64 protein-coding genes, 1 tRNA gene and 2 pseudogenes are annotated in these 85,886 nt (G+C 58.5%); 24 read left to right on the top strand and 43 right to left on the bottom strand.

Annotated elements, in window-relative coordinates; all coding sequences use genetic code 11:
* The 3 genes from ACRRSD_RS28655 to ACRRSD_RS28645 form a co-directional block, all read right to left on the bottom strand.
* On the bottom strand, positions 1-1,259 hold a 1,259-nt coding region (locus tag ACRRSD_RS28655), incomplete at its 3' end, for an NAD(P)/FAD-dependent oxidoreductase (RefSeq protein ID WP_435036560.1).
* Between the two features lie 68 nt (positions 1,260-1,327).
* Positions 1,328-2,662, bottom strand: coding sequence for an ATP-binding protein (locus ACRRSD_RS28650; protein ID WP_435036559.1), 1,335 nt, complete (start codon positions 2,660-2,662; stop codon positions 1,328-1,330).
* Positions 2,659-3,381 (bottom strand): response regulator, encoded by a 723-nt coding sequence (locus ACRRSD_RS28645; protein ID WP_435036558.1) that lies wholly within the window; start codon positions 3,379-3,381, stop codon positions 2,659-2,661. The genes ACRRSD_RS28650 and ACRRSD_RS28645 overlap by 4 nt, the downstream gene beginning before the upstream one ends.
* A gap of 147 nt (positions 3,382-3,528) precedes the next feature.
* On the opposite strand from ACRRSD_RS28645, the gene ACRRSD_RS28640 reads away from it, so the two are divergent.
* The 3 genes from ACRRSD_RS28640 to proP all read left to right on the top strand — a co-directional run bounded on the left by ACRRSD_RS28640 (position 3,529) and on the right by proP (position 6,257).
* On the top strand, positions 3,529-3,846 hold the full coding sequence (locus ACRRSD_RS28640) for a hypothetical protein (RefSeq protein ID WP_435036557.1): 318 nt from the start codon (positions 3,529-3,531) through the stop codon (positions 3,844-3,846).
* On the top strand, positions 3,846-4,505 hold the full coding sequence (locus tag ACRRSD_RS28635; protein WP_435036556.1) for a DUF3313 domain-containing protein: 660 nt from the start codon (positions 3,846-3,848) through the stop codon (positions 4,503-4,505). The genes ACRRSD_RS28640 and ACRRSD_RS28635 overlap by 1 nt, the downstream gene beginning before the upstream one ends.
* 249 nt (positions 4,506-4,754) lie before the next feature.
* Complete coding sequence (gene proP / locus ACRRSD_RS28630; RefSeq protein ID WP_435036555.1) at positions 4,755-6,257, top strand: glycine betaine/L-proline transporter ProP; 1,503 nt, start codon at positions 4,755-4,757, stop codon at positions 6,255-6,257.
* A gap of 13 nt (positions 6,258-6,270) precedes the next feature.
* Here proP and ACRRSD_RS28625 read toward each other — a convergent pair whose 3' ends face one another.
* Entirely contained in the window at positions 6,271-7,158 is an 888-nt protein-coding gene (locus tag ACRRSD_RS28625) for a LysR family transcriptional regulator (protein ID WP_435036554.1), read from the bottom strand.
* A gap of 99 nt (positions 7,159-7,257) precedes the next feature.
* On the opposite strand from ACRRSD_RS28625, the gene ACRRSD_RS28620 reads away from it, so the two are divergent.
* Positions 7,258-7,920: an NADPH-dependent F420 reductase gene (locus ACRRSD_RS28620; protein WP_435036553.1), complete on the top strand. Its 663-nt coding sequence runs from the start codon at positions 7,258-7,260 to the stop codon at positions 7,918-7,920.
* Here the strand turns inward: ACRRSD_RS28620 and ACRRSD_RS28615 are convergent.
* The 5 genes from ACRRSD_RS28615 to ACRRSD_RS28595 form a co-directional block, all read right to left on the bottom strand.
* Positions 7,894-8,538, bottom strand: a complete 645-nt coding sequence (locus ACRRSD_RS28615; RefSeq protein WP_435036552.1) for a nucleotidyltransferase domain-containing protein — start codon at positions 8,536-8,538, stop codon at positions 7,894-7,896. The genes ACRRSD_RS28620 and ACRRSD_RS28615 overlap by 27 nt on opposite strands.
* Before the next feature lie 207 nt (positions 8,539-8,745).
* Positions 8,746-9,324 carry a hypothetical protein gene (locus ACRRSD_RS28610; protein WP_435036551.1) on the bottom strand — a complete coding sequence of 193 codons (579 nt, stop codon included), beginning with the start codon at positions 9,322-9,324 and terminating at the stop codon, positions 8,746-8,748.
* A gap of 1 nt (position 9,325) precedes the next feature.
* Entirely contained in the window at positions 9,326-10,114 is a 789-nt protein-coding gene (locus ACRRSD_RS28605) for a DUF2092 domain-containing protein (protein WP_435036550.1), read from the bottom strand.
* A 108-nt stretch (positions 10,115-10,222) separates the two neighbouring features.
* Positions 10,223-11,338 (bottom strand): AI-2E family transporter, encoded by a 1,116-nt coding sequence (locus ACRRSD_RS28600; RefSeq protein ID WP_435036549.1) that lies wholly within the window; start codon positions 11,336-11,338, stop codon positions 10,223-10,225.
* A 105-nt stretch (positions 11,339-11,443) separates the two neighbouring features.
* On the bottom strand, positions 11,444-12,049 hold the full coding sequence (locus ACRRSD_RS28595) for a TetR/AcrR family transcriptional regulator (RefSeq protein WP_435036548.1): 606 nt from the start codon (positions 12,047-12,049) through the stop codon (positions 11,444-11,446).
* A 157-nt stretch (positions 12,050-12,206) separates the two neighbouring features.
* Here ACRRSD_RS28595 and ACRRSD_RS28590 point away from each other — a divergent pair, with 157 nt between their 5' ends.
* The 5 genes from ACRRSD_RS28590 (at position 12,207) to ACRRSD_RS28570 (ending at position 19,124) form a co-directional block, all read left to right on the top strand.
* Entirely contained in the window at positions 12,207-13,589 is a 1,383-nt protein-coding gene (locus ACRRSD_RS28590; protein ID WP_435036547.1) for an aspartate aminotransferase family protein, read from the top strand.
* 302 nt (positions 13,590-13,891) lie between these two features.
* Positions 13,892-15,595 carry an amidase gene (locus tag ACRRSD_RS28585; RefSeq protein ID WP_435036546.1) on the top strand — a complete coding sequence of 568 codons (1,704 nt, stop codon included), beginning with the start codon at positions 13,892-13,894 and terminating at the stop codon, positions 15,593-15,595.
* A gap of 463 nt (positions 15,596-16,058) precedes the next feature.
* A complete protein-coding gene (locus tag ACRRSD_RS28580) occupies positions 16,059-17,354 on the top strand; it encodes an OprD family porin (protein ID WP_435036545.1) in 1,296 nt (431 codons plus the stop codon).
* Between the two features lie 580 nt (positions 17,355-17,934).
* Positions 17,935-18,294, top strand: coding sequence for a DUF6124 family protein (locus ACRRSD_RS28575; protein WP_435036544.1), 360 nt, complete (start codon positions 17,935-17,937; stop codon positions 18,292-18,294).
* A gap of 470 nt (positions 18,295-18,764) precedes the next feature.
* Positions 18,765-19,124 (top strand): DUF6124 family protein, encoded by a 360-nt coding sequence (locus tag ACRRSD_RS28570; protein ID WP_435036543.1) that lies wholly within the window; start codon positions 18,765-18,767, stop codon positions 19,122-19,124.
* Positions 19,125-19,356: 232 nt separating this feature from the next.
* On the opposite strand, the gene ACRRSD_RS28565 is transcribed toward ACRRSD_RS28570, so the two are convergent.
* From ACRRSD_RS28565 to fdnG, 7 genes are all read right to left on the bottom strand, one after another.
* Positions 19,357-19,452: transfer RNA gene (locus ACRRSD_RS28565), tRNA-Sec, on the bottom strand.
* A 6-nt stretch (positions 19,453-19,458) separates the two neighbouring features.
* Positions 19,459-21,375, bottom strand: coding sequence for a selenocysteine-specific translation elongation factor (gene selB, locus ACRRSD_RS28560; RefSeq protein WP_435036542.1), 1,917 nt, complete (start codon positions 21,373-21,375; stop codon positions 19,459-19,461).
* Positions 21,372-22,775 (bottom strand): L-seryl-tRNA(Sec) selenium transferase, encoded by a 1,404-nt coding sequence (gene selA / locus ACRRSD_RS28555; protein WP_435038560.1) that lies wholly within the window; start codon positions 22,773-22,775, stop codon positions 21,372-21,374. The genes selB and selA overlap by 4 nt, the downstream gene beginning before the upstream one ends.
* Positions 22,776-22,820: 45 nt before the next feature.
* Complete coding sequence (gene fdhE / locus ACRRSD_RS28550) at positions 22,821-23,747, bottom strand: formate dehydrogenase accessory protein FdhE (protein WP_435036541.1); 927 nt, start codon at positions 23,745-23,747, stop codon at positions 22,821-22,823.
* Positions 23,748-23,750: 3 nt separating this feature from the next.
* Positions 23,751-24,416 (bottom strand): formate dehydrogenase subunit gamma, encoded by a 666-nt coding sequence (locus ACRRSD_RS28545; protein WP_435036540.1) that lies wholly within the window; start codon positions 24,414-24,416, stop codon positions 23,751-23,753.
* The gene (fdxH, locus tag ACRRSD_RS28540; RefSeq protein WP_093431371.1) at positions 24,413-25,348 is read right to left on the bottom strand and encodes a formate dehydrogenase subunit beta; all 936 of its coding nucleotides are present in this window, start codon (positions 25,346-25,348) and stop codon (positions 24,413-24,415) included. The genes ACRRSD_RS28545 and fdxH overlap by 4 nt, the downstream gene beginning before the upstream one ends.
* Positions 25,349-28,414: a formate dehydrogenase-N subunit alpha gene (gene fdnG / locus ACRRSD_RS28535; protein WP_435036539.1), complete on the bottom strand. Its 3,066-nt coding sequence runs from the start codon at positions 28,412-28,414 to the stop codon at positions 25,349-25,351.
* A gap of 324 nt (positions 28,415-28,738) precedes the next feature.
* On the opposite strand from fdnG, the gene ACRRSD_RS28530 reads away from it, so the two are divergent.
* From ACRRSD_RS28530 to ACRRSD_RS28510, 5 genes are all read left to right on the top strand, one after another.
* Positions 28,739-29,893, top strand: coding sequence for a MalY/PatB family protein (locus ACRRSD_RS28530; RefSeq protein ID WP_435036538.1), 1,155 nt, complete (start codon positions 28,739-28,741; stop codon positions 29,891-29,893).
* A 215-nt stretch (positions 29,894-30,108) separates the two neighbouring features.
* Entirely contained in the window at positions 30,109-30,966 is an 858-nt protein-coding gene (locus tag ACRRSD_RS28525; protein WP_435036537.1) for an SDR family oxidoreductase, read from the top strand.
* Between the two features lie 214 nt (positions 30,967-31,180).
* Positions 31,181-31,792, top strand: coding sequence for a Yip1 family protein (locus ACRRSD_RS28520; RefSeq protein ID WP_435036536.1), 612 nt, complete (start codon positions 31,181-31,183; stop codon positions 31,790-31,792).
* A 45-nt stretch (positions 31,793-31,837) separates the two neighbouring features.
* Positions 31,838-33,181: a cation:proton antiporter gene (locus ACRRSD_RS28515; RefSeq protein WP_435036535.1), complete on the top strand. Its 1,344-nt coding sequence runs from the start codon at positions 31,838-31,840 to the stop codon at positions 33,179-33,181.
* Positions 33,182-33,368: 187 nt separating this feature from the next.
* The gene (locus tag ACRRSD_RS28510; RefSeq protein ID WP_435036534.1) at positions 33,369-33,665 is read left to right on the top strand and encodes a hypothetical protein; all 297 of its coding nucleotides are present in this window, start codon (positions 33,369-33,371) and stop codon (positions 33,663-33,665) included.
* A gap of 405 nt (positions 33,666-34,070) precedes the next feature.
* Here the strand turns inward: ACRRSD_RS28510 and ACRRSD_RS28505 are convergent, their stop codons facing one another.
* The 4 genes from ACRRSD_RS28505 to ACRRSD_RS28490 all read right to left on the bottom strand — a co-directional run bounded on the left by ACRRSD_RS28505 (position 34,071) and on the right by ACRRSD_RS28490 (position 40,577).
* Entirely contained in the window at positions 34,071-34,607 is a 537-nt protein-coding gene (locus ACRRSD_RS28505; RefSeq protein ID WP_016983364.1) for a hypothetical protein, read from the bottom strand.
* 77 nt (positions 34,608-34,684) lie between these two features.
* Entirely contained in the window at positions 34,685-36,604 is a 1,920-nt protein-coding gene (locus ACRRSD_RS28500) for a PAS domain S-box protein (RefSeq protein ID WP_435036533.1), read from the bottom strand.
* Positions 36,605-36,609: 5 nt separating this feature from the next.
* A complete protein-coding gene (locus ACRRSD_RS28495; protein WP_435036532.1) occupies positions 36,610-38,928 on the bottom strand; it encodes a helicase C-terminal domain-containing protein in 2,319 nt (772 codons plus the stop codon).
* On the bottom strand, positions 38,925-40,577 hold the full coding sequence (locus ACRRSD_RS28490) for a VRR-NUC domain-containing protein (protein ID WP_435036531.1): 1,653 nt from the start codon (positions 40,575-40,577) through the stop codon (positions 38,925-38,927). Before ACRRSD_RS28490 ends, ACRRSD_RS28495 begins: the two co-directional genes overlap by 4 nt.
* A gap of 194 nt (positions 40,578-40,771) precedes the next feature.
* Between ACRRSD_RS28490 and ACRRSD_RS28485 the strand changes: the two genes are divergently transcribed.
* The gene (locus tag ACRRSD_RS28485) at positions 40,772-40,996 is read left to right on the top strand and encodes a YgdI/YgdR family lipoprotein (RefSeq protein WP_122600478.1); all 225 of its coding nucleotides are present in this window, start codon (positions 40,772-40,774) and stop codon (positions 40,994-40,996) included.
* A 144-nt stretch (positions 40,997-41,140) separates the two neighbouring features.
* On the opposite strand, the gene ACRRSD_RS28480 is transcribed toward ACRRSD_RS28485, so the two are convergent.
* The 15 genes and pseudogenes from ACRRSD_RS28480 to ACRRSD_RS28410 all read right to left on the bottom strand — a co-directional run bounded on the left by ACRRSD_RS28480 (position 41,141) and on the right by ACRRSD_RS28410 (position 63,046).
* Positions 41,141-41,515 (bottom strand): hypothetical protein, encoded by a 375-nt coding sequence (locus ACRRSD_RS28480; RefSeq protein ID WP_435036530.1) that lies wholly within the window; start codon positions 41,513-41,515, stop codon positions 41,141-41,143.
* Between the two features lie 240 nt (positions 41,516-41,755).
* The gene (locus ACRRSD_RS28475) at positions 41,756-43,609 is read right to left on the bottom strand and encodes a polyurethane esterase (RefSeq protein WP_435038559.1); all 1,854 of its coding nucleotides are present in this window, start codon (positions 43,607-43,609) and stop codon (positions 41,756-41,758) included.
* A 199-nt stretch (positions 43,610-43,808) separates the two neighbouring features.
* Positions 43,809-45,497, bottom strand: a complete 1,689-nt coding sequence (locus ACRRSD_RS28470) for a polyurethane esterase (RefSeq protein ID WP_435036529.1) — start codon at positions 45,495-45,497, stop codon at positions 43,809-43,811.
* Positions 45,498-45,553: 56 nt separating this feature from the next.
* The gene (locus ACRRSD_RS28465; protein ID WP_435036528.1) at positions 45,554-48,631 is read right to left on the bottom strand and encodes an autotransporter domain-containing protein; all 3,078 of its coding nucleotides are present in this window, start codon (positions 48,629-48,631) and stop codon (positions 45,554-45,556) included.
* A gap of 97 nt (positions 48,632-48,728) precedes the next feature.
* The gene (gene eprS / locus ACRRSD_RS28460; protein ID WP_435036527.1) at positions 48,729-51,680 is read right to left on the bottom strand and encodes an autotransporter serine peptidase EprS; all 2,952 of its coding nucleotides are present in this window, start codon (positions 51,678-51,680) and stop codon (positions 48,729-48,731) included.
* Positions 51,681-52,107: 427 nt separating this feature from the next.
* The gene (locus ACRRSD_RS28455; protein WP_435036526.1) at positions 52,108-53,478 is read right to left on the bottom strand and encodes a TolC family outer membrane protein; all 1,371 of its coding nucleotides are present in this window, start codon (positions 53,476-53,478) and stop codon (positions 52,108-52,110) included.
* Positions 53,479-53,480: 2 nt separating this feature from the next.
* Complete coding sequence (locus ACRRSD_RS28450) at positions 53,481-54,830, bottom strand: HlyD family type I secretion periplasmic adaptor subunit (protein ID WP_435036525.1); 1,350 nt, start codon at positions 54,828-54,830, stop codon at positions 53,481-53,483.
* Positions 54,827-56,602 carry a type I secretion system permease/ATPase gene (locus ACRRSD_RS28445; RefSeq protein WP_435036524.1) on the bottom strand — a complete coding sequence of 592 codons (1,776 nt, stop codon included), beginning with the start codon at positions 56,600-56,602 and terminating at the stop codon, positions 54,827-54,829. The genes ACRRSD_RS28450 and ACRRSD_RS28445 overlap by 4 nt, the downstream gene beginning before the upstream one ends.
* A 209-nt stretch (positions 56,603-56,811) precedes the next feature.
* Positions 56,812-57,234, bottom strand: a complete 423-nt coding sequence (locus ACRRSD_RS28440; RefSeq protein WP_435036523.1) for an AprI/Inh family metalloprotease inhibitor — start codon at positions 57,232-57,234, stop codon at positions 56,812-56,814.
* 93 nt (positions 57,235-57,327) lie between these two features.
* Entirely contained in the window at positions 57,328-58,773 is a 1,446-nt protein-coding gene (locus ACRRSD_RS28435) for a serralysin family metalloprotease (RefSeq protein ID WP_435036522.1), read from the bottom strand.
* Between the two features lie 352 nt (positions 58,774-59,125).
* Positions 59,126-59,215: pseudogene (locus ACRRSD_RS28430) on the bottom strand (metal ABC transporter ATP-binding protein); the annotation flags it as partial.
* Between the two features lie 25 nt (positions 59,216-59,240).
* Positions 59,241-60,326 carry a polyamine ABC transporter substrate-binding protein gene (locus tag ACRRSD_RS28425; protein ID WP_435036521.1) on the bottom strand — a complete coding sequence of 362 codons (1,086 nt, stop codon included), beginning with the start codon at positions 60,324-60,326 and terminating at the stop codon, positions 59,241-59,243.
* 58 nt (positions 60,327-60,384) lie between these two features.
* On the bottom strand, positions 60,385-60,729 hold the full coding sequence (locus tag ACRRSD_RS28420; protein ID WP_093431317.1) for a cupin domain-containing protein: 345 nt from the start codon (positions 60,727-60,729) through the stop codon (positions 60,385-60,387).
* 42 nt (positions 60,730-60,771) lie between these two features.
* Entirely contained in the window at positions 60,772-62,178 is a 1,407-nt protein-coding gene (locus tag ACRRSD_RS28415) for an NAD(P)/FAD-dependent oxidoreductase (RefSeq protein ID WP_435036520.1), read from the bottom strand.
* A 52-nt stretch (positions 62,179-62,230) separates the two neighbouring features.
* On the bottom strand, positions 62,231-63,046 hold the full coding sequence (locus ACRRSD_RS28410) for a helix-turn-helix domain-containing protein (protein WP_435036519.1): 816 nt from the start codon (positions 63,044-63,046) through the stop codon (positions 62,231-62,233).
* 263 nt (positions 63,047-63,309) lie between these two features.
* Between ACRRSD_RS28410 and ACRRSD_RS28405 the strand changes: the two genes are divergently transcribed.
* On the top strand, positions 63,310-63,582 hold the full coding sequence (locus ACRRSD_RS28405; RefSeq protein ID WP_034154176.1) for a DUF1652 domain-containing protein: 273 nt from the start codon (positions 63,310-63,312) through the stop codon (positions 63,580-63,582).
* 49 nt (positions 63,583-63,631) lie between these two features.
* On the opposite strand, the gene ACRRSD_RS28400 is transcribed toward ACRRSD_RS28405, so the two are convergent.
* On the bottom strand, positions 63,632-66,106 hold the full coding sequence (locus tag ACRRSD_RS28400) for a UvrD-helicase domain-containing protein (RefSeq protein ID WP_435036518.1): 2,475 nt from the start codon (positions 66,104-66,106) through the stop codon (positions 63,632-63,634).
* A 276-nt stretch (positions 66,107-66,382) separates the two neighbouring features.
* On the opposite strand from ACRRSD_RS28400, the gene ACRRSD_RS28395 reads away from it, so the two are divergent.
* On the top strand, positions 66,383-67,078 hold the full coding sequence (locus ACRRSD_RS28395) for a pirin family protein (protein WP_435036517.1): 696 nt from the start codon (positions 66,383-66,385) through the stop codon (positions 67,076-67,078).
* A 71-nt stretch (positions 67,079-67,149) separates the two neighbouring features.
* Here ACRRSD_RS28395 and pgm read toward each other — a convergent pair whose 3' ends face one another.
* From pgm to ACRRSD_RS28375, 4 genes are all read right to left on the bottom strand, one after another.
* Positions 67,150-68,793 carry a phosphoglucomutase (alpha-D-glucose-1,6-bisphosphate-dependent) gene (pgm, locus tag ACRRSD_RS28390; RefSeq protein ID WP_435036516.1) on the bottom strand — a complete coding sequence of 548 codons (1,644 nt, stop codon included), beginning with the start codon at positions 68,791-68,793 and terminating at the stop codon, positions 67,150-67,152.
* A 105-nt stretch (positions 68,794-68,898) separates the two neighbouring features.
* Positions 68,899-70,299 carry a PLP-dependent aminotransferase family protein gene (locus ACRRSD_RS28385; RefSeq protein ID WP_435036515.1) on the bottom strand — a complete coding sequence of 467 codons (1,401 nt, stop codon included), beginning with the start codon at positions 70,297-70,299 and terminating at the stop codon, positions 68,899-68,901.
* Between the two features lie 49 nt (positions 70,300-70,348).
* Positions 70,349-71,815 (bottom strand): hypothetical protein, encoded by a 1,467-nt coding sequence (locus ACRRSD_RS28380; RefSeq protein WP_435036514.1) that lies wholly within the window; start codon positions 71,813-71,815, stop codon positions 70,349-70,351.
* A 549-nt stretch (positions 71,816-72,364) separates the two neighbouring features.
* On the bottom strand, positions 72,365-73,387 hold the full coding sequence (locus tag ACRRSD_RS28375; protein WP_007914918.1) for a zinc-dependent alcohol dehydrogenase family protein: 1,023 nt from the start codon (positions 73,385-73,387) through the stop codon (positions 72,365-72,367).
* A 271-nt stretch (positions 73,388-73,658) separates the two neighbouring features.
* Here ACRRSD_RS28375 and ACRRSD_RS28370 point away from each other — a divergent pair, with 271 nt between their 5' ends.
* Positions 73,659-74,573, top strand: coding sequence for a LysR family transcriptional regulator (locus ACRRSD_RS28370; protein WP_077573006.1), 915 nt, complete (start codon positions 73,659-73,661; stop codon positions 74,571-74,573).
* A 1,299-nt stretch (positions 74,574-75,872) separates the two neighbouring features.
* Here ACRRSD_RS28370 and ACRRSD_RS28365 read toward each other — a convergent pair.
* Positions 75,873-76,034: pseudogene (locus tag ACRRSD_RS28365) on the bottom strand (IS5/IS1182 family transposase); the annotation flags it as partial.
* Positions 76,035-76,556: 522 nt separating this feature from the next.
* On the opposite strand from ACRRSD_RS28365, the gene ACRRSD_RS28360 reads away from it, so the two are divergent.
* The 5 genes from ACRRSD_RS28360 (at position 76,557) to ACRRSD_RS28340 (ending at position 83,432) form a co-directional block, all read left to right on the top strand.
* Positions 76,557-77,675 carry a SagB family peptide dehydrogenase gene (locus ACRRSD_RS28360; RefSeq protein WP_435036513.1) on the top strand — a complete coding sequence of 373 codons (1,119 nt, stop codon included), beginning with the start codon at positions 76,557-76,559 and terminating at the stop codon, positions 77,673-77,675.
* An 11-nt stretch (positions 77,676-77,686) separates the two neighbouring features.
* Complete coding sequence (locus tag ACRRSD_RS28355; protein WP_435036512.1) at positions 77,687-79,543, top strand: methyltransferase domain-containing protein; 1,857 nt, start codon at positions 77,687-77,689, stop codon at positions 79,541-79,543.
* On the top strand, positions 79,543-81,120 hold the full coding sequence (locus tag ACRRSD_RS28350) for a carbamoyltransferase C-terminal domain-containing protein (protein ID WP_435036511.1): 1,578 nt from the start codon (positions 79,543-79,545) through the stop codon (positions 81,118-81,120). Before ACRRSD_RS28355 ends, ACRRSD_RS28350 begins: the two co-directional genes overlap by 1 nt.
* Positions 81,107-82,324: an MFS transporter gene (locus ACRRSD_RS28345; RefSeq protein WP_435036510.1), complete on the top strand. Its 1,218-nt coding sequence runs from the start codon at positions 81,107-81,109 to the stop codon at positions 82,322-82,324. The genes ACRRSD_RS28350 and ACRRSD_RS28345 overlap by 14 nt, the downstream gene beginning before the upstream one ends.
* Positions 82,325-83,078: 754 nt before the next feature.
* Positions 83,079-83,432 carry an SRPBCC family protein gene (locus ACRRSD_RS28340; RefSeq protein ID WP_435036509.1) on the top strand — a complete coding sequence of 118 codons (354 nt, stop codon included), beginning with the start codon at positions 83,079-83,081 and terminating at the stop codon, positions 83,430-83,432.
* Here ACRRSD_RS28340 and ACRRSD_RS28335 read toward each other — a convergent pair.
* Positions 83,415-84,320 carry a LysR substrate-binding domain-containing protein gene (locus ACRRSD_RS28335; RefSeq protein WP_435036508.1) on the bottom strand — a complete coding sequence of 302 codons (906 nt, stop codon included), beginning with the start codon at positions 84,318-84,320 and terminating at the stop codon, positions 83,415-83,417. The two genes, ACRRSD_RS28340 and ACRRSD_RS28335, sit on opposite strands and share 18 nt — an antisense overlap.
* A 91-nt stretch (positions 84,321-84,411) precedes the next feature.
* Between ACRRSD_RS28335 and ACRRSD_RS28330 the strand changes: the two genes are divergently transcribed.
* The gene (locus ACRRSD_RS28330) at positions 84,412-85,347 is read left to right on the top strand and encodes a DMT family transporter (protein ID WP_435036507.1); all 936 of its coding nucleotides are present in this window, start codon (positions 84,412-84,414) and stop codon (positions 85,345-85,347) included.
* 137 nt (positions 85,348-85,484) lie between these two features.
* On the opposite strand, the gene ACRRSD_RS28325 is transcribed toward ACRRSD_RS28330, so the two are convergent.
* Positions 85,485-85,808: a hypothetical protein gene (locus ACRRSD_RS28325; RefSeq protein ID WP_435036506.1), complete on the bottom strand. Its 324-nt coding sequence runs from the start codon at positions 85,806-85,808 to the stop codon at positions 85,485-85,487.
* Positions 85,809-85,886 lie beyond the last annotated feature (78 nt).

The following is an 85,886-nucleotide window of genomic DNA, read 5'->3' as shown; positions in this document are numbered from 1 at the left end:
TTGCCGATGGCCTCCAACGGTGCCGCGAAATGCTTGCCGCCGGGGAAAGGGCGATTGCTCAGGCCTTGGTACAACGCCAATTCATCGCCGTCGCCGAGAATCGCGTCAGACACCGCACGCGCGGCGGCCAATGTCGGCAGAACGCCGTGCCCCGAGTAACCTTGCAGCCAATAACGATTGCCCGCGCCGCCAACGTCTGGCGTGCGGTTGATCGTCAGATCGATGTGACCGCCCCAGGCAAACTCGATGTCGGCACCTTGGAGCTGCGGGAACACCCGCTCAAGAAACGGCCGGGTCGCTGCCGCGATGTCCTTGGGCATCCCGCCCAGATAAGTGCAACCACCGCCAAACAACAAACGGTTATCCGGCGTGCGCCGGAAGTAATCGAGGACGAATTGGTTGTCGGTCACGCAGACATTGCGTGGCAACAGCGCTGTAGCCTGCTCGGGCGACAGCGCTGCGGTGGCCACCTGGTAGGTGCCCACCGGCAGAATGCAGCTGGACAGTTGCGGGTCGAGTTCATCGAGATAAGCGTTGCACGCCAGCACCAGCACATCGGCGCGCACCGAACCGCGCTCGGTGTTGACCCGGAAACCGCCGCCCTGCTCCCGATAACTCAGCGCTTTGCTTTGTTCATGGATACGCCCGCCGGCCCGCTCGATGGCGGCTGCCAGACCCAGCGCCAGTTTCAGCGGATTGAGGTGTGCGCCTTCAGGGTCATAAAGCCCGGCCTGATAGCGATCAGTGGCCACCCACGCCGGCAGTTGTTCACGAGCAATGAACTGCAACCCATCGTGGCCCCATTTGTGGCTGGCCTCGTGTTGCCATTCGCTGAGCAGGCTGACTCGGCGTGGCATCACCGACGTCCATAAATGCCCGGGGCGATAGTCGCAATCGAAACCATGGCGGCCGGGCAATTCGCGCAACTCGGCGGCGGCCCAGCGCATACCATCCCAAAGCCGTCTGGCCCGTTCATGGCCCAGCGCTGCTTCCAGCGGCGGCATGTCACATGACCAACCAAGAATCGCCTGCCCGCCGTTACGCCCCGACGCGGCCCACGCCACGCGACTGGCTTCCAGCACCACCACGCGCTTGCCCGCCAAGGCCAGACGCAACGCCGTGTGCAAGCCACTGAAACCGGCGCCGATGATCACCACGTCAGCGTCATGTTGGCCTTCCAGCACAGCCCGGTTGCTCAGAATATCCGCGCAACTGTGGGCGTAATAGCTGTCGACGTGCAGGCTGGATTGCTGAAACATGCGCGACCTCATGAAATTATCGTTTTATAATTTCATGAAAATCTACAGAATAAATTTCACACCAGCAACTATCCGTGACGCGGCAACTCAACCCGCGCCAGCAATCCTTGGCCGCCACGATTGCTCAACGTCAGTTCTCCGCCCTGCTCTCGCACAATTGCCCGCGCCGCTGAAAGCCCCAGGCCGACGCCACCGGTGTCGCGATTGCGCGAAGCTTCGAGGCGAAAGAACGGATCGAACACCTGCTCCAACGCCGCTTCGGGAATACCGGGGCCTTCGTCGCTGACCTCGATGCAAATCGAATACTCGTCACGCCGCAACGCAATGCCCGGACGCTGCGCATACTTCAGCGCATTCTCCAGCAGATTGACGATCACTCGCTTGATCCCCAGCGGTCGACCTTCGTACACCAGATGCGCCGGGCCATCGAAATCAACGTGCAGGTGTTGGTCGCGGTAGTCATCGACGATGGTCTGCAGCAGTTCCGACAGATCGAACGCGGTGGTTTGCTCTTGATGGGTGTCCTCGCGGAAGAACGCCAACGCGGCGTTGATCATCGACTGCATCTCCTCGACATCGCGAATCAGTTTGCCCTGATGATCGAGGTCTTCCATGAATTCACTGCGTAAACGCATGCGTGTCAGTGGTGCACGTAAATCGTGGGAGATCGACGCGAGCATGTGCGTACGCTCGGCGATGAAGTGCTGGATCTGTGCCTGCATGGTGTTGAAGGCGATGATCGCCTGACGAATTTCGTCGGGGCCTTCGAGCTTGATCGGCGGCGCGCGCAGATCTGTGCCGAAACGTCTGGCGGCCCGCGTGAAACGCTGCAAAGGGTTGGCCAGTTGCCGGGTGGCGACCCAGGCGACCAGCAACGTGGCAATCAGTCCCAAGGCAATGACGATCGCGATACGCACGCCAAACTCCAGACCCCAGCTGCGCTCCGGCGGGATAAATGACAACCAGCTGCCATCGACCAATTGCACGACAGCGGCGTAATGCGCCAGGGGACTGCCGTTCGGCCAGTCGCCTGGGCTGAACACCTCGATTTTTCGATCATCCCCCAGCAGTTGCTCCAGTACCGGTACCCGGCTCGCTGGCAGGCGAAGGCCGTCATTGGGCAGGTCGAAATCCGCGCGTTGTGCTTGCCACGATACTTGCAACATGGCGCTGCTCGCCGCTGCGGCCAGTTGCGGGCGCAGGTTGGCCGGGGCCGCCTCGATCACCCGCGAAGTCGCGGCAATCTGTTCGAGCAGGCCGGTGCGTTCAATCGGTGGCCGCGCCCAGATGCCGGCGACTTGCACGAACAGCGCATTCAACGCCAGTGAGGCGACCATCGCCGCCACGATGGTCAGGGCGATGTGCCGGCGCAGGGTGTCGCCACGCAACAGTCGGCGGATCATGAGCGGCTGACCTTGGCAGTGAACAGATAACCGCCGTTGCGCACCGTACGAATCAGGTCCGGGCGCTTGCTGTCCGGTTCGATCTTGCGGCGCAGGCGGCTGACTTGCACATCGATGCTGCGGTCGAAGGCGTCATGGCCATGGCCGTGAGTCAGGTCGATCAACTGTTCGCGGGTGAGAATGCGCTGCGGGTGATCGAGAAACACCACGAGCAAATCGAACTCGCCGCCGGACAGCGGAATCATCACGTTTTCCGGGGAGCGCAGCTCGCGACAGGTGATGTCCAGATGCCAACCGGCGAAGCCGATCACCGGGCGTGAAGGTTCAATTGCCTGGCGCTGTTCGCCGGCGCGCCGCTGCAAGGCACGCACCCGGGCGAGCAATTCCTGCGGCGCGAACGGTTTGGTCAGGTAATCGTCGGCGCCCAACTCCAGGCCGACAATGCGATCACTCAACTCGGCCATGGCCGTGAGCATGATGATCGGAATGCCCAGCTGCGCGCGCACCTTCTGGCACAGGCTCAGGCCGCTTTCGCCGGGCATCATCACATCAAGAATGATCGTGTCCGGACGGTTCTGTGCGATCGCCGCCCACATGGCCTCGCCATGGGGCGCCACGTCGACTTCATAGGCGTGCTGCAAGAAGAATTTCTTCAGCAGCGCGAGAATTTCCACGTCGTCGTCGACGAACAGCAGTCTGCTCACAATCACAGGATCCATGCACCGAAAAAAGCCAATCTAAAGCCATTTCGCCGGCCGGGTCATTTATTTCAATCGAGCAACATTTCTACCCGCCAGACATCAAGCGGACATTCTCTGGCAAAACCGCGCGGGCATTCTGCGGCCATTCCAAACCAGGGGGTTCGCATGAAGCAATTGAACGACAACCATTGCGCCGAGGGGCACAACAGCAATCGTCCCTTGATCCTCAGCCAGCGCACCGCAGCGCTCGGCCCTGACACACCGATCGTGTTTCAGGAGTCGTGCCTGAGCGTATCCAGCGATCAGAGCCGCATCGTCCTGCGCCGCTACTTCGAGCAATTCAGCCCGACCAATGCGCACTGGGTCGAATACGTTCACAGCATTGCCGCGGCCGACCTCATCCAATGGATCATGAGCCACGGCCAGTTGCACATTGAGTGTTCGGACAGCATCGCCACGCAACAGCACAAGGAAACCCGTTGATGACCCGCATTCGTTCGCTGTCGCTGACCCTTGCGGCCTCCCTGAGCCTGTCCGCCTGCAGCAGTAACAAGGCTGAACACAGCGGGTTTCTGCATGACTACAGCGTGTTGACCGAACGTCAGTCACCGTCTGGTCAGCCGGTGTTGGCGTGGGTCAGCCCGGCACTTGCCCGGGGGCGATACACCCAGGTGTATCTGGCGCCAAGCCAGTTTTACCCGAGTGCCGAGCCGACGCCGCGAATTCCCCTGAGCACGCTGTCCGGCGTTACTGACTATTACGACGCGGCGCTGCGGCTGGAATTGGGCAAGGTGCTGCGTCTGGTCAATCAACCGGGGCCGAACACCCTGGTGGTGCGCCCCGCCATCACCCAAGTGGCGACCAGCACTCAGGGTTTGCGCTTTTATGAATGGCTGCCGGTCACCCTCGTCGCTGCCGGTGTAAGCACGGCGACCGGCATCCGTGATCAGGACAGCCAAGTCGCCACCGAGGTGTCGTTCGAGGACGGTTCGACCGGCGAAGTGATTGCCGAAGTGGTGCGCAAAGGCACCGGCGTGCCACTGGAGAACGACCAGCAGGTGCTGACTGCCGACGACGTCAAGGTCGTGCTGGATGGCTGGGCCAGCGACCTCGGTAAGTCCTACGCAACCCTGCGCCGGTAACCACATTCCCCTGTAGGAGCTGCCGAGGGCTGCGATCTTGTTGGGACGCGGAGCGTCCCCGGCTGCATTCCCACGCAGAGCGTGGGAACGATCAATCGCAGCCTTCGGCAGCTCCTACATAGGTGCGCCAGGAAAAAAAGCAGCGAGCAGTGAATTATTTCGTGTCCTCATGTATCTGAGCCAAAGAGTACGCGCCATCAAAAAGATGGCATCTACGCTGTACGATGGATCAGCAAAGAGAAGACCCGGATGAAATCACGCAAGAAAACCGTCAAGCCAATCGGCCTGAACGACATCACCATTGTCGACGACGCCAAGATGCGCAAGGCGATCACCGCCGCCGCACTGGGCAATGCCATGGAATGGTTCGACTTTGGTGTCTACGGCTTTGTCGCCTATGTCCTTGGCAAAGTGTTCTTCCCCGGCGCCGACCCCGGTACGCAAATGATCGCCGCGCTGGCGACGTTCTCGGTGCCCTTCCTGATCCGGCCGCTGGGCGGCTTGTTCTTTGGCGCATTGGGCGATAAGTACGGACGGCAGAAAGTCCTCGCCGCGACCATCGTGATCATGTCGCTCAGCACCTTCGCCATCGGCCTGATCCCATCCTATGCCTCCATCGGCATCTGGGCGCCGATCCTGTTGTTGCTGGCAAAAATGGCCCAAGGCTTCTCGGTGGGCGGTGAATACACCGGTGCGTCGATCTTCGTCGCCGAATATGCGCCGGACCGCAAACGCGGGTTCCTCGGCAGTTGGCTGGACTTCGGCTCGATTGCCGGTTTCGTCCTCGGTGCCGGCGTGGTGGTGTTGATCTCGACGACGCTGGGCGAAGCCAGGTTCGAGGAATGGGGCTGGCGTCTGCCGTTCTTCCTCGCCTTGCCGCTGGGCATGATCGGTCTCTACTTGCGTCACGCACTGGAAGAAACCCCGGCGTTCCAGCAGCACGTCGAAAAACTCGAGCAAGGCGACCGCGAAGGCCTGGCTGGCGGCCCGAAAGTTTCATTCAAAGAGGTCGCGACCAAGCACTGGCGCAGCCTGATGACCTGCATCGGCGTGGTGGCGGTGACCAACGTCACCTATTACATGCTGCTCACCTACATGCCGAGCTACCTCTCGCACAACCTGCATTACAGCGAAAACCGTGGCGTGCTGATCATCATCGCGATCATGGTCGGCATGCTCTTCGTGCAGCCGGCGATTGGTTTTATCAGCGACAAGATTGGCCGCAAACCCTTCATCGTCGTCGGCAGCATCGGCCTGTTCGTTCTGGCGATTCCGGCGTTCATGCTGATCAACAGCGGCACGATCGGTTTGATCTTCGCCGGCCTGCTGATGCTGGCCGTGCTGCTGAACTTCTTTATCGGCGTCATGGCCTCCACCCTGCCGGCGATGTTCCCCACGCACATTCGCTACAGCGCGCTGGCAGCGGCGTTCAACGTCTCGGTGCTGATCGCCGGCCTGACTCCGACCGTGGTCGCCTGGCTGGTCGAGAGCACCAACGATCTGTACATGCCGGCGTACTACCTGATGGTCATCGCCGTGGTCGGTCTGGCCACCGGGGTGACGATGAAGGAAACCGCCAACAAGCCGTTGCGTGGCGCCGCGCCGGCCGCCTCCGACCTTGAAGAAGCGAAAGAACTGCTGCAAGAACACCACGACAACATCGAGCAGAAAATCGAAGACATCGACGCCGAAATCGCCGCGCTGGAAGCCAAGCGCAAGGAACTGGTGCAGCAGCACCCGCGCATTAACTGAGCTGGATGCCCGGTCAGGCAAAGCGCCTGACCGCGGCATCGATGAACTGACGAACCTTCGCCGTCTTCTGCCGATGCGCCGTGTACAACAGATGCATCGCTCTGCTCGGCGCCTCAAAGCCCTCCAACAACCTGACCAACTCGCCTCTGCGCAATGCCGGTTGAAGAAAGTCGGCAGGCCCCAGCACAATCCCGAAACCATCCACCGCCGCTGACAACAACGCCTTGCTCTCGTTGACGTGCAAGCGACTGCTCACCGGCACACGCTCGACCTGGGCGTCGTTGAAGAATGACCACTCGTGGTCGACGGGCCGCGACCAATAGGCATACCCCAGGCACTCATGCTGTTGCAGATCGGCGGGCACTTGCGGCGTGCCATGTTCGGCCAGATAGCGTGGCGCCGCACAAACGATCAAGCGGTACGCAGCCAACGGTCTGGCGGTCAGACTGGCCGTGGCCAACGGGCCGATCCGAAAAGCCACCTCAAACCCCTCCTCCACCAGATCCACCGCGCGGTCGGTCAAGTGCAGGTCGATTTCCACCTCGGGAAACTCGCGCAAGAACGCGGTCACAAACGGCATCAGGCTGTAGGAGCCAAACGTCACTGGCGCACTGACCCTGAGCTTGCCGCGCGGCGTATCGTTCATGATCTGCGCCAGCGAATCAGCGGCCTGCGCCTCACTGACAATGTGCTTGCAGCGCTCATAGTAGGCCTGGCCCAGTTCGGTCAGGCTTTGCCGGCGCGTGGTGCGATTGAGTAGTCGTGCGCCGAGCCGCTGCTCAAGGGCAGCCACGTGTTTGGCAACCATTTGCGCGGACATGTCCAGGCGTTGCGCGGCGCTGGCATACGAACCGGCTTCGGCCGCCATCACAAAAGCCGCCATGCTGCTCAGCCGATCCATTCGAAACTCCTGTTAACGAAAGTAAGTAACAGAGTGCGATTTATCTGCATCTGGTCAGCAATCATCATAGTGGCTTCCCACCTGATAGAGGAACACACCATGCGCATTGGAATCGTTGGAGCCGGATTCATTGGGCGCGCCGTCGCGCAAATCGCCCTCGCCGCCGGGCACGAGGTGATGCTCAGTAACTCCCGCGGCCCGAAGACCATGAGCAGCGTGCTCGCCGGCATCACCGGCTGCCAAATCGGAACGGCCGAACAGGCCACACAGTTTGCCGACGTGGTGTTGCTCGCCATCCCCTATGAACACATCCCGAGCCTACAGCCAGCTTGGTTCGAAGGCAAAACCGTGCTCGACGCCAACAACTATTACCCCGATCGCGATGGCCACATCGCCGCACTCGACACCTTCCAGACCACCACCAGCCGTTTGCTCGCCGAGCATCTGCAGGGCGCCACCGTGGTCAAGGTGTTCAATGCCATCCTCGCGGCGGACTTGCTTACGGATGCCCGCCCGCACGCCTCGAGCGAGCGGCGCGCCTTGCCCATCGCAGCGGATGACGCGCAGGCCAGGGCGCTGGTTGTGGGGTTGCTGGACGACCTCGGCTTCGATGCGGTCGACGCCGGAGGCCTCGATGAGAGCTGGCGATTCGAGCGGGCGAAACCGGCATACTGCGCACCGCTGGACAAGTCCGGGCTGGAGATAGCCTTGGCTGCTGCCGAGCGCGAGGTCGAATTACCCTTGGGTAGCTGGCGGCGCTGATAAAGCCTGTACAGCGTCCAGCCAGTCGTGCTCCGGGTGCAACAGCGTCAAATGTCGAACCAGCCACACGCGCTCCTGCGCCGACATCTGCGTTAACGCCATGGCGAAATCGCTGCGGTCTTTGGCGCGCGTGTGCTTGGCTTTGAACAAGAGAACGGCAGCAGGTCGCAGATACGGAATGCCGGCCGTGCTTTGCAGAACCATTTCCGCGCGTGGACAGGTAATCGACGGATCGCGCTTATAAGCCCAGGTTTGCGGGGTGCCCGGCTCGATCATCACGTCCACGCGCCAGGCCGATGCGGCGCGGTCGTAAGCCCATATCTGAAAAACGTCTTCGGCGGGCAGGCAAGTCGCTGACAGAAACTGGAACGTACCGTCCTTTACTGCATAGAAATCGAGATCACCTAGTGCCTGGCGAAAACAGGCGAAATCGGCCCGAAGCACAGTGAATTCCAGGTCACTGTGGGCGCGGGTTTGCCGACCGAGCCAAAGGTCCAGCGCCCAGCCACCGACCACACACCACGGGCGGTCTACCGAACACAGTCGCCGCGCCAACTCATCGGGTGTCCAGACTTGCCATTGCTCTTGGTCCGGCACAACCGGATGGGCTGTTGTCATGTCTGGAACTCGTAGATTTATCGAAGGGTTTCGTAACGGCGCCATTCGACCCCCTTTCACCACCCGGCTCAACATTTTTTATCGACTAGCCTTGAATCCGCATCGCCCGTCATTCAAGGAGCCGTCATGTACAAGTTCATCAAGACCCCTGTAACCGGCAGTCGTGGTCTGTTGGCGCAGAAGCAACCGTGGGTGCGGAAAGTCTGATCAAGGCGCATTGACCACCACATACGTCACATCACTGCCCTGATACTGCGGCTGGTACCAGGTTGAGCCGCACTGCATATAGGCAACGTTGTAGCGAATCACCTGCACGCAACTGCTGGGCATTTGCGCCGGAGTGAAGATCGCCCCCACCACCGCCGCCGTGACCGCGACGGTTGCCGTCACTGCCGCCGCCGTTGCCACCGGATGGTAGTGATCGTCGTAGCCATAACGGCCATGCCCGTCGACATCGATATCGACATCGCGGTGGTTGTCGATATTGACGTTACGGTTGACGTTGCGATTGCTGTTGTTGACGTACGTACGGTTGCCGACGTTGTTGCCGGCATTGACCCGATTACCCGAATTGACCCGATTGCCGGCACTGACATTGTTGGTGCGCTGCGGCGCATTGATCCGTTGCGCCCGTTGCGCATTCGGCGCCGGCGCGCGGTTGACGTTGGCGCGGGCGTGTCCCTGAGCGCGCTGCCCCCGGGCATCGGCTTCGGCGACATAACCGGCGGTCAGCAGCGTGGCGGCGGCCAGCGACAACAACAGACTCCACGTCATCGACTTGTTCATGTCACTGCCCTCCCTGATCGCTGGCTTTTTTAAACGCAATCGCCACATCGCCTTTGCCCGGTTTGAAGGTGAACTGCGTGTCCGGAATGGTCGGCTTGAGGTTCCACTGATACACCGCGCTGTACTCGGGAAAGCTCTTCTCGTCAGTGGTGGTGATCACCAGTTTGCACGGCAAGGGTTTGTCGGAGCGGGTCAGCCACAATTGCCAGTCGATGCCCTCCTGGCGAAACGCCAAATGGTCGCAGAGCTGGCCTTTGATGACCGACGGCCCGACATACAGCGCAGCTTTCAAGGCATCGATCTGCGCCTGGTCACTGCCGAACAGAAACAGGTCCTCCATCGGTACCTGCACACCGTAGAAGTTCTCGACCTTGTGCAGGGTTTCCGCCACGGTGGCCGGTGCTTCGACGGTGGTGTAGTACTTCAGGTACGGCGAATACTGGGTGAGCTTCTTGCCGTTATAGAAGAACTCGCGGGTGCGCACATCGCCTTCGCTTTTCGCATACAGGCGATCATGGCCGACCACTTTCAGGGTATTGGCGGACTCAGTCTTGATCTTCTGCCCGGACTCCAGAACCGTGTCGCGCGAGACTTGAGCATCGACCTGAAACTTCGGCAGGCTGCGCAGGTAATTGCCCATGTCGATGAGCTTGTCGACCACTTGCGGGTTGATCAACGGCGCATCGTCCGTGGCCTCTGCAGCGGGCGCAGGCGGCGGGTCTTCGGCGCGGACTCCCGGCGCGAGAACCAGTGTGAACATCAGGCAGACAATACTGGCTGGGGCTTTCATCGGTTCCGCTCCTGTCCCTGGGTGGGCGTTGCGCCCGAAAGGCGACTGATTGACCAGCCTAGACCTCAGTGTCGGGGTACGCCAATGCGTCAGCGAGAGGGATGAGTGTCACGGCAAATGTTCTTTGCGCTGGCTCTCCAGAAGCTCGGTGACATCGGCCGGTTGATATACCCAACCGATGAACAATTCGTAGCCAACCGCCAGAATCACCGGCCCGGTGAACAAACCAATAATGCCGCTGGTGACCATGCCGCCCAGTGCGCCTATCAGCACCACCGGCATCGGCACCGCGACGCCGCGACCCAGCAACATCGGTTTGAGCACGTTGTCGGCAAGTCCGGCAATCGCCATCCACACCGCAAAGATGATCGTGCCGGCGCTGACCCCGTCCACGGCGAAGACATAAATCACGATAGGCAACGAGATCAGCAGCACCGGCAATTGGGTTATGCCCAGCAGCAACACCATTAAGGCGAGAACACCGGCCGCCGGCACACCCATGACCACCAGTGCCACGCCGACCAGCAGCATCTGAATAAAGGCGATGCCGACCACACCCTGCGCCACGGCGCGGATGGTTGCCGTGCACAGTTCGGCAATCTGCGGGCCACGCACCGGCCCGGAAATGCGGGTGGTGACAGCCACCGCTGTGCGGTGGCCGCGCTCGCCGTGGTGCATGATCAACCCGGCGACGATCAACGCAACCACAAACACCACGATGCCCGCCCCGACGCCGGCGGCTTGATGCAACACCACTTTGCTCCAGTCCTTGAGGTGCGGCGCCAGTTCCTGAAACACCCAGCTCAGGTCCTGCGAAGCGTGCATCCAGATGCCGTAAAGCGGCGCGCCAATCAACGGCCAGCCTTCGACATTGGCCGGTGGCGGCGGTATCTCGAACTGCCCCGCTTCGAACGTGTGCATGCTGCCCTTGATCGAGTCGGCGATCGAAGCACCCAGCAGGCTCAACGGCAGCATCAGAATCACCAGGCCCAGCAGCACAATAATGATTGCCGCCCAACCATAGCGATTACCAAGTTTGGCGCCCAGAGCCTGATTCAGCGGATACAGCGTGACGGCCAGGATCAGCGCCCAGAGCATGACATTGAGAAACGGATGGAAAATGTCGTAGCAGAACAGCACCAGAACGGTGATCAGACCCGCGCGAATGAGCACGTCCAGCAGTGCTCTGGAACTCTGAAACGCTATCAGCGGTTTGTCTTCCATGTCGGCTCTCCTGATCGGGCCAGCGTTGAACCGCTGTGAGCCTAGTTCACTTCTGGCACATCGTCTCGACGGGTGCCCGCCACGAGTCGCGCGTAATGGCGGCGATCAGCGTTCCAGCATGCCGTGGCACAACAGATTCAAAACCCCGCGCATGTGCAAGGCGTGCGCGGCCCGATCCGGGACTTCCTGAGTGGCGAGGCGAATGAACGCCATGTTCGCGTATTGGTTGAACAGTGTGGCCACCACGTCGACATCGATCGATTCGCGCACTTGCCCCGCCTGCTGAAAATGCAGAAGCAGCGCTTTGGTTTCTTCGATCACGGCCGCATTCCATGGACTCATCGCCTCGGCCAATTCACCCGTCAACAGAAACGGCGCCAGTTCCCGCCACAGCGAAGCCGGCATCGCCTGGAGCTGGTAATCGGTCATCAGCCCTTCGAACTCGCACAACGCCTCCAGCGGATCACTGTCCTCGTCCAGATTCGCTCGCGACTCGCGCATGGCTTGCTCGTCGGGTTGCTTGAGCAAGGCCAGCAAAATCTCCTGCTTGCCGCCGAAATAATTCACCACCGTCGGTGCGGAAACGCCCGCCTGCACGGCGATCTGGTCCAGCGTGGTGGCCGCGAAGCCGTTGCGCTTGAACAACTCGAGCGCCGCCTCGGCAATCACCTGCCGGCGCTGTTCCTTTTGCCGCTCTCTGAGTCCGCTCATGTTGCCTCTGATGATCCTTGCCAATGGCCCTCAGCCTACGGATATCTTTTTTCACCGACAAATATTTTCTTTACAAAAATATTTTTAGATGACAAAACTTTATCCGTGTAGCGCTGGAATGAATGCACTCACCCGCTCAACTTCCCGGAGATCCGCCATGTCCGCCGAATTCGATTCGACCCGCAGTACTCGCGATTACCAAGCCTCTGACGCCGCTCACCACATCCACGCGTTCGTTGATCAGAAGGCACTCAACGAGGAAGGCCCGCGAGTGATGGTCAGCGGCGATCGCCTGGCATTGTGGGACAACGACGGCAAGCGTTATCTGGACGGCATGTCGGGTCTGTGGTGCACCAATCTCGGTTACGGGCGCAAGGATCTCGCCGCCGCCGCGACCGCGCAGCTGGAACAACTGCCCTACTACAACATGTTCTTCCACACCACTCACCCGGCGGTGATCGAGCTGTCGGAGCTGCTCTTCAGCCTGTTGCCCAAGCACTACAGCCACGCGATCTACACCAACTCCGGCTCCGAAGCCAACGAAGTGCTGATCCGCACCGTGCGCAAGTTCTGGCAGGTGATGGGCAAGCCCGAGAAGAAAATCATGATCGGCCGCTGGAACGGCTACCACGGCTCGACCCTCGCCGCGACGGCGCTCGGCGGGATGAAATTCATGCACGAGATGGGCGGCACCATTCCTGATGTGGCGCACATCGATGAGCCGTACTGGTTCGCCCATGAAGGCAATCTCAGCCCGGAGGAGTTCGGCCTGCAAGCCGCGCAGCAACTGGAAGACAAGATTCTCGAACTGGGCGCCGACAAGGTCGCCGCGTTCGTCGCAGAACCGTTTCAGGGCGCGGGCGGGATGATCATTCCGCCGGCGACTTACTGGCCGGAGATTCAGCGCATCTGCCGTCAATATGACGTGCTGCTGTGTGCTGACGAAGTGATTGGCGGGTTTGGTCGCACCGGTGAATGGTTCGCACATCAGGCGTTCGGTTTTGAACCGGACACGCTGTCGATCGCCAAGGGCCTGACCTCGGGTTATATCCCTATGGGCGGTTTGATTCTGTCGCGGCGCATGGCTGAAGCATTGGTCGAGAAAGGTGGCGTATTTGCCCACGGCCTGACCTATTCCGGGCACCCGGTTGCGGCCGCTGTGGCGATTGCCAACCTCAAGGCCTTGCGCGATGAAGGTGTGGTCGCGCAGGTGAAATCCGATACCGGACCGTACCTGCAGAATTGCCTGCGCGAGGTGTTCGGCAATCACCCGTTGGTCGGTGAGATTCAGGGCGTTGGGCTGGTGGCGGCGTTACAGTTTGCAGAGGACAAAGCGACGCGCAAGCGTTTTGCCAATGAAAACGATATCGCTTGGCGTTGCCGCACGATCGGCTTTGAGGAAGGATTGATCATTCGTTCGACATTGGGGCGGATGATCATGGCGCCGGCGCTGGTGGCCACGCGCACGGAGCTGGATGAGTTGATCGACAAGACGCGGATTGCGGTGGATCGGACGGCGCGGGAGTACGGGGTTTTGTAAATGGAATGATGGGTTGTTTGGGCTGACGCCTTCGCGAGCAAGCTCGCTCCCACATTTGGAATGCATTCCACTTGGGTCCCTGGCTCCAAATTTGAAATGCAATCCTTGTGGGAGCGAGCTTGCTCGCGAAGGGCTCGCCGAGGATTCATTGTCGAACAAACAACGATCCCGCCGATTACTCCGCACGCCGCTTGGTGTTAAATAGGCGCCAGTCTTAACCTTGTCGCTTATAGCTGTGCAACGAGAACCGATATGAACACCCATTCCAGGAAAAACACCCAAATTCAAACAGCGGTGAGCGCATGATCGAAGTCACCGAAGTTTCCATTGCCCAACTGCGTGCCGCCCTTGAATCAGGCGAGACCACCTCGGTCGAGTTGGTGCAGGCTTATCTCGCCCGTATCGATGCCTACGATGGCGCCGACACCCCTACCGCGCTGAATGCCGTGGTCGTGCGTAACCCTGAAGCATTGAACGAAGCACAGGCCTCCGATGAGCGCCGTGCCAAAGGCAAAACCCTCGGCCCGCTCGACGGTATTCCCTACACCGCCAAAGACAGCTATCTGGTCAAGGGCCTGACCGCTGCGTCGGGTAGCCCGGCCTTCGCCGATCTGGTCGCCCATCGCGATGCCTTCACCATCGAGCGCCTGCGCGCAGCCGGGGCGATCTGCCTGGGCAAGACCAACATGCCGCCGATGGCCAATGGCGGCATGCAACGCGGCGTCTACGGTCGCGCCGAAAGCCCTTACAACGCCGACTACCTGACCGCACCATTTGCTTCCGGCTCGTCGAACGGTGCCGGCACAGCCACCGCCGCGAGTTTCGCCGCGTTCGGTCTGGCTGAAGAAACCTGGTCGAGTGGGCGTGGCCCGGCGTCGAATAACGGTTTGTGCGCCTACACGCCGTCGCGCGGGGTGATCTCGGTGCGCGGCAACTGGCCGTTGACGCCGACCATGGACGTCGTCGTGCCCTACGCACGGACCATGGCCGACCTGCTCGAAGTCCTCGACATCGTCGTCGCCGAAGACCCGGACACCCGTGGTGACCTCTGGCGCCTGCAACCGTGGGTGCCGATCCCGAGCGTCAGCGAGGTGCGCCCCGCCGCATACGCCGATCTGGCAGCCAACAGCCAAGCGTTGGCCGGCAAGCGTTTCGCCGTGCCGCGCATGTTCATCAATGCCGACCCTGAAGCCGGTACCAGCGAAGCGCCGGGCATCGGTGGCCCAACCGGCCAGCGCATCAACACTCGCGCCTCCGTGATCGACTTGTGGAAGCAGGCACGTCTGGCCCTCGAAGCCGCCGGTGCCGAAGTCATCGAAACCGATTTCCCGCTGGTCTCCAACTGCGAAGGCGACCGCCCCGGCGCGCCGACTGTATTCACCCGTGGTCTGGTCTCGAAAGAATTCCTTCACCATGAGTTGTGGGACCTGACCGCGTGGGCGTTTGACGATTTCCTGCGAGCCAACGGCGACCCGAAGCTGAATCGTTTGGTCGACGTCGACGGGGCAAAGATCTTCCCGCACGAACCGGGCACCCTGCCTAACCGTGAAGGTGATCTGGCTGCTGGCATGGATGAGTACGTACGCATGGCCGAACGTGGTATCACGCCGTGGAATGAAATCTCCACCGTGCCCGACGGCCTGCGCGGCCTCGAGCAGACCCGGCGCATCGACCTCGAAGACTGGATGGACACGCTCGGCCTCGACGCTGTGCTGTTCCCGACGGTGGCCGACGTCGGCCCGGCGGACGCAGACGTCAACCCGGAATCGGCCGACATCGCCTGGAGCAACGGCGTTTGGGTGGCCAACGGCAACCTCGCGATCCGTCACCTCGGCGTGCCGACCGTTACCGTGCCGATGGGCGTAATGGCCGACATCGGCATGCCGGTCGGTCTGACCTTCGCCGGCCGCGCCTACGACGACTCGAACCTGCTGCGTTTCGCCGCTGCGTTTGAATCGACCGGCAGCAAACGGCAGATCCCGCCACGTACGCCGCCATTGTCGTAACGCTTTTAAAACTGTAGGAGCGAGCCTGCTCGCGATAGCGGTGTGTCAGCCTGGATAAACTTGCCTGACACACCGCCATCGCTGGCAAGCCAGCTCCCACAGGTTTCAGCTCCGCCACAAAATCCTCATTCAACCCAAACCCCTGTAGGAGTGAGCCTGCTCGCGATGGCGGTGTGTCAGCCACATTCACCCAAGCTGACACACCGCTATCGCGAGCAGGCTCACTCCTACAAGGGATTGTGTGTAGCCATTAATCTTGAGCCCCCCTGAATTCCTGTGGGAGCGAGCTTGCTCGCGAAAGCGCAGTGCCAGCCGACAGAAATATCGCCTGATGCACCGCCTTCGCGAGCAAGCTCGCTCCCACAGGTTTTGTGTAACCCGTAAATTCAGCACATCCACTCAATCCCCTGTCCTGCAGTTCCTCGATCATCCAGGCCATCTTAATTGCCGCTGGCCACCGACCATGATCGACCGCACCCCCTCGCGCCTCACCCTGCTTGCGCTGCTTTGCGGTCTGACCACCACCGCCCACGCCAGCGGTTTCTTCGACGATGCCAAAAGTGAAGTGCTCAGCCGCAACTTCTACCTGAGCAACGACTATCGCTCGCCCACACCGTCCGGGAAAAACTACAAACAGGAATGGGCTCAAGGCTTTATCGGCACCTTCTCATCCGGTTTCACACCCGGTACGGTCGGCTTCGGCATCGATGCCCACGCCTTCGCCGGACTGAAACTGGACGGCGGCAGGGGCCATTCCGGCACCGGTCTGCTGCCGGTCGACAGCGATGGTCGCAGTGAAAATGATTACTCCAGCGCCGGCGGCGCGCTCAAGCTGAAAGCCTCGCGCACCACCCTCGCCTTCGGCGAAATGACGGTGGAAACCCCGGTGTTCGACACCTCCGACAAACGCCTGCAACCGGAGTACGCCACGGGTTTTCTGCTCAACAGCGCCGAGTTCGACCACATCAATCTGGTGGCCGGGCATTTCACCGCGTTCAAGAATCAGGACAGCTCATCCGGCAAAGGCGATTTCTACGGCTATGGCGCCAATACCGAGGCCGGCGCGATCAGTTTTCTCGGCGCCGATCTGTTCACCGACAGCCCAGTGGGCGGCGCGCTGTATGCCTCCGACCTGAGCGACACCTGGCATCAGTACTACGGCAATTTGCACTTCAAGCAGTCCGGCGTGCTGCTCGACGCCAACCTCTACCACACCCGCGACACCGGCCGAGCGCTGGCCGGAGCCATCGACAACACCGCGTTCAGCCTCTCCGGCAAATACACCTTCGGCCCGCACGCGGTGATGCTCGGCTGGCAACGGATCAATGGCGACACGCCGTTCGATTTCGTCGGCGGCGACTCGATCTACCTCGCCAACTCGATCAAATACGCAGACTTCAACGGCGCCAACGAACGCTCATGGCAGGCGCGCTACGACCTCGACCTCGGCGCCTTCGGCATCCCCGGCCTGAGCTTCATGACCCGCTACGTCAGCGGCAGCCACATCGACGGCACCCACGCGCCCAAGGGCGGCGCCTACAACCCGTTCGACGAGCAAAGCGACAGTTACCAGCCGCAGCAAGGCGACGGCGGCAAGCACTGGGAACGCGATATCGATTTGAAATACATCGTCCAGTCAGGCGCGGCGAAGGATCTGTCGGTGCAGGTCTCGCATGTTTCACATCGAGCCAATGAAGCGCAGGCCGGCGATGACATCGACCGGATCTATGTGGTGATCCAGTACCCGTTGGGTTTTTAACCCACCGCCCATCCCGATTTGAAACGCTATCCCCTGTAGGAGTGAGCCTGCTCGCGATAGCGTCTTTTCAGCAACATTCATGCTGACTGATACACCGTTATCGCGAGCAGGCTCACCCCTACAGGTTTCTGCGTCGATCACCAGGCTGTGTTTACACCGCCGAACCTGTGGGAGCGAGCCTGCTCACGAAGGGGCCAGTGAAATCAGCGCAAATCGCCTTTTAAACTCAGGTGTTTAAAAGACACCTCCAGACACGCCTTCAAGGCTACACACCCTTGCGCCATTGCCTACAGCTACGCCAGAATCCGCCGGCTTGTGCGCCTTGGGGTCGGGTTCTATTGTGGTGCGGTCGCTGACGAATCAGCGATCGGGTTTCGCAGCCCGGACCAATCAAGGCGCACAGCGCTCCAGTGCATTGCCATCCAGATTAATGGCAATGACGCTTCATGGCGGCTGTGCGCGGGATACCTTCGGGTATGCCGGGTACCTTGATTCCCGGTCTGCGAACCTGCGTACAGCTGCCACCTCCCTTCGTTTCGCAGCGAAATGTGGCGGCTCCAGCAATCAAGGAGCTTTACCCATGATCAAACCAACACCCAACCCACCCGAAACCGACGCCACCTCCCCCTACGAATCCCTCGATTCAAAAAAACTCCACGAAGCCGCCGACCGCGCCCTCGATCATTACCTCTGCCCGCCCGGCTCTACGCCACCGCCACGTAAAACCCGTCGGATGTACGCCGTTAACGCAGATTTCAAAAACGAGGAACTGCTGGCCGATGCCTGCGAAACACTCGCTTCAGCCAGAACCATCGCCCATGACTTCGCCCATCTCATACCCGCGTCACAGCGCAGGACACTACTGGGGATCGCGCAGTTGATCATGCTCGGAGAACTGGCGGTGAATCGGGTGATGGATAATCTGGAGTTGCCGCAGTAGCACGGTTCTGTGTCAAGCCTTGAATGAGTCGGTGCAGCAACTGACGTCTTCGCGGGCAAGCCCACTCCCACAGGGAAGCGCATTCCAAGTGTGGGAGCGAGCCTGCTCGCGAAGGGGCCAGTGAAATCAGCGCAAATCGCCTTTTAAACTCAGGTGTTTAAAAGACACCTCCAGACACGTCTTACAGGCTACAAATTCTTGCGCCTTTGCCTACAGCTACGCCAGAATCCGCCGGCTTGTGCGCCTTGGGGGCGGGTTCTATTGTGGTGCGGTCGCTGATTACTTCAGCGATCGGGTTTAGCAGCCCGGGTTATCTCTAGACGCACAAAGTCGGTTGTCGTTATGGCGGCTTTGCGTGGGGCACTTCGGTGCGCCGGGTTCTAGAGTCCTGGTCTGCTAACCCGCGTACAGCCGCCACCTCTTCGTTAGCAGCGAACGGTGGCAGCTTCACTACTCTAGAGGCTTTACCCATGATCAAACCAACACCCAACCCACCCGAAACCGATCTCGCCTCCCCCTACGAATCCCTCGATTCCAAAAAGCTCAACGACGCCGCCGAACGCGCGCTCGATCACTACCTCTGCCCGCCCGGCTCCACGCCACCGCCCCGTAAAACCCGCCGTATGTACGCCGTAAACGCAGATTTCAAAAACGAGGAATTGCTGGCTGATGCCTGCGAAACACTCGCCTCAGCCAGAACCATCGCCCATGACTTCGCCCATCTCATACCCGCGTCGCAGCGCAGGACGCTGTTGGGGATTGCGCAATTGATCATGCTCGGGGAACTGGCGGTGAATCGGGTGATGGATAATCTGGAAATGCCGAAGTAGCGGGCCTCGCGACAGATTCTGAGTGAAGCGCCGGCAGTGCCGACGCCTTCGCGAGCAGGCTCGCTCCCACAGGGACTCGTGTCGCTCACGCGGCTGCGGTTCTACCGCCGAATTTGTGGGAGCGAGCCTGCTCGCGAAGGCGGTGGGTCAGTCAGTGAGATGTTGACTGAAAAACCGCTTTCGCGAGCAGGCTCGCTCCCACACTGGATCGGGGGAGGTCCGGAGGGAAAACTGGCGGAAGGCAGCCGGAGTCGAACCTGCCCGGGAACGGATGCCGTCCCCAACCGGGTTTGAAGCCCGGCCGCGCCACCGGGCGCGATTGCCTTCCTTTAACTCATTGTGCGTTGGCGTGGGCCAGCGCGTTGTCGGGGCGGATCTGTCGGGATTCGCCGAGGCGTCGGGTCAGGCCGACGCGGTCGAAATATTCGAGGTACTGAATACAGCGTTTGCGTCCCAAGCCTAGCGCATCGCGGAAGGTTGTCACCTGGATCTGCGGATTTTCCTTGGCCAGTTTGAGCAACACGTCGGCCATTTGCCGCAGTTGTACGTCACTCAAGAACAGGTCGCGTACGACTTGATGCATCAAACCGAGTCGCGCCAGTTTGCGCAGCAGCAGGCGTACGACGGCGTCGTCCTGACCGAGCATTTTCGCGATGTCGCGTACCCACGGCGGGTCGAATCCGGCGTTTTCGAACAGCGGTTGCATTTGCAGCCAAAGGCTTTCGTCCTCGGCATTCAGCCGCACCTGATGATCCGGCAGGTGCAGCCATGGGCCGCTCGCCTGGATCGACCCTGCCGCCAGCAATTCATCCAGCAAACTCGCAAACGTCGAACGCTCCAGCGCCAGACCACTGAAGCGCCGCAAGCGATCGCGATCGGGGCCCATCTGGTCGGGTTCAAGTTCGTGGAACTGTGCGAGTTGTTCCAGCAGAGTGAACTTCAGTTGCGCCCATCGCTGCACGTTGAACAGCACCGGGCCTTGGCGGGTGTCGATCAGGCGGACGTTTGCCGCTAATGCCCAAGTCGAGCGCGGGCGATTGAATTGGCGTTCCAGGCGCTGCGGGTCGAGGCCTCCGGCGCTGTAATTGAGCAGCACGGGCAAGACGTGTTCGAGTTTGTCGCCAGAGTTCAGGGCGCGCAGTTGCGCCAGACGTTCCGGGCTGCGGCGTTGTCGGGCCGGGGCGAACGGATCGAGCACCTGACCGCCACCGAGGGTGCGTTGCGCACTTTGGTCGCGCACGATCAGTCGATCACCCTTCACCGCGTGCACCGGCGCATTGATCAGCAGCTGCGCGAACATGCGCTCGCCGGGACTCAACCGTGAACCTTCGAGCAAGGCCACCCGAGCGATGACATCTTGCGTGCCGAGGTGCACGTGCACGGGATGGAAGTGTTCGAAGGTGCGCTCGCCGGGCAGCAGTTGAAATTCAATATCGACCCGTTGTGTCGGCGCATACAGCCATTCGCTCAGTAGCCACTGGCCGCGATGGATCTGCGCCAGTTCGAGGCGTTCGCCGGTCAGGTTCAACGCCACGCGCTGGCCGGCGACGGCGTGTTCGGCGGGTTGATTCTGTGCATGCAGGCCGCGCACTCGCACGGTTTTCCCGGATGGCGCGAGGGTGAGTTTGTCGCCGATGGCCACCGCGCCCGACAAAGCCGTCCCGGTCACCACAATTCCCGCACCCGCCACGCTGAAGGCGCGGTCGATGGCCAGGCGAAAACCACCTTCGCGATTGCGTTCCATTACTTCACGTTGCGTCTGCAATAACGTCTCGCGCAGTTCATCAACGCCCTGCCCGGTCACGCTCGACACAAGCACGATCGACGCTTCGGCAAAAGGCCCGGCCTCAAGCAGATCCAGGACCTGCCGCTGAACCTCCTCCACCCTGCCCGCTTCGGCGCGGTCGCATTTGCTGATCGCCACCAAGGCGCGCGGGATACCGAGCAATTCGACAATCGCCAGATGCTCGCGGGTCTGCGGCATCACGCCGTCATCGGCGGCGACCACCAGCAACACCAAGTCGATGCCTTGCGCGCCGGCAAGCATGTTGTGGGTGAATTTCTCGTGACCGGGCACATCGATAAACCCGGTCAGCCCCGCGCCCGGTTTCAGTTCGGCATACAGATAGCCAAGGTCGATGGTCATCCCGCGTTCGCGCTCCTGCGGGCGGCGGTCGCCGGTTTGTCCGGTCAGGGCTTGCAGCAGCGACGTCTTGCCGTGGTCGATGTGCCCCGCCGTGCCGACGATCACGGGTCCACCTGCAGGTGCGGCAATTGCCCGAGCCACGCTGGCTCATCATCGAGCTGACGCAGATCCAGCCACAGCGCATCGTCGTCAATCCGCCCGAGCACAGGGACCGGCAAGGCGCGCAGCGCGGCTTCCAGATTCAACAGGCAACGCCCGCGCAAGCGTTTGGACACTTGCGGGCGGCAGCACAGCGCCGCACTCGGCAAGCGCGCCACTGGTTGGCTGCCGCTGCCGATCATGCCCAAGGCCTCGACTGCGCTGACCTGCCACAGCGAACCCAAGACTTCAGCCAGCGCCGGTTGCAGCCTTATAGCCTGGGCATAGATGTCAGCCTGCGGGCGAGTCAACAGGCGCAGACTCGGCAAACGTTCAGCGAGTCGATCCGGATCGCGATACAACCCCAGCACCGCCTCCAGCGCCGCCAAGGTCAACTTGTCTACCCGCAGCGCGCGTTTCAACGGATTCTTCTTGATCTTCGCGATCAGTTCTTTACGCCCGACGATCAACCCGGCCTGCGGGCCACCGAGCAGTTTGTCGCCGCTGAACGTGACGATGTCCGCGCCATCCAGCAGCGCTTGCCGCACCGTCGGTTCCGCCGGCAACCCCCAGCGCGTCAGATCCAACAGACTGCCGCTGCCCAGATCTTCCAGCAGCGGCAATCCATGCCGATGGGCCAACTCCGCCAGCTCAGCGGTCGGTACCCGGGCGGTAAAACCTTCGATGCTGTAGTTGCTCGCGTGCACGCGCATGATCAAACCGCTGCGTGGGTTGATCGCCGCTTCGTAGTCGCGGGCGTGGGTGCGATTGGTCGTGCCGACTTCGTGCAGCCGTACGCCGGCGCGGGCCATGATGTCGGGGATGCGAAACGCGCCGCCGATTTCGATCAGCTCGCCACGGGAAATAATGCCTTCCTTGCGCGCGCCCAAACTGTTGAGCGTCAGCAGCACGGCGGCGGCATTGTTGTTGACCACGGTGACGGCTTCGGCACCGGTCAATTCGCGGATCAGACCTTCGATCAGATCATCGCGATCACCGCGTTTGCCGCTGGCCAGATCGAATTCCAGATTGAGTGGATAACGAGCGGCCATCTGCACGGCGTCGATGGCTTCGTCCGGCAACAAGGCGCGACCGAGGTTTGTGTGCAGCACCGTGCCGGTCAGGTTGAAGACCCGGCGCACATGGCTGCGCTGTTGCTGGGCCAAGCGTTCACCGACGCGGCCGGCAAGCACTTCGGGACAGATTTCGACGGCTGATAATTGCCCGTTCAACACGCCGGGCCGCAATTCATCGAGCAATTGCCGCAAACTCGCCAACAACGACTCACGCCCGTGACGCCCAAGTAACGGCGCACACGCCGGGTGCCGCAACAAACCATCAATGGAAGGTAACCGCAGGGACATCAGCCACTCCTGGAAACAGATCACTGCGCCAGAGTGTAGACCCTTCGTTCACTCGTCTCCGGGTGCTAGCAACAAGTTCGGCGCCAAGCGCTGATAACCGTCCTGCGCCAGTCGCATATCCAGCAGCAGGCTGCTCAAGTCAGCCGACAATGCCTCGGCATCGGCATCGTTCTCCAGATACACCAGTTTCAGATAGCTGTTACAACCCGGACAGACCTCCGCCCGCAACGGCGCTTGATTAGCGGCATGGCGATCATCCTCTAGGCTCAGATAATCGAGGCCCTTGCTCGATTCGCAATACACGCACTTGACCCGCACCACATGCCATTCGCAGGCGCACAGCGAGCAGACCAGATAACGCAAACCGTTGTGCTTGCCCCGATGGCGGATCACCCCGGCCATCGCCGGTGAGCCACAGGCCGGACATTGGCTGAGGCTGTCACCGGGTTTGAGTTGCAGATTCGGCGCGCTGAGCAGCCAATGACTCCACGCCACTTGCAGCGCCGCGCCGAGAAACGGCACCAACGCCGCCGGCACCAGCGAATATTGACCACTGACCAACGCCACGGCCCATGACCGTAACTGGCCGGAACTGACAGCCCGCAACGTCGTTACCGCATCAATAACGGCAGGTTGCTCAGCAGGTTCATAACGTTGCAGCAAAGCTTCAAGGTAAGCCTGCCAGCCCTCCTCACGCACCAACGTGTCCGCCGCAAACGGCGGCAAACCATGCTGCTGACAAGCCTCGATCCGCTGTTGATCAAACGGCGCGGTCAGCGGCGGGTCATCAAACACCTGCTGCTGCACCCGGCACAACCCGGCGATCAAGCGTAAGTACTCGGCCAACGGGTGCCCTTGCGCCAAAAACTCTAGACGATCAGCCCGCAGCGCAAACAGGTTCGAAGGCGGCAGATGCAGAAACGGCGGCGAACTGGCCGCCGCTTCGATTTCCCCAGGTTCAAGAATGGTTGGCAAAGGTCAGCCCTTTTTGGTGATCGGTCGCTCCGGCACGTCCGGTTGGCGTTCATCGCGGGTGACCTCGCGATACCAGAGTTCATGGTGTTTCTTCGCCCAGGCGCGGCTCACCCAGCCGTGCAGCATCGCGTCCACCGAGCCTTTGATCCACAGCCCGGCGTAGATGTGAATGATGATGCTCAGCACCAGAATGAACCCGGCCAGCGCATGCAGGAGCATCGCCCAGCGAATCACGGTGATGCCGAAATACGTACTGAACCAGGCGCGCCAGATCACCAGTCCGGTGAACAGCAAGCCGAGCATGCACAGCAGTAAAGTCCAGAACAGCAGCTTTTGCCCGGCGTTGTATTTGCCCACTGGCGGTACGCTTTCTTCGTCGTTGACCAGCACCCGGTCAATACGGCGCAGCCACTTGCCGTCGTTGCTGATGAAGAAGTTGGCGCGCCAGAAACTCAGCACCAGACCGAGAAAAAACACGAACATCGCTATTCCCATGTAAGGATGCAGAATCCGCGTCCACGGCCCGCCGCCGAACAGGTTGCTCAGCCAGAACAGCGACGGATGAAACAACGCCAGCCCGGACAGCCCGGCCATGAAAAACAGGATCGCCACCAGCCAGTGATTGGTGCGCTGGTTGGCGGTGTATCGCAGGATCGTCTTGTTGCTCATGGCCGGTCCTCCCCGCGTGGATCGAAAGTGTGCACCGCCGGATCGACGACGTGCACCGAGGTATCGGGTGGCGTTGGATGCTCATCTTCTTCGACGCGATTCGGGCCGATGCGCACGTAATGGAAGAACCCCGCCAGCACCGCCGCGCCCATGGCCAGCAGGCCCAAAGGTTTGCTGATGCCTTTCCACAGGCCCACCAACGGACTGATTGCCGGATCTTGCGGTAAACCAGCATAGATTTTCGGCGTGTCGGCGTGGTGCAGCACGTACATCACGTGCGTGCCGCCAACACCTGCCGGGTCATACAGACCGGCGTTTTCGAAGCCACGGCTTTTCAGGTCGACGATGCGCTCGGCGGCGTGTTCCTTCATGTCTTCCTTGGTGCCGAAAACGATGGCGCCGGTCGGACAGGTTTTCACGCAGGCCGGTTCCAGCCCTACCGCCACGCGATCCGAGCACAAGGTGCATTTGTAGGCCTTGTGATCTTTCTGCGAAATACGCGGAATGTTGAACGGGCAACCGGTGATGCAATAACCGCAGCCGATGCAATGATCCTGATCGAAATCGACGATGCCATTGGCATGTTTGATGATCGCGCCGGGACTCGGGCACGCCGCCAGACAACCGGGCTCGGCGCAGTGCATGCAGCCGTCCTTGCGGATCAACCACTCGAGGTTGCCGGCGTCGGTTTCGTGCTCGGTGAAACGCATCAACGTCCAGGTTTCCGCGCTGAGGTCTTGCGGGTTGTCGTAGGTGCCGTGGTTGTGGCCGACCTCGTCGCGCAGCTCGTTCCATTCCGAGCAGGCGACCTGACAGGCCTTGCAGCCGATGCATTTGGTGGTGTCGATCAGCTTGGCCACCGCCTCCTGATTCCTCACCGACGGCGGCACGGTCGTGGTGGCCGAGCGGGCAATAATGTCTTGGCTGGCCATTTACAGTTTCTCCACGTTGACCAGGAATGACTTGGATTCCGGGGTCTGTGTATTGCCATCGCCGAGGAACGGCACCAGGGTGTTGGTCAGGTAACCGTGACGCGTCAGGCCGGTGAAGCCCCAGTGCAGCGGGATGCCGATCTGATGCACGACCTGGCCGTTGACCTGCAGCGGCCGGATCCTTTTCGTCACCACCGCCACTGCTTCGATAAAGCCGCGTTTGCAACTGACGCGTACGCGATCACCGGCGGCAATGCCCTTCTCTTTCGCCAACACTTCGCCGATTTCCACGAACTGCTCAGGTTGGGCAATCGCGTTCAACTTGCAGTGCTTGCTCCAGAAGTGGAAATGCTCGGTGAGCCGGTAACTGGTGCCGGCGTACGGGAAGTCCTTGGCCTCGCCGAGGGTTTCCCAGACCGAATCGAAGATCCGCGCCGCCGGGTTGCTGGTGGCTTTCTTGTTTTGCGGGTGCAGCGGGTTGATGCCGATCGGCGTTTCGAACGGCTCGTAGTGCTCGGGGAATGGCCCCTCGTTCATCTTGTCCACGGCGAAGAACCGCGCGACGCCTTCGGGGTTCATAATGAACGGGTTCATTCCGGCTTCCGGCGGCACATCGGCTTTGTAGTCCGGCACATCGGTGCCGCCCCAAGCCTTGCCGTTCCACCACACCAGACGCTTTTTCGGATCCCACGGTTTGCCCGCGACGTCCGCCGAAGCACGGTTGTAGAGAATCCGCCGGTTGGCCGGCCAGGCCCACGCCCAGCCCAGATGCTGATGCATGCCGAACGGATCCGCGTTGTCGCGCCGGGCCATCTGGTTGCCGGCCTCGGTCCAGCTACCGGCGAAGATCCAGCAACCGGACGCAGTGCTGCCGTCATCCTTGAGCAAGCCAAACCCGGCCAGTTGCGAACCAGCCTTGACCGCCACACCCGTGGCATCAGTGAAATCAGTCACGGCGCTGCCATTGATTTCCTTGGCCAGTTCCTCCGGCGAGGGCTCGTCGGGGATCTTGTACGGCCACGTCAGTTTCAGCAGCGGATCGGGGAATTTGCCGCCCTCGGCCTGATAGCGCTTGCGCAGGCGCAGGAACAATTCGCTCATGATGCGGATGTCGGTCTGCGCTTCGCCCGGGCCATCGGCACCTTTCCAGTGCCATTGCAGCCAGCGACTGCTGTTGACCAGCGAGCCGTCCTCTTCGGCAAAACAAGTGGTGGGCAGGCGAATGACTTCGGTCTGGATCTCGGCGCTTTTCACATCGTTGTACGGCCCGACGTTGTGCCAGAACTCCGAGGTTTCAGTGGCCAACGGATCCATCACCACCAGCCATTTCAGCTTGGCCAGTGCGCCCATTACGCGGTTTTTGTCCGGCAGCGCGGCGATCGGGTTGAAGCCTTGGCAGAAGTAGCCGTTGACCTTGCCCTGGCTCATCAGGTCGAACATCTTCAGCACGTCATAGTTGGGGATGTCGAGTTTCGGCAAATGGTCGTAGCACCAATTGTTCTCGACGGTGGCGTTGGCGCCGTACCACGACTTCATCAGGCTGACGTGGAATTTGCTGTAGTTCTGCCAATAGGACAATTGCCCCGGGCGCAGCGGGACTTGCGTACGTTTGTGAATGAACTGGGCGTAATCCTGCTCGGTGTCGCTGCCCAGGGTCAGATAGCCCGGCAGTGCATTGGAGAGCAAGCCAAGGTCGGTCAGTCCCTGAATGTTCGAGTGACCGCGCAAGGCGTTGACGCCGCCACCGGGCATGCCGACGTTGCCCAGCAGCAATTGCACCATCGCCGCACTGCGGATGATCTGCGCGCCGATCGAGTGCTGCGTCCAGCCGAGCGCATAGAGAATCGTCATGGTCTTGCCCGGGATCGAGCAGGTGGCGATTTCTTCCCAGATTTTCTGCATGGCGTCGACCGGCATGCCGCAGATCTGGCTGGCAAGGTCGACGGTGTAGCGACTGTAATGCTGCTTCATCAATTGATAGACGCAGCGCGGGTCTTGCAGGGTCGGGTCGACTTTGGCGAAGCCGTCCTCCCCCAGTTCGTAACCCCAGCCGGATTTGTCGGTATAGCTGCGCTTGGCGACGTCGTAACCGCTGAAAATGCCGTCTTCGAAGCCATAGCCGGCTTTGACGATGAACGACACGTCGGTGTAGTTGCGCACGTATTCGTGCTGGATCTTGTCCTCGGTCAGCAGGTAATTGATCAGCCCGCCCATGAAGGCGATGTCGGTGCCGGTGCGGATCGGCGCGTAGTAGTCGGCCACCGAAGCGGTCCGGGTAAAACGCGGATCAACCACAATCAGCCGCGCAGCGTTGTGCGCTTTGGCCTCGGTCACCCATTTGAAGCCGCACGGATGCGCTTCTGCTGCGTTGCCGCCCATCACCAGGATCAGATTCGCGTTGGCGATATCGGTCCAGGTATTGGTCATGGCACCACGGCCGTACGTCGGGGCAAGACTTGCCACCGTCGGGCCGTGTCAGACACGCGCCTGGTTATCGAACCCCAACATGCCGAGACTGCGAATCACTTTCTGGGTGATGTAACCAGCTTCGTTGGACGCCGCCGATGCCGCGAGGAAACCGGTGGTCAGCCAGCGATTCACCGTTTGCCCGTTGGCATTTTTCTCGATGAAGTTGGCGTCGCGGTCGGTTTTCATCAGGTCGGCGATGCGGTCGAGCGCTTCGTCCCAACTGATTCGCGTCCATTCACTGCTGCCCGGCTTGCGGGTTTGCGGGTAGAGCAAACGGCCGGGGCTGTGAATGAAGTCGAGAAGGCCTGCGCCTTTCGGGCAAAGGGTGCCGCGGTTGACCGGGTGGTCGGCGTCACCCTCGATGTGAATGATGCTTTGCGCGACGTTCTTCGCGGCATCGCCCTGGCTGTACATGATCAAACCGCAACCGACCGAGCAATACGGGCAGGTGTTGCGGGTTTCATGGGTGTGGGCAAGCTTGAAGTGGCGCACCTGCTCGGCGAAGGCTTGCGTCGGGGCCATGCCCAACGCGCCCAGGCTCGAGCCTGCAAGGCCGATACCGGCGACCTTGAAGAACTGACGACGGCTGAGATCCATCGTGCACTCCTGATCAGGTGGAACCCGGTACTTGTGCCGGGTTTTATCTGGACAATCACGGTTGCGGCAAACGTCTGCCGACCTTTTCACTGTAGACAATGACCACACGATCTGTGTGAAAACCGACCGTCGGCGACAATCGGTCAAGCACTGAGAAACCTGTGGGAGCGAGCCTGCTCGCGAAGAGGCCCTGTCAGTTGAAACAAATATTGACTGACACACCGCTTTCGCGAGCAGGCTCGCTCCCACAGGTTTTGTGTGCTCCCACCGGGCCATGGGCTTAGAATGCCCGGCAGGACCAATCCCGCCTTCACGAGACCGCGCATGACTTTCGATTTTGATCAGGTATTCGACCGCCACAACACCGGCAGCACCAAGTGGAGCCGCTATTCGGCCGACGTGTTGCCGATGTGGGTCGCTGATATGGATTTCGCCGCGCCACCGGTGGTGATCGAGGCACTTCAACAACGCCTGCTGCATCCATTGGTGGGCTACAGCGTGGCGCAGGACAACCTGCGTGAAGCCATCGTCGCCGATCTCTGGAACAAGTTCTCCTGGAAGGTCAAACCGCAAGAGCTGATTTTCCTGCCGGGCGTCGAGTCCGGTTTCAACATGGCTTTGAAAGCGCTGGTGCAGCCGCAGCAGAACGTTGTGGTGCAAGTGCCGAACTACCCGCCGCTGCGTCACGCTCCGGGGCATTGGGGTTTGAACAAGGTCGAGCTGGAGTTCGTCGCACAGGCTGACGGTACTTACTCAACGCCGCTGGACGTACTGCGGGAATCGCTGAACGGTGGCGGCGCGCTGTTGCTGAGCAATCCGCACAACCCGATCGGCAAGGTGTTTGGCCGTGAGGAACTGCAAGCGGTGGCCGACATTTGTGCGGCGCAGGACGCGTGGATCATCTCCGACGAAATCCACGCCGAACTGTGCTTCGACGGTCGCGTGCACATTCCGACCGCATCCTTGAGCCCGGAGATTGCCAAGCGCACCATCACCCTGATGTCGGCGAGCAAGGCCTACAACATCGCCGGCCTGAAGACCTCGTTCATGATCATCCAGAACGCCGCCCTGCGCGAACGCGTCAACCACGCCCGTTGCGGCATGGTCGACAGCGTCAACCCGCTGGGCATGGAAGCCACCCGCGTCGCCTACAGCGAAGGTGCGCCGTGGCTGGCCGAACTGAAAACCTATCTGCAGGCCAACCGCGACTGGCTGGTTGACGCGGTGCGCAGCCGCTTGCCGGGCGTGACCCTCAATGTGCCGCAGGGCACGTATCTGGCCTGGCTGGATTGCTCGGCGCTGGATCTGGACAACCCGCAGCAGTTCTTCCTTGAGAAGGCCAAGGTGGGCCTCAGCCCCGGTCTGGACTTCGGCGATCAACACCAGCAGTTCGTACGCCTGAACTTCGGCTGCCCGCGTTCGTTGCTCGAAGAAGGCATCGCCCGCATGGAGCGCGCCCTGACAAACCGCAACACCTGAAACCACCACTAAACCTGTGGGAGCGAGCCTGCTCGCGAAAGCGGTCTTTCATTTAATAAATGATGGCGACTGATACACCGCATTCGCGAGCAGGCTCGCTCCCACATTGGGTTTTGCATTTCCAAGTCGGAAAATGCAGCGTAAATCCGATCGAACTCACGGCAAACGCACCGGGTCAACCGCCCATACCTGCCCTGAAACCTCGGAGACCCGCGATGACCGACTATCCAAAACCACCCTTCCCCGCACAAGCCCAAGCCGTTCCCGGTTCGCAGCGCAAAATGGAGCCCTATCCCGATTGCGGCGAGCAAAGCTATGTAGGTTCCGGGCGACTGGCCGGCAAGATTGCCCTGATCACCGGCGCCGACAGCGGCATCGGCCGCGCCGTGGCGATAGCCTTCGCCCGTGAAGGCGCCGACGTTGCGGTCGCCTATCTGAATGAACACGAGGACGCCAAGGAAACCGCGCGCTGGGTCGAACAGGCCGGGCGTCAGTGCCTGCTGTTGCCGGGCGATATCGCGCAGAAGGCCCAGTGTCAGGCCTTGGTCGACAAAACCGTTGAACGCTTTGGCCGCATCGACGTGCTGGTCAACAACGCGGCGTTCCAGATGACCCATGAAAACTTCGAAGAAATCCCCGACGAAGAATGGGTGATGACCTTCGACGTCAACATCACCGCGATTTTCCGGCTGTGCCAGGCCGCGATTAAACACATGGGTCCTGGTTCGTCGATCATCAACACCAGTTCGGTGAACTCGGACATGCCCAAACCGACCCTGCTCGCCTACGCCACCACCAAAGGCGCGATCGCCAACTTCACCGGCGGCCTGGCGCAGATGCTCGGTCCGAAGGAAATCCGCGTGAACAGCGTGGCACCGGGGCCGATCTGGACGCCGCTGATTGTCTCGACGATGCCCGATGAAGAAGTACAGAACTTCGGCGGCAACACCCCGCTTGGCCGCCCCGGGCAACCGGTGGAAGTGGCGCCGATCTACGTGCTGCTGGCCTCGGACGAAGCCAGTTATATCACCGGCCAGCGCTATGGCGTGACCGGTGGTAAACCGATGCTCTGACTGCCCACCTCCATCTCTCTGCAGGAGCTGCCGAAGGCTGCGATCTTTTGATTTTGTTCTGCAATCAAGATCAAAAGATCGCAGCCTGCGGCAGCTCCTGCAGGACGGTGTGAGCCCGTAAAATCCGTGGTGTGCAGAAAAACTGAACTGCCGTCCCCAAGACCTCTCCATACCTTTAAGAGCCCCAACAGGTCGTCAGGATCAGGAGGTCGTCATGTCCGCCCCTCTCATCAAGCTCTTCACCCAACCCAACTTCGCCTGGACCGATATCCGTCGCGAAGAAGAAGCCCATCCCCGGCATTACCTCGCCCATCTGCTGGTGCTGGCATTGATTCCGCCGGTGTGTCTGTTCATCGGTACCACCTATGTCGGCTGGAGTCTGGCGGCCGGTGAAACCGTGCGATTAAGCAGCGCCAGTGCTCTGCAGCTGAGCATTCTGCTGTACATCGCTATCGTTGCCGGGGTCGCGGTGATCGGCGCTTTCATTCGCTGGATGTCGCGTGCCTTCGATAGCCGCCCGACGCTCAACCAATGCATCGGATTCGCCGCCTACACGGTGACACCGTTTTTTGTCGCCGGCATCGCCGGGCTGTACCCAAGTCGTTGGCTGGCAATTCTGGTGCTCGGTGCTGCCTCGGTGTATTCGACGTTCCTGTTGTTCGTCGGCCTGCCGACCTTCATGCATGAGCGCAAGGAGCAAGGCCTGCTCAATGCGGCATGCGTATGGGGCGTCGGTTTACTGGTGATGGTGACCATTCTGGTGTCGATGATTCTGTTGTGGTTCAACGTGCTCATTCCTGAGTACCTGCGCACGACCGTAGGCTGACCCGGTGCGATTGCCGTCACATCGACCACTTGAGGGCGGCACATCATGAGTTTTGTCGTGTGGGTGGCGGTGCTCGGCGCCGTGTTGTTAACCCTGGCACTGACCTCGTCATACCTGCGCTGGATGCCGGTGACCACCTCAGCGGTATGTTTGCTGCTGGGAATCGGCATCGGCCCCAGCGGCCTCGATCTGCTGAAGCTATCCCTGGAAAATGCCTCGCTGTGGATGGAGCACCTGACGGAAGTCGCGGTGTTGTTTTCCCTGTTCGTCTGTGGCCTGAAGCTGCGACTGTCTCTGCGCGACAAGCGTTGGCGCATCGCTTTTGGTCTGGCCGGGCCGGTGATGGTGCTGACCATAATTGGCGTTTGTCTGCTGCTGCATTTTGCCTTGCGCTTGTCGTGGGGGCCGTCGCTATTGATTGCTGCGATTCTGGCGCCGACCGACCCGGTGCTGGCGGCGCTGGTGCAGGTCAACGATGCGCGGGATGTCGACAGTGTGCGTTTCGGTCTCTCTGGCGAGGCCGGGCTGAACGACGGGATTGCCTTCCCGTTTGTGATCCTTGGCCTGTTGTTGATGCACGGCGACGGCAGCGCCGCCGAATGGCAGGGCTGGGTGTTGCGTAACGTATTGTGGGCGGTGCCTGCCGGATTGCTCACCGGTTACTGGATGGGCCGTGGTATCGGTCGCGTGACCCTTTCGTTGCGCATCCACAATGACGACAGCACGCTCAGCCCCAATGATTATCTGGCATTGTCGCTGATTGCCCTGGCCTATGTGGTCGCCGAGGCGATTGGCGGTTATGGCTTCCTGTCGGTGTTCGCCGCTGGGCTGGGCTTGCGCCAGGTCGAAGTGCAATCCACCGGCGCTGGCCAACCTCCCGCCGAGCACTTGGTGCAGCCGGTAGTCGGCCATCAGAACGTCGAACCGCAACACGCGGTGCACGGTGACACCGAACGGCTGGAAAGCAGCCAGGTCGCCGCCGGGATCATGATGGGCGATATGTTGTCGTTCGGCAGTCTGGTCGAGCGTGCCATGGAAGTGTTTCTGGTGACCCTGCTTGGCGTGGTTCTGGTGGCGCACTGGGATTGGCGGGCTTTGCTGGTGGGCGGCGTGTTGTTCTGCCTGATCCGCCCGGCCTGCGTCGCGTTGATGCCTTGGGGTGCACTGATGGAAGGACGGCAACGGCTATTGATCGGCTGGTTCGGCATTCGCGGGATCGGTAGCCTGTTCTATCTGTTTTATGCCTTGAATCACGGGCTGACCGATAGCGTGGCCAGCGTGTGCACCGACCTGACCTTGTCAGTGGTGGCGCTGAGCATTTTGCTCCACGGGATCAGTACGCAACCGATCCTCGCTCGCTATGAGCAGCATAAGAAACAAAAAACCTGATTTTTAATCCTGAACTTTATCGATTTATTGATCGAATTTTTTTCTGTAAAAAAATGGATCCCTGCGCAATGGCCGGCAGTCACAAGCATAACCCCTCGCCGGAAACATCAGGCGGGGCCCGCCAGGTTCGGTTCCACTGCGGCGTTTAAGCCTGTTAAAGGAATCCTTGAAGAATAAGGTTACGGTCATGAAAGAATGCTCGACTCCGGCGCAAATCAAGGCTTGCAGAGCACTGGCTCTGGAACGCAATCGTCAATTGTTCGATAACGCCCACACCCTCAACCGCGCGGCCAATGCGCTGCTTGAAGTTGAACATCTGGACATCGAACAATTTGAACACTACCGAGCGCTGCGCAAGAAAGCCGATTTGATGTTTGAAGATGCCATCGACCATTTGTGCGTCTTGAACGAAGACTTCCCGCCGGTTCCGATGTCGTCGCAGAATTCGGTGACGTTGCGTCGAGAGCTTGAGACAGTGGAGTGAGGCAGAAAAGCCCCTCACCCTAGCCCTCTCCCAGAGGGAGAGGGAACTGACCGAGGTGATTGGTCGGGATACGCCGACCTGAGATACCGGGTTGCACGCAGATTTTGATCGCGACAGAAATCCGCTCACTACGGTGTGAACCCTGACAGCCCCTCACCCTAGCCCTCTCCCAGAGGGAGAGGGAACTGACCGAGGTGAATGTTCGGGATACGCCGACCTGCAATACCGGTTTGAACGCGGAACTTGAGTACAACGAAGATCTGCTCCCTTCCCCCTCGCCCCCATTGGGGGCGGTCCGACGTTTCGGGAGGGCTGGGGTGAGGGGGATCGATCTAAATAGCACCACAAAATCCACGCGAATGAAAAAGCCCGGCTAAAAGAACCGGGCTTTTTCATACCTGCCAATTACCCCCCCGGATTGGTCACCTGAATAAACACCGCATAACTCCCCAGCAACACCCAGAACGTCGCAAAAATCCACGGCGTACGCACCGAAAACAACAGCGACTTGCGATAACCCTTGTGGCTCGATTCCATCTCGCTGAACAGCGGCGATTCGTCGTACGCCAGGCCCATCAGCGGCTCGCTGTGCAGCAAGTGGCTCTGCTTGAAATGCCAGTGATCGATGATGTCGTACGCCGCCCGAATCCCCGGCCAGGCATTCAGCGAACTGAGCAGCCCGAGCAGTGCCAGAAACGGTGGCACCACCAGCGTGAACAACTTGCCCCACTCCGGGTTGAGGTTGGCCATGCACGAAGCGAAGGCAATCACCAGGAACGACTGCGCCGCCAGATAGGCATCGGTGCGGTTGGCGAGGATGCTGGTTTCGTACTGGATCTCGCGCCGATAGAAATCCAGCCGTTCCTTGGGTGAGCCGAACATCTTGGCGTCATGTTCAGTTAGGGTTTCTTCAGCAGTGGGCTCAGTCAGTATGCGAGACACAAGATGCACGCTCCGGGATGGGGGAAATATTTAGAAGTTCCCACCGGCGCGCAAGTTCAGAACGATTGACCAGCGCCTCACTTCATTGATTGGGCAATGATCGCCACCAGATTCATCTGCGTAAACGGCTTGGGCAACCGTGGCAGTTGCGCGGCAAAACCTTCCAGACGCTCGGCATAACCAGTGGCCAGAATGATCGGCAGATCCGGTTTGAGCACACGCACGGCATGGGCCAGTTGCGCGCCGCTCATCTTCGGCATGGCCATGTCGGTGATCATCAGGTCGATGACTTCGCCCTGATCGAACAGCGCCAGCGCCTGCGCACCGGATGTCGCACTGACCACCCGATGGCCAAGGTCTTCGAGCAGCAGAGTGGTGCTGGTCAATACCAGTGAGTCGTCATCCACCACCAGCACGCTGAGTCGTGGCACCACCACGGGCTCGGCGTGTGGCTGCAGCGGCTTGCTGACGGCACCCTCGCCAGCCACCGGAATCCACAGTTCTGCCGTGGTGCCCTGAGCTTTTTCGCTTTTGAGGACGAAACGCCCGCCGAGTTGTTCCATGAAGCCGTGGACCATCGACAGGCCCAACCCGGTGCCCTTGCCCAGGCCTTTGGTGGTGAAGAACGGATCTCTGGCCGAGGCCAGTGTGTGTTCATCCATGCCCTCCCCGGTATCGATAACGCTGAGGCAGACGTAACGCCCCGACGGCAGGTCCGAATGCCCCAGCTCAAGCACCACTTGCGGTTCAGCAGTGATGCTGACCATACCGCCGTCGGGCATGGCGTCGCGGGCGTTGGTCGCCAGATTGAGCAAGGCCAGTTCCAGCTGATTGGTGTCCGCCAGCACCGGCTCCAGATCTTCTGGGAACTGCGTTTCGACGCGGATGCCCGGCCCCAGGGAACTGCGCAACAAACCGGTAATGCCCTGCACCAGTTGCGGGATATCGACGGACTCGGTCTTCAGTTCCTGACGACGGGCGAACGCCAGCATGCGCTGGGTCAGCGACACGCCGCGCAATGCGCCCTGAGTGGCGTTTTCCAGCAACCGGCTGATTTTCGCATCGTCACCCATGCGTTTTTGCACGATTTCCAGATTGCCGAGAATCACCGTCAGCAGATTATTGAAGTCATGGGCGATGCCGCCGCTGAGCTGACCGATAGCCTGCATCTTCTGCGCCTGGAACAGCGCTTCACGGGTTTTCTCCAGCGCCTGCTGGGCCTGGTGGGCTTCGGTGATATCACGGGTGATCTTGGCAAACCCGAGCAACGTACCGGTATCACCACGGATCGCATCGACCACCACATGGGCCAGAAACCGCGTGCCGTCCTTGCGCATGCGCCAGCTCTTGTTTTCAAAACGACCTACGCGAGTGGCGATTTCCAGCGCCCGTTGCGGCTCGCCGAGTTCGCGGTCTTCTGGGGTATAGAAAATCGAAAAGTGCTGACCGATGATTTCTTCCGGCAGATAGCCTTTGATCCGCTGGGCGCCCTGGTTCCAGTTACTCACCCGGCCCTCGGGGCTGAGCATATAGATCGCATAGTCGGTGACGCCCTGTACCAGCAAGCGGAACTGCTGCTCGCTTTGCTTGAGGGTTTCCTCGGCCATTTTGCGGTCGGTCAGGTCGCGGGTGATCTTGGCGAAACCGAGCAGCTTGCCATTAGGGTCGATGATCGGATCGATCACCACGTGCGACCAGAAATTGGTGCCGTCCTTGCGCACCCGCCAGCCCTCGCCTTCGAAGCGTCCTTCACGGATCGCCGTATCGAGCGCCCGTTGCGGCAGACCGGCGGCGCGATCGTCAGCAGTATAGAAACGGGAGAAATGTTCGCCGAGGATTTCCGCTTCTTCGTAGCCCTTGAAGCGTTTGGCGCCGGAGTTCCAACTGGTGATGATGCCGTCGGGGTCGATCATGTAGATCGCATAGTCGACCACCGCATCGATCAATAGACGAAAACGCATCTCTTCGATCGCCGCGGTCTTGTTCTTTTCGCTCATCACACTCACCAGCCGTTGTCATGGACAGAAGTATGCGGTAATCCAGCGAATTGGGAAGCGGCTGTCTCATGATTGATCGCCCACCAGCGCGGCAGGAGTTGTTTGATCCGGCTTTCGGCAAAGCGATCGTCAATCAGCATCACCACGCCACGATCCTCGCGAGTACGGATGACCCGCCCGGCGGCCTGCACCACTTTCTGCACGCCGGGATACAGGTAGGTGTAGTCATAACCGGCGCCGAAGATGGCCGCCATGCGCAGTTTGAGTTGTTCGTTGACCGGATTGAACTGCGCCAGCCCCAGTGTCGCGATGAACGCGCCGATCAGCCGCGCACCGGGCAAATCGATGCCTTCGCCAAACGCACCACCCAACACGGCAAAGCCAATGCCCTGGCTGTGGGTGGTGAACTGATCGAGAAACGCCTGCCGCGCCCCTTCGAGCATGCCCCGCGATTGCTGCCACAGGGTGATGTGCGGGTAACGCTCAGCGAGCAGCGACGCCACTTGTTGCAGGTAATCGAAGCTGCTGAAAAACGCCAGGTAGTTGCCCGGACGTTCGCTGAACTGTCGCGCGATCAGTTCGACGATCGGCTCCAGCGAGGCCTGACGATGGTTGAAACGCGTCGAGATGCGGCTGACGATCTGCACCTGCAACTGCTCGGCGCAAAATGGCGATTCAACGTCGATCCACACAGTGTCGGCGGGCGTACCGAGCAAATCGGCGTAATAGTGGCGCGGGCTGAGGGTTGCCGAGAACAGGACGCTGCTGCGTGCCGCTTTCAGGCGCGGGCCGATGAACGCGGCCGGTACCACGTTGCGCAGGCACAACTGCGACAGCGGCTTTTTACGCTCGAGGTCACGCTTGCTGATATCGAACAGGTAATGTTCGTCGTACAACTCCGCCACCCGGGCGAATTGCAGCAGGTCGAAGTAGAAGTTCTGCAAGGCGCTGTCGAGACCTTGCGGGTGGTCATTGAGGTAATCACCAATGGCCGCGCAACACAGCGAGATCGCTTGCAGGAGTTTTTCCGGAGCCTTGTCGTACGCCTGATAGGCCACCAGTTGCGGCGCATGCAAGGCGTTCCATTCACGGTTGATCCGTTGCAGGGAGTTTTTCAGCGCGGCGGGTGCGGTTTTGCGCACGCTGCCCAGAGTGAACTGATCAAGACTGGCGCTGTACATTTGCCGGCCCCGTTCGACGAGGTTATGCGCCTCGTCCGCCAGCACCGCGACTTTCCACTGATTGAGCTGGGCCAGACCGAAGAGCATGGCGCTGAAGTCGAAGTAATAGTTGTAATCGGCGATCACCACGTCCACCCAGCGGGCCATTTCCTGACTCAGGTAATACGGGCACACCGCGTGTTGCGCGGCGACCTCGCGCATGGCGGCTTGATCGAGCAAGCGGATTCGACTGGCCGCTTCCCGCGCGGCCGGCAGGCGATCATAAAAGCCTTGGGCCAACGGACAGGATTCACCGTGGCAAGCTTTGTCCGGGTGTTCGCAGGCCTTGTCGCGGGCGACCATTTCCAGCACCCGCAAGGGCAAGGCTGGCGACTGATCGAACAACACCTGACTGGCATCCAGCGCCAGTTTGCGCCCCGGCGTCTTGGCAGTGAGGAAGAACACCTTGTCCAGTTGCTGCGGCGCCAGGGCCTTGAGCATCGGGAACAACGTGCCGAGGGTTTTGCCGATGCCGGTCGGCGCCTGGGCCATCAGGCAGCGCCCGGTGCTGACAGCCTTGAACACCGACTCGGCCAGATGCCGCTGACCGGGACGAAAATCGGCATGGGGAAACGCCAGTTGCTGCGCGGCCAGATTGCGCGCCTCGCGATGAGCCATTTCCTGCTCGGCCCATTGCAGGAACAGCGTGCATTGCTGCTCGAAAAACGCTTTCAACGCATCAGCACTGAACGCCTCGACCAGACAGGTTTCCTTCTCGCTGACGATATCGAAATACACCAGCGCCAGATTGATCTGCTCAAGCTCGAGCTTGCAGCACATCAACCAGCCGTAGATCTTCGCCTGCGCCCAGTGCAACTGGCGGTGATTGGCCGGTTGCTTGCTCAGGTCGCCACGGTAGGTTTTGACTTCTTCCAGGCAGGTTTGCGCCGGGTCGTAGCCGTCTGCCCTGCCCTTGACCTTCAATTGCCGGAACTCGCCTTCCAGCGCCACTTCGCTTTGATATTTCTCGCTGCGCCGCGAGGCCACGGTGCGGTGGCCGGCAATGCCTTCCAGCGCCGTGGGCGATGGCGTGAAGCGCAAGTCGAGGTCGCCGCTCTTGGCGGTGAACTCACACAGTGCGCGCACGGCAATGTTGTAGCTCAAGCGCTCAGCTCCGCCCATTGCACGTAACACACCGCCACCGGCATTTGATGTTGATGGCAGAACTCCAGCCAGCGCAATTGGTTGTCCTGCAGGCGATCGCCGGGGCCTTTGACCTCGATCATCCGGTAGGTTTTGTGCTGCGGCCAGAACTGGATCAGGTCGGGCATGCCGGCGCGGTTGGCCTTGATGTCGAGCAGCAAACGGTTGAACCAGTGCTTGAGGTGTTCGGCGGGCAGACAGGCCAGCGCCTGCTCAAGCAGTTGCTCATTCAATGCCCCCCAGAACACGAACGGCGACTGGATGCCCCATTTGTCGACAAAGCGCTGGCGAATGGTCGCCGCATAGCGGCCGTCGTCGAGTTCGCTCAGGCACGCGTGAAACAGCTCGGCGCGGCGTTGCTGGAAGTCTTCGTTGAGCAGGTCCACCGGGCCACGCTGGAACGGGTGAAAGAAAGCACCCGGCAATGGGGCGAAGATCGCCGGCCAGCACAACAAGCCGAACAGCGAGTTGATCAGGCTGTTTTCCACGTAATGCACCGGGCCATCGTCATCGTGCAGATGCGCCTGCACGTAAAACTCCACGGACAACGCCGGATCACTGCGCGGCAATTGCAGATCCAGACGCTCGACGGCTTTGGCGGCTGTGCGCTTGAGTGGCGGGCCGCCGAGCTTGCGCCGCACCCTTGGTAGAATCCGTTGCAGGCCTTGCTGCTCGGCGGCGCTTTCCGGCGCCTGTTCCGCGAGTGTGGCGAGTTCCAGCGCCAGCGGGTATTCGCCGCTGCGCTCCAGCACCCGGATCATGCGCAAGCGAGCGCCGGGATAGGCGCAGTCGCGGTAGATGCTCAAGGCCAGGGCAAACTCGCTGATGCGTTCGCAGTACTGGCCAATCTGAAACAGCACCTTGCCGCGCCGGCGTTGCAGCCACGGGTTGTCGAAGTGCAAGGCGCTGACCTGCGCGACGATGGTGTCCAGCGGCTCACCGGCCTCGAAACGCAATTGGCAGTGGTGCAGGAACAGGCAGGCGTCGACGTCCGCGCGGCTGCGCAGGCCTCGCGAATCGGCGCAGAACTCGACTTTTTCGTAGGTGAAGATGCCCAGGTCGGCAAGGACGAATTCCGACCAGTCCTGATACAGGTTGCCGAAGAACATCAGCCGCAAGCGGTCGCACAGGTCCATGATGGTCAGGCTGAACAAACGATCATCGAGCAGCGGCGCCCAGTCGCGCAGGCTGCGAGGGTCGTTGAACTGCTCAAGCAGCAGCGGCAGCCAGTCATCCTTGCGGCCCTTGGGCTGTTCGATGAAGGCTGCAAACGCTTGCAGAATCTCGGCCTTGAGCAACACGTCGAACAACTCGGCGAGGGCCAGCGGCGCGTGTTCGGCGATCCAGCCACGCTCCAGCAAGGATTGCGCGGCGTCGGCGATGTCACCGATTTCAATGTAATTGAGTTTGCCGGCGCGAAAATGCACACCCTTGCGCATCACCATCCGCACCAGTAACCCCTGCGATGCACGGGGCAAGTTCTTGAAGTCGCGGATAAACGCGTGCTCCGTTTCACTCATTACATCGGCATAGCGAAACTCAAGCCAATCAAGCACTTGCCGGAAGTTGTTAAGGTAATAGAACGGATCGTCGAGGGGATTGGCAGTCACGGGAATTCTGGGCCATGGCGAGCGAATACTGGTTATGCGTACAGATAACAGCTGTGACCCACCCGGTGCAAACGGAAAATGATCAGTGGCATTTTTTCGCCGGGCCATCGAACTTTTGTCCCGAGGATGGCACCAACCGCGTTAGAAGGCCGACAATGCTCGGCATCACATCGAATGAGGATTTAGAGGTGGGTATGAAAATCAAGTCGCTGGGCATCCCTTTCGCCATCGTCGCAGCGCTGGCACTGGCGGGTTGCTCGACCCCGACGGTGGTAACCCTGCAGAACGGCACCCAGTATCTGACCAAAGACATGCCGAAGACCAAAACCAAGGATGGCTTCTATGAGTTCGAGGATATTTCCGGGGCCAAAGTGAAGGTGCGCGCCGATGAAGTCGCGACCGTGCGCGAAGAAGACTGACTCACGGCGATCGTCGTCGATCGTTCCCACGCTCTGCGTGGGAATGCAGCCCAGGACGCTCCGCGTCCCTTCAAAGCCGAACGCGGAGCGTCCGTTGAGGCATTCCCACGCAGAGCGTGGGAACGATCATTGAAAGCAGCTTTTTTATTCGAAGGTCGGCATGCCCGAAATGCTGCCGTCACATGGCATGTACGTGCCGCCCCGCTTGACCACTTCACCCTGCAAACGCCGGCAGCGTTCCAGATCCTGCTGCGCCATGCGGTCGATGCTCAGATTGCCGGTGGTTTGCGGCTGCTTGCCGTCACCCAGGCGTAGGGTCACGAACGGTTGTTCGGGCTGAATCTGAAAGCGGCTTTTCTCTTCGACCGGTTCGACCACTTCGCTTTTCGGCGGGCTTGGCAATTGGTCGATGGTGATGCCGTAGCGGCTCAGAATCGAGCTTTGAGGCAGATCGGCGCAGACATTGGCCGAACACAGCGCCAGTGCGACGAAACCGACATACCCCTTGAAACCTTTCACGTTTGAATCTCCTGTGCTCAATGGCGGCTAGCTATAGAACGTGTGTGCACGTGCTGGCTTTAGGCCGCATTTCCTGTTTTCGCAGGGGTTTGAGTCAGGTCGTGGCCATCGAGTCACTTTTAAACCGCGTTATCGTTCTTCGCGAGCAAGCTCGCTCCCACACCGGATCTGTGTCGTTTACAAATCCCCTGTGGGAGCGAGCTTGCTCGCGAAAGGGCCCTCACAGGCGCCCCATCAACATCAGGCGATCACAACACCGTCAGCACTCAGGCTATTAAGCGACACCCCGACCAACGTCACCGAATCGTTGCCAAACGTCAGCACCGTATCCTGTCCGACAGTGGTGGCATGAGCACGGAAGTCCTCCGCCGGCAACACACCCTGCACACCGAGAAACACCAGTTTGTCATTGGACGTGTAACCGACCACCTGGTCCTGCCCGAACGCCCCGTTGAACAGGAACGTATCCGCCCCGCCCCCCGACTCCATCAGGTCGTTACCGGCGCCGCCGACAAACACGTCATTGCCCGCGCCGCCAATCAGGTGATCGTTGCCATCCAGTCCGAACAACCAGTCGCCACCGGCATGCGCCTTCAGCGTATCGGCGCCAGCAGTGCCTTTGACGCTGGACTCGTACGCGGTGACGTTATTGCCGACCTTCAAGCCGCTGGCCGTGACGCTGTGGGTCACATCGTCCTTGAACAGGCCCCAGAGAAAGCCCGGTTCCTTGGTGACGATGCTGCCGATGTCGCGGGTGATGCTGATCCCGCCATTGGCGTCGCGCACGTAGAGATTGCCGGCGCCGTCGTTGGCAAAGTCAAAGTTCTTCACCGCACTTTGCAGGTCGAGGGTATTGCTGCCCTGCCCGCCAAGGATGACGTTGTAGCCGCCGCCGTCGCGGAAGGTGTCATTGCCGGCGCGACCTTCCAGATAATCGTTGCCGCTGCCGCCCTGGATCAGATCGTTGGCGTCACTGCCGATGATGAACGTGCTGCCCTTGTGGGTTTCAGCGTTGCGGTTGAGGTCCTGCACCCAGGTGTTGGCCCGCGCTGGGTCGGACAGGTTGGCGACGATGATCGTCGAGTCGCGGCTGGTGAGGTCGTAGAATTTTGAGTCGATCACCCGGTTCATGCCGTCGCCATACGCGGTCGGCAAGTGCGAGATCCAGGTCGGAATGTTGAGGATCGAGTACGGCAGCAGATTCCACGCGGTCGAGGCGTAGTGATCGTTGAAGCTGACGATGTTGTCGGTGGCCGATTCTTTCGGCGCATCGTGCACGCCAACGGAGGCGCCAGTGAAGGTCGAGCCGTCGAGGGCGCGGAACACCGGGTCGTTTTCGTAGCCGACGTTGAGCACTTTGTCGGTGCTGCTCTGGGTTGGCGAGGCGTAGGCGATGTAGTTGGAGTCGGCAAAGAAACCGCCCCACTTGCCGCCGCTCAAGTCGGCCATACTGTTGACCGCGAGGCCACCGAGGCTGTGGCCGCTGACCAGTACGTCCTTGCCGCTGAGGCCGTTGGCCTGGGCAAACGCCACCACATCATTGAGCAGATTGCCGAACGCTTCGCCGACGTAGTTTTTGGCGTAGTCCTTAGGGCCGAAGGCGGCGAGCAGGTCGTTGATCACGTCGCCGATGGAGTCGAGGATCAGGTTTTCCCGTGGGCCGCTGGTGCCACGAAAGGCGATGCCCAATTCCGTCAGACGGCCCTGGGCGTCGTACTTGCCGAGGATTTCCACTTGGGCGGTGGTGTAACCGGCCTTCTCGCCGAAGAAGGTTCCGCGCGCATCGGTCTTGCCGTCGTAACCCAGTTGCGAGGCGGTGATCGGCGTCCAGCCAGCCTGTTTCACGGCGTCGAGGGCGAGTTTTTCCGAATCGGGGTTCCACGGAATGCCGGGAATCACCCCCTGGGAATCGGTACCGCCAAGCAGTGCCGTGACCAGCGTAGCGGGCAGGCCCAGGCCGAAGCCGTTGTGCTGATAACCGGCGGCAAAGCCGTTATCGAGGTTGTGGTAGGAATACAGCGTGATCGCCATGGCGTCGCTGAATAACGCCTTGGAATCGGCTGTGCCGAAGTTCTTGTAGTCATACACACCCATTGCCATTGCCTCTCTCTTTGTTGGAATTGTTCAGAGATAGCTCACAGCCAGGGCGCCCCACGGGGACGCCCCGGAGCATTTCAGTACTACTTACTGCTGTTTACTGTGGGAGCGAGCTTGCTCGCGAAAGCGGTGCGTCAGGTACGAATACTTCAACTGACACTACGCATTCGCGAGCAGGCTCGCTCCCACCTTGGATCTACGCGAACATGAAACTGGAGTCCGACAGGTTAGCCACTCCCACCCCGACCAGGGTCACGGCAAAGTCGCCAATCTTCAGCACGGTGTCGTTGCCGGCCTGCGACGTGTGCTGCTTGTAGTCGTAGCCCTGCCCCGCGCCTTCAACGCCCATGAACAGCAGTTTGTCGCTGCCCTGATAACCATTGATGGCATCGAAACCGAACGCGCCGCTGAACAGGAAAGTGTTGTTGCCACCCACCGCGGTCATCACGTCATTCCCGGCGCCACCGACGAAAGTTACATGGTCCTTGTCGCTGATCAGCTTGTCATCGCCACCGAGACCAAACAGCCAGTCACCGTCAGCCGTGGCGTGCAGCGCATTGCCGTAGCCGTCGCCGCTGAGCGAGTGGTTGTACTGAGTCAGCTCGCTGCCATTGGTCAAACCTTTGGCCGTGACGCCCCAGGTGATTTCCTTGCTGCCCCACCACGAACCCGACTCCTTGCTCACCAGCGCGCCAATGTCGCGGGTCATGCTGATACCGCCGTACGCGTCGCGCACGTACAGCGTGCCGTCACCGTCGTTGGCGAAGCTGAAGTTCTGCAACGGTTTCTGCAGTTCGAAGGTGTTGTGACCCTGGCCGCCGAGCAGGATGTTGTAGCCGCCGTCATCACGGAAACGGTCATCGCCGCCCAGGCCTTCGAGGAAGTCATTGCCCGCGCCGCCCTTGAGCCAGTCGCTGCTCTGGGTGCCGATGATGAACGTGCTGCCGGTGTGCGGCTCGCCGCTGCGACCGAGATCCTCGACCCAGGTCTTGCCCCGGGACGCTTCTTCCAGGTTGGAAACGATGATCGTCGAGTCTTTATGCGTCAGGTTGTAGAACGTCGAATCGATGACCCGATTCAAGCCATCGGCATAGCCCAACGAGCTGTGGGCCGACCAGTTCAGCGGGTTGACGATGCTGAACGGCACCAGGTTCTGCGCGGTGGAGGCGTAGTTGTCGTTGAAGTTGACGATGTTGTCGGTGGTCGAATCGTGGGGTTTGTCGTGCTTGCCCATCGAGGCTGTGCTGAACGTGGTGCCATCGAGCACGCGGAACACCGGGTCGTTCTCGAAACCGATGTTCAGCACATTGTTGCCGGTGCTGCTCTGGGTGGGCGAGGCGAAGGTGATGTAGTTGGCGTCCTTGAAGAAACCGCCCCAGTTGCTCGCGCTCAACTCGGCCACACTGTTGACGCCGAGCCCGCCGAGGCTGTGGCCGCTGAGCAGCACGTCCTTGGCGGCGATACCGTTGGCAATAGCGAACGCCGCGACTGCCTTGAGCAAGTTGTCGAAGGCGTTTTTCGCGTAGTTGCTCGCATAGTCCGATGGACCGATAGCCGCCAGCAGGTTGTTTTTCAGGTCGCCGAAGGTGTCGCTGTAACCCAGCCCACCGGTGCCACGAAAGGCTACGCCGATGCCGATCGGTTTGCCGGCAGCGTCATATTTGCCGAGCACCTCGGCCTCTGCGCTGGTAAAGCCGTCCTTCTCGCCGAAGAACGTGCCTTGCGGCCCGACCTTGCCCTGATAGCCCAGCGCCGTCGCCGTGAGCGGCGTCCAAGCGGTGGCAGGCAACGGTTTGCCGGTCGGCGTGTAGGCATACAACGTCAGTGCGATGGCGTCGCTGTACAACGCTTTGCCGTCGGCATTTTTATAATCGAACAGTCCCATGTTGTGCTCTCTCTTCCTTCAAAAACCGGCAGTTCCTGCAGAACTGCCGGTACGCTTTAGAACTGCCAGTCGAGGGTCAGACCCACACCGTGGTCTTTCTCGTTGCTACCGATCAGGCCGTTGTAATCCAGGTTCACCCGCACATCGCGGTTGAGCGCCAGACCGGCCCGCACGCCAACCACCGCCGCATCGCGATCCATCGACACGCCCTGCACGGTGAACGCGCTGTTGCCGTTGGCAAAGGCCAGACGGCTGTCAGCATCGACGTTGTTCAGGTTGTGCTGCCAGCCGAGGCTCGCGCCCAGTTCGAGCTGATGCTGATCCGACAGCGCGAAGCTGCGCTTGGCGCGCACGCCGAGGGTCGACAGCACCACATCACGATTGTCCTCACCGCCCTTCAACGCTGCGGCATCACCCTTCTCGGTGAAGCTTTCGGTATTGAGGTGCACGTAAGCCAGATTGGCGAACGGCTCCAGGTTCATCGGTTGCAGGCCCAGATCATAAGCGGCCTCGGTGAACACTTGAGTGGTGGCGGCATCGTGCTTGGTCTTTTGTTTACCGCTCACGTCCCCGAACTGCAGGTCACGTTTGACGTCGACACGGTGCCAGCTGTAAGCGCCACCGACGGTCAGACGCAGCGCATCGATCTGATGCCCCAGGTACGCACCCAAGTGGTAGCTGTCGACCGACGCCGACGAGTGCGTGCCGCTGCCCATGCTCAACGAGCTGTCGCTATATCCGGTAACGAAACCCAGACGGGTATCTTCAGCGATCAGGCCATCGACACCGGCCAGCAAGCCTCCGATGGAACTGTTGGAGTCGGCATTGTCATGCCCGCCATCGCTCTTGCCCCACGAACCCAACACTTTGACCCAGGCGTTGCTGCGGTCATCGGTCGGTGCCCCAGCGTTGAACAGATCACGCTCTCGCAGACGCTCGCCCACCGCTTCGCGCAGGTAACGGCTATCGTTGATCAGCATCGTGCCAATGGCCGGGTGGATCTCGCCGGACAGTTGCTGGAAGGCTTGCTGCGCCGACGCCGCATTCGGCGATAGCAACAGGGTTTCAAACAGCGCGTTACCCGCGCCCAGACGCTCAGCCGCAGCGCCCACGGCGCGTTGGTTCGGCGTCAAACCGACGCTGGCGAACGAGGCATCGTTACGCCCGACTGCCAACTGAATGCCACTGGCCGAGTACGCAAGGGTGCCGCCAAGGAACGCGTAATCCGGCAACACCTGACCGAAGCGCCCTTCGATGCCGCCGGCCGCTTGCAGGATGTTGTAACGCGTGCCGAGCAGGCTTTGCACTTCGCTGGTGGTCAGCAAGGTCGGGCTGTTTTCCAGCGACATGCTCACCGTCGCGCCTTCGATGACCGCTTTGCCAGTGGCGATGATCTGATCGCTGCTGGTTGGCGACAGCTCGACGGCGTAGGTCGAACCCGGTGCAAACGTCACGTCACCGGCCACGTTCAGGGTGCCAATGGAGTTACCCGGTGCGACCATACCGCCGCTGTTCACCGACAGCGCGCCGATGCGGCCGTTGCCGCCGAGGATACCGCCGTCATTCACCGTCACCGCCGACTGCAGCGAACCGTTGATGGCCAGACGCCCTTTATTGACCAGGGTCGGGCCGCTGTAAGTGTTGTTGCCGGTCAGCACCAGCGTGCCGATACCTTGCTTGGTCAACCCACCGTGGCCGGAAATGTCGTTGCGCCAGGTATCGAGGCCGCAAGTGATGTCGGTGCACACGCGTTCGGTCGGTTTGCCCTGATCGATGATCGCGCCGATGCCCGGCAGATCCGCGACAAACTGGCCGGAGCCATAAGCGCCGTCGATGCGGAATTCCGCCGGAATATCCTGCTCGGTGACGAACATCGACGGGCCGTCGATGCCCTTGCGCAAGTTGATCATGCCCCAGCCGTACAAGGCGTCGATGCCCGGTGCGCCGAGGTCGGTGGCCGTGGTGCGCAAGACCGTGGCGACCTGATCACCGCTCATGTACGGGAAGCGTTCCATCAGCACCGCCATGGAACCGGCGACGTGGGGCGCGGCCATCGAGGTGCCGTTGTAGTTTTTATAGCCGGTGGTCAGGTTGTCGGCGTTGGTGCCTTCGATGATCGAACTGAAGATCTTCGTGCCCGGCGCCGAGACGCAGAAACTCGCGGTGTAGCCGCAGCGCGAAGAGAACGTACTCATGATGTACGGGTTGGCGCTGGCCAGATCCGGGTTCTGCTGCAACGCGGCGACGGTGATCCAGTTCGGTGCGATGTCCGGAACGAAATAGCCGAGGCCGGCGATGGCGTCCGGGTTGTTGAGGTTGTAGTCGTTGCCGGCGGCGAAGATCGTGACGATGCCGCTGCGCGCGGCGGCAATCGCGCCGTCGTAGGCGCCGCCGGGTTTGCTGCCGAGCAGTGTGCGGATTTCGTTGAACTGTAGCTGCGCGTCATTGACGGTGAAGTGCGGGTACGCCGGATCGCGGCCGCCAAGGTCGAAACGGTCAGTGATGCCGATGCCCCAGCTGTTGTTGATGATCCGTGCGCCACTGGCGATCAGCGCATCCCAACCGGCCTTGTACACCGCACCGTCGTTACCGCGAACGATGCCGTCTTCCGGGCCCGGGTCACCGTTGTCGGCGCTGATGATCTGCGCACCGAACGCCACGCCGTGCATCGGCCCGCCGTCGCGACTGCCGGCGGCGATACCGCCGACGTGGGTGCCGTGGGCGCCGAGTTTGCCGTCGGAGCCGACCGAGGGCGAACCGTCATAACGGAACGCATCGCCAGCTTTGACCGGGATGTACGGGTCGGTGTATTCGCGAATCCCGCTGGTGACCAAAGTGACGACTTTATTGCTGCCGGAAAACTCCGGGTGCGCGGCGTACACCGGCTGGTCGAAGATCCCCAGTTTCACGCCTTTGCCGGTATAGCCAGCGGCGTAAGCGTGATCGGCGCCAATCGCGCCCAGGCCCCAATCAGCCTGAAACTCGGCACTGCGCCAACTCGACGGATCGCCCGTGCGAGCGTTTTCCACGTACGGCGCGGCGTGTGCCGTACCGATGGCACAAAGCACGGCGAGCGTGAGGGTTTTCAGGGCAAAGCGGCCCCCCGTTTGCGCGGGGGTATTGTTGTTATTCATCCAGCGACCTTCCTTAGTGATGTTGCGAAAAATCCTGATCGTTGCCACTGAGGGCGATGATCGTTCCCACGCTCCGCGTGGGAACGATCAGCGTGGGTTAGAACTGCCAGTTAAGGCTCAGGCCGACGCCATGGCTTTTCTCGCGACTGGCCAGTTGTCCGTTGTAATCAAGGTTGACGCGCACGTCTTTGCTCAGCGCCAGGCTGGCCTGCACACCAACCAGCGCCGCGTCGCGCACCAACGCCGAGCTTTCCACCGCGTACGGCGTGCCGCCGCTGGCAAAGCGCAGGTGCTGTTCGGAGTCGATGTCGCTCAGGCTGTGCTGCCAGCCGAGGTGGCCGCTGACGTCGAGTGATTGCGCAGGCGAAAGATTGAAGGTCTTGATCGCCCGCACGCCGAGGGTGCTGAGCACCGCGTCACGTTGATCGCCGGAGCTTTTCAGTGCGGCGGCGTCGCCCTTCTCGGTCAAGCCTTCGGTGTCCAGATGCACGTAGGCGAGGTTGGCGAACGGCTCCAGCGCCAATGGTTGCAGGTGCAGACGATAAGCCGCTTCGCCGAACACTTGCGTGGTTGCCGCATCGACCTTGGCCTTCTGTTTGCCACTGACGTCGCCGTATTGCAGGTCGCGCTTCACATCGGCGCGATGCCAGCTGTAGGCCGCACCGGTGCTCAAGCGCCAGGCGCCGATTTCACGGCCGGCGTACGCGCCCAGGTGATAGCTGTCGACCTTGGCCGAGGAATGCGTGCCGGAACCCATGCTCAATGAGCTATCGCTGTAACCGGTAACCAGACCGATGCGCGTCTGCTCGTCCAGCGCCCCGTCGACACCGGCCAGCAGACCGCCGATCGAAGTGTTGTAGCCGGCCGTGTCGTGGCTTGAATCGGTCTTGCCCCAAGCCCCGAGGGCTTTGATCCAGCCGTTGCTTTGTGCGGCGTTGGTGTCGTGCAGACGCTCGCCCACCGCATCGCGCAATTGGCGGCTGTCATTGATCAGCATCGAACTCAACGCCGGGTAGATTTCGCCACTCAGTTGCTGGAAGGCTTGTTGCGCGGAACTCGCATCAGGTGAGCGCAACAGGCTTTCGTAGACCGAATTGCCGGCGCCCAGGCCTTCGACGGCAGCCGCCACCGAGCGTTGGTTTGGTGTCTGCCCGACGCTGGCGAAGGTTGTCGCGTTACGTTCGACGTTCAGTTGAATAGTGTTGGCGGCGTAGTCGAGGCTGCCGCCAATAAACAGGTAATTCGGCAATACCGCGCCAAACTGACCCTGAATGCCGCCGGCCGCTTGCAGGATGTCGTACTGGCGACCCAACAGGCTCTGCGCCTCGGTGGTGCTGAGCAATGTCGGACTGTTTTCCAGCGACAGACTGACGGTAGCGCCGCTGACGCTGGCCGTGCCGCCGGCAACGATGCGATCGCTGCTGGTCGGCGACAGCTCGACGGCGTAGGTCGAACCCGGCGCGAACGTCACATCGCCGGCCACGTTCAAGGTGCCGATGGAGTTGCCCGGCGCCACGCGAGCGCCGCTGTTGGCGAGCAGCGAGGCGATTCGCCCGGAACCGCCGAGGGTGCCGCTGTCGTTGACCGTCACGGCAGAAGTCAGCGAACCGTTGACCGTGAGCAAGCCGCCATTGACCGTGGTCGCACCGCGATAAGTGTTGGCGCCGGTGAGGATCAACTGGCCGCCGCCGGATTTGATCAGGCTGCCCTGGTACACCCGACTTGCCGCCGCTGCGTCACGGGCGCTGCCGACTGCGTAATCGGTCTGATCCTGCTGACTGGCGCCGGCAGCAACGCCGTTCTGCCAGCCTTTGTCTTGCAGGGTCTGCTGCCAGGCTGTGTGCTCAGCGAGGTCTTCGCTTTGGCGTTGAATCAGTGCCTTGTCAGAGATGTCATTACTCCAGACATCGCGCTGCCCTGCCCCTAGGCTGGCGTCAAACGCACCAAGCAACTGCCCCGGCCCGCGCATCGCCCGGTTCAGGTTGGCCACGCCCCAGCCGACCCGTTCGGTGGGCGCATCGGTGACCGAGCCATCCAGTTGCGTCGCGGTGGTCAGCAGCACTTCGAGTGCCTGCTGATTGTTCATGTACGGGTAGCGTTCCATCACCAGCGCCAGCGCGCCGGTTGCATGCGGCGCCGACATCGAGGTGCCGGACTTGATCGCGTAACCGCCACCGGGAATGGTGCTGTCGATCTTCGCCCCCGGCGTGGTGATGCACCAGTATTTGGCGAGACCGCACTGGTTATACTTCTGCTGATTGCTCTGATCGAGGCCCGACACCGCCAGCCAGTGACCTTCAAGGTCCGGCTGAAAATACGGCAGCGCTGAACGGACGCTGGCATTCGGATAACCGCTGTTGCCGGCGCTGAACACGTTGATCACGCCACGCCGGGACACATCCGCTGCTGCGTCGAGCCAGGTGCCTTTGTTCCAGTGCTGGGCGTAAGCGGCGTGCAGATCAGCGAGGGTGCGGTAGCTGACATCCGGCGGCTGGCTGCCCCAGCTGTTGTTGATCGCGCGCACGCCGGCATCCGCCAGGGCGTCATAGACCGCTTTGAAATAGCGTGGATCGGGATTGGGGCCAAACAGGAAGCTGTCGTTCTTGTTGGTGTTGCCGACGTAGATTTGTGCGTTGTACGCCACGCCGTGCATGCCACTGCCATCACGTGAGGCGCCCATGGTGCCGACCACGTGAGTGCCGTGGGAGTCGTTGTTGGCGTTGAGGGTGCCGTCGACGCTGAATAGAGAGCCGTCGATGTAGCTGCCGCTGGCCAGTACCGGGTGATAACGGTCGGTAGCGAACTCCGGGTGGGCGGCATCGAAACCGGAGTCGAGGGCACCGATTTTCACGCCTTGGCCGGTGATGCCGGCGGCGTAGGCTTGTTCGGCCTGCATGCGGCTCAGGCCCCAGTCGCGGAGGAATTCGGCGCTGCGCCAACTGGCGGCATCGCCGGGTTGGCCGGTTTCGAGGTATTGCGCCTGAGCCTGGGTTGCAGAAATCACCAGCAGCAGGGTACCGACCGAAATTGGCTTGATACTTACTTCCATGTTCACCACTCACTTTTATTGTTTTATGCAGGTTTTTCTGCGGTGTTGCCTGTTCCCCTCACCCCAGCCCTCTCCCCCAGGAGAGGGAGCTGACCGCGGTGTCTTGCGTATGACATCGACCTGAAAAACCGCGTCGAATATGGATTCAGTAAGGCACATCCCTCACCCAAGCCCTCTCCCTGAGGGAGAGGGAGCTGACCGAGGTGTCTTGCGTCATGCATCGACCTGGAAAACCGCGTCGATTGTGGATTCGGTAAGGCACATCCCTCACCCCAGCCCTCTCCCCGAGGAGAGGGAGCTGACCGAGGTGTCTTGCGTCATGCATCGACCTGAAAAACCTGGTCGATTATGGATTCGGTGCCGCTCGATCAGGTCGGTGTACTTCTAAAATATCCTCCGATCAGTCCCCTCTCCCTCTGGGAGAGGGTTAGGGTGAGGGCTGGTGAGCGACCACAAAAGCCTCATCCACCCGCGCCAGGTCCTGCTCGTTCAAGGTCCCGGCGTAGTAATGCAACTTGGTCCATGCCATCAGATAGTCGTACCGCGCCTGCGCCAGATCACGGCGGGTGGTAAACAGTTGCTGCTCGGCGTTCAACGCGTCGAGGTTGGTCCGCTCACCACCGAGAATGCTCTGCTTGGTCGACACCACCAGCGCCTCGGCAGAACTCAACGCTTTCTGATAAGCGCGCAGTTTGCTCACCCCAGACAAACAAGCACTGAACTGCCGACGCAGCTCGATCAGCGTCTCGCGCGTCTTGCCGTCAAGTTCATACTCCGCCTGCTCCATGGTGCGACTAGCCTGACGCGTCGAAGCCGAGACCCCGCCACCGGCATACAACGGCACACTTACTTCAAAACCAATGGTGTTGGTTTCGTAGCGCTGGTTGTAAGTGTTGCCGCTTTCCGATTCGTTCTGGCGCATCGAGGCGTAGGCATTGATTTTCGGCAGGTGCCCGGCGCGATTGCGCTCCACCTCATAACGCGCAACTTCCACGGCCTGGCGTTGCGAAGCCAGATTGGGGTTATTGCTCACCGCCATTTCGTGCCAGGTGTCGTAATTGGCCGGCATCAGCGCAAAGGTCTGAAAGTTTTGATCCAGCGGCGCCAGATCACCAATGTCCACCGCCGGCGTGCCGACCAGTGCGCCCAGTTCCCGCAACGCGGCGTCCTGTTCGTTGCGCGCCTCGATCTCCTCGGCGGTCGCCAGCTCATAGCGCGACTCAGCCTCAAGAATATCGGTGCGCGTGCCTTCACCCTGCTTGAACATGTGCTCGTTCTGCTGAAACTGCTGCTCGTAAGCATTCTTTTTCGCCTGGGCGATATCGATCTGATCCTGCGCGAACAGTGCCTTGGTGTAGTTATCCAGCACGCGGACCAGCAATTCCTGGCTCTTGCCGCGAAAGTTCTCGTCGGCAAACAACGCCTGCGCGACACCTTTGCGGTACGCCGCATACGCCTCGTAGTCGAGCAGCGGTTGCTGCAGGGTCAGGGCCGAGCCGTAACTGCTGTAATTGCGGTCATCGGTACGATTACGGGCGCGCTCATCGAGCGACGTGGCTTTCGACGAGTTACGGCCCTTGTTGTAGGTGTAACCGATGCGCGGCAGCAGACCGGCGCGGCTAATCGCCCGGTTTTCCAGGCCTGCATCACGCTCCTTGATCGCCCCGAGGAACACCGGGTCATTGCGCAACGCCTGTTCGTAGATCTCGAACGGCCCCATGGCCGCCACTGCTGAGTGACTCGCGAACAGCATCATTGCCGCCCCGAGCATGGAAAGCTTATTCATACAGCCGAACATCCTTATTCTTCGGTCAGCGCAGAGCCGGCCCGGTCGAGCAGCGGTTTGAACAGATAGTTGAGGAGTGAACGTTCGCCGGTGCGCACGAACATTTCTGCCGGCATGCCGGGCTTGATCACCAGACCATTGAGTTTTTCCATGGCCTGATCGCTGACGCTGCTGCGCAACACGTAGTAAGGCACGCCGGTTTTTTCATCGACCATCTGGTCAGCAGAAATCAGGCTGACTTCCCCCGGCACGCGCGGAGTTTTGCTCTGGTTGAACGCGGTAAACAGGATGTCCACCGGCAAATGCGCGCCAACCTTGTCGATCAGGTTGATCGGCAAATGCCCTTCCACTTCCAGTCGGGTGCCTTGCGGGACAATTTCCAGCAGGGTTTCACCCTGACGCACCACAGCGCCTTCGGTGTGCACGCCGAGGTTGACTGCCACACCGTCAGCGGTGGCGATGATTTCGCTGTGTTGCAGGTCAAAACCGGCGGAAGTCAGTTGCTCCGACAGAGTCACGCTTTTCAGTTGCGCGTCGGCCAGTTGCGTGCGGACCTCCTTCTGGTACTCCTCGCCGTGCTGTTGCAGCTTCAGGCGCGATTCGAGGATGCCCTGCTCGACCCGGCCGCTTTCACCGGTGTTTTCCGCCAGTTGCTGCTGCACTTGCGACAGTTGCCGCTGGTATTCCATCAAGCGGTTGCGCGGGATGTAGCCGTTGTCGGCCAATGGTTGCAGGTTGCTTAGCTGTTGTTGCAGCGAGTCGGCCTGGGCATTCAGATCGGTGCGGGCGCGGCGCATGCCGGCCAGTTGCGCGGTGGCGCCTTCGATGCTCGCACGCAGTCCGGCCTGCTCGCGGTAGTACGCCTCGCGACGGCTGCTGAACAGTTGGCGCTGACCTTCCAGTACCAGCGCCAGACGCGGATCCGGGTCACTGCTCAGTTCTGCCGGAAAGGTCACTTGCTTGAGGTTGTCACGCTCGGCCTGCCAACGCGCGAGGCTGGCCCAGGCCATGCGGTACTGCGCTTGCAGCGACTGCACGTCGGCGGCGACTTGCGTCTGATCGAGGCGGAACAGCGGCTGGCCCTGCTTCACGATTTCGCCTTCGCGCACCAGAATCCGGCTGACCACGCCGCTGCTCATCGACTGCACGGCTTTGCGTTTGCCCGACACCACGACCGTGCCTTGCACCGGAATGCCTTGATCCAGCGGTGCCAGGGCCGCCCAGGTGAAGAAACTGCCGGCGCCGACGATCGCCAGAATCCAGCCCATGCGCGCGAAGAACTTCGCATCGCGCTCCGGGCGCTCGGTGATGTAGGCGTGTTCCATGCTCGCTTCGTTTTCAGTGTTCATGCTTGCGCTGCTCATACACCCGAATTCCTTGTCGAGGGCTGATACTGTCGGCTCATGCTGAGCCCGCCCGGCGCCTGTGCAGCTTTTTCCCGTTGCTGTTCTTGCTGGCCGGAGAGCGCCTTGAGCACATCCTGACTCGGGCCGAAGGCTTGCAGACGCCCGTCATTGAGGACCAGCAGTTTGTCAGCCTGGGCCAACACCGAAGAACGGTGCGTCACCAGCACCACCGTGGTGCCTTGCGCTTTAAGCGCGGCGATAGCACTGGCCAGCGCGGCTTCGCCGACGGTGTCGAGGTTGGAGTTCGGTTCATCCAGCACCACCAGACTCGGCGTGCCGTACATCGAACGCGCCAATGCCACGCGCTGCTTTTGGCCGCCGGACAAGCCACTGCCGTCCTCGCCCAGTTGCGTGTCGTAGCCTTGCGGCAGACGCAGGATCATTTCGTGCACACCAGCCTGTTGCGCGGCGGCGACGACTTTCTGCGGATCGGCCTCGCTGAAACGCGCAATGTTCTCGGCGATGCTGCCGCTGAACAGCTCGATGTCCTGCGGCAGATAACCGATGTAGGGGCCGAGCTGGTCGCGGTTCCAGCGATGAATATCCGCGCCATCAAGACGCACGGTGCCGCCGAGGGTCGGCCACACGCCGACCAGCACCCGGGCCAGGGTAGATTTGCCGGAACCGGAAGCACCCAGTACACCGAGCACTTCGCCGGCATTCAGATTGAAATTGACCATTTGCAGGGTCGCCGCACGTTGCCCCGGTGGGCCGGCGCTGACCTGTTCGAAAGTAATCTGGCCTTTCGGCGCCGGCAGCGCCATGGCGTCGTCACTCGGCGGGAACGCTTGCAGCAGCGCATCGAGACGACGGTAAGCCAGTTTCGCCCCGCTCCACTGCTTCCACACGGCGATCAACTGGTCAATCGGGCTGAGCACGCGGCCCATCAGTATCGAGCCGGCTATCATCATCCCGGCGGTCATATCGCCCTTGATCACCAGCAACGCGCCCAGGCCCAACACCAACGATTGCAGGCACAGGCGCAAGGTTTTACTCACAGAACTGATCACCGCACCGGTGTCACTCGCCTGGTTTTGCAAACCGAGGAAGCGCGAGTGCACCTGGAACCAGCGCTTGCGCAGGGAACCGAGCATGCCCATCGCCTGAATGGTTTCGGCGTTGTGCAAATGGCTGGTGGCCAACTGGCTGGACTGTTGCGAATAACCGGCGGCTTCGCCCAGCGGCTTTTTGGTCATGTATTCGTTCAGGCACGCCAGGCCGATCAGCAGCAATGCGCCCGCCGTGGCGAGTACGCCAAGCCAGACGTTGAACAGGTAAATCACGAACAGATAGACCGGGAACCACGGCGCATCGAAAAACGCGAACAGCGCCGGGCCGGTGACGAATTGGCGAATGTGCGTCAGGTCGCCCAGCGACTGCCCGGCGTTACCCTCGCCCTTGAACAGGTTGCGTTCGAACGCCGCTTGGTAAACCCGTAGGTTGAAGCGGCGCTCCAACTGGCTTCCGATGCGGATCACGATAAAGCTGCGCACCACTTCCAGCAGGCCAATAAAGGCGAAGAAGCCGACCACCATCAGCGAGAGCATCGCCAGGGTCGTTTCGTTCTGCGACGACAGCACCCGGTCATAGACCTGGAGCATATAGATGGAGGGCACCAGCATCAGCACGTTAATCAGTGCGGTAAAGCAGCCGACGCTGATCAGAATACTTTTATAGTCAGCCAATGCCTTGAATAACGGAGCGGTGGCTGGGGCCTTCGCCATCTTCATCGATTCTTCCTGAAATGATGGGTCCCGCCGCACTTGGGCGAGGCTTCAATTAATGTTCCGCTTACCTGCGAAAGATGACTTGCAAGTACCCGCTTACACTTTCATAACAACTTGCGTAATTAATTGCGGTGCAGTTGTCAGTCCGCGCTGCTTATAACCGTAGCGTGGCGCTTTATATTAAAACTTTGTCGTGTTCCGGATAATCAAGGTTATTGCGCCATGCGCTCAAGGGTAATCACCAGGCCAGAATTCAAAGTAGTCTGATAAAACCCGTCACGTTGTCGACTGAAAAACTGGATTCTTGAACCTTCCTTGCCGGTGATCGACAGGCCGTCCGGATCGGGAAACCAGCCGATCGGGGTTGCTTCAAGCCATGCACCCAGGCAGTCGGCGCCTTGGCCCAGGGTTTGGTTTTGAGCCAGATCCACGAGGCAAGTGTTCGAAGGCTTGTCCTGCTGCTTTTGCGCTTTTGGATCTTCGCCTTGAGTCGACAAAGTTGCCTGCCACTGACCGGCAAAAACCGATGGATCTTCGAGTCTGAGGCTGCTTGCCATGCTGGTTTCTCCTGAAATCATGATGAGCGCCGCCGAGAGCCACGCCATTGCCTTGTAGGTAAAAGCTTTACAGATCATGGGAATATTCGCTCCGGCGTGTAGCCTTGCTTACAGAGCAACAGGATGCAAGTGGAGAAAGCGGCGCATCACACGCCGCTTTCCATTTCTACATCACGCCACGATGTCGCTGGTGGCTGCCTGGCCAACGGTGCTGACCTGGAAGTCCGCCACGCCGTGCCCGGAGAAGTCCACCGACAACAAGCTGTTGCCGCCCGACGAGGTCAGAATGGCATCGCCGGCGGAACCGGTGAAGCTGCTGACGAAGTGCAGGCCTGCGCCGTTGGTGATACCGGTCAGGTCGATTTTGTCCAGACCACTGACGAAATCGAGGATCTGATCGATCGCACCCGGCTTGGAGTCGGAGCTGGCAGCGAACACAAACGTGTCCGAACCGGCACCGCCCCACAGCTTGTCAGCACCACCGCCACCCCAGAGAATGTCGTTACCGGCACCGCCCTTGAGTTCGTTGGCCACGCTGTTGCCGATCAGCAGATCGCTGCCGGAACCGCCAATGGCGTTCTCGATAATCGCGCCCTTGGCGATGGACACGTTGCCCACCAGGCCGCCAACGTCGGAGAACGAGGCGTCATTGAGGTTGATCTTCTGGTTTTGGGTGAAACCCGAGAAGTCCAGAGTGTCCTTGCCGCCCGCGTCCCACACCGAGAACACCACTTTGTCACTCGACGACGAAGCGCTGAGGAAGTCGCGACCGGTGTTGGAGTTGAAGCCGTAGGTGGTGTCACCGGTACGGGTGGTGGTGTTGGCACCGTAGAGTTTCTGGATGGCAGCGATATCGTCCATCAGCGGGCCGGACGAATACGCTTCGACTCCGCCCTTGCTGAAGTTTTGATTGGTGTTGCTTTCGCTCCAGTAGCTCATGACGCTGTAGCCGCGGGTATCTTGCCCGTAGGACGCGTCGTTGTAGGTCGGGTTGCCATTACCGGCGTTGTAGTCGCCAGGGTGAGCGAGACCCAGGCTGTGGCCGATTTCGTGAGTCAGGGTCTGACGACCGTAGTTGTTCAGATCCGGATTCTTGTTTTGCGTGTAGCCACTGTTGATCAGGTACCAAGAGGTGCCGTCATAACCGGCGCCGGTGCCTGGCAGATAAGCGAACGCTGCAGCGCCATCCTGGCCACCACTGTAGTTACCGAAGGTCATGTGGCCGTCACCGCCCGAGGCTTTCTCGGTAAAGGTCACATTGGCCACGTCAGCCCAGGATTGCATGGCGAGCTTGGCCTGGGATTGTTGTTGCGCACTGAACTGACTGAACCCAGTGATCCCGTGCTTGTTCATCGTGCTGGACGATGCCGAAGTCAGGAACGTATAGGTGAGTTCGATCTTGCCGCTGCCGTCCTTGTCCTGGTAGGCAGCGCCGTCGCGCAGCAACTGGGTTGCAGCCTGGTCGACGGAGAAGGAGGGTTTGCCATTGACCGTGAGGTTGCCGCCACGATCGTACTGATGGCTGAAGCTATTGATCTGGTTATACGCCGAGCTGAAGGCAGACAGCTGAAAAGCCTGTTCTGCGGTATCAATAGCATTCGCTTTAACTTTCGACATAAACACACTTCCTTGTTTAGCAATGGAACAGTTTTTGTCCGACAGGACTCTCTCTGGCGAGATCGTCCTATCACTCGCCCAATGAAGGCGTAAGAAACCTGACACAATTTGAAATCTGCCGTAAAGGATTTTTTTTAGATCAAATCGAGCTGTTTCATAAAACTGCCGTAAATAAAGCGTGCGGGGATGAAAGAATGTTTTAGTTGCGCGGCTTTTGCCTAATTGTCTGACGATTTTCTATTTAAATATTAAATATGAGTAAGTTGTTTTTTGTTAGGCACGTCTCACTTTGCCGCACTTTATTAGTGCGATGCCAGTGTATTGATATCAACCCTTTAAACGCTGAAAGACACTGTGGGGGCGAGCCTGCTCGCGAAAGTGGTCGGTCATTCAACATCAATGTTGTCTGAGCGAACGCCTTCGCGAGCAGGCTCGCTCCCACAGGGGATTTTGGTCTGCCTGAGTGATCAGCTACCGGTGCGAATCTTGTTCCACACCCGCGTGCGGATCCGGTCAATGTTCAACGGCATCGCCTCCAGCGCAAACAGCTTGCCCATCATTTCCGGGCTCGGGTAAACCTTGGTGTCGTTCTTGATCGCCGGATCGATCAGGCCGTCCGCCTGTTCGTTGCCATTGGCGTAATGCACGTAGTTGGTAATCCCGGCCATGACGTCGGGGCGCAGTAGGTAGTTCATGAACGCATAACCGGCCTTCTCGTCCGGGGCGTCGGCGGGCATGGCGACCATGTCGAACCAGATCGCCGCGCCTTCCTTGGGAATCGCGTAACCGATGTCGACGCCGTTTTTCGCTTCCTTGGCGCGGTTCTCGGCTTGCAGGATGTCGCCGGAGAAACCGACCGCCACGCAAATGTCGCCATTGGCCAGGTCGCTGGTGTATTTCGAGGAGTGGAAGTAGCTGACATACGGCCGCACTTTCATCAGCAGCGCTTCGGCTTTTTTATAGTCCTCGGGATTTTTGCTGTGGTGTGGCAGACCCAGGTAGTTGAGCGCCGCCGGCAGTAATTCCGGGCCGTTGTCGAGGATCGCTACGCCGCACTTCTGCAGCTTTTCCATGTATTCGGGCTTGAAGATCAGGTCCCAGGAATCCACCGGCGCGTTGTCGCCCAGCACGGCTTTGACCTTGGCGATGTTGTAGCCGATACCGGTGCTGCCCCACAGGTACGGAAAGCCGTGTTCATTGTTCGGGTCGTTGGTCTGCAGCGCTTTGAGCAGCACAGGATTGAGGTTCTTCCAGTTCGGCAACTGACTCTTGTCGAGTTTCTTCAGCGCCCCGCCCTGAATCTGCCGGGCCATGAAGTGGTTGGACGGAAACACCACGTCATAACCGGATTTGCCGGTCATCAACTTGCCGTCGAGGGTTTCATTGCTGTCGTAGACGTCATAGGTAACACCCACGCCAGTCTCTTTCTGGAAGTTCTTGGTGGTGTCCGGCGCGATGTAGTCGGACCAGTTGTAAACCTTGACCGTTTCCGCTGCCTGAGCAAGGGAAACGGCGAGCATCAGCGGTGCCAGAGCGAGGGTCTTGCGGATCATGGATCGATTCCTGTGTGGGTTTTCTTTTTTGTTGGCAGGCAATCAAAGGATCAAACAATCAGAAAATCAGCACGTAGCTCTTGCGCACGGTTTCCTGGATATCCCAGATACCGAGCGTGTTGGCCGGCAACATCAGTGCGTCGCCACCTTGTATGTGCAGGGTTTCGCCGCCACCGTCGGGGGTGAACGTGCAGCGCCCGGAAATGAAATGGCAGAACTCTTGCGCGGTGATCTGCCGGCGCCAGCGCCCGGGCGTGCATTCCCAGACGCCGGTTTCGACGCCGTCATCGCGCTCGACGCTGGTGGTCGAAGCAATGGCGACCGGTTCGCCGAGCGGCACGGCCACCGGATTGGACTCGTCGAGTTGCAATGTCGCGGTGTTTTTGAACTGGGTAATGCTCATGGTCTGACCTGTTTTTTGGGCTTTCTTGAAGTAAATCGGCGTTTAGTGCATGAAACCTTCCATGAAGCCGGCGACCTGGCTGGCGAGTTTGCGCCGCCATGGCGCGGTCGCCGGGTTGGCCAGGGTCTGGTCTTCGTGGACAAAGCTTTTGATGATTGCGTTGTAACCGAGCCAGCGGCACGGCTCCGGCTCCCAGGCGCGCAGTGCATGAATGCCGCCTTCCGGCAGCACCCATGGCTGGCGAACCAGTTCGCTGTCGCGCTCAAGAATCAGGTCGGCCAGGGTGCGACCGCCGAGATTGCTCGCACCGACGCCCTCCCCGCCGTAACCGCCGGACAGCGCGATGCCATTGGTGCGATCGCAGAGCATGTGCGGCTTGAAGTGCCGCGACATGCCAAGGTTGCCGCCCCAGGCGTGGGTGATCTGCACGTTTTTCAGTTGCGGGAACAGTTCGCCGAACAGATAACGGCGCAATTCAACTTCATCGCGGGTCAGATCGAAGTTGTGGCGCAGCTTGCTGGCGAACTGGTAACCGCCACGAGCTCCGAAGATCAGCCGGTTGTCGGCACTGCGCTGGCCGTAAGTGACCTGGCGGCTGAACTCGCTGAATGCCTGACCACGGCTGAGGCCGATTTCGTCCCAGGTCGCGGCAGACAAGGGCTCGGTGGCGACGATCAGACTCTGCACCGGCAATTGATAACGGCCCAACGGCGGCAAAGTCACCGAATAACCTTCGACGGCCGGCACGATCCAGCGACTGCGCACGCTGGCTTTGGCGGTGCGCAAGCTGCCCGACTGCCAGTGCGTGACCGGGCTGTTTTCGTAGATTTTCACGCCCATGTTCTGCACGGTGCGCGCCAGACCGCGCACCAGTTTTGCCGGGTGGATGGTCGCCACGTGTGGCGCGTAAATTCCGCCATAAGGCTTGGCCACACGGATCTGCTGTGCCAGTTGTTCGGGGCTGAGCCAGCGGTAATCGTTATCGGTCAGGCCTTGGGCATGCAGTTTGGCCAGATATTCACGCAGGCTGGCTTCCTGCTCCGGGTAGCGCGCCGCGCAATACAGCACGCCGCCCTTGCGGTAATCGCAGTCGATACCTTCGCGTTCGAGGACGATCTCCACTTCATCGGGAATGCTGTGCAGCAGGTCGAAGGACGCGCGGCGCTGCTCTGGCGACAGCCCCGCCAGCAAACGATCCTCGCCGAGCAGGTTGCCCATCAGCCAGCCGCCATTGCGCCCGGAAGCACCGAAACCGGCGGTCTGTGCTTCGACAATCGCGATGTCGAGGCCGGGCGCCAGTTTCTTCAGGTAGTACGCGGTCCACAGTCCGGTGTAGCCCGCGCCGATGATCGCCACGTCGACGTCCAGATCTCGCTCAAGCCCGGGCCGCGCGGTCAGCGGCTCATCGAGTTGATCCATCCACAAACTGATAGTGCGCCACGCCGGCATGCAAGACTCCGCCACTGAAAACCTTCGATGGCGTCGATCCTAGTGGCTGTGCTCAGTCGATGTCTTGCGCGCGTGCCCGCAAAGAAATTTGTTTGGCGTAGGCCTTGGGCGACTGGCCGGTGTGCTGGCGGAAACAGCTGTAGAACGCCGACAACGAATTGAAACCGGCGGCGAAGGCCAGCTCATCGATGCGCAGCGGCGGCGTGGCGTTATCCAGCGAGCGCAGCAGATGTTGCAGGCGCGCCTGATTGACGTAGCGATAGAAGCTTTGCCCGAGCACCTGATTGAGCAGATAGGAAATCTGATTGCGGCTGTACCCGCACTCCTTCGCCACCCGTTGCAGGTCGAGTTCAGGGTCGAGATACGGCTGCTGTTTTTCGAAGTACTGCTGCAGGTCTTCAGCCATGAAGCTTAACTGGCGCGGCGACAGGCCCAAGCGGCTGACCGCCGGGCGCTGGCCTGAAGAGGTTGGGCCATGAGTTTGCGTGCGCACCAACGAAGCGTATTCGTTGACGCGCCAGATCAGCCCGTCTTTGACCGTGATCGCCTCGCTGGAGCGAAACGACACCAGCCCGTCGCCGCCACGCAAAGTCACTTCGTATTGAATGAACGCGGTGTTGCCGTCGACGCGAATGCGATCGCAATGCTCAAGCAGTTCGTCGGATTCACGCGGCATGCTGACGCGCACGTACTCGCGCAACTCGTCGAGGCCGAGCACGCGGTTCTGGAAGAAATCGTTGTACTGGATGTCCGGGTGATACAGCGCCATGACGCTGTCGAGGTCGCGGTGCTTCCAGCTCAGGTGATAGCGCATGACCGTGGCCGCCGTGGCCTGGGTCTGTTCTGGGCCGTCATCGTCGGCGTGCATAAAGGGCTCGGCGCAAAAGAGCCGAGCTTGCCCAAGTTCGGCACGGCCTTCAATAACTAATCAGTAGTGGCACTTTGGCGACGATTGCGTAGGCCGTGACTTACATCAAAAAATGCGAAGCAATCGCAAAATGAACTGAAAAATCTCACAGGAATTTCACATGCAGATGCTACTTTTAACGTCAGTCACCGGTTGAGCCAATGAAGGCTCTTCCCACCTAACATGAGCAAACGGAAGCGCTCGATGAAGAAGGCGGGCAACACATGAATAAAGGGTCAAGCAAAGTCACCTTTCCCAACGCATGCCAGTTGATGCGCTGGCATTTTCATCCCATGGGTTTCGAGGCGACGATGGACGCGCCGGGCAGCATGATCGCCCGTCTGTTCGATCGTGCCAGTGGCGAAACGATGATCGCCATTGCTGGCATCCCGTGTGCGACGGTGATGAATGCGGCGGATGTCGAACGAATCATCGAGGCTGTGGAGGACGAGCTGGAAGCGTTCATACCTCCAGAGTCTCTCAGGAGCTACGCATAAGCTTTTGATTTAGAACAAAAAGCCCACATCTCTGTGGGCTTTTTTGTGCCTATGCGGTTTGTTTGGTGACACGGTGATCAACGAAAAACGGCTTGCCCTTGGCCACTCGGTCGGACGCCCTAGGCATGTTCACCGCTTGCGCCTCCTGCGGTTCGACATACCAGTAGCAATGGCTGACTGCCCGGGTGATACCGACGTAGGCCAGGCGCAGGATCTCGTCCTTTTGCGCGCTGTCATACGGCTCGCTGTCGCCCGACTTGCCCAAACCTGCCATGCGGTAGACCTGGTTCTTGTAGGGCGAACTGGTCAGGTGCTGACAGTCACCGAGCAAAAACACCGCATCCGCCTGCAAGCCCTTGGCGCTGTGGTAGGTCAGTTGTTTCAGGCGCCGCGCTTCGTACGGCAAGCTCGAATCAACATTAACTACTGACTGAATATGCTGTTCAATCAATAACTTATCGCTGCTTTTTCGATAAAGCATCAAGATCGAATGACCTTGACGGTAGTGCTCGGCGAGGCGCTGTCCCAGAGCCTGATCGTCGCGCTCCAGCACGTTGACCGGTTGCAACGGCTTGGGCGCACCGCTGGCCTTGGCTTTTTTGCCCGGGATCGCTGGCGCGGCGCGAACGATGTGTTCAGCCGCATCAATGATGTGTTGATGGCTTCGATAGTTGTCACTGAGCATCACCCGCGTGGTGCTCGGCGACGGGAATTCCTTGTCGAACGCCATGAAGTAACTCGGCGAACTGCCGCGCCAGCCGTAAATCGACTGCCAGTCATCACCTACGCACAACAACGATGAACGCTGCGCGCCCCGCCCGACATGCATGGCTGGGCCACGGCTGCGGATTTCCGTGAGGCTGGCGCGAATCCACGAAACGATCTGCGGCGATACGTCCTGAAACTCATCAATCATCAGGTGCGACAGCGGCCTGAGCAACTCATCGCTCAGCAGCTTGAGGTTTTCCGGCGAGTGCTCGCTGAACAGCGCGAACATGCGGTTGTAGGTCATGATCGGCGGTTTCTGATCGAGCAGATGATCTTCAAATGCCCGCCAGAACAGACTCAGGGCCTCAAAGAAGAAACGGTCCGGGTCGTCCTTGGCAAAGCTCATGCGAGCGACCGCGTCTGGCACATCCAGGCCCAGGTTCTCGATAAAGCCTGCCGCCGCCACGAAACAGTCAAGCAACGGCGCGGAAGCCAGTTCACCTTTGACCTTGTAATCAAAGCCCGGCCCGGCGCTGGCATCACCCGCCAATGTTGCCAGAACGCGCTTCGATGACTCGTAACTATCCAGCCAAATCAAAGGCTTACGACAGAAAGCTTGAAACAGGGTGCGCTTCACAGCCCACTCGGCGCGCACACTGAGCTTGGCGTTTGGCCGGCTGGTTTGCGGGTTTTCCCTCGGATCGAAGCCGAGCACCACCCACGCATCCAGGCTTGGAATGTAGCCATGGCAATGGAATTTTGCGCCATTGATGTCGAAACTCTGCCGGTTCGGCTCAATACCCTTGATCGGCCATGCACCGGCGCGGAACCACAGATCTTCGATGGCATCGCACAGCTCTTCGTCGCGCCGGGAGGCCAGTTCCGTCACCGCTACGCGCTTCTGCACGTCGGGGTGATCACGCTCCAGTTCCTTGAGTTGCAAACCCGCTCGGGACAACGGCTGAATCAATTGGCGGAAACGTTCGTCGTCATTGAACAAGCGGTGATAACAGGCGTTGAGTTGCTGGCGTTGTGCATCGTTGATGCGCAGGTCGAACGGGTTACTGTCGACCTCCTGCTCATCACCTTGTGCGCGGTGACTGAGATTTTCAAAGGCCTGAAGACGTTCGAAACCCGGCAAGCTGCGCACCATCGGCAAAATGCGCGAGTGGAAGGTACGCACCAGATCGCGTGCCTGGCGCAGGTTCAGCGCCTGCCCCCAGAGCGCGAACAGCTCAATCAGTTTATTGATGAAATCCTTGCGCGACTCGCGGGTGAAGGTCACCACGGTCATCGAGTCCAGCTCAAAACCCAGATAGTGGTTGAGCAAGAGGATGCGCAGCACCAGCGTGGTGGATTTGCCCGCGCCTGCGCCAGCTATCACTGAGGTTGACGGGGTTTCGCTGAAAATCATCTTCCACTGCGCGGCGCTCGGCTGAGCGTGCTCCGGCAGCAAACGGGCGACATCCGCCTTCATGCGCTTTTTCAGCTCGGCCGTCAGCGGCAAGCGCCAATCGTCAAACAGATGGTTATCGACGCTGGGCGGTCGGTGTTCAGTGTTACGACTGTCACGGATCAGCAGCACCTGACGGCCTTCTTCCAGCCCCTCAAGCTTGCCTTCCTTAAAGCCATATTCGACGCCAGCGGTATGCCCGCTGCGAAAGCCATCGGCCTGACCGTGCAACCACGATGCACGGTGCTGCGCACGCAGCCGGGTCAAACCGTGGCCGAAGAAGCGCGCTGCCAGACGTTTGAACCAGGGCATCTCGGCCAAAGGGCGAAGTTCAGGGGGAAGATCGGGTGTGTGTTGCGCCACGCTGATGGCTCCAGTGTGCAAGGCTGTTGCGACTATGGTGTCTGCATTTGCCGCGCAGTTCTAGCGAAATGCTTACAGGTCATTGGTTTAGGCGATGAAGTGAAGGTTGGATGAGATACTTTCGAGCCTTTCCTTATCAGTTTTTTCGATGGTAATGCCGCACTTTTTACGCTTTTTATCGATAGTTAACTGATAGATGATCGCTGTCATAAACCACCGGTGTCGCGTCGGGTGCAACTCATCGCACTCCATGACGAACCTTTTGAGGAGACGATCATGCTTGAACTCAGACCCTTCAGCTCGCTGGGCGGTGCCCATCACGGCTGGCTGGATGCCCATCATCACTTTTCGTTCGCCGAGTACTACGACCCGCAGCGCATGAACTGGGGCAACTTGCGGGTGTGGAACGATGACGTGATCGCGGCGGGAACTGGCTTTCCGCAGCACCCACACCGCGACATGGAAATCATCACCTATGTCCGTGAAGGCGCGATTACTCACCAGGATAATCTCGGCAACAAGGGCCGCACCGAGGCTGGCGACGTCCAGGTGATGAGCGCGGGCACCGGCATCGCTCACAGCGAATACAACCTGGAAGCGAAAGACACCAAGATCTTCCAGATCTGGATTCTGCCGTCGGAAACCGGCGCACCGCCATCGTGGGGCGCAAAGCCGTTCCCCAAAGGGCAGCGTGAAGGCTTTGTCACCCTGGCCAGCGGCAAGCATGGCGATGATCAAAGCCTGCGGATTCGCGCCGATGCCAGGTTGGTCGCGGCCAATCTCAAGGCAGGGGAAACTGCGGAATATCATCTGGATGAAGGCCGTCGCGCGTATCTGGTACCGGCCACCGGCGTGATTGAAGTCAACGGTTTGCGTGCACAAGCCCGTGACGGTGTGGCAGTGGCGCATGAGCGAGTGTTGAGCGTTACGGCCATTGAAGACAGCGAAATCGTCCTGGTAGATCTGGCTTGATGGCTTGAAACGCAGGCAAAAAAAGGGGCAACCATCACGGTTGCCCCTTTTTTATGCGCTTGACAATATCATCAGACGGAGATGGCGCCATCCACCAGCGTCTGCGCTTCGACGACCAGTTGCTTGAGGTGGTCGTCACTGATGAAGCTTTCAGCATAGATCTTGTAGATGTCTTCAGTGCCCGACGGACGCGCGGCGAACCAGCCGTTTTCCGTCATCACCTTAAGACCGCCGATTGCCTGATCGTTGCCCGGTGCATGGCTAAGAATGCTCTGGATTTTCTCGCCGGCCAGTTCGGTCGAAGTGACCTGTGCAGGCGACAACTTGCTCAGCAGCGCTTTCTGCTCCGGATTGGCCTTGGCGTCGACGCGCACCGAGAACGGTTCGCCCAGCTCATCGGTCAATGCCTTATAGGCCTGGCTCGGATCGCGGCCGGTGCGTGCGGTCATTTCGGCGGCCAGCAAAGCCGGAATCAGACCGTCCTTGTCGGTACTCCACACGCCACCGTCCTTGCGCAGGAACGATGCGCCCGCGCTCTCTTCGCCACCGAAGCCGAGTGAGCCATCGAACAGGCCGTCAGCGAACCATTTGAAACCGACCGGGACTTCGTACAGACGACGACCCAGACGCTTGGCAACGCGATCGATCAAACCGCTGCTGACCACGGTTTTACCCACGCCAGCGTCCGCGCGCCATTGCGGGCGGTTCTGGAACAGGTAATCGATCGACACCGCCAGATAGTTGTTCGGCGCGAGCAAACCACCGGACGGCGTCACGATGCCGTGGCGATCGTGATCAGGATCGCAGGCGAAAGCGACGTCGAAGCGCTCTTTCAGGCCGATCAGGCCTTGCATCGCGTGGCTCGACGACGGGTCCATGCGAATCTGGCCATCCCAATCGACGGTCATGAAACGGAAGGTCGAATCGACTTCCTTATTCACCACATCCAGGTCCAGACGGTAATGCTCGGCAATTGCCGACCAGTAGCGCACCCCTGCTCCACCCAGCGGATCAACGCCCAGACGCAGTTTGGCGTCCCGAATGGCGTCGAAGTCGATCACGTTGATCAGGTCGGCCACGTAGGTGTTCACGTAGTCGTGACGATGGGTGGTGCTGGCCTTGAGGGCTTGCTCGTAGCTGATGCGTTTAACCCCTGCCAGCTTATTGGCCAGCAGTTCGTTGGCCTTGGCTTCGATCCACTTGGTGATGTGGGTGTCGGCCGGGCCGCCGTTGGTTGGGTTGTATTTGTAGCCACCGCTTTGCGGCGGGTTATGCGACGGCGTGATGACGATGCCGTCCGCCAGACCCGAAGTGCGGCCACGGTTGTAGCAAAGAATGGCGTGGGAAATGGCGGGGGTCGGCGTGTATTCATCACCTTCGGCGATCATCACGGTCACACCGTTGGCCGCCAGTACTTCAAGCGCGCTGGCCCCGGCCGGGGTCGACAGTGCATGGGTGTCGATGCCGACAAACAGCGGTCCGGTGATCCCTTGGGCTTCGCGGTAAAGGCAGATCGCCTGACTGATGGCCAGAACGTGCCACTCGTTGAAACTCAAGTCGAACGAGCTGCCCCGGTGTCCGGATGTACCGAACGCGACACGCTGAGTGGAAATCGAGGCGTCGGGCTGTCCCGTGTAGTAGGCCGTTACCAGTCGCGGGATATCGACCAACAATTCTGCCGGTGCCGGTTTGCCCGCAAAAGGACTGAGTGTCATGCAAAACCTCTGAAATAGAGTGGTTCAGGAATAGAGCGCAGTTTACTGGCAGTTTGACCGCAGTGCGATGGGATCTATCCGGCACTCTCCCGATGTTTTTTAACGTTAATCACCGGGTGCCAGGCGCAAGGCGTCACCGAGCAACCCGACCACGCTGGCCAGATCATGCTCGCCATGGCTCAGCGAACTCAAACGCAGATGCTGCGCATGCAGACCTTGCAGGCTGAACAACTCGCCCGGCGCAATAATGATCTGCTGCCTGAGCAGGTGCTGAAACACATGGCCCATGTTCACCGGACGTAACGAGCGTACCCAGACGGTCGCCCCGCCCTCGGGTTCGACAATCTGCACCGCATCGCCAAGTCGCTCGCGCAACAACTCGATCAATTGCGTACGACGCTCCTTGAGCATTCGCCGCAATACCAATAAATGCTGATCCAGCCGGCCTCCACCCAATAGTCTGGCAATGGCTTTCTGGCGGATCGGCGACAAGCGAAACGCGCGCAACAGAAAATGCCGCTGCAACTCATTGCGCCAATGGCGTGACAGCAGAAAACCGAAAGGTGCCTCGGCGCCGATGAATTTCTCGAACGTGGAAAACACCAGCACACGGTCAGGATCCAGCCAGTCACGCAACCGTTGCGGGGCCCCGCCTTCGTGAAGTTCGCTGTAACAATCGTTTTCCAGCACCCAGGTGCCATGACGCCCGAGCAAATGCGCAATTGTCTGCTGGTTACCCAGCGGTAACAGGCTGCCCCGGGGCATGCTCAACGCTGACGACAACAGAATCAGCCGTACCGACTCGCTCTTGAGCAGCGACTCCAGCCGCTGTGGATCAATCACGCCGCCGGCGAGCAGTGGTAACTCGATGACACGCACCTCGGCGGCGGCCAGCAGACGTAAAATTACCCAGTCACAGGGCGATTCCACGATAACGGTGGCCCGACGCAACTCCAGCACTGAAATCAGTATTTCCAGCACACCACGCAGATCTGCGCCAATGTAAACGTCATCAGCACGCCAATAGTTGGCCGTTGACGAGGTGTAGCGTGCGGCGAGTACCGTACGCAACTCCAGCTCGCCGCAGGGTTGTACCAGCGCTTGCGGCTGGCGCGGATACTGGCGCAGTAGCTCGCGTTCCAGCATTAACAACGGGCTGTCGAGCGGTTGCAATGAGGCCGGTTCATCAGCGCTGAGCACGCACATGCCCGGGCGCCTTGCGTTGACATAAACGGTTTCCAGCAAATCACTGCCACTTTCCGGTGAATCCATCATGTGCAACGCTTGTGCGTAGTAACCGGACTTGGCGACCGAATACACCCGGCCTTCCTTTTCCAGCAGCGAATAGGCGTACTGCACAGTCGAGATCGACACGTTGAGTCGATCAGCCAGTTGACGCAGTGAGGGCAAGCGCACCGCCGCACCACTCCCCGCCTCGTCTATCAGCAACGTCAGATATCGATACACCGCCTGATAAACGAAGTCGTTCTCCCTCGACGCTTTCACGAGCCCGCATCCGTGGGCATGGGTTTAGCTCCCTGCAAGTGGCTCACGGTCAACCTTCTGCCGATCGGTCGACTGCCGGTTCGGTACCCGCGCTGTGCTCACCTTCGTTGTTCGAAGCCGCGTCGCTGGCTGCGGGCATACGAATCGGGCCCATTTTGTACAGACGCACAATCAATCTGACGGGCAGACCACTGACGTCTGTCATCCACTTCATGACCTGTTCCGGCGCATGCAAGCCCTGCATGGCCCGGTGCAGCTCCGGTAATGCCACCAACATGCCGGGGTGACAATTACGCAGGAACCGCTCAAGCCCGGCGCCGCTGTTGATGAACGGTGCAAACATCAGGCACGTCAGCTGGATTTCATTCAGATCGAAACTGGCCGACAGGGCGCTTTCTGCCTGGATACGCAGATGTTCGGGTTCCTGCAGATTGCCGAAGCTCGCCAGCAACTGCTCGCAAACGGGTTCGGGGACCTGCTTTTGCCGCATCGTTTTCAGGCTGTTTTTCAGATAATCGCCGACGCCGGCCTCATAGGTCCGACCTTCGATAAATTGCGCCTGTAAACCTTGCAGATGTGCGGCCACCACGGGTTCTGCGTGCTCATCATCGCCTTGATAAAGCGTCAGGTCATCAGCCTGAAAACCCAGAAAGTCACTCAGCAACGGCCAGCGCTCTTCGAGTTTGCCGACAATCATGTCGTTGATACTGATAAAGCTGGTACGCCGGCAGGCTTCAAACTGACCTTCTGGCCGCCAGGTTACCCGCTCGTCTTCGGGGTAAAACTCGCGGTAATAATCGCCGCCCAACCCGTCGAGCAGCGGGAACAGCATTTCAAAGCCGACAGAAGCCGCCTGCGGCCCGGCAATCGCAGCTTTCTGCACCGCCCGTCCCAGACCGTCGAGGAAGTGGTTTTGCCGACGCGCGGACTCACTGCCGATCATCGCATCAACGCCATTGTTCCAGCGGGCCACCTGCCCGTAGAACTCGGCAGTGGCCAGGTAAGCGTCATCCCATAGTTCCAGCGGCTCATTCCAGGTGCGACGATGCCCGATCAGCAGCAGGTTGATGCGATTGGCCTCACGACCGGCGTCGCCGATGGGGGCCTGATGATCAAACGGTAAAACCTCGCGGTGATTCACCATCACCAGCTCCACACGCGGGTCGTCATACAGAAACAATGCGCTGTAGCTACGGTGCATGTTTTGCAGCGACGCTTGGCTGCTGCCGTTCCAGCGCAGCGTGGCCACCCGCAACTGAAAAGTCGCCGGTGACCGCCCCGCGATGGTCAGCTGCGCCGCCCGCAGCAATGCCAGCGTATAACAACTGTCGCGCGACCCTGACTGGTTCACCAGCACCTTGAAATGACCGATGTTCTCCATACCGCCGGCGGCCACTGCCAGTCGCTGGATCAGCAACTGCAGCGCCGTGCGTTCTGCGCGGGAGAAAAAACTCAGCAAACGTTGCAATACTTGCTGGTAGACATAGTTCATTGCCTGATCATGGATCGTGCTCATCGGTATTTACCCGGTATCGAAAGTTTCATGCCGCGCGTACTGAGATATCAGCCAGCAGCAATTCATCAATAAGTAATAGACGTTCGAATGCTAACACTTACAAGTTTGTAGTTATTTGAAACACTTGAGCTGACAAAACCCCTCGCGCTACCGAGAGCCAGCCTCAAGCCACTGTAATTATTGAGGTATTTTTTTCGGGACGCAGTCCTAGGAAACTTCCCACAGGGTCCCACGGCAAGTGAGTACAAGAAAAAGAGAAGCGGTTTCCGAATAGCCCTACAACAATTAAACAGAAGTTGGCTTGATCAATCGATTTATTCGTTTGATATCGCGCAGGACAAATTGAATGCACAGCCATGACTCATTCCTTGAGATGAAAGTAATCATTCAATTATCAGGGCTTACATTGTGATTAGAAGATACAGATCGAGAGCAAAAACCAGTTCAGTTGCTGAACGGTTCCCGGTGCAGTACCAGCAAGCTCTGTTTTTTCAGGAGGGAGGCTAAACGCAGAAGAGTCCGTGGGGCCACGGACTCTGATGACAAGGCTTACGCCGGTTCGACTTGCAGGGCGACCCGTTCGCGGCATGGGCATTCGTCCATGTAGCGATGCGCTTCGACGAACTCGTTGAACGGAAATACACGCGTCTTCAGTGGCAGCAACACGCGATCAGCGGTCAACTGGTTGATGTCACGCAAGGCACGCTGCAAAGCGACGTGATCCTGAGTGATGCCCAGTTCCGGCTTGCCGGTGAAGTTGCCGATGCAATGCACGAAGAACTGGATGTTCTTCTGAAACGCTGCGCAGGCCGGGAACGGCGTCTGGTTGCCGCCCTGCAAGCCGTACAGCACCAGGCTGCCACGCGGTGCCAGCACGTCGCCAAGCAGCGACATCTGCGGCCCGCCGAGACCGTCGAACACCACGTCGACACCACGGTTGTCGGTGATCTTGTTGATTCGCATCAGCAGATCTTCTTCTTCGGTGACGATGACCTTTTCTGCACCAAGGGACAGCAGGTACTCGCGTTCTTCGGCTTCTTTGGTCGCGGCAATCACCCGCACACCCATCGCCTTGCCCAGCTGGACAAAGGAAGGACCGGCGCAATGGCTGGCGTCAGTGACCAGTGCAAACTGCCCCGGCTTGACCCGCGCCAGATCGGCATAGGCAAAGTAGGCGATCAGCAGCGGCGTGTAGTGCACGCTGGCTTCGATCGGGCTGAGCACATCTGGATAACGGGTCAGCGCGGTACGCGGCAATACGATCGACTCGCCGTAAACCGGGTAGTCGTTCGGGCTTTCAGCCGGGAAACTGGCAACCTTGTCACCAACGGACAGGTCCTCGACATCGGCACCGACCGCCGTGACCACACCAGCCATCTCATGGCCGAGGCCCGATGGCAGACGTGCCTGGGACGATGCCAGATTCTGACGCCACAGGGTGTCATACCAGCTGATGCCGATCGCCTCGACGCGCACCTGCACTTCGCCAGGACCTGGCTGAGCGGCCGCATGCTCTTCGCATTTGAGCACCTCGGCCGGACCAAACTTGTGAAAACGGATCGTGCGGGACATCGCAAACCTCGTCAAAGTAACCTCTAATGCCATGAACTCTATCTGGGCTTTTGACCCAAGACTATCAGTGGCTATTAATAGTCGACATGCCTGTCATTGATTCCGCAGCAGGGACGGCATTGGCAAAATCCATGGAAAAAACTGCTGCCACCGTCTCAGTTAAGCTGAATTTTCCGGTGCAGAGTACCAGCCTTTCCCCGTAAGATTCATGCCGGCCATTGTTCTCATATGGCTGCTCTCGTCAAGCTTGATGACTCTGCCAGGACTCCAGATGAATCGTAATGACCTGCGTCGTGTCGACCTGAACCTGTTGATCGTATTCGAAACATTGATGCACGAACGCAGTGTGACCCGGGCGGCAGAAAAACTGTTCCTCGGTCAACCGGCGATCAGTGCGGCGCTTTCGCGCCTGCGCAGCCTGTTCGATGACCCGCTATTCGTACGCACCGGGCGCAGCATGGAACCGTCCGCCCGCGCGGTGGAAATCTTCGCCCTGCTCTCGCCGGCCCTCGATTCGATTTCGACCGCCGTCAGCCGTGCGGCCGAATTCGACCCGGCGACCAGCACCTCGGTATTCCGTATCGGTTTATCAGATGACGTCGAGTTTGCCCTGCTGCCGATGCTGCTCAAACGCCTGCGTGCCGAATCCCCGGGGATCGTGCTGGTGATCCGTCGCGTCAATTACATCCTGATGCCGGGGCTATTGGCCTCCGGTGAAATATCCATCGGGGTCAGCTACACCACCGACCTGCCGGCCAACGCCAAACGCAAGGTCCTGCGTCGCAGCGCACCAAAACTGCTGCGTGCCGATACCGTGCCGGGGCCGTTGAGCCTGGATGACTACTGCGCGCGTCCACATGCGCTGGTGTCGTTTGCTGGCGATCTCAGTGGGTTCATTGATGAAGAGCTGGAGAAGCTGGGGCGCAAGCGGCATGTGGTGCTGGCCGTGCCGCAGTTCAATGGGTTGAGTACGTTGTTGGCGGGCACTGACATCGTGGCGACCGTGCCGGATTACACGGCGGATGCGTTGACGGCGGCTGGCGGCGTTCGTGCGGAAGATCCGCCGTTGCCGACGCGTACGTTTGAGCTGCATATGGCCTGGCGTGGGTCGCAGGATAACGACCCGGGTGAGCGGTGGTTACGGTCGCGGATTCAGATGTTTTTCGGCGACCCTGAGAGTCTTTAGGCGTTGTCGGGCAGGCTGTTTAGCTGATCATTTCTGGCTTTTCATAGGCCATGGAGATCCATTCACTTCCAGTGGATTGCTACATTGGGGGCACATCTGAGGGCATGCATTGGATCGCTTGAAAAAGGATGCCCCCAGCCTAAGGTCCGGCAGCCCCTTCTCGGAAAAGTCATACGCTACTGGTCGCAAACCGCCGTCGAGCGCTATCCGATTACATCAGCGTGTCGATTACTATCTTCTGGCCCCTATGAAATACTGCCGGCCCGGTGCAGAGACACGATACGATCCTCCCCCCGAACATAGCGGCATGACCAAACGTGACGAAGACCAACACGATGAGGAACCGGTGTAAGCGTATGGTGAATTACCCTCTCGCTCTTATGGCCGGGGTCGGGTAGGTAAATTGCCGGACGGCTTAGACGTTGATCACCTCCCCCCCCCCCCCCCGCCACGAATACCCAATCTCGCGTTTCTTCAATGGGCCACCGATCCGCGGCAGCGCCTTCAAATTTCACGGCCCTGATCGAGAAAGTTCGAAGCGCGAGGATCAATCACAATCTTCCCGCGAGATATCCGAAAAGTCTGTGAGCACATCGCAATTGATGCAGTGGTACATGCCGGAAGCGTCTTGGTAATGCATACCGCAAAAGCATCCACAAAACGGGCAGCACTCTTGAATCTCCAAATCACCCCACGCCCAGACGCCCACGTATTCCGGTAACGCGTCTCGCCCATACCCCGTGATTTCGAATGCATTAGCATTTTTCGCTATGAATCCATCTTCACCTTCATCCATCAGGATGGGCAACACAACCTCTTCATGCTGCGCTTTCGTGAGATTTAGAAGCGCAGCTGCTTCCTTGTAGAACTAGTTCAGGTCGGGAGTCGCCTCATGGTCGCTTGTCCCAGCTTCGTCAAGTATGTTTTTACATACTGACTCCAGGAGGGTTCGAGCCATTGTGATGGCGCAATGCTTTGCAAGCGGAGTACTGAGCCAGCAGGGGCATGTGTCAGCTCATCAAAAGTCCGGTGTTTGGAGATCGCTTGGCCTGCTGGTGTTTTTAGCAGGGATGCAATCTGTGAAATGTCATTCTGCGTGAGATTTCCATGCTTCAGTAGCCTGTCAGCAGCCTCCTGAAGCCAGTCCGATTGCTCTAGCAGCCACGTACGAACCTGTCCCTGCGCGTCCATAAGATACTCCCTGCCGACGATGAGTCATTTGACGCTAGCAGATCCCTTCATATGCTCAGTTTCGTAGCCTGTCTTTGAATTCTCAGGGTCCAACGGCTCGTGCTTCCATACCCTCGGCAGGGTTTTGGTCTGAAAGTGAGTACTTCCCATCCAGAATTTGAGCGTGCCAAAGGGATGCTCCACCGTCTGCCGGCGCCCCTTCATCTTCCCCGGAACATCCTCAAGTCGGATCTGCACTCCTTCGACTACTGTCCCATGCTCTGAACGCTTCCTATCGCCGAGCCAAGCGGAGCTATAGGGCATCGGCGGTATGTCATCATTCGAACCCGCGTTTCTGGCTTGTATTGAAAATTTCTTAAAATTTCATGCTCGAAAATGAATCATGCAATACCTCGCAACTACTTGATTATACGAAAATTGAATCACAAGCCCCAGTTTGGTGCTATGTAATAAACAGTTTTAAGCACCACATGAGAGCGCAACTGACAAAAAACGGTATTGACCTGTTACAAAAAAAAATTAAACATTATCTTCGAAGTCAGCAGGCTTCGAATTAATCACGCTAAGAGGGACGATTTTATGCGTAAAGCAAATCTGCAAACTCGGCTAACTGCGCTTTCCAACGATGCATACCAACATCTCCTTGCTCCAAAAAAACAGTTGACCAAACTCCTGGATTAACCCTGAAATATTGATAGATTTGTCACCTAAAGTTGGCAGGCGGGATCTTTCCCGCCTGCTATTTAATTACGCTTATTACCAATACCTAAATTATTTCTGAAGGGAATCGAAATGATAGAAGCAGTCGTCAATCAAGATATTATTATCACGGTTTCATCAGAAAAAATTGGACTTTGGAATTTAATCTCTGGAGAACAATACGAAATTTATGAGAGATCTTACTGGGCAAGGATTTTCGAACTGGTGAGTAGGCCGGACTTGTTGGATTTTTCAAAAAGTGAGGACGTTGGATTATACGAAGCTGGATTAATTCTAATTAATGAAGATGCCCGCAACTACGAGCGCAATTTACAAAGCAATGGAAATTGGGGATGGGATCAGATCTCAAGAATTTTTCATTTGGGCAGTAAACATATAACGATGGATGACGGTGTAATAAATGATACGACCAAGCGGGAAATAGGGTATTTGAATTATTGCGAAAGCATATTTCCAAATATTCCTGAAATTGAGATTGAGCGAGAAGGTGAACTAATAGAGTTGCCGCCCTACGATGGTCAGGCATTTCGCTCAGAAACCCTAGAGAAAACTTTGCGGGCTCGTTCTACGAGTCGAAAGTTCGTCAAAGATCCAATCTCCCTACAAGCCGTCGCAAATATTTTGTATATGACGTTTGGAAAGATACATGGAGACTTAAGGAAAGACGAAATGGAGCAAAGGGGATTAGTTACAGTTGGCTACCGGAGGTCTTCGCCAAGCGCCGGTAGCCTTCAGGCCACAGAGGCTTATATCATTGTGCAAAACGTCGAGGGGTTGGCAGCCGGAGTTTACCACTATAGATCGCACCAGCATAAGCTTACTTTACTCAGTACCGACCTGACGATACCACTCGACAAAGCGCTGTGCTACCAAGACTTCGCTCTAGATGCTGGTTTACTTGTAATTTTGACATCTCGCTTCGACAAGCTGTGGTGGAAATACCCACATTCGAGAGCTTATCGTTCAGCACTTATGGATGTAGGGCATCTATCCCAGACTTTTAATCTCGTTACGACAGCGCATGGTTTAAACACTTGGCTCACAGGTTTTTTTATTGATGATCTTTTGAACCAGCAACTGAGAATAGATTCTCATAAGGAACATACCATCTTCGTCCTGGCTGCTGGGCATGGAGCACCAGATCCGGTTAATCCGGGAATCGAACTAGCACTTGCAAGTTTGCGTGCCTGATGGGGGCATAGATGGGTATGGCATATTCTTCTAGTGAAAGCTCTGAGGCATTAAGAAAAAAAGCAGATATATTTTTGCAGGATGCAAACTTCGATGAGGCGCTCTCATGTTACAAAGCTTCCTTGGCCCATGACCCACAAAATATAAAAGCCTTACATAATTTTGCGAAGCTGCATGAAAAAAATGGGAGTATAACAAAGGCAATCTCATTATACCGCGCAGCAATTGACGAGCACTGTTTCGACGATGAAACGGCAATGTTTCTTTACAAGAGTCTTGCAGATTGTGCAGAAGCCTCAGGAAAATCCAACCTGGCGATCTGGGCCTATAGTAAAGCGTCTAAATCAGAAAAATTTCCATTCCACGAAATTGCTTTCGCCTGTTTAGAAAGTTTAAGAAAGGTCAAACTAAATGATTACGACGAAGAAATTACTGACCTTTTAGGTCCCCTTTTGTTGGTAGATAATCTGGACAGGCAAATTATTGCCGACATTTATTTTGATAACCTAGGCCGAAAAATAAAAAAAATTTTCAATATTGCAAACCCATTTAAAATTTCAAACATATCAAACCAATTGGTAGAGGAGAAAAGTATAGATTTTTTCCTTTCTGGGTTTGCTGTAAGAAATATCCAGGTAGAGATGGCTCTGCGGAAAATGCGCAAAGCGTATCTAACAGCTTTTTCGGAACAAATATTTTCGGCTGCCGATAACCGACTGATCAACTTAATAGCCCAGCAACAAAGTCGTAGTGGTGCAATATGGGGGGTCGAAGAGATAGAGGAAAGTTTATTGAGCGAATTGAGAAGCGCTCTAGAAACAAAAGTAATCGACGACAGCTTTGTGAAAATAACTTGCTCGATAATTGCAATGTATGAAGCGCCTATATCTAAAATCCAAAATCGCAAATGGGGCAAGACATGTCCCTGGCCGAGCTATTGGGATAACTCTGGTATTATTTTTAAATTGGAATCAGCAAACCCTGATCATGTGTGTGCAAGCTTTTATACCGAAAATCCATATCCCCAGTGGTCTGAAAAGCCAACATACTCTGTCGCCGATCTCGATGAGGACCTTAAATCACTTGTGATCAATAATCAGGGGGGAATAGCAGGAGAAACCACTGATTATATATTGATCGCTGGGTGTGGTACAGGTCAGCAGGCAATTAGAGCTGCGCTAACATATCCCAAATGTAGGGTTGTTGGGTTAGACATAAGCCTTGCAAGTATCGAATTTGCAAATATCAAGAAAGTGGAGTTTCGGATCACAAATCTTAGCTTTATTTTGGGTGATCTTTCAAAAATTGAAAACATAGGCTTGAATTTTCGACTAATTGAGTGTGTCGGTGTTCTCCATCATATGAAAGATGAGTTTTTAGCATTACGCTCGCTCCTAAGTCATCTCACCCCCCAAGGGGTCCTTAAGGTCGGCCTTTATAGCTCGCTCGCCAGAAGACCAATTCGACGACTAGAACAGATATGCATGGAGAAACAGATAAAATTTAATAGCGAAAGCATTGAGTCTGTTCGTACTGTAGCCATCGACAACTCCGAGATTTTTGGCTTGGAAAGTATTACGAGTTCACATGATTTTTTTGACAGGTACTCATGTAACGACCTGTTATTTCACCCCAGAGAGCGCGGATATTGCATATCTGAAATTAAAGAGATTTGTGCAGAACTTGATTGCGAATTTGCCGGTTTTCAAACCAGCACATTCGCGGGGGATGAGCACTTTATAAAGTTTGATTCCACGCCCGAGAATCTAGAAGTAAATTTTGATTGGTGGTCCAAAACAGAAGAGGAAATCCCTTCAATGTTTGGGAATATGTATATATTTTGGCTGAGACCAAAGAGGAGTAGTTAGTGGAAATATTAGGATTCAATATTGGTCATGATGGGCATATATGCTCAATAAAAGATGGCAAGCTCATTTATAGTTATGAGAACGAAAAAGATAATGGCGCCAGATATTCTTCGACTTCACTAACTGCCGCTGTGACACATTCACTGCAAGGATTTATGAATTCGGACTGCATTGCAGTCAGCGGCTGGGCAGAAGGCCCACATCCAACAGGCTATCCAATAGATGGTGGCTATCTAGGGTTAAATGTAGCAGAGAAAACACTCAGCACTCCAGGAAAAAACTTTACATGGGTAGAGTGCTCTCATGAGGTGTCACACATTGTGTCCTCATACGCAATGTCAAAGTGGGCAGATACGGATAGTTGTTACGTGTTGCTGTGGGAAGGGTACATAGGGAATTTTTATTTCATCGATTCTAATCTAAACATAACATTGCTGGCAAAAATACTAGAAAGCCCGGGGTTGAGATATGCTTTTGCATACGGGCTTGCCGATCCGTCTTTCAATTTACGACCGGGGTATGCGCGCCTAGGTGACGCCGGGAAAATGATGGCGCTCACTGGATATGGGCGCAAAAAAAAACCTACAACTGCACAACAGTACGCTCTAGATTATATTCTAAGTTGTGAGTCTGCTATCACGACACTTGATAAAAAAGATCTATTGTCCAGCCCTTTGTACAATATAGGCGTAGAGTCTACAGAGTTTTGTGACTTTGCGAAAATGCTCAGCGACCGCTTATTTGAAATTTTCTTGGATAAAGTTACACACCATGTAACAACGATACACCCTTTGGTTATATCCGGCGGATGTGGGTTGAATTGCGAGTGGAACACTAATTGGCGAAACTCTGGATTGTTTAGTGATATCTTTATACCACCGTGCACTAATGATACAGGTGTCGGTATAGGTGCCAGCGCGATAGCCCAAAAAAAAATTACAGGAAAGGTAGCAGTTGATTGGTCAGTTTATTCAGGGCAGAACTTTGTCTTTGACACTGAAATCACAAAATTCAGCATGTCAAAGTTAGACTTTAGAGAAATATGTCGTCTGCTTTTAAACGGTGAGGTTATTTGCTGGGTGCAAGGACGATGTGAGATAGGCCCTCGTGCTTTGGGAAATCGCTCAATGCTCGCTGCACCTTTCGATAAGGAAACAGCAGAAAAAATCAATAGAATTAAACAGCGGGAAAAATTTCGTCCAGTTGCACCGGTTTGCCTCCAAGAAGATGCCTCTCTGCACTTTGAAGGATGTATTGAAAGTAAATTCATGCTGGAGTTTTTTCGCGTAATCAATCCCGACCTGCACGCGGTGACTCACATTGATGGCACCGCGCGGGTTCAAACTGTATCACATCAGGATAATGTAACTCTCTATCAACTATTGTGCGAGTTCAAAAAGCAAACGGGGGTTGGGGTGCTCTGCAACACATCCCTTAATGAGAAGGGTAAAGGTTTTATCAACAGACTCTCTGATCTTGAAGAGTTCTGCGCGAATAAATCAATCAACCGCTTTGTCGTAAACGATGTAATGTATACAGCGAGATCTGAGGAGTTCCAAGACTGTGAATCTACCTAAAGTCAAAGGCTACTGGTGCCTATGCGGCGTGCGGTTTAGCACTTCAATCGCGCTATGGATCGATTTCATTCTTATTTTTTCAGTGCTTACCTTTGGTTTTCACTCTAGCACCGAGAAAATTGGGTTAGCAGCCGCCATGTACGGAATACCACCTTTAATATTGGGGCCAGTATTCGGCAGAATGATAGATAAGGTAAATTTGTTTCGATTTATACCTATAAGCTTTACATTAAGGTGTGCAGCGTCCTGCCTGTTATTTGTAGCCTCAACAGAAGATATTTTTCTGTTGTTAGTGTTCTTTAAAGGGTTGTCTAATTTAGGATCCGCAGCTTCAGAAATTGTTCTCACTCGTAAATTACTTGACGATAGCGACATTCCAAAAAACACTGCTTTCATTACTGTGGTTGATCAATTTATTAAAGTTTGCTCTCCCTTGGTGGCGGGCGTCGTCGCATCGCTATCGGATAAGTCTAGTGGTTTCTTGTTTTCTGCTTTATTTTCGCTGGCAGGACTAATCTTCAGCATTGCTCTCTGGCGCCTACATGGTAAAACGCTTAAAACTCATACAGCCACAGAAAGAACTCTTGGCAGTCTAGCTGCTATACGGAAGCTTTATGCATCGGGGCCTTCGACCCAACTTTTTTTATTGTGCTCACTAGCCCAGTCTGGGGTGCTTGGTTTTTACGACTCAATGTTAGGAACACTGCTTAAGACATTATCGCTAGGTCCATCTGCATTTGGTATAGTGGTTAGTGCCACTGCACTTGGCGGGGTCAGTGCCGGCTTCGCTTTCAAATATCTTTACCCTTCAAAGGCTTTACTATGTTCTACTATTTCACTGATGATTTATGGCGTTTGCATCATGTTTTCAGGTGTGGTCGCGATCTTGCAGTTACCTTTCGCACTTATATTATTTATAGCGGTATTCTTTTTGTCAGGCATCGCCTACAGCCTCACATCCATGGCGTTCGCGGTTACTTTACAAAAAAGTTGCTCCCCGTCTCATCTCGGGTTTATCTCATCTAGCGCACGGAGCCTGACGCTGACTCTGTTAATTGGTGGGCCTGTCATCGGAGGTTTTGTTGGACGTATAACTTCGATTGAAACGGTTTTTATGATCGCGGGTTTATCTGCAATTGTAATTGGGCTTGCTCTCCATCTCAAGTATGCACAGGCTGTAATCGATAGGACCTTAGAGGCTTGATGTTTATATTTTAAAAATTTGAGGTGTCAGAGGAACAGGTATTAGGTCTAGCGGCAAATTGACAACCGCAAAGGTCAGATTAGCGTGTTCAATGACAAGGCCTCAACCGGCTACCGCTAAGGACACGATTCAGAGCGATGTAGTTGCGCCCCAGCTCCCGTGAGAAAATGACTCGGCCATGACAACTCCCCCCGCTTTCAAAAGCGCAACATATGCTGCTGTGCCGCCGCGTCTGCAAGCTCGGCGTCGGCAACCCAAGATTGGGCAATACGCTGAAGCATTGCGCTGGTGCGTACAAACTCCGAGGACGCATCTGCCCACTCACGAGGTTGACGGGCCAGGGCACGCTCTTTGTTCACCGCCCTCCCCGATCTGCTGACTGAATACACCCCGCATATTATCCTTTCGATGCTGACGCCACGCTCAATCTTCGCGGATGCCAATGACTCAATGACACTACGCACGACCTCATCAGGTCATGCCTCTTCTTTTGAGCTCAACGGAGCATGGGCCAATACCTGGCCGATCAGTTGATCAGTTGATCAGTTGATCAGTTGATCAGTTGATCAGCAATGGCCTGACGATTTTGCTTTTTTAGCCAATCTTCGAACGCCTAAGCACCATTCCAGCAGCGTAGGCTCGTCTGGGCTTTACCCAACGGGCCGAAGGCCGTTACACCAATTGCAGCAAGCGCATCCTAAATTGGAAGGGCTTGCTATACATAGGCTTCCCAATAAGCCTGCTTACGTAGTGGTTGCACTTTTGCCTGGAGGTCTATCCAGGAGGATATATGAATGTGTTGCATCACCTTCCGGTCAGCGTGGAAAAGACCCTGCAGGTGGTTGAATGGTTTTGCACGGCAGCAACTCCCTCCCCGGAAGAACAGGAGGTCATCGACTTCGTCGCCGTGATCCGCGAAGAAGATATCCCCTTGTGCGCCAGTGTGCAGCGCGGCCTGAACAGTGACGGCTACCAGCAAGGTCGCTTTATCGTTGACCCGGCGCTCGGGGCCAACAGCGAGCACGCCGTGCACGACATTCAGAAAAAGACCCTGACCGCGCTGGGATTGCTGCCCACTGACCGGAAGAAATCAATCTCTGAAAGATGAATTCAACCATTCCAGCAGGTGGCGAACCGACGGGCTCAGGGTTTCATTACGCCATTGGTACACGCTCAAGGCTTCAGGGAGGTGTACGGATTCGGAAAAAGGCCGTATCAGGTCACCACTGGCGAGCATCTTTTCACTGGTCCGACGCCACCCAAGGGCAAAACCCAGGCCTTCGACACACGCCTGCATCATGACCGGATAGCTGTCATGGAACTTGCCCTTGAGCTCTCCGGGCCTGATGTGAAATTCCCCCAGCCAGTCGCTCCAGGTGCTCCAGTACTGAGGCGTGGCGACGTGATGCAGCAAAGGCAGGCCCACCAAGCTTCGCAAGGTTAGTGGGTGATCGCCCAACGAGGCCAGGTAGCCGGGGCTGCACACCGGGAACACGTCATCACTCAAGGTCAACAACCGGGTGTGATCACCAGAAGGACGACCAGAGGTCTGGATAGCTATATCGAATTTTTCCGCGGTTTCAGTGATCGGTTGGATGGATGCATTGAGGCGAACGTTCAGGTCAGGGTACTTCCTGTGCAAATGCGTGATATTGGGCATCAACCAGTAAAACGCTTCGCACAATTGCACCTCCAGAACGATTTCATTGTTGTCCCGTCCCGACTTTAAATCTTCCGCGCGTGAAGCGATGCCAAGGAAAGCCGTGCGCACCGCGTCGCGAAACTCGGCGCCCGCTTCGGTCAGAAATACGGCGCGATTTCTACGCGTAAATAACGCGACGCCAAGGAATTCTTCCAGGGATCGTATCTGTTTACTGATTGCAGCCTGGGTGAGATGCAGCTCATCCGAGGCTTTGGAAAAACTTTCCAGACGCGCCGCGGCTTCAAAGGGAACCAGACTGGAAAGTGGGGGCAGTGAGCGTTTGAAGTTATCCATAATTTTCATTCCTCCTGCGTAACCATAAGTCACTTTAAATGCAAAACGAGCTCACCCAGAATCCTCCAGGTCGATCACATCAGGACCCATCATGTCTGCAACCACAACCGTTACCGCCGCTGAAAACCGACAAAGCATCCTCATCGTCGTAGGTTCGGTGTTCCTGTTGTCAGTGTCAGACGCTCTTATCAAGGCCACCAGCGCCGAGACATCGATGTGGCAGCTCTACGTGATTCGCTCGATCCTGGCCATTGGCATGCTCGTCGCTTTGCTGATTTACCGCCGCGGCACAACGCAACAGCGGCCGCTTTCCCCCTTGTGGATTGGGGCAAGGAGCCTGCTGCTCGCCCTGATGTGGATCGCCTTTTACAGCGCACTGCCCTTCATCAGCCTGACCATAGCCGCATTGGCGATCTATACGACACCTTTGTTTATCGCTTTGTTCTCGGCAGTTACCTTGGACGAGCATGTCACACCGCGCAAATGGGTGGCCATTCTGGTGGGTTTCGCCGGGGTGCTGGTCACCCTCGCGCCCAGTCAGGCTGACTTCAACCTATGGACATTGCTGCCCGTGCTCGCAGCGATTTTCTACGCCCTCGCAGCGGTCGTGACCAAGGGCAAGTGCGCCAATGAGATGCCGATGCACCTGGCACTGGCGCTGAACATCGTCCTGTTGTCGATGGGGTTGGTCGGCAGCATCGTCGTCGCACAGACCGGCCCTCACCTGCCGGCCAACGAGGGCCTGCGGTTTCTGGTCGGCGGCTGGTCGCCAATGGCGATCAGCGACTGGGGCGTGATGGTCGTGCTGGCGATTCTGATGGTACTGGTCAGTACCGGCATCGCCCGGGCCTATCAGATCGGCGAAACCTCGATCATCGGCGCATTCGATTACACCTACCTGATCTTCGCAATTGCCTGGGGGGCGTTACTGTTCAACGAAGTGCTCAATGGCCGGACCGCGGCCGGTCTGGCCCTTATCCTGATTTCAGGCTTCATCCTGTTGAAAAATCCCGCCGCCACGCGCTGAACGCTTCACATGCACAGGCCTTAACAAGGAGCTGTTTATGCTGACGTCATCCGATTCCCTGCCCAATGTGATTTTGTGGGCGGTTTCCCGCAGCCGCTCTACCGCTTTCGAGCGGGCCGTGATGCAGCATCCAGACGTCAGGGTGTTGCACGAAAGGCTTTCTGAGCCTTTTCTGGCCAGGCATTCTGGAAAGAGGACAACTGGCCATTCATGCCGGCAGGTTGATCAATGTGGCGCTGCTGGGCAACAGCTTGATTGTGGACTTTAAACGGCGCAGCGATCAGGCAACTGCATCGCTCAAGGTCAGCAGTATCATCAATTGCACCGGACCCAACCTTGACATCCGGCGAGTCGATACTCACTTGGTCAACAACTTGCTGGAGCAAGGGCTTCTTAGCGCCGCCCCGTGTGGCTTCGGGATACTTGTGGACGAGCAATTGCGCGTGTTGGATCAGCAGCATCAACCGATACCTCGGCTTAGCTATGTGGGGCCCATGCTCAAGGCGCAGTATTGGGAAGCCACCGCCGTCCCTGAGCTT

The organism is Pseudomonas neuropathica, from assembly GCF_051174785.1.
Lineage (GTDB): Bacteria > Pseudomonadota > Gammaproteobacteria > Pseudomonadales > Pseudomonadaceae > Aquipseudomonas > Aquipseudomonas neuropathica_A.
The sequence above is the reverse complement of the archived record's forward strand: the minus strand, read 5'-3'. Positions and strand labels throughout refer to the sequence as shown.

Coding starts and splice junctions, on each gene's coding strand:
- ACRRSD_RS28575 (WP_435036544.1), top strand. CDS start 17,935: ATGATCAAACCAACACCCAACCCACCCGAAACCGACGCCACCTCCCCC.
- ACRRSD_RS28425 (WP_435036521.1), bottom strand. CDS start 60,326: ATGATCCGCAAGACCCTCGCTCTGGCACCGCTGATGCTCGCCGTTTCC.
- pgm (WP_435036516.1), bottom strand. CDS start 68,793: ATGACACTCAGTCCTTTTGCGGGCAAACCGGCACCGGCAGAATTGTTG.
- ACRRSD_RS28440 (WP_435036523.1), bottom strand. CDS start 57,234: ATGATCTGTAAAGCTTTTACCTACAAGGCAATGGCGTGGCTCTCGGCG.
- ACRRSD_RS28585 (WP_435036546.1), top strand. CDS start 13,892: ATGATCGAAGTCACCGAAGTTTCCATTGCCCAACTGCGTGCCGCCCTT.
- ACRRSD_RS28600 (WP_435036549.1), bottom strand. CDS start 11,338: ATGGAAGACAAACCGCTGATAGCGTTTCAGAGTTCCAGAGCACTGCTG.
- ACRRSD_RS28520 (WP_435036536.1), top strand. CDS start 31,181: ATGTCCGCCCCTCTCATCAAGCTCTTCACCCAACCCAACTTCGCCTGG.
- ACRRSD_RS28640 (WP_435036557.1), top strand. CDS start 3,529: ATGAAGCAATTGAACGACAACCATTGCGCCGAGGGGCACAACAGCAAT.
- ACRRSD_RS28405 (WP_034154176.1), top strand. CDS start 63,310: ATGAATAAAGGGTCAAGCAAAGTCACCTTTCCCAACGCATGCCAGTTG.
- ACRRSD_RS28325 (WP_435036506.1), bottom strand. CDS start 85,808: ATGCTGCTGATCCAACACGCGCAATTGCTCGTCCACAAGTATCCCGAA.
- ACRRSD_RS28395 (WP_435036517.1), top strand. CDS start 66,383: ATGCTTGAACTCAGACCCTTCAGCTCGCTGGGCGGTGCCCATCACGGC.
- ACRRSD_RS28335 (WP_435036508.1), bottom strand. CDS start 84,320: ATGGATAACTTCAAACGCTCACTGCCCCCACTTTCCAGTCTGGTTCCC.
- ACRRSD_RS28420 (WP_093431317.1), bottom strand. CDS start 60,729: ATGAGCATTACCCAGTTCAAAAACACCGCGACATTGCAACTCGACGAG.
- ACRRSD_RS28380 (WP_435036514.1), bottom strand. CDS start 71,815: ATGAGCACGATCCATGATCAGGCAATGAACTATGTCTACCAGCAAGTA.
- ACRRSD_RS28530 (WP_435036538.1), top strand. CDS start 28,739: ATGACTTTCGATTTTGATCAGGTATTCGACCGCCACAACACCGGCAGC.
- fdxH (WP_093431371.1), bottom strand. CDS start 25,348: ATGGCCAGCCAAGACATTATTGCCCGCTCGGCCACCACGACCGTGCCG.
- ACRRSD_RS28445 (WP_435036524.1), bottom strand. CDS start 56,602: ATGAAGATGGCGAAGGCCCCAGCCACCGCTCCGTTATTCAAGGCATTG.
- ACRRSD_RS28645 (WP_435036558.1), bottom strand. CDS start 3,381: ATGGATCCTGTGATTGTGAGCAGACTGCTGTTCGTCGACGACGACGTG.
- ACRRSD_RS28650 (WP_435036559.1), bottom strand. CDS start 2,662: ATGATCCGCCGACTGTTGCGTGGCGACACCCTGCGCCGGCACATCGCC.
- ACRRSD_RS28470 (WP_435036529.1), bottom strand. CDS start 45,497: ATGGGACTGTTCGATTATAAAAATGCCGACGGCAAAGCGTTGTACAGC.
- proP (WP_435036555.1), top strand. CDS start 4,755: ATGAAATCACGCAAGAAAACCGTCAAGCCAATCGGCCTGAACGACATC.
- ACRRSD_RS28545 (WP_435036540.1), bottom strand. CDS start 24,416: ATGAGCAACAAGACGATCCTGCGATACACCGCCAACCAGCGCACCAAT.
- ACRRSD_RS28455 (WP_435036526.1), bottom strand. CDS start 53,478: ATGTTCGGCTGTATGAATAAGCTTTCCATGCTCGGGGCGGCAATGATG.
- ACRRSD_RS28625 (WP_435036554.1), bottom strand. CDS start 7,158: ATGGATCGGCTGAGCAGCATGGCGGCTTTTGTGATGGCGGCCGAAGCC.
- ACRRSD_RS28465 (WP_435036528.1), bottom strand. CDS start 48,631: ATGAATAACAACAATACCCCCGCGCAAACGGGGGGCCGCTTTGCCCTG.
- ACRRSD_RS28370 (WP_077573006.1), top strand. CDS start 73,659: ATGAATCGTAATGACCTGCGTCGTGTCGACCTGAACCTGTTGATCGTA.
- ACRRSD_RS28435 (WP_435036522.1), bottom strand. CDS start 58,773: ATGTCGAAAGTTAAAGCGAATGCTATTGATACCGCAGAACAGGCTTTT.
- ACRRSD_RS28620 (WP_435036553.1), top strand. CDS start 7,258: ATGCGCATTGGAATCGTTGGAGCCGGATTCATTGGGCGCGCCGTCGCG.
- ACRRSD_RS28450 (WP_435036525.1), bottom strand. CDS start 54,830: ATGAGCAGCGCAAGCATGAACACTGAAAACGAAGCGAGCATGGAACAC.
- ACRRSD_RS28605 (WP_435036550.1), bottom strand. CDS start 10,114: ATGAAAGCCCCAGCCAGTATTGTCTGCCTGATGTTCACACTGGTTCTC.
- ACRRSD_RS28580 (WP_435036545.1), top strand. CDS start 16,059: ATGATCGACCGCACCCCCTCGCGCCTCACCCTGCTTGCGCTGCTTTGC.
- ACRRSD_RS28610 (WP_435036551.1), bottom strand. CDS start 9,324: ATGAACAAGTCGATGACGTGGAGTCTGTTGTTGTCGCTGGCCGCCGCC.
- ACRRSD_RS28635 (WP_435036556.1), top strand. CDS start 3,846: ATGACCCGCATTCGTTCGCTGTCGCTGACCCTTGCGGCCTCCCTGAGC.
- ACRRSD_RS28615 (WP_435036552.1), bottom strand. CDS start 8,538: ATGACAACAGCCCATCCGGTTGTGCCGGACCAAGAGCAATGGCAAGTC.
- ACRRSD_RS28515 (WP_435036535.1), top strand. CDS start 31,838: ATGAGTTTTGTCGTGTGGGTGGCGGTGCTCGGCGCCGTGTTGTTAACC.
- ACRRSD_RS28590 (WP_435036547.1), top strand. CDS start 12,207: ATGTCCGCCGAATTCGATTCGACCCGCAGTACTCGCGATTACCAAGCC.
- ACRRSD_RS28375 (WP_007914918.1), bottom strand. CDS start 73,387: ATGTCCCGCACGATCCGTTTTCACAAGTTTGGTCCGGCCGAGGTGCTC.
- ACRRSD_RS28595 (WP_435036548.1), bottom strand. CDS start 12,049: ATGAGCGGACTCAGAGAGCGGCAAAAGGAACAGCGCCGGCAGGTGATT.
- ACRRSD_RS28360 (WP_435036513.1), top strand. CDS start 76,557: ATGATAGAAGCAGTCGTCAATCAAGATATTATTATCACGGTTTCATCA.
- ACRRSD_RS28330 (WP_435036507.1), top strand. CDS start 84,412: ATGTCTGCAACCACAACCGTTACCGCCGCTGAAAACCGACAAAGCATC.
- ACRRSD_RS28475 (WP_435038559.1), bottom strand. CDS start 43,609: ATGGGTGTGTATGACTACAAGAACTTCGGCACAGCCGATTCCAAGGCG.
- eprS (WP_435036527.1), bottom strand. CDS start 51,680: ATGGAAGTAAGTATCAAGCCAATTTCGGTCGGTACCCTGCTGCTGGTG.
- ACRRSD_RS28410 (WP_435036519.1), bottom strand. CDS start 63,046: ATGCACGCCGACGATGACGGCCCAGAACAGACCCAGGCCACGGCGGCC.
- ACRRSD_RS28355 (WP_435036512.1), top strand. CDS start 77,687: ATGGGTATGGCATATTCTTCTAGTGAAAGCTCTGAGGCATTAAGAAAA.
- ACRRSD_RS28485 (WP_122600478.1), top strand. CDS start 40,772: ATGAAAATCAAGTCGCTGGGCATCCCTTTCGCCATCGTCGCAGCGCTG.
- ACRRSD_RS28510 (WP_435036534.1), top strand. CDS start 33,369: ATGAAAGAATGCTCGACTCCGGCGCAAATCAAGGCTTGCAGAGCACTG.
- ACRRSD_RS28570 (WP_435036543.1), top strand. CDS start 18,765: ATGATCAAACCAACACCCAACCCACCCGAAACCGATCTCGCCTCCCCC.
- ACRRSD_RS28525 (WP_435036537.1), top strand. CDS start 30,109: ATGACCGACTATCCAAAACCACCCTTCCCCGCACAAGCCCAAGCCGTT.
- ACRRSD_RS28415 (WP_435036520.1), bottom strand. CDS start 62,178: ATGCCGGCGTGGCGCACTATCAGTTTGTGGATGGATCAACTCGATGAG.
- ACRRSD_RS28500 (WP_435036533.1), bottom strand. CDS start 36,604: ATGAGCGAAAAGAACAAGACCGCGGCGATCGAAGAGATGCGTTTTCGT.